At 53.9% G+C, this 115,343-nt stretch carries 98 protein-coding genes, 1 tRNA gene and 2 riboswitches (1 of these 101 running past the window's edge); of the genes, 52 read left to right on the plus strand and 47 right to left on the minus strand.

The window, feature by feature from the left end; translation table 11 throughout:
* Positions 1-685 precede the first annotated feature (685 nt).
* Positions 686-1,528, plus strand: coding sequence for a PEP-CTERM sorting domain-containing protein (locus tag ACUHMQ_RS00005; protein WP_445293379.1), 843 nt, complete (start codon positions 686-688; stop codon positions 1,526-1,528).
* Positions 1,529-1,893: 365 nt separating this feature from the next.
* On the opposite strand, the gene ACUHMQ_RS00010 is transcribed toward ACUHMQ_RS00005, so the two are convergent.
* Positions 1,894-2,661 carry a class I SAM-dependent methyltransferase gene (locus tag ACUHMQ_RS00010; protein ID WP_445293380.1) on the minus strand — a complete coding sequence of 256 codons (768 nt, stop codon included), beginning with the start codon at positions 2,659-2,661 and terminating at the stop codon, positions 1,894-1,896.
* 337 nt (positions 2,662-2,998) lie between these two features.
* Here ACUHMQ_RS00010 and ACUHMQ_RS00015 point away from each other — a divergent pair, with 337 nt between their 5' ends.
* Positions 2,999-3,802: a transporter substrate-binding domain-containing protein gene (locus tag ACUHMQ_RS00015; RefSeq protein ID WP_445293381.1), complete on the plus strand. Its 804-nt coding sequence runs from the start codon at positions 2,999-3,001 to the stop codon at positions 3,800-3,802.
* A gap of 192 nt (positions 3,803-3,994) precedes the next feature.
* Here the strand turns inward: ACUHMQ_RS00015 and grxD are convergent, their stop codons facing one another.
* From grxD to mgtE, 3 genes are all read right to left on the minus strand, one after another.
* Positions 3,995-4,309 carry a Grx4 family monothiol glutaredoxin gene (gene grxD / locus ACUHMQ_RS00020; protein WP_445293382.1) on the minus strand — a complete coding sequence of 105 codons (315 nt, stop codon included), beginning with the start codon at positions 4,307-4,309 and terminating at the stop codon, positions 3,995-3,997.
* Between the two features lie 176 nt (positions 4,310-4,485).
* A complete protein-coding gene (gene prmC, locus ACUHMQ_RS00025; RefSeq protein ID WP_445293383.1) occupies positions 4,486-5,316 on the minus strand; it encodes a peptide chain release factor N(5)-glutamine methyltransferase in 831 nt (276 codons plus the stop codon).
* A 61-nt stretch (positions 5,317-5,377) separates the two neighbouring features.
* Entirely contained in the window at positions 5,378-6,814 is a 1,437-nt protein-coding gene (gene mgtE / locus ACUHMQ_RS00030; RefSeq protein ID WP_445293384.1) for a magnesium transporter, read from the minus strand.
* Positions 6,815-7,287: 473 nt separating this feature from the next.
* Here mgtE and gshA point away from each other — a divergent pair, with 473 nt between their 5' ends.
* From gshA to rfaQ, 7 genes are all read left to right on the plus strand, one after another.
* Complete coding sequence (gshA, locus tag ACUHMQ_RS00035; RefSeq protein WP_445293385.1) at positions 7,288-8,586, plus strand: glutamate--cysteine ligase; 1,299 nt, start codon at positions 7,288-7,290, stop codon at positions 8,584-8,586.
* Between the two features lie 205 nt (positions 8,587-8,791).
* On the plus strand, positions 8,792-9,616 hold the full coding sequence (locus tag ACUHMQ_RS00040) for an HDOD domain-containing protein (protein WP_445293386.1): 825 nt from the start codon (positions 8,792-8,794) through the stop codon (positions 9,614-9,616).
* 76 nt (positions 9,617-9,692) lie between these two features.
* Positions 9,693-10,631 carry a glutathione synthase gene (gshB, locus tag ACUHMQ_RS00045; RefSeq protein ID WP_445293387.1) on the plus strand — a complete coding sequence of 313 codons (939 nt, stop codon included), beginning with the start codon at positions 9,693-9,695 and terminating at the stop codon, positions 10,629-10,631.
* 99 nt (positions 10,632-10,730) lie between these two features.
* Positions 10,731-11,138, plus strand: a complete 408-nt coding sequence (locus tag ACUHMQ_RS00050) for a PTS sugar transporter subunit IIA (protein ID WP_445293388.1) — start codon at positions 10,731-10,733, stop codon at positions 11,136-11,138.
* A gap of 9 nt (positions 11,139-11,147) precedes the next feature.
* Positions 11,148-11,417, plus strand: a complete 270-nt coding sequence (locus ACUHMQ_RS00055) for an HPr family phosphocarrier protein (protein ID WP_445293389.1) — start codon at positions 11,148-11,150, stop codon at positions 11,415-11,417.
* 15 nt (positions 11,418-11,432) lie between these two features.
* Positions 11,433-13,163 carry a phosphoenolpyruvate--protein phosphotransferase gene (gene ptsP / locus ACUHMQ_RS00060; protein WP_445293390.1) on the plus strand — a complete coding sequence of 577 codons (1,731 nt, stop codon included), beginning with the start codon at positions 11,433-11,435 and terminating at the stop codon, positions 13,161-13,163.
* Positions 13,163-14,245, plus strand: coding sequence for a putative lipopolysaccharide heptosyltransferase III (gene rfaQ, locus ACUHMQ_RS00065; protein WP_445293391.1), 1,083 nt, complete (start codon positions 13,163-13,165; stop codon positions 14,243-14,245). Before ptsP ends, rfaQ begins: the two co-directional genes overlap by 1 nt.
* Positions 14,246-14,551: 306 nt before the next feature.
* Here the strand turns inward: rfaQ and ACUHMQ_RS00070 are convergent, their stop codons facing one another.
* The 5 genes from ACUHMQ_RS00070 to ACUHMQ_RS00090 all read right to left on the minus strand — a co-directional run bounded on the left by ACUHMQ_RS00070 (position 14,552) and on the right by ACUHMQ_RS00090 (position 20,147).
* Positions 14,552-15,397 carry a glycosyltransferase family 2 protein gene (locus ACUHMQ_RS00070; protein WP_445293392.1) on the minus strand — a complete coding sequence of 282 codons (846 nt, stop codon included), beginning with the start codon at positions 15,395-15,397 and terminating at the stop codon, positions 14,552-14,554.
* A 31-nt stretch (positions 15,398-15,428) separates the two neighbouring features.
* Positions 15,429-17,399, minus strand: coding sequence for a DNA topoisomerase IV subunit B (gene parE / locus ACUHMQ_RS00075; RefSeq protein ID WP_445293393.1), 1,971 nt, complete (start codon positions 17,397-17,399; stop codon positions 15,429-15,431).
* 425 nt (positions 17,400-17,824) lie between these two features.
* Positions 17,825-17,900 (minus strand) — tRNA-Met (locus tag ACUHMQ_RS00080).
* Positions 17,901-18,093: 193 nt separating this feature from the next.
* Entirely contained in the window at positions 18,094-18,897 is an 804-nt protein-coding gene (locus tag ACUHMQ_RS00085) for a MipA/OmpV family protein (protein ID WP_445293394.1), read from the minus strand.
* Complete coding sequence (locus ACUHMQ_RS00090; protein WP_445293395.1) at positions 18,894-20,147, minus strand: winged helix-turn-helix domain-containing protein; 1,254 nt, start codon at positions 20,145-20,147, stop codon at positions 18,894-18,896. Before ACUHMQ_RS00090 ends, ACUHMQ_RS00085 begins: the two co-directional genes overlap by 4 nt.
* Positions 20,148-20,250: 103 nt before the next feature.
* Here ACUHMQ_RS00090 and ACUHMQ_RS00095 point away from each other — a divergent pair, with 103 nt between their 5' ends.
* The gene (locus ACUHMQ_RS00095) at positions 20,251-20,811 is read left to right on the plus strand and encodes a YaeQ family protein (protein ID WP_445293396.1); all 561 of its coding nucleotides are present in this window, start codon (positions 20,251-20,253) and stop codon (positions 20,809-20,811) included.
* A 138-nt stretch (positions 20,812-20,949) separates the two neighbouring features.
* Here ACUHMQ_RS00095 and ACUHMQ_RS00100 read toward each other — a convergent pair whose 3' ends face one another.
* Together ACUHMQ_RS00100 and ACUHMQ_RS00105 are read right to left on the minus strand one after the other, a co-directional pair.
* The gene (locus ACUHMQ_RS00100) at positions 20,950-21,333 is read right to left on the minus strand and encodes a hypothetical protein (RefSeq protein ID WP_445293397.1); all 384 of its coding nucleotides are present in this window, start codon (positions 21,331-21,333) and stop codon (positions 20,950-20,952) included.
* 126 nt (positions 21,334-21,459) lie between these two features.
* Complete coding sequence (locus tag ACUHMQ_RS00105) at positions 21,460-23,253, minus strand: aminopeptidase P family protein (RefSeq protein WP_445293579.1); 1,794 nt, start codon at positions 23,251-23,253, stop codon at positions 21,460-21,462.
* 224 nt (positions 23,254-23,477) lie between these two features.
* Here ACUHMQ_RS00105 and ACUHMQ_RS00110 point away from each other — a divergent pair, with 224 nt between their 5' ends.
* Together ACUHMQ_RS00110 and ACUHMQ_RS00115 are read left to right on the plus strand one after the other, a co-directional pair.
* Positions 23,478-25,691, plus strand: coding sequence for a YgiQ family radical SAM protein (locus ACUHMQ_RS00110; protein WP_445293398.1), 2,214 nt, complete (start codon positions 23,478-23,480; stop codon positions 25,689-25,691).
* A 17-nt stretch (positions 25,692-25,708) separates the two neighbouring features.
* Entirely contained in the window at positions 25,709-25,903 is a 195-nt protein-coding gene (locus ACUHMQ_RS00115; protein WP_445293399.1) for a SlyX family protein, read from the plus strand.
* Between the two features lie 58 nt (positions 25,904-25,961).
* Here ACUHMQ_RS00115 and ACUHMQ_RS00120 read toward each other — a convergent pair whose 3' ends face one another.
* Complete coding sequence (locus tag ACUHMQ_RS00120; protein ID WP_445293400.1) at positions 25,962-26,933, minus strand: M14 family metallopeptidase; 972 nt, start codon at positions 26,931-26,933, stop codon at positions 25,962-25,964.
* Between the two features lie 94 nt (positions 26,934-27,027).
* Between ACUHMQ_RS00120 and ACUHMQ_RS00125 the strand changes: the two genes are divergently transcribed.
* Positions 27,028-28,710 (plus strand): ABC transporter substrate-binding protein, encoded by a 1,683-nt coding sequence (locus tag ACUHMQ_RS00125; protein ID WP_445293401.1) that lies wholly within the window; start codon positions 27,028-27,030, stop codon positions 28,708-28,710.
* Positions 28,711-29,004: 294 nt separating this feature from the next.
* On the opposite strand, the gene ACUHMQ_RS00130 is transcribed toward ACUHMQ_RS00125, so the two are convergent.
* Both ACUHMQ_RS00130 and ACUHMQ_RS00135 read right to left on the minus strand, forming a co-directional pair.
* Entirely contained in the window at positions 29,005-30,624 is a 1,620-nt protein-coding gene (locus ACUHMQ_RS00130; RefSeq protein ID WP_445293402.1) for a glycoside hydrolase family 10-like protein, read from the minus strand.
* Positions 30,625-31,109: 485 nt separating this feature from the next.
* Entirely contained in the window at positions 31,110-31,997 is an 888-nt protein-coding gene (locus ACUHMQ_RS00135; protein ID WP_445293403.1) for an N-acetylmuramoyl-L-alanine amidase, read from the minus strand.
* A gap of 405 nt (positions 31,998-32,402) precedes the next feature.
* On the opposite strand from ACUHMQ_RS00135, the gene ACUHMQ_RS00140 reads away from it, so the two are divergent.
* Both ACUHMQ_RS00140 and ACUHMQ_RS00145 read left to right on the plus strand, forming a co-directional pair.
* Positions 32,403-33,029 (plus strand): DUF2238 domain-containing protein, encoded by a 627-nt coding sequence (locus tag ACUHMQ_RS00140; protein ID WP_445293404.1) that lies wholly within the window; start codon positions 32,403-32,405, stop codon positions 33,027-33,029.
* Positions 33,030-33,255: 226 nt separating this feature from the next.
* Positions 33,256-34,950, plus strand: a complete 1,695-nt coding sequence (locus tag ACUHMQ_RS00145; protein ID WP_445293405.1) for a bifunctional metallophosphatase/5'-nucleotidase — start codon at positions 33,256-33,258, stop codon at positions 34,948-34,950.
* Positions 34,951-35,034: 84 nt separating this feature from the next.
* On the opposite strand, the gene ACUHMQ_RS00150 is transcribed toward ACUHMQ_RS00145, so the two are convergent.
* The 4 genes from ACUHMQ_RS00150 to thiC all read right to left on the minus strand — a co-directional run bounded on the left by ACUHMQ_RS00150 (position 35,035) and on the right by thiC (position 40,515).
* Complete coding sequence (locus tag ACUHMQ_RS00150) at positions 35,035-35,802, minus strand: substrate-binding periplasmic protein (protein ID WP_445293406.1); 768 nt, start codon at positions 35,800-35,802, stop codon at positions 35,035-35,037.
* 203 nt (positions 35,803-36,005) lie between these two features.
* Positions 36,006-36,761, minus strand: coding sequence for a substrate-binding periplasmic protein (locus ACUHMQ_RS00155; protein WP_445293407.1), 756 nt, complete (start codon positions 36,759-36,761; stop codon positions 36,006-36,008).
* A gap of 119 nt (positions 36,762-36,880) precedes the next feature.
* Positions 36,881-38,410: a methyl-accepting chemotaxis protein gene (locus ACUHMQ_RS00160; RefSeq protein WP_445293408.1), complete on the minus strand. Its 1,530-nt coding sequence runs from the start codon at positions 38,408-38,410 to the stop codon at positions 36,881-36,883.
* Positions 38,411-38,598: 188 nt separating this feature from the next.
* Entirely contained in the window at positions 38,599-40,515 is a 1,917-nt protein-coding gene (thiC, locus tag ACUHMQ_RS00165) for a phosphomethylpyrimidine synthase ThiC (protein WP_445293409.1), read from the minus strand.
* 53 nt (positions 40,516-40,568) lie between these two features.
* A riboswitch (TPP riboswitch) is annotated at positions 40,569-40,671 on the minus strand.
* A gap of 115 nt (positions 40,672-40,786) precedes the next feature.
* Between thiC and ACUHMQ_RS00170 the strand changes: the two genes are divergently transcribed.
* Positions 40,787-41,437 carry a protein-L-isoaspartate O-methyltransferase family protein gene (locus ACUHMQ_RS00170; protein ID WP_445293410.1) on the plus strand — a complete coding sequence of 217 codons (651 nt, stop codon included), beginning with the start codon at positions 40,787-40,789 and terminating at the stop codon, positions 41,435-41,437.
* Positions 41,438-41,549: 112 nt separating this feature from the next.
* Here the strand turns inward: ACUHMQ_RS00170 and ACUHMQ_RS00175 are convergent, their stop codons facing one another.
* Complete coding sequence (locus ACUHMQ_RS00175) at positions 41,550-42,410, minus strand: LpxL/LpxP family acyltransferase (protein ID WP_445293411.1); 861 nt, start codon at positions 42,408-42,410, stop codon at positions 41,550-41,552.
* Positions 42,407-43,273, minus strand: a complete 867-nt coding sequence (locus ACUHMQ_RS00180) for a lysophospholipid acyltransferase family protein (RefSeq protein WP_445293412.1) — start codon at positions 43,271-43,273, stop codon at positions 42,407-42,409. The genes ACUHMQ_RS00175 and ACUHMQ_RS00180 overlap by 4 nt, the downstream gene beginning before the upstream one ends.
* Before the next feature lie 90 nt (positions 43,274-43,363).
* On the opposite strand from ACUHMQ_RS00180, the gene metK reads away from it, so the two are divergent.
* The 3 genes from metK (at position 43,364) to ACUHMQ_RS00195 (ending at position 50,066) form a co-directional block, all read left to right on the plus strand.
* Entirely contained in the window at positions 43,364-44,533 is a 1,170-nt protein-coding gene (metK, locus tag ACUHMQ_RS00185; RefSeq protein WP_445293413.1) for a methionine adenosyltransferase, read from the plus strand.
* Between the two features lie 216 nt (positions 44,534-44,749).
* Positions 44,750-44,816: riboswitch (S-adenosyl-L-homocysteine riboswitch) on the plus strand.
* Positions 44,817-44,891: 75 nt separating this feature from the next.
* Entirely contained in the window at positions 44,892-46,301 is a 1,410-nt protein-coding gene (ahcY, locus tag ACUHMQ_RS00190; RefSeq protein ID WP_445293414.1) for an adenosylhomocysteinase, read from the plus strand.
* A gap of 483 nt (positions 46,302-46,784) precedes the next feature.
* Complete coding sequence (locus tag ACUHMQ_RS00195; protein WP_445293415.1) at positions 46,785-50,066, plus strand: ATP-binding protein; 3,282 nt, start codon at positions 46,785-46,787, stop codon at positions 50,064-50,066.
* A gap of 263 nt (positions 50,067-50,329) precedes the next feature.
* Here the strand turns inward: ACUHMQ_RS00195 and ACUHMQ_RS00200 are convergent, their stop codons facing one another.
* Both ACUHMQ_RS00200 and ACUHMQ_RS00205 read right to left on the minus strand, forming a co-directional pair.
* Entirely contained in the window at positions 50,330-50,833 is a 504-nt protein-coding gene (locus ACUHMQ_RS00200) for a hypothetical protein (RefSeq protein ID WP_445293416.1), read from the minus strand.
* Positions 50,834-51,154: 321 nt separating this feature from the next.
* Positions 51,155-51,874: a Crp/Fnr family transcriptional regulator gene (locus tag ACUHMQ_RS00205; RefSeq protein WP_445293417.1), complete on the minus strand. Its 720-nt coding sequence runs from the start codon at positions 51,872-51,874 to the stop codon at positions 51,155-51,157.
* A 204-nt stretch (positions 51,875-52,078) separates the two neighbouring features.
* Between ACUHMQ_RS00205 and metF the strand changes: the two genes are divergently transcribed.
* Positions 52,079-52,927, plus strand: a complete 849-nt coding sequence (metF, locus tag ACUHMQ_RS00210; RefSeq protein WP_445293418.1) for a methylenetetrahydrofolate reductase [NAD(P)H] — start codon at positions 52,079-52,081, stop codon at positions 52,925-52,927.
* On the opposite strand, the gene ACUHMQ_RS00215 is transcribed toward metF, so the two are convergent.
* Positions 52,924-53,694 (minus strand): substrate-binding periplasmic protein, encoded by a 771-nt coding sequence (locus ACUHMQ_RS00215; RefSeq protein ID WP_445293419.1) that lies wholly within the window; start codon positions 53,692-53,694, stop codon positions 52,924-52,926. The genes metF and ACUHMQ_RS00215 overlap by 4 nt on opposite strands.
* Before the next feature lie 325 nt (positions 53,695-54,019).
* On the opposite strand from ACUHMQ_RS00215, the gene plsB reads away from it, so the two are divergent.
* Entirely contained in the window at positions 54,020-56,548 is a 2,529-nt protein-coding gene (gene plsB, locus ACUHMQ_RS00220; protein ID WP_445293420.1) for a glycerol-3-phosphate 1-O-acyltransferase PlsB, read from the plus strand.
* Positions 56,549-56,922: 374 nt separating this feature from the next.
* Here the strand turns inward: plsB and ACUHMQ_RS00225 are convergent, their stop codons facing one another.
* Entirely contained in the window at positions 56,923-57,666 is a 744-nt protein-coding gene (locus ACUHMQ_RS00225; RefSeq protein ID WP_445293421.1) for a pseudouridine synthase, read from the minus strand.
* A 78-nt stretch (positions 57,667-57,744) separates the two neighbouring features.
* On the opposite strand from ACUHMQ_RS00225, the gene ACUHMQ_RS00230 reads away from it, so the two are divergent.
* Complete coding sequence (locus tag ACUHMQ_RS00230) at positions 57,745-58,530, plus strand: tRNA threonylcarbamoyladenosine dehydratase (RefSeq protein WP_445293422.1); 786 nt, start codon at positions 57,745-57,747, stop codon at positions 58,528-58,530.
* Positions 58,531-58,699: 169 nt separating this feature from the next.
* Here ACUHMQ_RS00230 and ACUHMQ_RS00235 read toward each other — a convergent pair whose 3' ends face one another.
* Positions 58,700-59,551: a DUF3034 family protein gene (locus ACUHMQ_RS00235; protein ID WP_445293423.1), complete on the minus strand. Its 852-nt coding sequence runs from the start codon at positions 59,549-59,551 to the stop codon at positions 58,700-58,702.
* A 74-nt stretch (positions 59,552-59,625) separates the two neighbouring features.
* Here ACUHMQ_RS00235 and ACUHMQ_RS00240 point away from each other — a divergent pair, with 74 nt between their 5' ends.
* The 6 genes from ACUHMQ_RS00240 to ACUHMQ_RS00265 all read left to right on the plus strand — a co-directional run bounded on the left by ACUHMQ_RS00240 (position 59,626) and on the right by ACUHMQ_RS00265 (position 68,735).
* Complete coding sequence (locus tag ACUHMQ_RS00240) at positions 59,626-60,048, plus strand: group I truncated hemoglobin (protein ID WP_445293424.1); 423 nt, start codon at positions 59,626-59,628, stop codon at positions 60,046-60,048.
* Positions 60,045-60,656, plus strand: a complete 612-nt coding sequence (locus ACUHMQ_RS00245) for a hypothetical protein (RefSeq protein ID WP_445293425.1) — start codon at positions 60,045-60,047, stop codon at positions 60,654-60,656. The genes ACUHMQ_RS00240 and ACUHMQ_RS00245 overlap by 4 nt, the downstream gene beginning before the upstream one ends.
* A complete protein-coding gene (locus ACUHMQ_RS00250; protein WP_445293426.1) occupies positions 60,643-63,003 on the plus strand; it encodes a putative bifunctional diguanylate cyclase/phosphodiesterase in 2,361 nt (786 codons plus the stop codon). Before ACUHMQ_RS00245 ends, ACUHMQ_RS00250 begins: the two co-directional genes overlap by 14 nt.
* Before the next feature lie 387 nt (positions 63,004-63,390).
* Positions 63,391-64,710 (plus strand): amino-acid N-acetyltransferase, encoded by a 1,320-nt coding sequence (gene argA, locus ACUHMQ_RS00255; protein ID WP_445293427.1) that lies wholly within the window; start codon positions 63,391-63,393, stop codon positions 64,708-64,710.
* A 119-nt stretch (positions 64,711-64,829) separates the two neighbouring features.
* The gene (locus ACUHMQ_RS00260) at positions 64,830-67,676 is read left to right on the plus strand and encodes an EAL domain-containing protein (protein WP_445293428.1); all 2,847 of its coding nucleotides are present in this window, start codon (positions 64,830-64,832) and stop codon (positions 67,674-67,676) included.
* A gap of 342 nt (positions 67,677-68,018) precedes the next feature.
* On the plus strand, positions 68,019-68,735 hold the full coding sequence (locus ACUHMQ_RS00265; RefSeq protein WP_445293429.1) for a hypothetical protein: 717 nt from the start codon (positions 68,019-68,021) through the stop codon (positions 68,733-68,735).
* A gap of 184 nt (positions 68,736-68,919) precedes the next feature.
* On the opposite strand, the gene ACUHMQ_RS00270 is transcribed toward ACUHMQ_RS00265, so the two are convergent.
* From ACUHMQ_RS00270 to ltaE, 3 genes are all read right to left on the minus strand, one after another.
* Positions 68,920-69,099, minus strand: coding sequence for a hypothetical protein (locus tag ACUHMQ_RS00270; protein WP_445293430.1), 180 nt, complete (start codon positions 69,097-69,099; stop codon positions 68,920-68,922).
* Between the two features lie 70 nt (positions 69,100-69,169).
* Positions 69,170-69,850 (minus strand): N-acetylmuramate alpha-1-phosphate uridylyltransferase MurU, encoded by a 681-nt coding sequence (gene murU / locus ACUHMQ_RS00275; protein WP_445293431.1) that lies wholly within the window; start codon positions 69,848-69,850, stop codon positions 69,170-69,172.
* 1 nt (position 69,851) lies between these two features.
* Positions 69,852-70,895: a low-specificity L-threonine aldolase gene (gene ltaE / locus ACUHMQ_RS00280; protein WP_445293432.1), complete on the minus strand. Its 1,044-nt coding sequence runs from the start codon at positions 70,893-70,895 to the stop codon at positions 69,852-69,854.
* Positions 70,896-71,344: 449 nt separating this feature from the next.
* On the opposite strand from ltaE, the gene ACUHMQ_RS00285 reads away from it, so the two are divergent.
* Positions 71,345-71,524: a hypothetical protein gene (locus tag ACUHMQ_RS00285; protein WP_445293433.1), complete on the plus strand. Its 180-nt coding sequence runs from the start codon at positions 71,345-71,347 to the stop codon at positions 71,522-71,524.
* A gap of 254 nt (positions 71,525-71,778) precedes the next feature.
* On the opposite strand, the gene ACUHMQ_RS00290 is transcribed toward ACUHMQ_RS00285, so the two are convergent.
* Together ACUHMQ_RS00290 and ACUHMQ_RS00295 are read right to left on the minus strand one after the other, a co-directional pair.
* The gene (locus ACUHMQ_RS00290) at positions 71,779-72,756 is read right to left on the minus strand and encodes a hypothetical protein (protein WP_445293434.1); all 978 of its coding nucleotides are present in this window, start codon (positions 72,754-72,756) and stop codon (positions 71,779-71,781) included.
* Between the two features lie 121 nt (positions 72,757-72,877).
* Positions 72,878-73,960 (minus strand): aminoglycoside phosphotransferase family protein, encoded by a 1,083-nt coding sequence (locus ACUHMQ_RS00295; protein WP_445293435.1) that lies wholly within the window; start codon positions 73,958-73,960, stop codon positions 72,878-72,880.
* 70 nt (positions 73,961-74,030) lie between these two features.
* On the opposite strand from ACUHMQ_RS00295, the gene ACUHMQ_RS00300 reads away from it, so the two are divergent.
* The 9 genes from ACUHMQ_RS00300 (at position 74,031) to ACUHMQ_RS00340 (ending at position 83,662) form a co-directional block, all read left to right on the plus strand.
* Positions 74,031-76,223: an LPS-assembly protein LptD gene (locus ACUHMQ_RS00300; protein ID WP_445293436.1), complete on the plus strand. Its 2,193-nt coding sequence runs from the start codon at positions 74,031-74,033 to the stop codon at positions 76,221-76,223.
* A gap of 2 nt (positions 76,224-76,225) precedes the next feature.
* Positions 76,226-77,518 (plus strand): peptidylprolyl isomerase, encoded by a 1,293-nt coding sequence (locus ACUHMQ_RS00305; RefSeq protein ID WP_445293437.1) that lies wholly within the window; start codon positions 76,226-76,228, stop codon positions 77,516-77,518.
* Positions 77,519-77,681: 163 nt separating this feature from the next.
* On the plus strand, positions 77,682-78,686 hold the full coding sequence (gene pdxA, locus ACUHMQ_RS00310; protein ID WP_445293438.1) for a 4-hydroxythreonine-4-phosphate dehydrogenase PdxA: 1,005 nt from the start codon (positions 77,682-77,684) through the stop codon (positions 78,684-78,686).
* 42 nt (positions 78,687-78,728) lie between these two features.
* Complete coding sequence (rsmA, locus tag ACUHMQ_RS00315) at positions 78,729-79,526, plus strand: 16S rRNA (adenine(1518)-N(6)/adenine(1519)-N(6))-dimethyltransferase RsmA (protein WP_445293580.1); 798 nt, start codon at positions 78,729-78,731, stop codon at positions 79,524-79,526.
* 135 nt (positions 79,527-79,661) lie between these two features.
* The gene (locus tag ACUHMQ_RS00320; RefSeq protein WP_445293581.1) at positions 79,662-80,396 is read left to right on the plus strand and encodes an amino acid ABC transporter ATP-binding protein; all 735 of its coding nucleotides are present in this window, start codon (positions 79,662-79,664) and stop codon (positions 80,394-80,396) included.
* Between the two features lie 67 nt (positions 80,397-80,463).
* Positions 80,464-81,354, plus strand: a complete 891-nt coding sequence (locus ACUHMQ_RS00325) for a transporter substrate-binding domain-containing protein (RefSeq protein WP_445293439.1) — start codon at positions 80,464-80,466, stop codon at positions 81,352-81,354.
* Positions 81,355-81,505: 151 nt separating this feature from the next.
* On the plus strand, positions 81,506-82,255 hold the full coding sequence (locus ACUHMQ_RS00330; RefSeq protein ID WP_445293440.1) for an amino acid ABC transporter permease: 750 nt from the start codon (positions 81,506-81,508) through the stop codon (positions 82,253-82,255).
* On the plus strand, positions 82,255-82,914 hold the full coding sequence (locus tag ACUHMQ_RS00335; protein WP_445293441.1) for an amino acid ABC transporter permease: 660 nt from the start codon (positions 82,255-82,257) through the stop codon (positions 82,912-82,914). The genes ACUHMQ_RS00330 and ACUHMQ_RS00335 overlap by 1 nt, the downstream gene beginning before the upstream one ends.
* Positions 82,915-82,933: 19 nt before the next feature.
* Positions 82,934-83,662 carry an amino acid ABC transporter ATP-binding protein gene (locus tag ACUHMQ_RS00340; RefSeq protein WP_445293442.1) on the plus strand — a complete coding sequence of 243 codons (729 nt, stop codon included), beginning with the start codon at positions 82,934-82,936 and terminating at the stop codon, positions 83,660-83,662.
* Positions 83,663-83,729: 67 nt separating this feature from the next.
* On the opposite strand, the gene ACUHMQ_RS00345 is transcribed toward ACUHMQ_RS00340, so the two are convergent.
* From ACUHMQ_RS00345 to ACUHMQ_RS00360, 4 genes are all read right to left on the minus strand, one after another.
* Positions 83,730-84,551, minus strand: a complete 822-nt coding sequence (locus ACUHMQ_RS00345; RefSeq protein WP_445293443.1) for a crotonase/enoyl-CoA hydratase family protein — start codon at positions 84,549-84,551, stop codon at positions 83,730-83,732.
* A gap of 177 nt (positions 84,552-84,728) precedes the next feature.
* On the minus strand, positions 84,729-85,226 hold the full coding sequence (locus ACUHMQ_RS00350) for a DUF4442 domain-containing protein (RefSeq protein ID WP_445293444.1): 498 nt from the start codon (positions 85,224-85,226) through the stop codon (positions 84,729-84,731).
* A 66-nt stretch (positions 85,227-85,292) separates the two neighbouring features.
* Entirely contained in the window at positions 85,293-85,856 is a 564-nt protein-coding gene (locus tag ACUHMQ_RS00355; RefSeq protein ID WP_445293445.1) for a TetR/AcrR family transcriptional regulator, read from the minus strand.
* A 326-nt stretch (positions 85,857-86,182) separates the two neighbouring features.
* Positions 86,183-87,103, minus strand: a complete 921-nt coding sequence (locus ACUHMQ_RS00360; protein WP_445293446.1) for a LysR family transcriptional regulator — start codon at positions 87,101-87,103, stop codon at positions 86,183-86,185.
* Positions 87,104-87,210: 107 nt separating this feature from the next.
* Between ACUHMQ_RS00360 and metE the strand changes: the two genes are divergently transcribed.
* The 7 genes from metE to ACUHMQ_RS00395 all read left to right on the plus strand — a co-directional run bounded on the left by metE (position 87,211) and on the right by ACUHMQ_RS00395 (position 93,830).
* Positions 87,211-89,547, plus strand: a complete 2,337-nt coding sequence (gene metE / locus ACUHMQ_RS00365) for a 5-methyltetrahydropteroyltriglutamate--homocysteine S-methyltransferase (RefSeq protein WP_445293447.1) — start codon at positions 87,211-87,213, stop codon at positions 89,545-89,547.
* A gap of 117 nt (positions 89,548-89,664) precedes the next feature.
* Positions 89,665-90,195, plus strand: coding sequence for a phosphatase PAP2 family protein (locus tag ACUHMQ_RS00370; RefSeq protein ID WP_445293448.1), 531 nt, complete (start codon positions 89,665-89,667; stop codon positions 90,193-90,195).
* Positions 90,196-90,256: 61 nt separating this feature from the next.
* On the plus strand, positions 90,257-90,652 hold the full coding sequence (locus ACUHMQ_RS00375) for a CoA-binding protein (protein ID WP_445293449.1): 396 nt from the start codon (positions 90,257-90,259) through the stop codon (positions 90,650-90,652).
* Between the two features lie 112 nt (positions 90,653-90,764).
* On the plus strand, positions 90,765-91,598 hold the full coding sequence (gene dapF, locus ACUHMQ_RS00380) for a diaminopimelate epimerase (RefSeq protein WP_445293450.1): 834 nt from the start codon (positions 90,765-90,767) through the stop codon (positions 91,596-91,598).
* 294 nt (positions 91,599-91,892) lie between these two features.
* Positions 91,893-92,549, plus strand: a complete 657-nt coding sequence (locus ACUHMQ_RS00385) for a DUF484 family protein (protein ID WP_445293451.1) — start codon at positions 91,893-91,895, stop codon at positions 92,547-92,549.
* Positions 92,550-92,559: 10 nt separating this feature from the next.
* On the plus strand, positions 92,560-93,441 hold the full coding sequence (locus ACUHMQ_RS00390; protein ID WP_445293452.1) for a tyrosine recombinase XerC: 882 nt from the start codon (positions 92,560-92,562) through the stop codon (positions 93,439-93,441).
* Positions 93,442-93,482: 41 nt separating this feature from the next.
* On the plus strand, positions 93,483-93,830 hold the full coding sequence (locus tag ACUHMQ_RS00395; protein ID WP_445293453.1) for a RidA family protein: 348 nt from the start codon (positions 93,483-93,485) through the stop codon (positions 93,828-93,830).
* 271 nt (positions 93,831-94,101) lie between these two features.
* Here the strand turns inward: ACUHMQ_RS00395 and ACUHMQ_RS00400 are convergent, their stop codons facing one another.
* Together ACUHMQ_RS00400 and ACUHMQ_RS00405 are read right to left on the minus strand one after the other, a co-directional pair.
* Entirely contained in the window at positions 94,102-94,695 is a 594-nt protein-coding gene (locus ACUHMQ_RS00400; RefSeq protein ID WP_445293454.1) for an IMPACT family protein, read from the minus strand.
* A gap of 31 nt (positions 94,696-94,726) precedes the next feature.
* The gene (locus ACUHMQ_RS00405) at positions 94,727-94,921 is read right to left on the minus strand and encodes a Lar family restriction alleviation protein (RefSeq protein WP_445293455.1); all 195 of its coding nucleotides are present in this window, start codon (positions 94,919-94,921) and stop codon (positions 94,727-94,729) included.
* Positions 94,922-95,090: 169 nt separating this feature from the next.
* On the opposite strand from ACUHMQ_RS00405, the gene ACUHMQ_RS00410 reads away from it, so the two are divergent.
* The 3 genes from ACUHMQ_RS00410 to ACUHMQ_RS00420 all read left to right on the plus strand — a co-directional run bounded on the left by ACUHMQ_RS00410 (position 95,091) and on the right by ACUHMQ_RS00420 (position 97,329).
* Positions 95,091-96,107, plus strand: a complete 1,017-nt coding sequence (locus ACUHMQ_RS00410; protein ID WP_445293456.1) for a class I SAM-dependent rRNA methyltransferase — start codon at positions 95,091-95,093, stop codon at positions 96,105-96,107.
* Between the two features lie 109 nt (positions 96,108-96,216).
* Entirely contained in the window at positions 96,217-96,582 is a 366-nt protein-coding gene (locus ACUHMQ_RS00415) for a VOC family protein (protein ID WP_445293457.1), read from the plus strand.
* A gap of 63 nt (positions 96,583-96,645) precedes the next feature.
* Entirely contained in the window at positions 96,646-97,329 is a 684-nt protein-coding gene (locus ACUHMQ_RS00420; protein WP_445293458.1) for a helix-turn-helix transcriptional regulator, read from the plus strand.
* A 120-nt stretch (positions 97,330-97,449) separates the two neighbouring features.
* Here the strand turns inward: ACUHMQ_RS00420 and eptB are convergent, their stop codons facing one another.
* Positions 97,450-99,060 (minus strand): kdo(2)-lipid A phosphoethanolamine 7''-transferase, encoded by a 1,611-nt coding sequence (gene eptB / locus ACUHMQ_RS00425; RefSeq protein ID WP_445293459.1) that lies wholly within the window; start codon positions 99,058-99,060, stop codon positions 97,450-97,452.
* A gap of 700 nt (positions 99,061-99,760) precedes the next feature.
* Between eptB and ACUHMQ_RS00430 the strand changes: the two genes are divergently transcribed.
* Positions 99,761-99,976, plus strand: coding sequence for a hypothetical protein (locus ACUHMQ_RS00430; RefSeq protein ID WP_445293460.1), 216 nt, complete (start codon positions 99,761-99,763; stop codon positions 99,974-99,976).
* A 4-nt stretch (positions 99,977-99,980) separates the two neighbouring features.
* On the opposite strand, the gene ACUHMQ_RS00435 is transcribed toward ACUHMQ_RS00430, so the two are convergent.
* From ACUHMQ_RS00435 to ACUHMQ_RS00455, 5 genes are all read right to left on the minus strand, one after another.
* Positions 99,981-100,574, minus strand: coding sequence for a flavin reductase family protein (locus ACUHMQ_RS00435; protein ID WP_445293461.1), 594 nt, complete (start codon positions 100,572-100,574; stop codon positions 99,981-99,983).
* A 35-nt stretch (positions 100,575-100,609) separates the two neighbouring features.
* Positions 100,610-101,863, minus strand: coding sequence for a TIGR03862 family flavoprotein (locus tag ACUHMQ_RS00440; protein WP_445293462.1), 1,254 nt, complete (start codon positions 101,861-101,863; stop codon positions 100,610-100,612).
* A gap of 32 nt (positions 101,864-101,895) precedes the next feature.
* Positions 101,896-103,371, minus strand: a complete 1,476-nt coding sequence (gene pap / locus ACUHMQ_RS00445; RefSeq protein WP_445293463.1) for a polyphosphate:AMP phosphotransferase — start codon at positions 103,369-103,371, stop codon at positions 101,896-101,898.
* Positions 103,372-103,491: 120 nt separating this feature from the next.
* The gene (locus ACUHMQ_RS00450; protein ID WP_445293464.1) at positions 103,492-105,582 is read right to left on the minus strand and encodes a M3 family metallopeptidase; all 2,091 of its coding nucleotides are present in this window, start codon (positions 105,580-105,582) and stop codon (positions 103,492-103,494) included.
* A gap of 231 nt (positions 105,583-105,813) precedes the next feature.
* Entirely contained in the window at positions 105,814-106,791 is a 978-nt protein-coding gene (locus ACUHMQ_RS00455) for a DUF1853 family protein (protein WP_445293465.1), read from the minus strand.
* 104 nt (positions 106,792-106,895) lie between these two features.
* Between ACUHMQ_RS00455 and ACUHMQ_RS00460 the strand changes: the two genes are divergently transcribed.
* Positions 106,896-107,483 carry a nucleotidyltransferase family protein gene (locus ACUHMQ_RS00460; protein ID WP_445293466.1) on the plus strand — a complete coding sequence of 196 codons (588 nt, stop codon included), beginning with the start codon at positions 106,896-106,898 and terminating at the stop codon, positions 107,481-107,483.
* Between the two features lie 99 nt (positions 107,484-107,582).
* On the opposite strand, the gene aroE is transcribed toward ACUHMQ_RS00460, so the two are convergent.
* Together aroE and ACUHMQ_RS00470 are read right to left on the minus strand one after the other, a co-directional pair.
* Positions 107,583-108,395 carry a shikimate dehydrogenase gene (aroE, locus tag ACUHMQ_RS00465; RefSeq protein WP_445293467.1) on the minus strand — a complete coding sequence of 271 codons (813 nt, stop codon included), beginning with the start codon at positions 108,393-108,395 and terminating at the stop codon, positions 107,583-107,585.
* Positions 108,396-108,621: 226 nt separating this feature from the next.
* Positions 108,622-109,074 (minus strand): rhodanese-like domain-containing protein, encoded by a 453-nt coding sequence (locus ACUHMQ_RS00470; RefSeq protein WP_445293468.1) that lies wholly within the window; start codon positions 109,072-109,074, stop codon positions 108,622-108,624.
* A gap of 306 nt (positions 109,075-109,380) precedes the next feature.
* On the opposite strand from ACUHMQ_RS00470, the gene glnA reads away from it, so the two are divergent.
* Complete coding sequence (gene glnA, locus ACUHMQ_RS00475) at positions 109,381-110,790, plus strand: type I glutamate--ammonia ligase (protein WP_445293469.1); 1,410 nt, start codon at positions 109,381-109,383, stop codon at positions 110,788-110,790.
* 78 nt (positions 110,791-110,868) lie between these two features.
* On the opposite strand, the gene ACUHMQ_RS00480 is transcribed toward glnA, so the two are convergent.
* Positions 110,869-111,348, minus strand: a complete 480-nt coding sequence (locus ACUHMQ_RS00480) for a YybH family protein (RefSeq protein WP_445293470.1) — start codon at positions 111,346-111,348, stop codon at positions 110,869-110,871.
* A gap of 97 nt (positions 111,349-111,445) precedes the next feature.
* Between ACUHMQ_RS00480 and ACUHMQ_RS00485 the strand changes: the two genes are divergently transcribed.
* Positions 111,446-111,793 (plus strand): winged helix-turn-helix transcriptional regulator, encoded by a 348-nt coding sequence (locus ACUHMQ_RS00485; protein WP_445293471.1) that lies wholly within the window; start codon positions 111,446-111,448, stop codon positions 111,791-111,793.
* A 65-nt stretch (positions 111,794-111,858) separates the two neighbouring features.
* On the opposite strand, the gene ACUHMQ_RS00490 is transcribed toward ACUHMQ_RS00485, so the two are convergent.
* Together ACUHMQ_RS00490 and ACUHMQ_RS00495 are read right to left on the minus strand one after the other, a co-directional pair.
* A complete protein-coding gene (locus ACUHMQ_RS00490) occupies positions 111,859-112,815 on the minus strand; it encodes a diguanylate cyclase domain-containing protein (protein WP_445293472.1) in 957 nt (318 codons plus the stop codon).
* Positions 112,812-115,343, minus strand: partial view of a PAS domain S-box protein gene (locus tag ACUHMQ_RS00495; RefSeq protein ID WP_445293473.1) — the final stretch only. It continues 3,024 nt past the right edge of the window; the window shows 2,532 of its 5,556 coding nt (coding positions 3,025-5,556); its start codon lies beyond the right edge, outside the window; the stop codon is at positions 112,812-112,814. The genes ACUHMQ_RS00490 and ACUHMQ_RS00495 overlap by 4 nt, the downstream gene beginning before the upstream one ends.

Consider the following 115,343-nt stretch of genomic DNA (forward strand, 5'->3'; position numbering starts at 1 on the left):
ACTATGTTGTATCGCGCGACGGGTTGCCGGTGTCGTTGTGGCGCTTCCATGTAGAACCTGTCCCATAGCTCATCCTTTCGTAGCTGGCTAAAGATTAGACCAGCATACTGTGGGACTAAACATCTAAGAAGCTGTTCATGATCTTACTGCGCAGCGGTGATCAGGGCTTATGTGCAGCTCAAAAGCCCCTGCAACTAGGGTGCTACGCACCAGTAGGTTCGCAGCCTCATGTACCTAAGCACATTCCGGTTTCTGCGCTACTTTGCACCCCAGCTGACAGCTGCTTGCGACAGATCTTGAACACGTTCTAAGAGTCTATTCAGCGTCTTTGGCGAATAAGCGATATGGGTTTGAAATCTTCCTCGGAATGCTCATTTACCACTTATGGATTTTGCTTCCTCGGGTATTTTGGTTTCAATTTAAAGCAGGATTCGTCCATGGCTTACTTGTGCCTTACATATTGGAGATGAATAATTAGAAAGTACTGTTAATTGGATGTCGAAATATTTTACGGTGTACCGGCCTTCTCTGACGGTAACTGTGTTTTCCTTTATGAAATCATGTGCTTGCATATTTGGCACATGCATTGCTTTGATCTGCATCGCATCAAATTGGAATTACCTGGCTTAACGGCTTTGGTATTAATCCAGAAAAAAATATTGCAAGTTCTCAGGAGGAATTCGCGATGCAAATCAAAAAACTCGTCACGGCTATCGCTTTGGCTAGCGCAGCAGCTATGGCGCCGGCTGCTCATGCAATGGTGGTTCAAGATGGCTGGACCATGAGTGCTGCAGGTACAACCACAAACAATATTGGTCACCTTGGTCTAAATGGTGGTGAGGCAACTGTTCACCAACAAGTTGGCCCTGGTGGCACGCCGTTCGTGGGTGCAAAGTTCGAAGAATTTGGTCAGATCTTTAATATCAATTATGTACTTGAGAACGTCCCCGGATTCGGTGACTTTGGTTTCCCACAAAACTTTGCTCAGCCACTGGATGGAATGCGTTTTGTATTTACTGGGCTGTCGGGTGTAGTGACTGCATATAACGCAGTTACTGGGGCAATTAATTACACCTTTAATCAGGGTATTGGTTCAATCAAATTGCAAGCGACGTCGGACAATGCAATGACATGGGTCGATATGGCCACAATGTCGATGCGTGGTCCATCGGGTGGGGACCTATCTGATTTCTTCGGTCAGGCCCAGACACTTGGGCAGTCAACGCTGCTCCTGCAATTTGACACTTTCCTGAATGGGTTCCAATTGGATCTTGCTGGCCCAGGACTGGGTTACAACTCAGTGACTGATCTGTTCCTGCAAGTTCAAACCACTAATAAGATTTCCAACCCATTTACGTTTGCTGGTGCCTGCGTATTCGACAATTCCCTGCTGTGCTCTACTGGCAAGGTAACAAGCGATGGCAGTGCCGATGCATTGAAAGTGCCAGAACCAAGCTCAGTTGCATTGATGGCGTTGGGCTTGCTTGGGCTGGGTGCAATTACCCGCCGTCGTGCCAAATATTTCTAATAAGTATTTAACCTTGGTAGTAATTCGAGGAGGGGAAATTCCCCTCCTTTTTTACGTCCATTGCGCCTCGATTAGTAAATGCCGCGGCGATGGAAAGAACAATAGCGAGGCTGTCGAAAAATTTTACGGTATGGCTTATTCGCCAGTTGGGCAGAAAATAAGGCTGTACCTGGAAGCCTGTTTCACGTACTTGAAGTTATACGTTTGCATCTCGCTAGATTAGGAATACCTCTTTACCGGCACTGGTTATAGGTTTGAGTGGCGTATTGTAGATACGGGTATTGCTTCAACCTGTTCCCGAAGGTTTTTCTGATTAGTGTCGAGAAATTTTACAAATGCAGAGCTTATGGTTTGAAACCCGATGTTTACGGTTGGCGTTGGCACCAGAACACCTCGGTACGATAAGGCACAACCACTTCAAGTTGCCCTGCTAACTGGGTGTGGATGGCGATCAATGCGCGTAGTTCCGCGGTTACTCTGTTCCGCTCCAGTTCCGGCAGTGACGCAATAAAACTCACCGACATGCAGCGATCGATAATTACCTGCTCAGGAGGCCCTGCGTGTTGGTGTGGAAAGTGGGTCTGTTCTAGTGGACCAAAACCAGGGGCCGGGAAAACCTGCTTCCAGGTACCGTTGCGGTAGCGTGGTACATCACCTTCATAGCGCGTCATGATTTCGGTGAGCTTGGCTACCCAGTCGTGTGATTCATCCCGGGTATTCCATACCAGCCCCAACCAGCCGCCGGGTTTCAGGAGACGGGCTATTTCAGCCATGGCAGCAGGTGTGGCAAACCAGTGAAAGGCTGTGGCAGCCAATACCGCATCAAGGCAGGCATCGGGCAGGGGAATGGCTTCTGCAGTGCCGTCGATCACGCTTATGCCTTCAAGCGCCTCAAGTTTTGCGCGCATAGCTGCAACGGGTTCCACCGCCAGTACCTGAGCACCGGTTTGCTGTAGCAGTCCCGTGAATTTGCCTGTGCCTGCACCAAGGTCGAGAACAGTCTTACCCGCTTTCAGCCCCAACGTTTCCTGTAACCATGGGAGGATGGACTTTGGATAGTCTGGGCGACCACGCGCATAGGCGTCCGCTTGTTGGTTGAAACCAGTAGCTGCTGCGTGGTGGATTGAGGACATCGTGGTTTTCTCGTCTATTTATGATTCTGAGAGCTTACTAAGCTTCAGGCTATTAAGACGCGCTGCATTGCTGGCTTTGAGCAGATTATTCGCGGTCGGCCCTGGCTGGTATTGTTTTTGACTGGCCAAGAAAATAGCAATAAAGCTTTTCTAATTCCGGTTTTATTGCAAACTAGATAAGGTCGGAGGCATACAGTGGATTAGAAAAATACCAGTTCTCAGAACCTGTTCATGATCTTACTACGCAGCTGTGATTAGGGATCACGTGCTGTTCGTGACAAGTCGGGAACAGTTTCTTAGGTTGTTTACAGCTTCCTCTATTCCTTGGAGCATTACCGTGAAACTAAAATTCTTACTATCCACAGTGCTTGGCGTTGTCTTGCTGGGGTCTGCATTTGCTGATGATCTGGATGAAATTAAAAAGCGCGGCACCTTGATCGTAGGGGTGAAAGATTCCACACCGCCTTTTGGTATGCGGAATCATAAAGCCCAGACCATATCCGGTTATGACGTGGACTTCGCTATTGCCATCGCCAAGCAGCTTGGCGTGAAGGTGGTGGTCAAAGAGGTTGAATCGGCGCAGCGGATTCCGAAACTGCAGGCCAAGGAAGTAGACCTGGTTATCGCGACGATGACTAAGAATGCTGAACGTGAAAAACAGATCGATTTCAGTTACGGCTATTTTGTGACTTGGCAGAAATTTGTGACGCCCAAAGGCAAAGTAAATGCTGTCGAAGATCTGGCCCATGCCAAGATTGGCACCGTTACGGGTTCGACCTCTGAACGCAATCTGCGCCGAGACTTACGAGAGGCGGACTTGGTGCTGTTTGCCGACTATAAGCAAGCGTTCAATGCACTGAGCAAGGGTGAGCTTGATGCGGTGAGTACGGAGGAACCGATCCTGGCTGGACGCTTGGCGAAGATGCCGAATAAGGACGAGTTTGAAATCCCGGATGTGAGTATCTCGGTAGAGGTCTATGGCATTGGTGTCCGTAAGGGTGAGAAGCGACTTCTCAACGAGGTGAACAAGACCATTGTGGGCATGGAAGAGTCTGGCGAGGCAGAAAAGATCTTTGACCGCTGGTTTGGCCCAAGCAGCCAGATGCCGCTGTTGCGTACTTTCAAGATTGGCGCTAAGTAAGTACCTGGTTAGGAATTTGCTCATTAGAACCTGTTCACTATTTTACTGCGTAGCTGTGATCAGGACTTATGTGCTGCTGCGCCCTGCTGATAGCTGCTCGTGACAGATAGTGGACAGGTTTTAGACAGAAAAAGGCCCATACACGTATGGGCCTTTTTTGCGTTGCCTGACTATTCTCACTGGAATCGCTGTTCAGGCTTTCAAGTCTTGCAGCATGGTTTGTAGCTCACCGTTCTGGTACATCTCGCTCATGATGTCCGAGCCACCGACAAACTCCCCCTTGATATAAAGCTGCGGGATGGTTGGCCAGTTTGCATATTCTTTGATGCCCTGGCGGATATCGTCGTCAGCCAGTACGTTGATGGTGGCAAAGGGCACGTCGCAGGCTTTGAGGATGCTGGTTGCCTTGGCGGAGAAGCCGCATTGCGGGAATGTAGGCGTACCCTTCATAAAGAGCACGACGGGGTTCTCGGTAACGAGTTGGCGGATTTTTTCTTGGATATCCATGACACTTCCTTGCTATTGCTGGCCGGTGGGATAAGCGGCCGGTTTGGCAGTATTCGAGACGTATCGTTCGAATAGTCGATCAATTCAGTCGGGAATTTTACGGCGTGGATGGCGAAGAGTCCATGCCAGCAAAGTGATGTACCCTGTCACTTCTTAAGTTTCAACGTAGCAGCCAGCTACGCGTCCGGCAAATACCCGCCGCTAACCCGCTCGATACCCGCCAGATCACGCCAGCTGCACACGGAATGAAACCCCGCTTGTCTGAGCAGTAGCCGGCTGGTTTCGGCTTGGTCATAACCGTGCTCGAACAAAAGCCAGCCCCCAGGTTGTAAGTGAGCGGCAGCACCGGCAACAATCTGCCGGATATGCAGCAGGCCATCAGCGCCATCACTCAGCGCGCCCGCAGGTTCAAACCGTAAGTCACCTTCACGTAGGTGCACATCACCTGCAGCGATATACGGCGGGTTCGAAACAATCAGGTCAAAGCGTTCATTCCCGAGTTCCGCAAACCAATTACTGCGGGCAAACAGAATGGGGGTACTGTGCCGCTCGGCGTTACGGGCTGCTATGTCAAGTGCGTCACTAGAAATATCGACCGCATACATAGCCAACTGCGGTCGATGTTTACGTAACGAAACTGGAATAGCGCCCGAACCCGTACCCAGATCGAGAGCGCGTCGAGGTTGGTCCAGCGGCAGGCGCTCTAGCGCCAGTTCGACCAGCAGCTCGGTTTCTGGGCGAGGGATCAACACCGCTGGGCTGACTTCCAGCTCCAGGCTGAAGAATTCGCGTGTTCCAATGAGATAAGCGACAGGCTCACCCGCTGTACGGCGATGAGTCAGTGCTTGGAATTGTTCAGCAATTGTGGCACTGACCTCAGCCTCTGGCCACGCAACTTGGCGGGTGCGGCTGATGGCGCTTACATGCTCCAGCAGCAACCGTGCTTCCAGTGAAGGCAGGCCGTACTGGCGTGCTTGGGCGATCAGGCTGGCGACGGTATGTTTCATATGGTCCTTTGTGTGCGCACCGACCTACGGCGATCGAAGTCGGCAGGCACAGGAAATTCGTCTACAGCAGGAACAAGGTGGCAAGACCCAGAAAGATAAAGAACCCCATGCTGTCTGTCGCTGCGGTCAAAAAGACCGAAGAGCCATAGGCGGGGTCTCGCCCGAACTTGTTCATTGTCAATGGCACCAGCAAGCCTACCAATGCAGCTACCTGGAGGTTCAGGGTCATCGCCGCAGCCATCACGATGCCAAGATGGAGATCCTGATAAAGCAGATAAGCGATGAAACCTAGCACCCCACCCCAGACCACACCATTCAAGAGGGCGATGGCATGCTCTTTCACAATCAGTCGGCGGGCGCTGGAGGGATTGATCTGACCTAGCGCCAGACCGCGCACGACCAAGGTGACAGTCTGAGTACCCGTGTTTCCGCCAATGCCCGACACGATGGGCATGAGGGCCGCAAGGGCGACGAGTGCCTCGATCGTATGTTCGAAAGCGCCGATCACTCGGCTGGCAAGAAAGGCAGTACAGATATTCACTGCCAGCCAGGGCCAGCGGTTTTTGGCGGAGTCCCACACGGAACTGAAGAGATCTTCCTCTTCCTTCAAACCACCGAAACTCAGCACTTCAGCATCAGTCTCTTCACGAATCACGTCCACCATCATGTCCACAGTCAGGCGGCCGATGACCTTGTTGGTCGAATCAACGACCGGCGCGGAGACGAGGTCGTAACGCTCGAAAGCCTGGGCGGCATCGCCTGCATCGTCATCGGGGCGGAACATGACCATATCTCGTGCCATGGCATCGGCCACTTCGAGCTCAGGATCGCTGACCAATAGTTTCTTGATCGACAGCACACCTTTGAGACGTTGATCGTTGTCCACGACGAACAGCTTGTCGCAGTGATGCGGCAGCTCCTCAAAGCGGCGCAGATAACGCAGCACCACTTCCAGCGTCACGTCATCCCGGATGGTGACCATGTCGAAATCCATCAGCGACCCGACTTGGTCATCGGCATAGGACAGCGCGGATTGCAGCTCGGCGCGTTCTTCCTCCTCCAGGCCGCCGATCAGCTCATGCATCACGTCCTGGGGCAGGTCTGGCGCCAGGTCGGCCAGCTCGTCGGTATCGAGGTGTTCTGCTGCCGCAATCAGCTCTGCCCGGTCCATATCGGCCAGGAGCGATTCCCGGACGGTATCCGAGACTTCCAGCAGAATATCGCCTTCGACCTCAGTCTTTATCAGCCCCCACACCACCAACCGCTCTTCCAGCGGCAATGATTCGAGAATGATGGCGATATCAGCCGGGTGCAGCTGCTCAAGCTTGTGTTCCAGTTCGACGAGGTTCTGCTTGTGCACCAAGGATTCGGCAGGATCGTGCGGTATCTCCTGCTTATGGGCGAGCGATTCCACCTGCTTTTGCCTATTAAGCAGGCGCTGCACTTGCTGCAGGCTCTCTTGCAGACTTTCCTTGGGCTTGGGGGCGGGTTCGGTCATGCCGGGACCTCGTCGTTGACTGATTGAAGGCACATGCTGCGGGCTGGTACAGATGACCGGGCGGAGGCGCGGCGCGAGTTTAGCATGCGGGCAGCTTGAAACCGGGCATAGGTAACCCTATCTAAACGAACAATCTGCCAGATCGGCTATTCTCTTCGAAGCAGCCTTAAAACCTGCTGATTTGTTGTTCCCATGTACATACCGATTTTTGAATGGTGCTGTACGCTGCCGTTGGCCGCTTTGCGGTTGTCAGACTATTAGCCCTTGGCTGACGCTTGGATGGTATGTTGTTAGTTGCAGTATTGCTTGCTTAACCAGCCACGTGGTGCTCGGTTATTCCCCGGTTGTGGAATGGCACGGGTTCTGTGTGGCCGCAGACTTTATGTCAACAAAGCCAATGTTTAGGTACATGGGGATTGTTGTCCAGTTGCCCTGGATGGGCCAAAACCGCTGCATATAAGATAGGTTTCGCCATGAAAGTACCTCATCTCGCCACTGCTCTTACTGGCCCCTTGCTTGATCTGGAACGCAAGATGCTCACAGCCCAATGTGAGATCGAGGCTTGGTTTCGTAGCCAATGGTTGGAACATCCAGTCCCGTTCTATGGGTCGGTTGATTTACGTAATTCCGGCTTCAAGTTGGCCCCGGTGGATATGAATCTGTTTCCTGGCGGCTTCAATAACCTGAACCCGGATTTCACACCATTGTGTGTGCAGGCTGTACAGAGTTCGCTGGAGAAGATCTGTCCGGATGCCCGGCGCTTACTGTTGATTCCGGAAAATCACACACGTAACCAGTTTTACCTGCAAAACGTCGCCGCCTTGGCGCGTATCCTAAAACTTGCAGGTTTGAATGTCCGCTTGGGGTCGCTGAATCCCGAAATCAAAGAGCCAACCAATTTTGATTTGCCCAATGGTGCATCCCTGGTGCTGGAACCAATTCAGCGTAATGACCGCCGCGTAGGGCTGCCGGGTTTCGACCCTTGTGTCGTGCTGCTGAATAACGATCTATCGGCTGGCATCCCCGAGATATTGCGCAATATCGACCAAAGTCTGTTGCCGCCGCTGCATGCAGGTTGGTATACCCGACGCAAGACCAATCATTTTGCCCAGTACGATGGCGTCGCCGAGGAGTTTTCCGACCTGCTTGGCATCGATCCTTGGTATATCAACCCCTACTTTGGCCAGGTCAGCCAGCTCGACTTCCAGACTAGAGAGGGCGAAGAGCGGTTGGCCGCCGAGGTTGAGCGGATACTGGCCCTGACAGCAGTCAAATATCGTGATCTGGGCATCGATGCTGCCCCGTATGCCATTGTGAAGGCTGATGCCGGCACCTATGGCATGGGTGTCATGAGCGTCAAGTCGCCAGAGGAAGTGATTGGCCTCAATCGCAAGCAGCGCAACAAGATGGCGGTGGTCAAGGAAGGTCTAGAAGTCAGTGATGTGATCGTCCAGGAAGGCGTGCCGACCTTCGAGACGATTGAGGACGCAGTGGCTGAGCCGGTGGTCTACATGATGGACCGTTTTGTGGTTGGCGGATTCTACCGGGTTCATACCGAACGCGGCAGTGATGAGAACCTGAATGCCCCCGGTGCGTACTTCAAACCATTGGCGTTTGATACGCCGTTGTCGACACCGGATTGCGATGGCAGCCCGGATTGCGCGCCGAACCGTTTCTACGCTTATGGTGTTGTCGCCCGGCTGGCATTATTGGCGGCTTCCAGGGAGATCGAAGTCACCGAGCCTGCACTGACTGCGGAGCTGGCAGCGTAAAGTACTTGTTCGTGTCGGCCTGCTGCTTGCCATTAAGCGGCCGGTTCGCGGTGATGGCGCGGCTACCCGGAATAACTTCTATGCTTAAGCGGTGTCCTCATCGGTTGTCGTTTCGGAACTGATTTGCGAGGACCCACCTCCACCTGACATCTGAAATCCGGCCCGCTTAGTCCGGGGGGCGGATTTACTCCCGAGGAGTCATGCTATGACGCTGGAAGAGATTTTTGACAAGGCTGCCGGTCGCTTACCGATGGTGCCCAAGGTAGTCCAGGAGCTGTTGGCCAGCTTCGAGCGGCCCAATACTGATGTGGACGAAGTGGTGACCCAGGTTTCTCATGATCAGGTGTTGTCGGCAAAGGTATTGCGCTTGGCGAATAGCAGCCGCATGAGCGGTGGCAAATCGGTGGCCAATATTGAAGATGCAGTGGTAAGGCTGGGTTTTGATCATCTCCGTCTTTTGGTGGTGTCGTCAGGCATGTCGGGTATGCAGGTGGCCAGTGATACCTTTGACCGTAAGGCTTTCTGGCTGAAGAGTTTCAAGACCGGCAACCTTGCCCGTTGGGCAGCCAAACTGGCGAACCTGGACGGCAACACAGCCTATACATGCGGTCTGTTACACAATATTGGTGAACTTTTGATCCATATTGCGGCTCCTGGTGAAATGGCCAAGATAGATCGTATGGTGGTAGCGGGTACCGATCGTGCCCAAGTAGAAAACATGGTGCTGGGGGTGGATCTGGCAATGGTAGGGGGCGAGCTGGCACGCCGGTGGCAGTTCCCGGTCAATATTCAGCGCGCCATCACGCAGCATCCCAACCCTGCTGCCCATGAACAATTCGAACCCTATGCGGGTCTGGTTGCATTGGCCAGCTTGTTGGCAGCCCAGTTTGATGCTGGGTTGAGTGACGCTGAAGTTGCTGAAATGTTACCCGCCAAGTTGCTTGATAAGCTGGCGATATCACCTACTGCCATGGTGGAGGAACTGCCCAAGGCCCGTGCTTCATGTGAGGGTCTGCAAGAGTTGCTGTAGTGCCCGCTCGGCCGGGTTGGGGTGCGATAGTCATTCCACCGGCTGATTCTTCCTCTTCACTTTCGATTCTCAACCAATGCATCTCGCTTTTCTCGCCGATCCCCTGCACAGCTTCAAAATTTACAAAGATTCTACATTTGCCATGCTTCGCGAGGCAGCTGCGCGTGGCCATACGCTTTACGCCTTTGAACAGCGCGATATGCGCGTATTGGCTGGCCGGGTCTCAGCCGATGTATATCGCATAGAACTCACTGGTGATGCGCATAATTGGTTTGTCGCAAGCCCGGTGGAGACGCGTGAGCTGGCAAGCTTCGATGCCGTGGTCATGCGTAAAGACCCGCCTTTCGACAGCGAATACCTCTATGCCACCCACCTGCTGGAGCATGCAGAGCGCCAGGGTGCCCGTGTATTCAACAAACCCCGCGCATTGCGTGATTTCAACGAGAAGCTGGCCATTCTGCGTTTTCCCCAGTTCATCGCGCCTACACTGGTTACGAGCAGGGCGGACGATATCCGTGCATTTTTGCATGAGCATCAGGACATCATCTTGAAGCCGCTTGATGGCATGGGTGGGGCCGGTATCTTCCGTTTAAGACCTGAAGATCCCAACATCGGTGCTATCTTGGAAACCCAGACACTGAACGGTAAGGTGACTTTGATGGCGCAGCGCTATCTGCCTGCTATCAAGGATGGGGACAAGCGCGTGCTGTTGATCGCCGGTAAACCGGTCGATTGGTGTTTGGCCCGCATACCGATGCAGGGCGAAACGCGTGGCAATCTGGCAGCAGGCGGTACGGGTGTGGCCCGTCCACTGACCCAACGTGACAGGGAGATTGCCGAGACTTTGGGGCCACAACTTGTTGCTGAGGGGTTACTGTTGGTGGGGTTGGACGTGATTGGCGACACGTTGACGGAAGTCAATGTGACCAGTCCAACCTGCTTTCAGGAAATCAGTGCGCAATCAGGAATTAATGTAGCGGGTGTATTTATTGATGCGTTGGAGGCGGCAATTTAGGCAGAAAAGTCAATCAAGCTGAACATTGCGTTACTGCCTAAGTGGGATGCTAGCTCGTCACTGTTAGAATCGATGTAACGCTGTTTTTAGAGTTTGATTATGGTTGGAATTCTGCTGCTCACGCACTACGGTCTTGGTGAAAGTCTGGCTGAGTGTGCCGCTCATGTACTTGGGCGACCCTTGCCACAACTGCGTTACCTCCCTGTGTATCGTCAGGATGATCCGGACGTGGTGCTGGAGCGGGCGCGGGCCTTGATCCGTGAAATTGATACAGGGACTGGAGTGGTAGTGCTGTCTGACATCTATGGCGGCACACCTTCCAATATCGCTTATCGCCTGATTGTGCCTGGCCGGATCGAGGCGGTGGCAGGCATCAATCTGCCGATGCTCGTGCGGACCCTGAATTATGCGAATGAGCCGTTGGAGGTTGTGGTGGGTAAGGCAGTTACGGGGGGATTGGAAGGTGTGATGTACATCCTGCCGCCCGTAACAAATTCGATTGGATAAGGACTACGAATGCAACAGCAAGAAGTCGAGATCATCAATAAGCTGGGTCTGCACGCACGTGCCTCCAGCAAGTTGACCCAGCTTGCCAGCCGTTTTGCCAGCGAGGTCTGGCTGAGCCGTAACGGCAAGCGGGTGAACGCAAAGTCCATCATGGGTGTGATGATGTTGGCTGCTGCCAAGGGTAGCCGAGTGATAGTTGAAACTAGCGGCCCGGATGAGGCTGCTGCGTTGGCGGCGGTTACCGAGCTGATCGCCAATCGTTTCGATGAGTCGGAATAAGCGCTCGGAGGCGCCATGACCATTAGCTTGCATGGCATCGGAATTGGTGGCGGTATCGCCATCGGCCGGGCCCATCTGGTTAGCCATACCGATCTGGAAGTTGCTCATTACGAGATTACCGATGCTGAAGTCGCCGGTGAAATTGCCCGGTTTGATGCCGCAGTCCGCGTTACGCGCAAGGAGCTTGAACTGCTTTGGGGCAGTATTCCTGAGAATGCCCCCACGGAGCTAGGTGCCTTCCTCAGCCTGCATGTCATGCTGCTGAACGACCATACAATTGCCCGTGAGCCGCGCGATATCATTACTGAGCAGCATTGCAATGCCGAATGGGCGCTGAAGTTGCAGCAGGATCGTCTGCTTGAGCAGTTTGACGTCATCGAAGAGGAGTACCTGCGCGAACGGCGTACTGACGTAATCCAGGTGGTCGAGCGGGTGTTCAAGGCGTTGGCTGGACAAGGCGGCGGGCAGTATGTGCCGCCGGAGGACAGCCGCGAACGCATTTTGGTGGCGAATGACCTCAGTCCGGCGGATATGGTGCTGTTCAAGGAAGCGCAATTTGCCGCTTTCCTGACCGATGTGGGCGGGCCTACTTCCCACACCGCTATTCTTGCCCGCAGTCTGAATATCCCTTCTGTGTTGGCGCTGCATAATGCGCGCCAGCTGATACGCGAAGGCGAGCGGCTGATCGTCGATGGTACAGCAGGGGTTGCCATCATCGACCCCAGCGAAGCGATTGTGGCCGAATACCGCAAGCGCCAAGCTAGCCATGCTGCTGAGCGCAAGCGGTTACAACGGTTAAAGAGCACGGCCGCCACGACCAAGGATGGGGTCAGCATCGAACTACTCGCCAATATCGAGACCCCTGGGGACCTGGAACCGGTGAAGGCCAATGGTGCTGCTGGTATTGGCCTTTACCGGTCAGAATTCATCTTCCTGGGCCGTGATGATCTGCCTGATGAAGAAGAGCAGTACGAGGCATACAAGCAGGTTGTTGAGGGTATGAAAGGGCAGCCGGTTACGATTCGTACGGTGGACCTGGGGCGCGACAAGATGCCCAAATGGGCGGATGAGGAAGCGCAATCTGCACCCAACCCGGCATTGGGGCTGACTGGCGTCCGGCTGTGTCTGGCGGAGCCAATATTGTTCCGTACCCAGTTGCGCGCCTTGTTACGTGCAGGTGTCCATGGCAAGTTGAAGTTGCTGTTTCCAATGTTGGCCAGCTTGTCTGAAGTCAGCCAGGTGTTGTTCCACATCGACCAGGTGAAGGATAGCCTGCGTGAAGAAGGTATCCCGTTCAGTGACGAGGTACAGGTCGGGGGGATGATCGAGGTGCCTGGAGCGGCGCTTACCGTCAACCATCTGCTGGAGCGACTCGACTTTATCTCGATCGGTACCAATGACCTGATCCAGTACACGCTGGCGGTGGATCGTGGGGACGATGCGGTCAGCCATCTGTACGACCCTTTTCATCCTGCCGTGCTGCACCTGATCGCGCATGTGATTCGATGTGCTGATCGGAAGGGGGTGCCTGTGTCGGTCTGTGGTGAAATGGCAGGGGATGCACGCATGACGCGGCTCTTGCTGGCGCTGGGTTTACGCAGTTTCTCCATGCACCCTGCTCAGCTTCTGAGTGTGAAGCAAGTGATCTTGAAGAGTGACCTGACGTGTTTGAGCCCGTTGGCGAATGAAATTGAACGTGCGCCGGACGCTGACAGGGTGCGGGAATTGTTGTTAGGGGTAACGTAATGGATAGCAGCAGCCAGCGCCGTGCGCTGGTAATGATGATGCAGCATCATGGTGATGTCTTGTTGAGTAGTCCTGTTGTAAGTACTTTGGCTTTGGCAGGTTATCAAGTAGATGCACTGGTGTTTGAAGATACAAAGCCGATGATTGCGGGCCATCCGGACCTTGATCAATTGCATGGCATTGTGCGCCGCGGCCGCCGCCAGCTTGGATTGTGGGGTTGGCTCAAGGCTGAGTGGCAGTTACTGAGCACATTACGCTCGCGTAACTACGATCTGGTCGTTCACCTCACCAAGCGCCGCAGGGGTGCATGGTTGTGCCGCTTGTTGCGCCCAAAGGTGTCGGTTGCATCTGATATGTTGCGCGACAGATTCTGGCGCAAGAGTTTCACTCATCTTTACCATGATTTGCCATGGACCCGGCATATGGTTGAGGTGCATCTGGATGCTTTGCGCCGCATAGGTATCCGGCCAAATGAAGCTACCCATCGTATGCATCTGACTGTTGACGATGCCAGCCGTAGCAGCGCTCATGCTTTGTTGGCTCAGCATGGTTTGCAGCCGGGTGAATATATCCAGGTGCACCCTACATCGCGTTGGATGTACAAGGCATGGCCAGCAGAAAAAATGGCAGCGGTGATCAACACGTTGACGGCAGCAGGAGAAAAAGTATTGCTGACGGCGGCCAAAGAGCCGCAGGAAATGGCAATGATCGAGGCGATCAAAGCCAGGCTGGAGCGTCCAGTCGTTGATTTATCTGGGCAGATAACACTGAAGCAGCTTGGCGCTTTAATAGCCGACGCAAAGCTATGGCTGGGCCTGGATTCTGCCCCTATGCATATGGCCTCAGCGCTTGGTACGCCTTGTGTGGCATTGTTCGGGCCATCGGTTGACGGCAAATGGGCGCCATGGAAGGTGCCAAACCGCATGGTGGCTAATTCAGATTATCGTTGCCGGCCGTGTAACCGTGAAGGATGTGGTGACGGTCAAGTAAGCGACTGCCTCGTTAATCTACCCGAGCAGGTGGTGTTAGGCGCACTACGCTCTCTGGCAGATGAAGTGGGTAAACCGCTCGCCTTGGCATGAAGTTCAAATGCACTGTTGGGTAGCCAGCAGTGCATTTGTAGATTTGATCAGCGATCCTTAAGAACTTATTCACGATTTGTCACGAGCAGCTGTCAGCAGGGTGCAGAGCCGCACATAAGCCTTGCTCACAGTTGTGCAGTAGGATCGCGATCAGGTTCCAGAACATGTCCAAAGTCTCGCGAGCTAGGGCAAGACAAGGCGAAAACAATTGAGGAAGCGGAGTCTACACGTGGTAAATGAGCATTCCGAAAGCGTTTTCAACGTAGTATTGCTGACGCGTAGCAGGCTTTGAACAGGTTCTAAGTTTCAGTAGAACTCCAGCTGGTCTTTCCCCCACTTCTCATGCAGGGTATGCCCATAACGGCGTTGCTCGTGCCAACGCCACCAGCTTTGTTGCATCTCCTGGCGCATCTTCTCGTTACGCCTTTTCCACCAGCCCAATTGCCACTTCTTGCGAAAGTAAGCACGGTTTTCCGCTTCGTATGGGCGATTCCGGTTGGTGTCGCTGAGGGCATCCTGCGTGACTGAGCCGAAATGGTGGATAAAGCATGCGCCGACGATGCCAGTGCGAAAGCCTGCTATCCGGGCCCGGCGGAAGAAGTCGGTATCCTCGAATTGGCCAATCCGGAAGGCTTCGTCAAAGCTGCCGATGCGATCGAATACGGTACGTTTGACGGCAAAACAGACACCATGCGCAGCATTGAGCCGCAGTACATCCTGCAGATCATGCATAAAACTTTGGGCATAGCTTGCAAACGGATAGTTCTGGTCTCGCTCCCGCATTGCTGGGCAGACAATATCCAGGCGATGTTTTTCAGCGGCCTGTAGTAGCGCTTGCAGCCAACCCGCAGGCAACAGTACATCGTTGTTGAGCACGATGATCCAGTCCGCGTTACCGGCCAGCTTTACGCCCTGGTTCCATGCTGGTGCACAACCGAGGTTTTCCGGGTTGCTGATGACGCTGATGCTGGGCTGACTGGCAAGCCACTCGGCAGTGCCATCTGTAGAGCCATTGTTAACGACAATAACCTGTACGCCTGCAGCAATATCGGGCTGCAGGCACTCGAGGCAGCCCTGGGTATACGCCAGCTGGTTCAATACCGGGATGACGATGGCGACGCGTACGGCTGCGTCGGGAGTGGTTTGAGTCAATGTGTTGCTCCTGCGGATCGGGTGCCTTGCATCAGATGTCCCCTTCAGCAAGGTTGCCGTTTTCTTCCAGCCAAGCGCGGCGTGAGCTGGCTTCGCCCTTGCCCATCAGCATGGTCATGATGCGGCGGGTGTCGTCCTCAATCACATCAAAACTGATTTGCAGAGTACGGCGTGTATCCGGGTTCATGGTGGTTTCGAACAACTGTTCAGCATTCATCTCGCCAAGACCTTTGAAACGGCTGACGCCCCAGCTCCCTTCCCGTACTTTTTCCAAGCGGAGTTTGTCGAGAATGGCATCCAGCTCACCCTCGTCCAGCGCATAGAACTTGCGTGGCGGCTTTTGCTTGCCGCTGCCGGGTACGTCAATGCGGAATAATGGTGGCTGGGCGATATGAATATGACCGTTCTTCACCAGTTGCGGGAAATGCCGGCAGAACAACGTCAACAGCAGTACCTGGATATGGGAGCCATCCACATCAGCGTCCGACATGATCAGGATCTTGCCGTAACGTAAGCCACTAAGATCCGCTGGCCCATCCGACTTATGGGGGTCCACGCCAATGGCGACGGCGATATCGTGGATTTCGTTGTTACCGAACAGCTCACCCTGGTCCACTTCCCAGCTGTTAAGCACCTTGCCGCGCAACGGCAGGATGGCCTGAAAATCCTTATCCCTACCTTGTTTGGCACTACCTCCGGCTGAGTCACCTTCAACCAGGAAGAGTTCACGCCGGCTTACATCATCACTGGTGCAGTCGGTCAACTTGCCGGGAAGCACGGCAACGCCACTGGTTTTTTTCTTCACCACTGTCTTGGCGGCTCTCATACGGCTTTGGGCTTGGCGAATCGCCAATTCAGCCAGTTTCTTGCCGTAATCGAGATGCTCGTTCAGCCATAATTCAAACGGGTCGCGTACCTGGGTGGAGACGAGTCGTAATGCATCGCGACTCGATAGTCTTTCCTTGGTCTGGCCTTGGAACTGCGGGTCCAGCACTTTGGCACTCAGCACAAAACTGGCACGGGCGAACAAGTCTTCCGGTAACAGCTTAACGCCTTTAGGCAGCAGGTTATGCAGGTCGATGAAATTCTTGACGGCATTGAATACACCGTCACGCAGGCCGGTCTCATGGGTGCCGCCCGAAGGCGTCGGGATCAGGTTCACATACGATTCGCGGGCAATGCCGCCCTCTTCTGTCCAGGTGATTACCCAACCCGCACCTTCGCCCTTGGAGAAGCTCTCGTTCTCTTCACTGATGTAACGCTCACCACGGAACAACGGCACGATGAGCTCTGCGTCAGCCAGCTGTTCATTCAGATAGCCAGCGAGGCCATCTGGATAGTTCCAGGCTTGGGTATCGCGGCTGCCATCCTTCTTTTCAATGGACAACGTTACCGTAATGCCGGGCAGCAACACAGCCTTGGAGCGAAGGATGTGTACCAGCTCGCTTAAGGGAATATTGGGTGAGTCGAAGTACTTGGGGTCTGGCCAGCAGCGAACAGCGGTGCCCGTGTTTTTTTTGCCGATCTCTTTGAGCAGCGCCAGGGGTTCGATAACGAAGCCATCGCCAAACGCCAGTGCATGCTCAGCGCCATCACGTTTGACCCGCACTTCCAGCCGTGTCGACAAAGCATTTGTGACACTTACGCCAACACCATGAAGACCGCCCGAGAAGCTGTAGGCGCCACCATCCTTCTTATTGAACTTACCGCCGGCGTGTAACTGGGTAAAGACTACCTCTACTGTTGGCACACCCATCTCGGGGTGAATACCGACCGGAATCCCGCGGCCATCATCAGCAACACTGACGGAACCATCCTGGTAGACAACTACCTCAATACTTTTGGCGTAGCCAGCCAGGGCTTCGTCAGCGGCGTTGTCGATGACTTCTTGAACAATATGAAGGGGATTTTCGGTGCGGGTGTACATGCCTGGCCGGTGTTTTACCGGTTCCAGGCCCTTGAGCACTTTGACGGAGGATTCGTCGTATTGCGGGGCGGCCATCTTGATTATTTCCTTGCAGCAGATGGCGCGGAGTCTAGTGGGCCAATGGAAGAGGGGCAAGCAACTAACAGCGAATGCCTAGATGAATAGGGCGAATTTGTAAGCAACGATAGCGAAGTATCCCCCGGATATCTGTACTTTGTGCTGTCTTAAGAACCTGTTTACGCTCTGTCACGAGCAGCTGTCATTAGGGCGATGAGTAGCGCAGAAACCTGGAGTGTACTGTTGTACATGAGGCTGCGAACTTCTTGGTGCGGGGCACCGTGGCAGTTCGGCGTCCCCGGTGGCTTTCGAGCAGCACATGAGCCCTGATCACAGCTGCGTAGTAAGATCGTCTGCGATATTGGGTTGCGCTATGAGCAAATCAGACGAAGCACCAAAACAAAAAGCCTCAGATGCATTTGCGTCTGAGGCTTTGGTGTTCTTGGTTGCGGGAACAGGACTCGAACCTGTGACCTTCGGGTTATGAGCCCGACGAGCTGCCAACTGCTCCATCCCGCGACAGAGGAACCGGATTATGGAGAGCTAACCGCGGCCCGTCAAGCATTTTGATGAAAAATCTTAGAATTTGTTCACGGGTCTTACTACACAGCCCTGATCAGGGCTCATTGTATTGCTCGTATTTCCTGAGCACGCGCCAGTTTCTGCACTCTATCCTTCCGGTACCCGCTCGTGACAGATCGTGAACGGGTTTTTAAGGCCGGCCTTTGCGGTAGAAGCGCCAAACCAGCGCTATACCGCCACTGAGGTTGGTTTTTTGTTTTACCAGTGGGCTATCGGCAAAGCGGCTGCCATTAAGGTTGTCTAGCCGTAAGAATAAGCCTAGCCAGTAATCACCGAGGTCGCGGCTCGCACTGAGTGTAGATTGCAAACCCGCATAACCGGCACTGGGTTTGTAGGCTGGTCGGTTGGTGGTGGCGAATTCTGGCCCGACCCCATAAAAGTATTCATGCTGCTTACGGCTTCCAATCAATGCGCCACCCGACCAACCCATCCGCCATATTGCATCTCCCTGGCCAAATTGCCATTCAGCCGCCAGCTTAGGGTTGATTACGGTGCCGAAGTAACGGGTACGCCAGTCATCTACAACAAGCGCCGCACGCAAAGGAAGTACAGCTTCCCAGCGTACTTTCGCATCGGCTTCAGTAAGACGGTATTTGATTGAAGGACCGATTTCCACTGTAGGAGAGAGTTTCGGCATGCCCGCCCGGGCAATGTTGCCATCGCTATGGCTTGGTGGCGTCAGGTTGACGCTTACGTCTATTTCAGCCCGTTCGCTATCAAATAGTTTTCCACGAATGCCGGCTCGCGAAACTTCCAGCTTGTCGCTGCGATAGCTGATATAGGGTACAGGCAACAAATAGCTGTGTTGTTCATCACTACCACGGTAGTCAGGCAGGTTGATGACAGAGAGCCCCACACCCAGCTGCAAGCTGGCTTCTTCAGCATGGGCTTGGTTGATCAACACCAGTGCGATAACAGAAAGGGACAATCTCATTTGGATAAGCTGGAAAGTGAAGGTGGGAGACTACTAAGCACACCTGCAAGATCGCGTGGAGCATTCAGCACGTGTATCTCAGGGGTACCATGCCAATCGGCGCAGCGTTGCAAGGCGGTTTGCAGGTCGGAAATCAATCGTTGGCTGACTCGCATGCCAGGCTCTAGAAACAACGATTTGACTTCAAACACACCTTGCTGGCGGTGTGCCTTTGCATCCAATCGGCCAACTAGCTTGCCGCGCGACAGTATGGGTAATACGAAGTAACCAAATTTACGCTTCGGCGCAGGGGTATAGCATTCGATCCGGTAGTCGAAATCAAATAGCTCGCTGGCCCGTTTCCGATCCCAGACTACTGGGTCGAATGGCGACAGTAAGGTGGTGATGCCTGATTGCAGCTTACCGTTGGCGGCTTTGTCCAGTAGCGGTATCAGGTCTTTGTGAACGAAGGCATCTTGCCGCCAATTTTCGATCCGTACCGGAATCAACTCACCGGCATCGGCCAACTGGTACAGCATGGCTTCGTATTTGCCCCGCATAAGCCGGTAATAGTCGGCGACCCAACCTGCTTTGACAACACCTAGTGCCTGACAGCTGCGCCGTACCATCTCGATCTGGGCATCCTCTGGGCTGGGTAAATCGCGTGTATCGTCCCAACCATTCTGGTAATGCTTTGCCAGTACGTTGTCTGCCAAGTCGTAAACTCGCTGAAAGCTACGTCGCTCCGTTACCATCAACTGGCCGACAGTGAACAGTACTTCCAGATGCCGCTTTTCCGGCTTCCAGTCCCACCAACCGTTACCCTTTCCGCCTTTGCGTTCAAAGTCGGCTGAACGTACTGGGCCATTTGCCTGGATATGGTTCTTGATGGAGGCGATTTCCGTTGCATGTTGCGCCAGCCAATGGTCAGAAAATTTCCAACCCATATTTGCCGGGTCGAGCATCCGATGGCGTAGCAGACCATAGTCCTCAGTCGGGATGAAGCAGGCTTCATGAGCCCAATATTCATAAATCTTGCCTTCTGCCAGTAATTGCTCCAACCAGGTCGAATCGAAAGCGCCAAGGCGACTGAACAGGACAAAATAAGGACTGCGATTAACAACAGAAATAGTGTCGATCTGCAAAAGTGCCATTCGTTGAATGGTGGCCAATACATCTGCCTTATTGGCTTTGCGACGTTGATATTGCAACAAACCTTGGGCTGCCAGATGAAGTTGGCGTGCAGCTGAGATCGACAGATACTGAGTCATGAATGCCAAATGGGTAAATAAGAAGATGGCAGTGTAAGCGAACTGTCAGCCACAGGTAGAATCGCCACCTGTTTCCGCATTCCTTTGGCAGAAAGTACGCTCCATGGCTCTGAACGCAACCATTTATAAAGCTGACCTCAACGTGTCCGATATGGACCGTGGTTACTATGGTCAGCACAATCTGACTATCGCCTGCCACCCTTCTGAAACGACGGAACGCATGATGCTGCGTGTGTTGGCTTTTGCGCTACACGCTAGCGAAGGTCTTAAATTCTCGCGGGGTATCAGTAGTGAGGATGAGCCGGATATCTGGGAGCATCATGACCATGGCGATGTAAAGCTCTGGATAGAACTTGGATTGCCCGATGAACGCCGTCTGCGCCAGTCATGTGGCAAGTCTGATGAGGTTGTGCTGTTTGCATATGGTGGACGGGCGCTGCCTGTATGGTGGAAGGCCAATGCCGGGGTGTTGCGCAAGCTGGACAAGCTGACGGTGTTAACGGTGCCGGAGGCGACACTTGTCGAATTGGACGCAATGGCTGCACGCAGCATGCAACTGAGCTGCACGATCCAGGATGGCATCGTGTGGCTGGCTGATGGTGCCAATAATCTGGAGATTCACGTCGAGACACTGCAGCGCAACGGGTTACAGCCAGCTAGATAAGCCGTTTCAGAACCTGCTTAAGATTTGTCGTGAGCAGCGCAAGCCCTGGTTACTGCTGCGCAGCAAGATCGTAAGTGGGTTATTAAGTTTACAGCTGACTGGAGAGAGGGGGACTCTCTCCGTAGTCGGACGTGTGCTTCAGTCGACCTCAATGCAGCCTGATCTTACGCAGACAGCAACGAATTGCCTCTCTGTCGGGCAGAACACCTGATAGGTTTCTTCCATGCCGTCCTTGCCGATTAACCAGGCACCGTCACCTTCGCATCCGGAAGCACGGGCGATCTTCATGACTTCATAAGACCACGTGCCCTGCTTCATGTCGTTCAGGTTCTTGGGGCGGGGGATGCCGCGCGTTAATGACGGCGCGGATTCCTGCATCTGCATGCTTGGTTCATCCGGCTGGGTCAGCGGTGCGACCATCACATTCGAATTATCCGTATTCTCTTGAGCAAAGGCAGGCAAGCTGTGACAGGCCAGTAGTAAGGTCAAGCAGCAGGCGTGCAGCGTGAGTGAACGTGTCATGGTGGTTTGGACCTGTTAGACGTAACCATTTAAATATGACAGAAGGATATGCTAATTCCAAGGACAACATAATAAAAAAGCCCGCGCAACCTGGGTTGGCGGGCTGTGGATTGACGAATGGATCGGTCAGATGGCGGTCGTACGGCTATGCAGCCACTGCTTCGCAGCACCATCCACGAGTGGATCAAGCCTTGTTTTAACCAAGGCATGGTAGTCGTTCAGCCAGGCTACTTCGTCGGCGCGCAGCATGGCCTTGTCGATGCAGCGGGTATCAATCGGGCAAAGCGTCAAAGTCTCGAATTTGAGGAACTCGCCAAATTCGTTGGTTTCAGCCGGTACGTTCAACACCAGATTCTCGATACGTACACCCCATTGGCCGGGTCGGTAGATGCCTGGCTCGTTGGAGGTGATCATGCCGGGCTCCATGGCGGTATGCGGCTCTGGCATGGCGCCTGGAGCGATTGACTGCGGGCCTTCATGCACATTCAGGAAGTAGCCCACCCCATGTCCGGTACCGTGGCCGTAGTCGACACCGCCTGCCCAAATGGGTGCACGTGCAATGGCATCAAGGCGTGGAGAGGCGGTACCGCGAGGGAATTGCACCATGCTGAGCGCGATCATGCCCTTCAGTACCAAGGTGAAATCACGCTTCTCGGCAGCGCTGATGGTGCCAACTGGTATAACCCGGGTGATGTCGGTGGTGCCGCCAAGGTACTGGCCGCCAGAGTCGATCAGCAATAAGCCATTGCCTTCGATAACGGCATGCGATTCCTCGGTAGCACGGTAGTGCGGCATTGCGCCATTGCCTTTGAAACCGGCGATGGTGGCAAAGCTGGGCGATACGAAGCCCGGGCGGCGTGCGCGGGCGGCGCAAATCTGTTCATCGATAGTGACTTCGGTGATCCGTTCCTTGCCTAGCGCGCCTTCCAACCAACTGAAGAATTCGCATAGGGCAGCTCCATCCTGCTCCATTGCGGCACGTACATGCTGGACTTCGGCCGTGTTTTTCTTTGACTTAGCAAAAGTGGAAGGGTTAATTGCCTCGACTACTTTAACAGTGTTGGCGACAGCCTGACGCAAGCCAAGGGTAATGCGGCGTGGGTCGATCAGCAGGGTATTGCCTGCGGGTAAAGTGGCCAATGCCTCAGCAGCCTTGGCGTAAAGTGCAATTTGAACACCATCCTTGGCCAGCGCTGCAGCAACATCGGTTGGTACCTTGCCTTCGGCCAGAAATAATGTGGCCTTATCCATATCGACAAGCGCATGGGCAATGAAGACGGGGTTGTAGTTGACATCGTCCCCACGCAGATTGAACAACCAGGCCAGATCATCCACTGTGGAAATGAAATGGTGCTGGGCACCTTTGGCAACCATTTCCTGGCGGACAAGCGCCAATCGGTCCACGCGGCTTTGTGTCGCGTAGGGAGGCTTGTGTTCGTAGATGGCGGCCGTAGGTAAACTGGGGCGGTCGGGCCAAACACTGTCGAGCAGATCGACATCAGTCCGCAGCATGATATTGTTGGCTTTCAGTGCAGTATCAAGTGCGCGCCCCGTCGCCAGCCCAAGCACAGCACCATCGACCCCGACTGTCTTGCCGGCTGGTACATTGGCAGCCAGCCAATCAATATGTTGGGACCCACCTACAGCGGGGATCTTCATCAGTTCGATACCGGTGCCGGCCAGTTCGGCTTCTGCTTGTACCCAGTAACGGCTGTCTGCCCATAAGCCGGCAAACTCGGGCGTTACGATCAGCGTACCGACTGAGCCGTTAAATCCCGATAGCCAACGTCGGCCTTGCCAACGACCCGGTAGGTATTCCGAGAGGTGTGGGTCGGCAGATGGCACAAGATAAGCCGTAAGGCCTTGTGCGGCCATGGCTTGACGGAGTTGGGCGATACGGGCGGGGATAGGCGAGGACATGCGATCCATGGCGATTTTCCTGGCGTGTTGGTGCTCAGTTGGGTAGACCGGCACCCATTTTTTAATGAGTTGGTGCGTGGGCAAAAACGGTTATAAGAGAGCTAACCCAGATTTTACTGTTTTGTCATCAACTTGATGGGCTATCTCGATGAAAAACAAGCATTTTTTGGTTAAATGAGGCTTTTCTGCGAAAATGGTCGATTCGCCAAGCAGGTAACCGTCGTATGAGCAGCGCAGTCACCCCTATTTCTCAATTGCCAGAAGGCATTCTTGCCCGTAAGCCAGCACCATTTCTGCCGATGAACCGTGCCGAGATGAATCAGCTTGGCTGGGAGGAGTGCGATGTGATTCTGGTAACGGGTGATTGTTATATCGACCATCCGAGTTTTGGCATGGCCTTGATAGGCAGGGTGCTGGAAGCACAAGGATTACGTGTGGGTATTATTGCCCAGCCGGACTGGCAGACGGCGGATGCTTTCAAGGAGCTGGGTAAGCCAAGGCTGTTTTTCGGTGTGACGGCCGGCAATATGGATTCGATGATCAACCGCTACACGGCTGACAAAAAGCCGCGTTCGGACGATGCCTATACCCCGCACGGCGTAGCGGGTAAGCGGCCGGACCGAGCGGTAACCATTTACTCGCAGCGTTGTCGCGAGGCTTATCCTGGTGTGCAGATCATGGTGGGCGGCATTGAGGCTTCTCTACGTCGTATCGCTCAGTACGACTATTGGAGCGACACGGTGCGCCAGTCTGCGCTGATCTACAGCAAGGCGGATATCCTGCTGTTCGGTAATGCCGAGCGTGCGTTGGTAGAGGTTGCCCAGCGTGCTGCGGCGGGCGAAAAGCTGCGCGACATGCGCGATATCCGTGGTACAGCTTTTATTGCTCCCAAGGGGTGGAGGCCGGATGACGAGTGGGTGGAAGAAGATTCAAGCACAGTCGACACCCCAGGCCGTGTCGATGCGCATATCGACCCTTACGCCATGGAGCCTGAGGCACCCAAACAAATCAATGGCCCAGCTATTCCTGAAGGTACCCAGCCTATACGCTTGATCAGCAAGGCGGAACGCGTACGTGCAAAATTGGCTGCGCGTGGTAATACGGTAGTCCGGATTCCATCCTATGAAATGGTGGTGCACGACCCGGTTCTGTACGCCCATGCCAGCCGTGTGCTGCACCTGGAGTCCAACCCCGGTAATGCGCGCGCCTTGGTACAGCAACATGGCGAGCGGGATATATGGATCAACCCGCCGCCCATTCCGCTGACCACGCCTGAAATGGATTATGTGTTCGGCCAGTATTACGCACGTAACCCGCACCCAAGCTATGGCAGTGCGCATATTCCAGCTTGGGAGATGATCCGTTTTTCGATCAATATCATGCGCGGCTGTTTTGGCGGTTGTACTTTCTGCTCGATTACAGAGCACGAGGGCCGCATTATCCAAAGCCGTTCAGAGGCATCCATCCTCAACGAGATCGAGGAGATCCGGGATAAGACCGCGGGCTTCACAGGCCATATTACAGACCTTGGCGGCCCCACTGCCAATATGTACCGACTGGCTTGCAAAGACCCAAAGATCGAATCGGCCTGTCGCAAGCTCAGCTGTGTCTACCCTGGTATCTGTGAGAACCTGAATACTGACCATAGCTCGTTGGTACAGCTGTATCGCAAGGCGCGCGCTATACCAGGGGTGAAGAAGATCACGATCGGGTCCGGCCTACGTTACGACATTGCCGTACGTTCACCGGAATACATCAAAGAGCTGGTAACCCACCACGTGAGCGGTTATCTGAAAATTGCACCGGAGCACACCGAGGAAAATGTGCTCAGCAAAATGATGAAACCCGGGGTCGATACGTTCGAGGCATTCCGCAAACTGTTCGACCGTTTCAGTAAGCAGGCCGGCAAGCAGCAATATCTGATCCCCTACTTTATTGCAGCCCACCCTGGCACGACGGATGAGGACATGCTCAATCTCGCCATCTGGCTGAAGAAGAACAACTTCCGTCCTGACCAAGTACAGGCTTTTACGCCCACGCCAATGGCGATGGCAACTACCATGTGGCACACCCGGCGTAATCCACTCAAGAAAGTGGCGCGTAATAGCGAGATCGTCGATAACGTGCGCGATACGTATCGACGTAAGTTGCACAAGGCCTTCCTGCGTTACCACGACCCCAAACATTGGCCGATTCTGCGCGAGGCACTTGTGAACATGGGACGCGCTGATCTGATTGGTGGTGCGGCCCATTGTCTGGTGCCTTATCCCAGTGCAGAGGAGCGTGCGCAGCAGGCACCACGCGGCAATGCCCGCGGTGGTGGTGGTCCAGGTTCTGTGGGGCGAATTGCTGCGCCGGCTGTTAAACGCAAGCCGAATCTGCGTGGTGGTAAAGGTGGCCCAATTAAAGGCACCGCTGGTAAATCTCGTGGTCGTTGAGCAATAAGGATAAAGATATGGAAGACCGCGTTACCGAACTGGAGATCCGCCTTGCGCTGCAGGACGATCTTTTGGATGAGCTGAATAAAGTCGTGGCCCGCCAGCAGCAACAGCTGGAATGGTTGGCGCAGGAGATGCGTAGCCTTACTGAAAGAATGCAGGATGGATTCAAGCCTGCCGGTATACAGCATGAGATACCGCCGCATTACTGACTAATTTGAGTCCAAAAAAAGCCGCATCACACGATGCGGCTTTTTACTTGTGCTGTTTCTAGCCTGGGGCTGCGAAACGTTCAGTTGTCCTTGCCAGATAAAACCATTCTTGCCCAGCTTGCGCCTTGTTGTTTGGAAACAGGATATAGCCATCGCACTCTGCTGCAACGATTTCGCCGTTGGCACGCTTGCCGATGATGTCGCCTGCTTTCAACGTGTCGAAACTGGCCCACGTACGGTTGAAGCTGTCATCGGCATTGAACTTGTCGATGACTTGGTAGATATGCAGCGCCTCGATGGTTTTGGCGGGGATTGGATCGGCTTCACCGCTGATGCCGAGGTGCGCCAAGGTATTGTGAATAGCACGGTAGGCAACTTCGGGGCCTTGTGGGTCGTCGTGTTGGCCGCATTCGAGCGTAATCGCATAACCGCCGACAGAACGCATGTACTCAGTAGTGCCAATGCCATAGCGTGAATCGGCATTAAGCAGGTCAGCGCGCGAAGCATCCGCCGGCATGCGTGCTATGCGTGCTTCAACGCCGTGGGCATAGGTCGACAGCCATCCATCCACCAGACGCCCTACTCCCAGGCGTATTGCCAAGGCTTCCTCTTCGTGGGCGAATTTGAATGGTTCCAACGTGCCGTCATTGTTCTCCGGCCCAACCATAGCAAAAGGCTGGCCGGGGGACTGGAACGAGTGCAAATCAAGCAACACATTGTGCTGAGCCAATAGCGGGCAGAGCCAGTTGGCGATCAGGTCCTCGAATTCGTGTGGCGCATCGGTTGGATTGAGATTGCGGTTCAGGTTCCGGTCGCCGGCCCGTTGCTGTTTTTCATAAGCCAGCGGGTTGGTAATGGGTACAAAGGTGACGCTGCCACGGGCAAGCTTCAAACGCCCCTGCTCCAACTCTTCCATCACCCGCAGAATACCCCGGGTACCGGCCAACTCATTGCCATGTACTGCGCCCAATACAATTAAACGTGGACCAGGCTGAGGACACGTATAGGAAACGGACTTGAAGTGGGTCATGATGGGTGGCCGTCGGGGTGGAAACGGGCAGCATGATACTTCGATTTGTGCACTGCAGCGAAACCTTGCTGAGATAAAAAACGAACAGTATTTAATGTACCCGATCAGCGGTATTTATCTATCCCGGGCCTGGGCGATATTCCAGCCCGGCATTCTTTCCCAGACCTTATTTCTATACTCACTATTCATGCCGTTATTACGCCGATTTCTCCCTGCCAGACTGGCTCTTCTCACCTTGGCTCTGGTGGGTCCAATGGTGTTAGCCAAGCCGTTGATCTACTGTGCTGATGCGAGCCCTGAAGGTTTTGACCCGGGGTTGTGGGATTCTTCCAGCACCAGCAATGTCACACGTCAGATGTTTCAAGGGTTGTTGAGTTTCAAGCGTGGTGGTACCGGGCTGCAGCCGAAGCTGGCTGAGCAATGGACGGTTTCACCTGATGCCAAAACCTTTACCTTCAAGCTGCGGCGGAATGTGCGTTTTCACCACACTCCCTATTTCAAGCCTACCCGGCCATTGAATGCCGACGATGTGTTGTTCACCTTCCAGCGCTTTATCGACCTGCAACACCCCTATAACCAGGCGTTTCCTGCCACATTTGTTTATCCACAGAATCTCGGGCTGACGCAGATGCTGGCAGGTGTGGACAAGGTTGACGACTACACGGTGCGTTTTCGATTGAAGTCACCCAATGTGACGTTCCTCGATTACTTTGCGATGAGTTTCGCCGGCATCCAGTCTGCCGAGTATGCCACCCAGTTACTGGCCAAGGGACAGGCAGCCAATATCAATAACTACCCCATCGGTACTGGTCCCTATCGTTTCAAGTCCTACCGGAAGGATGACGTACTGCGGTTGGAAGCCAATCCTGACTATTGGGGTAGTAAGCAGAAGACCGGGCTGTTGATCATATCGATCGCTCGCGAGCCAAGCGTCCGGGTACAGAAGCTACTGGCTGGTGAGTGCCAAATCACAGCGCCGATTCGCGATGTGGATATCGCGGCGCTACAAAACAAGCCCAATATTCAGTTGCAACAGATTCAGGCGCTGAATGTTTCCTACCTCGCATTTAACCTTGCCAAGCCGCCTACAGATAAGCGGGAAGTACGCGAAGCGTTGGATATCGCCATCGACCGCAATGCACTTTTCAAGACGCTCTTCCCGCGAGGGGATGCCATGCAGGCGGTGAGTGCGTTTCCACCGGTGATTCCTGGTTATAACCACCAGCTCAAGAATGAGTACGACCCAAAGCGTGCCAAGGAGCTATTGACCAAAGCCGGGTTTCCGAATGGTTTAGAGGTGGATTTGTGGGCCTTGCCGATCAGCCGGCCGACCAACCCGAATGGGCAGCTTATGGCGCAGATGATTCAGCAGGACTGGGCCAAAATCGGTGTGACCACCAATATCAAGACCTACGAGTGGGGTGAGTATCTCAAGCGGGCCAGCAAGGGTGAGCATCATGTCTATATGAGCGGCTGGTCTGGCGAGACTGGCGACGCCGATGATTTTCTGTCACCCAACCTGACCTGCGCCGCCAACCCCGGCGGATACAAGTTCTGCAACGCTGAATTCGACCACTTGGTCGAAGCTGCCCGCGCTACGACCGACCAGAAAAAGCGCGTTGCGCTCTATGAGCAGGCGCAGGTGATTTTCAAGCGGGAACGGCCGTGGATCACCATGGCGCATTCCACGGTTTACATCCCCATGTGGCGTGACGTGAAGGGCTTTGTGATGGCGCCGAATGGGAGTGTGGAGTTTGAGAACGTCTATCGGGACTAAGAACCGGTCCTAAGTCTGTTGCGCGTCAGCAATACAGCGTTGGAAACACCCTCGGAATGCTCATTTACACTGTGTAAGCTCCGCTTCCTTGGGTGTTTTTGCCTTGTCTTGCTCTAGCTCGCGAGACTTTGAACAGGTTCTGACTGCACAGTTTGGTCCGGCTCTAGAACTTGTTCACGATCCACCGTAGAGCAGTGACGCAGCGCAGAAACCGGAATGTACTGTTGTACATGAGGATTTCGAGCAGCACATAAGCCCTGATCACAGCTGCGCAGTAAGATCGTAAATAGGTTCTTAAGCTGGTCCTGGCGAGGATCGTACTTGCCAGACGGCGGCATCGCTCAATAAGCCAGCGCGGTCCTGTACTTTCACTGCCACCGCCAATACTTCGCCCCATTGCGGGTGTGCGGCCAGACCGATGGTGTTTTTGCTGGCGGCTTGAATTCCAAGCTGCCAGCCATGTTTGTATTGCTTCCATACTGCCAGCCTTGCGGGTTCGCTGCGGCTTGCATCTACTTGCAGCTGTGCATTCCCCAGTGCGTGTAAGCCGGGCATGGCGGGCCGTCGGTTTCCCCACCAGGGGTAGCTAGGTAGCAAAGCCGGCTCGGCGTAACTTTGCTCTAGCAGCGCAGCGCCAATAGCCTGTTGGTTCTGCAGCAATGTCCGCATGCTGAAATGCAGCTGGCCGCTCTGCCCGGCGGGTTGCCGGCTGGCTTCAATCTGCCTGTTGATTTCATTCGCAGACCAACCAGTTGGTGAGCCATCCAATCGGCTGACATTCAATCCAGGCCAGATATGGCGGCCAAGTGGGTTGGCACGCTGCCAGCTTGCCAATAGCACCGAGAATGCCTGGCGGGGCTGATTAACAGGCCAATAGAGTTGTGGCGCCAGGTAATCGACCCAGCCTTGTGCCAGCCAAAGCTCAGCATCGGCATATAACTGGTCGTATTGGCTGAAACCAACAATACCGTTAGGGCGCAGGTCCGGACGGCCTATGCCAAATGGGCTGATGCCAAACTTTACCCAGGGCTTTTCTTTGCGTACCAGATGATGGGTAGCTTCGACGAGCCGGTTCACATTATCGCGACGCCAATCTGCCCGGCTCAGCTTTCCGCCGCTTGCTTGATAGCGGCTCCAGGTGGCCTGGTCGGGAAAGTCTTGCACCGCGCCTCGCTTACCAGCTTTTCCGGCAGCAGGAATCGGATAAGGATAGAAATAGTCATCTATCTGAATGCCATCGATATCGTAACGGCGTAACACATCTGCCATGACGGCCAATGCACGTTCAGATGCCGCCGGCTCGCCTGGGTCCAGCCAAAGGTAATCGCCATATTGCCGTACCCACCCGGCTTGGTTACGTACGACGTGCTGATCTGAAAGCGGCATGTTGATTTGCCGGTGCCATGCCCGGTAAGGGTTGAACCAGGCATGCAGCTCCAGGCTCCGTGCATGTGCCTCACTAATCCAGAAAGTGAGCGGGTCGTATTCCGGCTGGGGTGGTTGGCCTTGCTTGCCAGTCAGATATGCCGACCAGGGTTCCAACGCCGAGGGATAGATAGCATCAGCCGTCGGCCGTACCTGCAGGACGATAGCGTTCAGATTCAGTGCCACTGCCCGGTCGAGAATAGTGCGGACTTCCGCCTGCTGTTGGTTGCTGGGCAGGCCAGGCCGGCTGGGCCAGTCGAGATTGGCGACAGTTGCTACCCAAGCTGCACGGAATTCCTGTCGAACTTGTGGTAAAGCCGGCTGGGCTGGCGCTGTGGCTGTGGTAACAGGAAGGCGTTTGCTGTCGAGTTCCTGTACTGCAGCGGGTGCGACAGCTTTGGCGGGGCTCGACACATTGCCGCAACCAGATTGCATTACCAGCAGGAAACCAATTAGGCCGGCCGCAAAACTTCGGCTAAGGGGAAACATGAACACTCGTTTATAGATAATGGCAGCCAGCGTGGAGCATAACGTAAGCTTGTCCATATGGCTTACTGAGCGATGACAGCATGACTTTGTGAAGCCGGGACCCGCGCCACGATCTGAGTGTGCAGCCATGGTCGGGGCTTATGCGCTGCTCTTGGCTCTGTTGATAACGATTCGAGGCAGATCGTGGAGCATGACTACTAAGAACCTGTTCAAAATCTGTCGCGAGCGGCTGTCAGCGGAGTGCAGAGCAGCGCAGAAACCGGCATGTACTTGGGTACATGAGGCTTTCGAGCAGCACATAAGCCCCGATCACAGCTGCGCAGTAAGATCGTGAACAGGTTCTAAGAAGCTTGTTTAAAGTCTCGCGAGCTAAAGCAAGACAAGGCGAAAACGCCCGAGGAAGCGGAGTTTACAAAGCGTAAATGAGCATTCCGAGGGTGTTTTCAACATCGAATCGCTGACGCGCAGAAAACTTTGAACCGGTTCTAAGGCGTTGCTGGCAGCAGTACCTTCTCCAAGCGATTTGGAAAGTACTTTTCAATGAGCGCTAGTGCAGTGGCAGTTGTCGCAGCTGTGGCATGACCAGTGACCTCCCACGGGCGGAAATGCATCTGGAAAGCGCGGATATAGTTTTCCGCATCTCCGTTGGTCAATCCATTTTCCGGCACGCCATAACCGTATGCCTTCAATGCACGTAGCAATAAGGCGCTGTCGTCGGGTTTGCCCTGCAGGGCACGGTAATGTTTGAGGACAGTGTCGTTCTCATACCACGCGCCCACACCATTACTTGCCAACCACTGCCAAGGGAACCTGGGACCAGGATCGACTTTTCTCTGTGGTGCGATGTCGCTATGGCCAATGACACGGGTAGGTGTGATATCTGGATAGCGTGAGAGGATGTCGCGGCTCAGCTTGAGCAATAATTGAAGCTGGGCGGGCGAGAAATCCGGATAGGTACACAAAGGGGCGGCATTCTCCACGGGCACGCAGCCGGCCTGGTTGACGTTTTCGATGCCGATCGACTGATCGTTCAAGTTCTGCCGGTCTTCCCAACGGGATATCCCTGCATGCCAGGCGCGCTGGCTTTCGGGCACCAGCCGGTAGGCCAGCAGTGTTGGGTTCTTATAGCTGAGGTCGCCCTCCTCCGGTAGCAGGTAGTGCGCACTGACGTCTCTGCCGTCGACACTGGGTTCGCTTAATGCATGCAATGAATAGGCGAAATCTCGCGCGGTGTAATGCATGACCAGAAATCGCACCCGCTCATTGGCGTTGGCTGATGGTTGCACCACCAGCTGGTCGGGGGCCAGATAGGTCGGTGTACTGGCACAGGCGGCCAATAGAAGAGGGGCGAGTAGAAGGGCATGCCGTTTCATTAGTCTGGGTCACCTTTATTAGGGAGAAACTTGTTCAAGATTTGTCATCAGCCCCTGATCACAGCTGCGCAGTAATATCGTGAACAGGTTCTCAGCGCTTTTTTCATAGTATGGAAGGGGGCATCCTTACCACTATCGGGGATAGCCGTAAGGCTTGCCTGCGGTGGGTGAGCGCAAGAACCTGTTTAAGATCAGTCACGAGCAGCTGGCAGCAGGGTGCAGAGCAGCACATAAGCCCTGATCGCCGCTGCGCAAGATCGTGAACAGGTTCTAAAGGTGGGATTGTCTTAAAGGGCAAGGGTTCCGTTGAATTGAGGAAACACATACCGGTTTGGCAATCTATTGACCAAGCCACAGCAAGCGACATGATTTAAGCTGAACGCTTACTCACACTGCCTCCTAGCCATGACCTCTCATCGCACCCTGCTTGGCGCGGGTTTGCTGCTTTCGGTGTTTCTGGTGTTATCTGGAATCCAGCCATTCGAGCGGTCCACCTGGCTTATGGAGGTGGCGCCGGTAATCATCGCGTTGCCGTTACTGGCGGCCACTTATAAGCGTTTTCCTTTGACGCCGCTTTTGTACACGCTTGTTTTTGCCCATGCGCTCATCCTGATTGTGGGTGGTATCTATACCTATGCACGTGTGCCACTGGGTTTTTGGGTGCAGGACTGGTTATCGTTGTCACGCAATCCTTACGACAAACTCGGGCATTTCGCACAGGGGTTGATTCCTGCCTTGCTGGCGCGGGAAGTATTGCTGCGTGGTGGACATGTTTCAGGGCGGAAGATGGCAGGTTTTCTGGCGGTTTGTGTCGCTATGGCAGTCAGTGCCTGGTATGAACTGGTGGAGTGGGCCGCCGCACTGATGATGGGGCAAGGAGCCGAGGAATTCCTGGGAACCCAGGGAGATATATGGGATACCCAGTCGGACATGTTCTGCGCTTGGCTGGGGAGCTTGGTGAGCTGCATCTTATTGGCCGGTTGGCACGATCGGCAGATGAGTAGAATGCCTTCCCGCGTTGAGCAGCCATAAGCTCTGATCGCGGCTGCACAGTAAGATATTGGACAGATTACTGCCTCACATACAACAGTACATCCTGATTTTGCACGTTGTTTTCCTTGTTAGGGTACCCTCGCTGCCGCTTATGAACAGGTGGCTTATTGGCCATAGCCCTGTCTCGTAAATTGGCAACGCGCCTTGTAACTCTTGGGCTTCATCGTTGCCTAATCTCCTTCATTACTTTCTTGGGTATCTAAGAATGTCTCGAACACATTTGCTGTCCTTGTCGGTTCTTTCTATCTCACTACTGTTGGCTGCATGCGCTGGCGATAAAGGCTCAGTAGTCACTTCGCCTTCCACCAACAGGGTGGAGGTCAAGATGCTGGCCATCAATGATTTCCATGGGAATCTGAAACCGGGCGGTACGTTGACGTTGCCTGACCCGGCAGACCCGAGCAAAACTGTGAAGGTGAATGCTGGTGGCGCTGAGTACCTGGCAACCTGGTTGAAAACGCTCAAGGCCAAGAACCCGAATAATGTGGTGGTTGCAGCTGGTGACCTGATCGGTGCAAGCCCTTTATTGTCGGCGCTTTTCCATGATGAGCCCACTATCGAAGCGATGAACGAGATGGGCCTCGAATTCAACGCGGTTGGTAACCATGAGTTCGACGAAGGAGCTGAAGAGCTGCTGCGGATGCAAAACGGTGGTTGTCATCCTGTTGATGGCTGCGTGGGCAAGAATAGTTTTGGGGGCGCCAAGTTCAAGTATCTTGCCGCGAACGTGGTCAATGAAAAAACAGGCAAGACCTTATTCCCGGCTTATCTGGTCAAGGAATTCCAGGGCATCAAAGTGGCCTTCATCGGCATGACATTGAAAGGAACGCCGGGAGTGGTGACGCCAGCGGGTGTGGCGGGGCTCAAGTTTCGGGATGAAGCAGAAACGGTGAACCAGCTGGTACCAGAACTGAAGGCGCAGGGCATCAATGCCATCGTGGTGCTGGTGCATGAAGGTGGAGCACAGACTGGTGGGCTGAGTGAATGCAAAGGGATGTCGGGTGCGATTGTCGATATCACCAAGAATCTGGACCCGGCGGTGGACATGGTTGTCAGCGGTCATACGCACCAAGCCTATAACTGCGAAATCAATGGCAAGCTGGTCACCAGTGCCAACCAGTATGGCCGAGTAGTTTCGGAGATCGACTTCACATTGGACCCGTTAACGCGCGATGTGGTGAAGCGTACTGCCACGAATATCCCGGTGACTAACGATGTTGCGAAGGACAGTGTGTTGACATCGTTGATTGAACGGTACGACGCACTGGTAAAACCTTTGGAAAACCGTGTGGCTGGTCAGCTTACGGGTGGGTTGTTCAAAGCTGCCAACGCAAGTGGTGAAGCAACATTGGGAAATATGATTGCCGACGCGCAATTGGCTGCTACCAGTGGCTCAGCATTTGGCAATGCCACGATCGCATTCCTGAATCCGGGCGGTGCACGTACCGATCTAGTACCGGATGCATCGGGCAGCGTCACCTATGGTCAGCTTTTCACTGTTCAGCCCTTCGGCAACAGCTTGGTGACGATGACGCTGACTGGCGCACAGGTCAAAGAGCTACTTGAGCAGCAGTTTGTTGGTTACACCAATAATCAGCCAATCGATCGTGTCCTGCATCCTTCGCAAGGCTTCAGTTATCGCTGGGACAGCACCAAGCCTGCCGGGCAACGTGTTGATACAGCCAGCATCAAACTGAATGGCGTGGTGCTGGATCTGCAAGCAAATTACCGGGTGACGGTGAACAACTTCATGGCGACAGGTGGGGATGGCTTTACCGTACTGAATCTGGGTACCGACCGGTTGGGTGGCGCACAGGACATCGATGCATTGGAGAAGTACGTCAAAGCCAACTCGCCCTTGGCGGTACCTGCATTGGGCAGGGTGGTGAAAACGCAATAAGCGCTGGCTGCTGTATTCCACGCCTGACTAAAAACACAGTGGCCCGCTTTACGTAAAGCGGGCCACTGTGTTTTGGGAGTCGATTTACTTAAAGCTGGAAACCACTCTCTTGTATTCGGGTGATTCTCGTACCGAGGCAACGGCATCCCAGATCTCGTTGGAGAACTCCGTATATTTGCCGTAGAACTGCTTCGACAGCATCAGGAAGTAAGGCTTCTCCACAAGCGGTGGGCTTATCTTCTCGACTTTACCGCTGAACTCGGCCTGGGCGATGGAGTTATCGCCTTCCTGGGTTTGCAGGGCGACCACTTGCAGCCGGCCTGCCATGAGTTTGCGCAGGTTGTCGTCGGCGCCACGCGTACCATCGTCTACCCGTACTCCCATTGTTTTTAGCTGGTCGATAATCGAATAACCCTGCTGTGCCCCAACCGCACTTGTCAGATTGCTGATGGTCTTGCCGTCGTAGCTGATATTGCTACCTTTGAGCTTATACAGCGAATAGCCGCTCATCATCAGGTACTTGGCCATATCGGGTTTGTCGCTGGCGCCTGGATAAAACCCCATGGCGAGCCGGTCCTGCTTGAAGCTGGAAGAGAATGCACCATCCATGGTGCCCTGGCGCATATCGTCCAGACAGCGGGCCCACGGTACCAGTACGATCTCGACCTTGACGCCGACCTTTTGCCCTACCTGCTTCAGATGGATGATATTCAACCCGTCCCGGCCATTGACTACCCAGGGGAACGCTTCGACGTTGTCTGTACACAACTTGATTGTGGCGGGCTTATCAGCAGCTTGTGCTGTAAGCCCGGTAAGGGCAAGAAGTGTCAGTAACAATGTGGTCTTTCGCATTGCGTCACCCTCAGAATTAGATATTAGAACGATCTTACTGCGCAGCTGTGATCAAGGTTTATGTGCTGCTCGAAACCCTCATGCATCTAAGTACATTCCGGTTTCTGTGCTGCTCTGCACCCTGCTGACAGCTGCTCGCGACAGATCTGATAAACAGATTCTTAGCATTGCACCATGCTCAAAATGAGACTTTGAATAGGTTCTCAGCCGCCTAGATGTTTGCTCATCAGGGCTTTCACATCGATTTTCTTCAGGCCTTCGTTGAAGATATTCGCCACACGTTGCCCTTCAGCATCTTTCTTGAAGCAGATGAACAGCTTTTTGTCTTCCAGTACCTTGGCGTTCATGCCCAGTTTGCCCACGTAGGGTTTGAGCGCCGGGTCGGTTTTCATCAGATAGTTGAAGACGTTGCTGTCCACCACAGCAACGTCCAGCCGGCCGCCAGCCAGCTTGAGCAGGTTTTTGCCGTCATCGATAGCGACATCCACCTTCTGTTGTTTGGAAGCGACCCTGGCATCGAATTCGGCCGTATTGACATAGTCCTGGACCACGCCGACCTTCTTGTTCGACAAGTCGGCAATATTGCTCCAGGAGAATGGCGCATCAACACGTTGAGCTAAGCCCAAGGGGCCGGTGCCCATAGGTTCTGACAAGGTGAAGTCCTTGCGTACATCTGCAGAGTCGTATTCTGGGAAATAGCCGGCGTGGGTCGGACTCGACTTGCCCAATTGCACTGCACGGCTCCAGGGATAGAACTCCACTTTCAGCTCATAACCCATCGCCTTGAACGCAGCTTTGGCCACAGCGACGCTGGCACCTTGTTCGGTTAACTTTGCGCCGGTGTAAGGTGGCCACTCCAATGAAGCGAGGGTGATCGTCTTGTTATCAGCTGATGCTGTGGTCAGTAGACCGCTGCCAAGAATCGCAAACAGAACCTGTATGACCTTGCGACGATCCATGTACTTTTCTCCCGCTCTTTATTTGAGCGTGCTATGCAATGGTTGCTGGATGCCGCTATCCGAAAGTCTCGCGCGCGAGAAGGTGGCTATGAAGACTTTGAGCGGTGAAAGCCAATTCATCAGACCTTGAACTGCTCGACGGAAATTTGCAGCCGTACGGCAAGCCGGGCGACTTCTTCGCTGGCGACGGAGGTTTCGAGCGCACCGCTGGCGGCTTCCGCAACCACTTTCTGTATGGCACGAATACTTTCGGTGACGTTGGCAACCACTTCGTCCTGCTGACTCGAAGCCGTGGCGATTTCCTCGTTCAATTCGGCAATCTTGCGTGCCGATTCAGCCAGGTGCTGGATATTCAAACCGGCATCGCGGGCGCGTTGCAGACCTAACGCAGCCTTTTCTTTGCTGCTTTTCATTACGGCAACTGCTTGGTGGGTGCCTTCTTGCAGCTCGGCGATGACTTTTTGGATTTCAGTTGTGGAGTCGTGCGTACGGTTGGCGAGAGTGCGAACTTCATCTGCCACAACGGCAAACCCCCGGCCGGCCTCCCCGGCTCGGGCGGCTTCGATGGCAGCATTCAAGGCAAGTAGATTGGTTTGTTTGGCAATCTCGTTAATCACCATCAAAACAGAGCCGATTTTTTGGCTGTTGGTGGCCAGATGTGCGATTACCTGAGCGGCATTGTCCACTTCAGCGGTGGCTTCACCAATAGTCTGGATGGCGTCGTTTACAACGTTCTGGCCTTTTTCGGCTTCGATATCTGCATAGTTGGCCGCTTCAGAAGCGGCACCGGTATTGACAGTAATCTCATGGACCTTGAGGCCCAATTCGCCTGCGGCAGCAACAACGGCTTCGCTTTCCTTTTGCTGTAGCTGAATACCGGCGCTGCTTTGTTCCATGATGCGGCTGGTTTGCTCGGCGGCAGCCGCCAGCTGCGGTGCGGTATCGGATACCTGGCGCATGATGCCCTGCAATCGCTCCACAAAAACGTTGAACGATTGGGACACGTCGGCAAATTCATCCTGCCCGACAATGCGCAGCCGACGCGTCAGGTCAGCTGAGCCGGTGGAGATTTCCTTGAGTGCATTATTAAGTCGCCGGAGCGGCTTGAGCACCACTGAAGTAAGGCTGAACGCTAGCGCGATGGTAAGCACCAGATCAACAATGATGATTTGTATCACCAATGTCCATACGCTTTGCCGTAATGCGGCATCAACGGAATCGTGGCGGACATAGATCTGGGCTTTGGCGACAACTTTTTTCTGCCCATTATCGTCGAATTTCAATTCCACTTCGCGCAATACGCCGCCGATTTCTGCTTTGGCATCGGCTGGCACCACTTTGCCTTCCGGACCACGCATCAACCCCAGTAGATGATCTTTACCATTATTCAGGCGGATGCCGCTGAAAGTGGGCGACACCATTTCCGCTTCCAATACTTGGCCTATCTGGGTTTTGTCGAAATTCCAGATGGCAGCAGGCAAACTGAGTTGCAACCGTGTGGCCAGTGAATCAGTCTGCTCCGATAAGCTACTTTCCAATTGCGACTTGGTGGCAAAGTAGTTGTACGCGCCAAGTCCACCCATTACCAGGGAAACAATAAGCACGAATAGGATATTGAGTCGCCCGCTGATGCTTCGGGTAAATTTCATTGTCGGCACCTATCTATAGCTTGATTCCATGGAATCGACTGCACTTCGTACATGAGTGCGTGGGTGTCTATTAAGCAGTCTTAAGCCACCTCATCATTTCTGAGCTTAGTCGGCAATGCTAAAAAACCAAATTCCAGAATAAACAAAGGCCAGATTGTTCTGGCCTTTGTTACGAATGGTAAGTCAGGTCATTCTTTGTGGTAGACCTTGGCACCGCGTTTCACGAATTCAATCGACTTCGCCGCCATACCTGCTTGCAATGCATCTTCTGTTGCAATGCCCTGCTTTTCGGCGAAGTCCCGTACATCCTGGGTGATCTTCATCGAACAGAAGTGCGGGCCGCACATGGAGCAGAAATGGGCAACCTTTGCTCCCTGCTGAGGCAGGGTTTCGTCGTGGTACTCGCGAGCACGGTCTGGGTCCAGGCCCAGATTGAACTGATCTTCCCAGCGGAATTCAAAACGCGCCTTTGATAGGGCGTTGTCACGGATCTGCGCACCAGGGTGGCCTTTTGCCAAGTCGGCAGCATGGGCGGCGATTTTGTAGGCCATGATGCCTTCTTTCACGTCGTCCTTGTTTGGTAAGCCCAGGTGTTCCTTTGGCGTTACGTAGCAGAGCATGGCGGTGCCGTACCAGCCGATCTGTGCAGCGCCGATGGCAGAGGTGATATGGTCGTAACCAGGTGCGATGTCCGTAGTCAGCGGCCCAAGGGTGTAGAACGGGGCTTCGTCACACCAGTCGAGCTGCAATTCCATGTTTTCTTTGATCAACTGCATCGGCACATGGCCGGGGCCTTCAATCATGGTTTGCACGTCGTGTTTCCAAGCCAGCTGAGTCAATTCCCCCAGTGTCTGCAATTCGCCCAGTTGCGCTTCGTCGTTTGCGTCCCAGCCGCTACCTGGACGTAGCCCATCGCCAAGCGAAAAGCTGACGTCGTAGGCTTTCATGATGTCGCAGATTTCCTCAAAGTGGGTGTAAAGGAAATTCTCCTTATGGTGAGCCAAGCACCACTTGGCCATGATGGAGCCACCGCGTGACACGATGCCGGTCATCCGCTTGGCTGTCATCGGCACATAGCGCAGCAGTACGCCCGCATGGATGGTGAAGTAGTCCACACCTTGCTCGGCTTGTTCGATCAGCGTATCGCGGAACATCTCCCAGGTCAGTTCCTCCGCCTTGCCATCGACTTTTTCCAATGCCTGGTAGATAGGCACCGTACCGATAGGTACCGGGGAGTTACGCAGAATCCACTCGCGCGTCTCATGGATATGCTTACCGGTACTGAGGTCCATGATGGTGTCGGCACCCCAGCGTGTCCCCCAGGTCATCTTCTCGACCTCTTCCTCGATGCTGGAGGTAACGGCCGAATTACCGATATTGCCGTTGATCTTCACCATGAAGTTGCGACCGATGATCATCGGCTCGCTTTCCGGGTGATTGATGTTGGCTGGGATGATGGCGCGGCCACGGGCGACCTCCTGGCGTACAAACTCGGGGGTGATTTCCTGCGGAATGACTGCACCGAAACTTTGGCCAGGATGTTGGCGGGTCAGCAGCGCCACCATACGGTCTGCCAATTTGCCGCCGGCGGTGCGTAATGACTCGATGTATTCCTTGCGCTTGAGATCCTCACGGATGGCGATGAACTCCATTTCCGGTGTAATGATGCCACGGCGGGCATAATGCATCTGGCTGACATTGGCCCCTGCCTTGGCCCGCAGCGGCTTGCGGGTCAGCTCAAAACGCAGGCTGTCTAGCGACTTGTCTGCTTCGCGGGCACGACCATAGTCACTGCTCATCCCTGCCAGCTGTTCGGTATCGCGGCGCTCAGCAATCCATTGTGCTCGTAGCGGCGTCAGACCCTTGCGTATATCGATTTTCACATTCGGGTCGGTATAAGGGCCGGAAGTGTCGTAAACATAAATAGGCGGATTCTTCTCGCCGCCAAAACTGGTAGGTGTATCGGTTTGGCTGATTTCTCGCATCGGGACGCGAATATCGGGTCGGCTTCCCTCAACATAGATTTTTTGTGAGGCAGGGAAAGGCTGGACGGAGGCGTTATCGACCAGGGCGGTTTGCGAGAGGATTTTTTGCGGCGCGTTCATCGTATATTTCCTGTGAACGGCGCAGGGCATGCGAGGGACGGCAACGCGTATGCAATAGCCGTATGACGCTTCCCTACGCCGGTGTTAACCGGGTCAGGTGCAGAGGGTATTTCTCATCCAGGCGGGTTGGGCCGCCTAGAACCCCTAGCGTCTTGAGCAAGCGATGGGCTTGCCGAAGTGCTGTGAAGCTAAGACAAGTATGAAATAATTACAAGAATTGATTGCCGACGCCGCCTAACAGAGCGGCGATTTCGTCTGGAAAGGAAGCCCCATGGATTGGGAACAAGCCCGTTTCAATATGGTTGAGCAGCAGATTCGTCCTTGGGACGTGCTGGACATGACCGTACTCGCGCTATTGTCGGAAGTGAAGCGTGAGAATTTCGTCCCTGCCGCTCGCCGCGAGATGGCTTTGGTCGATATGGAGATTCCGCTGTCTGCTGGCGCGAAAATGTGGTGCCCGAAGCTGGAAGCCCGGGTAGCGCAGGAAGTGGCACTGAAAGGCACAGAGCGCGTATTGGAGATAGGTACGGGTTCTGGCTATCTGGCAGCGTTGTTGAGCAAGCTGTCCAAGCAGGTCTACTCGGTGGAAATCGATGCTGCACTGGCCGACCAGGCACGCAGTAACCTGGACGCAGCAGACATCAAGAATGTGACTGTCGATGTCGGCGACGCAGCCAAAGGCTGGAGCAAATACGCCCCCTACGACGTGATTATCGCGACAGGGTCTTATCCAACTGTGCCGGAATTCCTGTTTGAGCAACTGGCCGAAGGTGGTCGTTTGTTTGCCATTGTGGGCGATGAGCCGGCAATGACCGCCAGCGTATTTACCAAGGTTGCTGGCTCGGTCAAGCAAGAAAAACTGTTTGAGACGGTTATTGTTCCGTTGGTCAATGCGCCGCAACCTGTAAGGTTCGCGTTCTGATTTGATACTTGACTGTATCGGTCATGAAAAAGCCCGGCACATTGTCGGGCTTTTTCGTTTGGTTGAAGTAGCTATTAGCAGGGCGAGGTGCAGCGCATGAGCGCTTCAGGCTTCAGTAGTAATTGGGCTCACCTTCCGGCCTGGTCTTGAAACGCTTGTGTAGCCAAAAGTATTGTTCGGGATGTTGCAGTATCTGTGATTCGATCACGGCATTCATCCGCTCGGCATCCTGTTGCACATCGTCGCTTGGGAAGTTCGCCAATGGCGGCTCAATTACCAGGGTGTAGCCATTCTGCTCTCGGCGTGGGTAGCAAGGCAGCACTTGCGCGCCCGATGCTTTTGCCAATCTTGATAGGCCGGTAATGGTAGCGGCGGGCACACCAAAGAAAGGGGCGAATACCGAGTCCCGAGGCCCAAAATCCTGGTCCGGCAGGTAGTAGAAGCGGTAGCCTTGCTTTAATGCCTTTAGCGCTGGCCGAATACCAGCCTGGCGGGAGAGGACGATACCTGTGTCAAACCGCAGGCGCTTTTGTTCGACATAGGCATCAAGCCCGGCATCTTTCTGCTTGGAGTAAATGCTGACCACAGGTACTTCCAGCGAGACCCGCAAGCCTGCCATATCCAGCCCGGTGAAGTGCGGCATCATCAGGATGACCGGTCGACCTTCTAACGCCTGCAGATGTTGCATGCCCTCGATACGTACCAGCTGCTCCAACTCTTCACGCGAAGAAAACCAGCAGTAGCCATATTCAAGCAACATACGCGATAAGGCGACGAAGTGGTTCTGTAAGGCGCGTTGTCGTTCGACGACCGGCATATTCGGAAAGCACAACCCAAGGTTGATTTCACCTACCCGTCTGCGTGATCTGGCTACGCGGTATAAGAGCCAACCGACGGCATATCCAAGCCCTGTAATGGCGCGAAATGGCAGCCAATGCAGCAGCCACATCAAACCTCCGACTAGCTGGCTCATATTTGTGCCTCGTCAGGCAGGGGAGCTCCTGCGGGATGCTTGTACCGGTTGTAACTCCATAGGTATTGCGTTGGCGCCATCTTGATTAACGATTCAATGTTCTGATTCAGCAGGCAGGCATCCGCGAGACGGTCGCCACTAAAAGCGCCTTGCATGGGTTGGATATGGACTTTGAAGCCGCGTCCCCAGCTGAGGCGTTCGGCAAAGAAAAACAGCACGACAGCGTCGGTAGCATGGGCGAGCCGTGGTAACAGGCTCATCGTATAGGCGGGTTTGCCGAAGAAAGGCGCCCAAATACCTTCTCCACCACTGGGGGCTTGGTCGGGCAGAATGATGGTAGCTTCGCCTGATTTGAGTGCTCTCATCAAAATTCGTACACCCGCAGCGGTAGCGGGGGCAGTACGGCCGTTATCACGCGCCCTGCCCGCTTGCATGATGGGTTCGAGCCAGGCTAATTTAGGTGGCCGATACATGGCGGTTAGCGGATAAGGCAGTCGCGTGCTGACATAGCGTCCTGCAATGTCAAATCCGCCCAGATGCGGGGTTACGAAGATGATCGGGCGTTTTTCCGCCAGTGCGGCTTCGGCATGTTGCCAACCTTCGCAATGGCGCACCAATCGGCTGACTGCATGAACGGGACGTGTCCACGCTGCCAACAGCTCTAATGCACCCATGCCATTCTGGGCGATGCTGTTTCTTAACAAGTGGTTATAATTGCTCGAATAGGCTTGGCGCAAATTGTCGCGGAACCGAGTACGGTAGCCACGGTCGAGTAACCAAGCCAGCCAGCCAGCCAGTGCGCCAATGGCGTGCAGCAATAGCAGGGGTAAGGCCGAAATACATCGCAGTAGTAATGTCGACATCCAGATCACAATTCATTCAAACCTGCTTATTTTAGCTGGTTTGACCACCCCGCCGCCTATCCTGCGGTACAGCGACAAGAGGAAAAATCCATGCGCGAGTTCCTGTTCTCTTCCGAATCGGTTTCGGAAGGCCATCCAGACAAGGTTGCCGACCAGATTTCGGACGCCATTCTTGACGCCGTCCTGGCTCAGGACAAATATGCCCGGGTAGCGGCAGAGACCCTGGTCAATACGGGCTTATGTGTGTTGGCCGGTGAGATCACTACGCATGCCAACGTGGATTACATCCAGGTTGCGCGGGAAACCATCAAGCGTATCGGTTACGATAGCTCGGAGTTAGGTTTCGATTACAAAGGTTGTGCGGTGTTGGTCGGCTACGACAAGCAGTCTCCGGACATTGCACAAGGTGTCAACGAAGGTCAGGGTATGGACCTTGACCAGGGAGCGGGTGATCAGGGCCTGATGTTCGGTTATGCCTGTGATGAAACCCCTACTCTGATGCCTGCCGCGATCTATCTCTCGCACCGCTTGGTACAGCGCCAATCGGAACTTCGTAAGGATGGCCGCCTGCCGTGGTTACGTCCTGACGCGAAGAGCCAGGTTACCCTTCGTTACGATGCAGATACTGGCCGACCCATCAGCATCGATACCATCGTGCTGTCCACACAGCATCATCCTGAAATTGCCCACAAAATCCTTGAAGAGGCGGTGATTGAAGATATCGTCAAGCCAGTCCTGCCGCCTGACCTGATCAAGGGTGACATCAAGTATTTCATCAACCCGACAGGCCGATTTGTGATTGGCGGACCACAGGGGGATTGTGGTTTGACCGGCCGTAAGATCATCGTCGATACCTACGGTGGTGCAGCGCCACATGGTGGCGGTGCTTTTTCGGGCAAGGACCCCAGTAAGGTTGACCGTTCAGCTGCCTATATGGGGCGCTACATCGCCAAGAACATCGTCGCAGCGGGCATTGCACGTCAGTGTCAGGTGCAGGTGGCGTACGCCATCGGTGTCGCCAAACCGGTGTCTATCATGGTGGATACCTGGGACACGGGCAAAATCAGCAACGAAGAGATCGTTAAGCTGATCGAACGCCATTTCGACTTGCGTCCAAAAGGCATCGTTCAATCACTCAACCTGTTGCGCCCGATCTATAGCAAGACGGCTGCTTATGGTCACTTTGGTCGTGAAGAGCCGGAATTCAGCTGGGAGGCGACGGATAAGGCAGAGGCATTGCGAGCTGACGCTGGTCTGTGACCGTGGTGAGATTGAATGAAGTACCAGATAGTCCCCACTAATCAGACTTGGCAGGGATGTCTAATCTTAATTTAGTTAGTGGAACCGAACGATCTGTCACGAGCAGCCGTCTGCAGGGCGCAGAGCAGCACAGAAACCGGAATGTACTTGTGTGCATGAGGATTTCGAGCAGCACATAAGCCCTGATCACGGTTGCGCAGTAAGATCTGCTCCGTTATTACCGGGGAGCGCTGCGAGGTCTTGTGACCCCAGGCCCGGTGTCCTAAAACTGCGCTCACCTGACCAACCCCGTGCCGGGCACGGGATGCACAACAGGTGAGAACCGCATCCCGCTTTACCCGGCCACTTTGTTCAAAGGATGAACACCGTGGCTGATACCAAAGACTATGTCATTGCCGATCTCTCCCTGGCCGATTGGGGCCGTAAGGAGATCAAGATCGCCGAAACCGAAATGCCTGGGCTGATGGCGATCCGTGAGGAGTTCGCTGCTACCCAACCCCTTAAGGGCGCGCGCATCACGGGTTCACTGCATATGACCATTCAAACCGCCGTACTGATCGAAACCCTGCAGGCTTTGGGTGCACAGGTTCGCTGGGCTTCGTGCAATATTTTCTCAACCCAGGACCATGCTGCGGCTGCGATTGCTGCGACCGGAACACCCGTATTCGCTGTGAAAGGCGAGTCGCTGGCTGATTATTGGGAATATACCCACCGTATTTTCGAGTGGACCGACGGTGGTTACTCGAACATGATTCTTGATGATGGCGGTGATGCAACTGTGTTGCTGCATCTAGGTGCGCGTGCTGAAAAGGATGAGACCGTACTGAGCAAGCCTGGCAGCGAGGAGGAGACTGTCCTGTACGCAGCCATCCGCACTAAGCTCAAGACCGATCCCAATTGGTACTCCACCCGCTTGAGCAAGATCCAAGGCGTGACTGAGGAAACCACCACCGGTGTGCACCGTTTGTACCAGATGCATCAGCGTGGCGAACTCAAGTTCCCAGCTATCAATGTCAACGATTCGGTAACCAAGTCCAAATTCGACAATCTGTACGGCTGCCGTGAATCGTTGGTTGATGGCATCAAGCGTGCTACCGACGTGATGGTGGCTGGCAAAGTGGCCGTAGTTTGTGGTTACGGTGACGTAGGTAAGGGCTCAGCCCAGGCTCTGCGTGCTTTGTCTGCCCAGGTTTGGGTGACCGAAGTCGACCCGATCTGCGCTTTGCAGGCAGCGATGGAAGGTTACCGTGTGGTGACCATGGATTACGCAGCTGACAAAGCCGACATTTTTGTCACTGCCACTGGTAACTACCACATCATTACGCATGACCATCTGGCCCGTATGAAGGATCAGGCCATCGTCTGTAATATCGGCCATTTTGATAATGAAATCGAAGTTGCTGCGCTGGAAAAATACAAATGGGAAGAGATCAAACCTCAAGTTGACCATGTGATCTTCCCGGATGGCAAGCGCATCATTCTGTTGGCCAAGGGGCGTTTGGTGAATCTGGGCTGCGCTACGGGGCACCCTAGCTATGTGATGTCTTCCAGTTTTGCGAACCAAACTATCGCGCAGATCGAGTTGTTTACCCGCAATAGTGATTATCCGGTTGGTGTTTACACCTTGCCCAAGCATCTGGATGAGAAGGTGGCCCGTCTGCAGCTGAAGAAGCTGAATGTACAGCTGACAGAGCTGACTGATGCACAGGCAGCATATATCGGTGTGAAGAAGGAAGGCCCTTACAAGGCCGACCACTATCGTTATTGAGATCCAATTTGGGTCTTGCCAGCCTGAACTGACGTAGCAAAAAACGCCCCGCTTATCGGGGCGTTTTGCTTTCGGACGAGCGCAGATCACAGCAATTAAGGATTTCAGCGTTGGAGACGGCAGACACTCTCCTGGGGGAGGCTATGATTAGAGAACTAGTTCACATATTTTATGTGGACTAAGAGCCGGTTTACGATCTACCACGAGTAGCCGTCAATGGAATGGCGTACAGCAAATGCATGAACAGGTCCTATGGGACAGCCCGCTACGCAAACGAATGAAAGCAGCATTACCTGATGAAATGACGTGGTTTAGCCGCTAAAGCCTGTTCACGCTCAACCGTGGACAAGTGTTTGAACGCAATTCTGTAAAACTTACCGTAGCAGCCATTTTGGATGCCTTGGTGGACTGTCGCCTTCGCATTTGCACCAAAACTACTGGTGACAAAGTCGGCTTGCTAGATGATTTGAAGAGGCCCGCGTTGTGAACGTGCGTATTGCCGAGTTGAAAGCCGCCATCGCTACGCTCGATGCGAATCGGCACGTATTGGGTGATGCTGCAGTTGATCTTGCCTTGGCTCCTTTGCGGGATCAGCTGGCGGTGTTGCAGCTCAATCTCAACGAACAACAGCTCAGGCAACTGACTGTGTTGTTTCTCGATGTGGTCGGTTCGACTGCGCTAAGCCAGCATCTTGATCCTGAAGACATTAATACGGTGATGGACGGGGCGCTGGCCCGCTTCACAAGCCTGGTTATTCAGTATCACGGCCGGGTGTTGCAGTACGCCGGGGATAGTCTACTGGCGGTATTTGGCCTAGAGGTCAGTGAACAGGCGCCGGAGATGGCAGTAAAGGCGGGTTTGGCTTTGCTGGAAGAAGGCAGGTATCAGGCAGCACGGGTGTTGGCGGAATTCGGCCGGACCGGCTTTAACGTGCGGGTTGGTATTCACACCGGAAGCGTGTTGCTGGGCGGTGGTGTTGATGGTGAAAACAGTATTCGTGGTCTGGCGGTGAACATTGCCGCCCGTATGGAACAGACTGCCCCTGCTGGTGGGTTGCGGATCAGCCGGGAAACGTACCGGCATGTACGTGGATTGTTCACCGTGGAAGTGCAGGAACCCATGCAGGTGAAGGGGTGCGATGAACCACTGGTCAGTTACCTTGTGAGCGGTACTTCAGCGGTCCAGAGTCAGCCCTCTCGTGGTGTGGAAGGATTGCAGGTTCCATTGATCGGGCGCGAACGGGAAATGCGCCAGTTGCAGTGTGCGTTCACGGCGTTCTGTGTGGAACGGGTGCCCAATTTACGTCTGCTGAGCATCATTGGTGAAGCCGGTATGGGAAAGAGCCGGCTATTAGCTGAGTTCCGTTATTGGCTGGCTGCCCAGCAACAGGTTGTTTGTCTGGGCTATGCGGAAGCATGTGAGAGTAGCCAGAGTCAGCCCTATGCCTTGCTGAGCCAGTTGTTTTTCCGCTTACTTGGCCTTAAGGCTTCCCACTCAGCTGAGGCTGCGCGTAGCCAGTGGCTGGCAGTGGTTGGCCCAAGGTTGCGTAGCGAAGACAATGCGGCGGTATTGGGTCAGCTGCTGGGGCTCGACTTCAGTCAGCATCCGGCGTTGCGCGGATTTGCCAACGATGCCCGCCAGCTCAGGGACAGCAGCTTCTTCTTTGCCAACCGCCTCTTGCGTGCTTTGGCAGATCAGGGCCAGCCTTTGTTGCTGCTTGATGACCTGCACTGGGCCGATGCAGGTTCTTTGGACTTTATCCACTACCTCCTGGTTGAACAGGCTGATCTTCCTCTGTTCCTGGTTTGTCTTGTCCGCCCAAGTTGGCTTGAAGACAGGCAAATTTGGAGCGCTCTGCTGGGCCGGCATTCGCAATTGATATTGGCCAAGCTTGATGACACCGACAGTAACGCGTTGACAGATGCATTGCTGCAACGCCTGGACAGTATCCCTATCGAGCTGCGGACGTTGATTACCGAGGGTGCGGACGGCAACCCATTCTTCATGGAAGAGCGGGTCAATATGCTGCTCGACCAGAATGTGATTGTGCGTGAGGGAAGCGGTTGGCGTTGGCAAACGGTATCGCTGCAAGACGCTATGTTGCCGACCACATTAACTGGGGTGCTGCAGGCGCGTTTGGATGCACTGCCTGAGCTGGAGCGCCGTACATTGCAAATGGCGGCAGTGATCGGGCCGGTATTTTGGAATGCGGCCTTATTTGAGCAGGATGCGACATTGGATATGGCATTGACCGGTCTTGCCAATCGGGCGCTGATTGTAGAGCGCGCTGATAGCAGTGTGGCTGGTCAGCGGGAGTTTGCATTCAAACATCACTGTCTTTATCAGGTCTGCTACGCCAGTGTGCTTAAGCGCAATCGCAGTCCGGCACATGTCCGTGTCGCACGTTGGTTGGCTTCGCAGGCCAGTAATGCGCACTTTGATCTGATTGCCGAGCACTTTGAGCGTGGCGATGAATTAATTCAGGCGCAGATGTATTGGTACCGCGCTGCGGATTCTGCATTGGCCCGTTATGCGAATAGTTCGGCACTGACATTTGCCGAGCGTGCGCTTGATCTGTTGCCCGCCGATGCCTATGACCAGCAGTTCGAGCTGTGCCATATCCAGGTGCGAGCTCTGGAGCTCTTACGTGAACGGGATAGCCTTGCTATTCATTTGGCTAAATTGGAGCGGATGGCCGAATTGAACAAGGTAGATAAGCAACGATCTCAGGCTGCACATCGTCGGGCGAGTTACTTATTCGAAGGTGGTGACGCAGCCTTGGCGTTGGAACATGCCCAGCAAGCTCTGGAGTGGGCGCCTCAGTCAGCCCCTGAATGTGCAGCGCGCGCCTATTTGATGATGCTTGTGGCTAATGGTCGCCTCGGTCGTAGGGAGCAGCTGGCTAAGCTAGCCGAGTGCGGACTTCAGCATGCTAAGACCGCGGGCAACAAGGTGGTCGAAGCGGCAATCTTGAATCAATTGGGTTCGGACCATGCGGATGTGGGTGACTACGACGCCGCAATCCACTATTACCAGGCAGCATTAAAGATTCATCAGGAAACTGGGCATCGCACCAACGAAGGAGGTACGTTGGCCAATCTTGGCTATGCCGCTTTCTGTCTGGGCGATTTCAACGCAGCTGAGGAGCAATACCTGCAAGCGCTGGCTTTGTGTGAAGCGATTGGTCAGCGCCAGAATGCCGGGATTATCCATATCAACATCGCCCTGGTGATGTTGAATCAGGCAATGGCTGAATCGGCCCGTATGCATACATGCCAAGCGTTGACGCTGCTTCGTGCGACGGGGGATAGATGGGCCGAAGCGGCAGCGTTGCGTGTGGCAGGTCAAGCAGAATTGGCACTGGGGGAAACTGCGGCAGCCGTTAATCTGCTGGAGACTTCCCGCGATATGTTCCGGCAGCTTGAGATGCCCCACCTTGCTCTGGAAGCCGTGGCGACATTGGCATCCGAGGCTTTGTTGCGCCAGGATGTTAGCCGGGCAAAGGTCTTGGTCGAGGATATTCTGGCTCATCTATCCAATGGGGCTGGCCTGGATGGTTGTGATGAACCTATGCGCATTCTGCTTCACAGCTATGAGGTACTCACAGCGATCAAGGATAAGCGGGCAACGGACTTATTGTTGAAAGCGCATACCGAGTTGATGGCACGGGCACAGAGGATGGCCAACGCTGATTCGCGCCAACGCTTCCTGTACGCCATACCGGTACATCGAGCACTGCTTGCAGCCTACCAGCAAGTCTGGTGATGCTGAGGATCTGATTATGATCTTACTGTGCAGCCCTGATCACGACTGCACAGTAAGATCGCGGACAGATTCTTAGAGCCTGTCTAAAGTCTCGCGAGCTAGAGCTAGAGCTAGAGCTAGAGCTAGAGCTAGAGCTAGAGCTAGAGCAAGAGCAAGACAAGGCGAAAACAGCCGAGGAAGCGGAGTTTACGCGTGGTAAATGAGCATTCTGAGGCTGTTTTTAACGCCGTATTGCTGACGCGCAGCAGACTATAGACAGGTTCTTAGGTCACATTCACAATCTTCGGGTCGATGGCCCCAATTGCCCCATCGCTACTGCGCTGAATGAGTAGCAAGAAGTCAAAGTCATCGTGTGCAGGGTCTGCATCTTTGACGATGACCATCCGGAGTTTGTGGTTCTTGTTTCCTACCTCGATGATATGGTTGTGGATGATTTGAATTGGAAAGGCTTTCAATCCCACTTTATCGTGCCCATCGCCTTTGAATGACATACCGACCACGTGATAGAGCAGCGGGCATTTGTTCTGGGAATTCTGAGAAGTGTCTGGAGCAACGGAGAATTCAAGCCAAGCTTTTTTGGTGACCGATACGACTTCTGTTTCCGGGTCATAACTTACACCAGGTGTGGTGGAGTCCAGCGTTAGCTTTGCCTTGGTGCAGGTCGTTGCATGGCATACTGTGCTGTCCATGAGGGGAATAAAGTCGCTGGGCTTCTCGATCGTGAATACCAGGACTGCTTTGTGGATGAACTTCTCTAGGGTGTCCATACTACCTCCTTGAATTTAATTGGTTTTCTAAGAACCTGCTTACGATCTCTCTGCGCAGCTCTGCACCCTGCTGAGAGCCGCTAGTGATAGATCGTAAGCCGGTTCTAATACTGCTAATCGGTACACGCTGGTTAGCTGTATCGATTGCGTCAAGAACGGGAACCCCAGTTGATACTGGGCTTTACTCTGCCCTGAAAGATCGCCGACATGACGCGTACACGCGGATGGTCTGTTACCAGAACACAGTAGCGCTCGGGTTGCTTTCTCCTCAATGCATTACGGCATCTTGTAAATAGAGAAAATTACCAGTCTGTTCTTGTATTACCGGGCGGGTGGATGAGTATGGCGGCTTGAAGTTAGGTCTGAATCGCGCTTGCCGCTGGTTGGGGAGGTTGTAAGAGGATGAAGCGACGATAGAGGTTTCAACAGCACGATATGCCTCCCTTCGGTGCTGATATGGCCGCTATTGCTGAGCTGTGTCAGCACGCGATTGACCATCTCTCGGGAGGCGCCGACTCTATCTGCCAAGTCTTGTTGCGTGAGCTTTTCGTGTATCACCTTGCGGCCATTCTCATCCTGCGCCAGCGATTCCAGCACACGAATGATGCGACCATGAACATCCTCAAGCGCCAAGCTCTTGATATTCGCTGTCTTGCGTCGCAAAAGATCGATTAGCTTATAGATCAGGTGCAAGGCAAAGTCGGGATATTCAGCCAGGAAGTCCCGTAGCTGGGCACTGCTGACGACAATGCAATTTGTGGGTGCAAGTGTGATTACCGAGGCAGATCGCGGTTTGCCGTCGAGTGACAATTCTCCGAAATATTCACCCGGCCCCAGGGTGTTGTAGATGACTTCCCTGCCAGATTCCGATGTGCCGAATACTTTTACCCGGCCCGCAAGAATGATGTAGATCGAGTCAGTAGTATCAGCTTCATTGATGAGCATGGCATTGGCCGGGAAGGATTTTGTGCCCCCCTTGTCGACCATAAGCTGAAGCAACGCTTTATCGAGCACACCGGAATGCGAGAGGTGGGTAGGCATAACAATCGAAGCTGTGGGAGGAGTAGTTAACATAGACTAGGTTCTGTACATGTACGACTTACGTCAACAGAACCCCATGCCTAGTGTGTTTTACGCTGCGATTGTGGGTATTGGCGCAACCGCTGCATGCATATAATTCATTAGCTATGCATAAGCGTGGTGATAGCATTCATTCAATAAACCAAATTGCCTATCGAGTACGCCGTGATTCCATCTCCTACCTTCAGCTTTGAATTTTTTCCTCCCAAGACAGCCGAGGGTACTGAGAAACTGCGCAATACACGTAGGCAACTGGCGCAATTCAAACCAGAGTTCTTTTCCGTGACCTTTGGTGCCGGTGGTACGACTCAGGAAGGCACGCTCTCAACCGTGCTGGAGATCAAGTCAGAAGGCTTTGAAGCGGCGCCGCATTTGTCCTGTATTGGTTCTACACGCGAAAATGTATCGAGTTTGCTGAAGACTTATCGCGATAACGGCATCCATCGCATCGTTGCCTTGCGCGGCGATATCCCCAGCGGGATGGTTGAATTCGGCGAGTTTCGCTATGCAAATGAACTGGTTGAGTTCATTCGGGCAGAGCATGGCGATTGGTTTCATATCGAAGTGGCGGCTTATCCGGAATACCACCCGCAGGCGCGCTCGGCGCAAGACGATATCGCCAATTTTGTTCGCAAGGCCAAGGCGGGCGCCAATTCGGCGATGACACAGTATTTTTTCAATCCAGATGCGTACTTCGCTTTTGTCGATGAGGTAAGCGCTCGCGGGGTCGATATTCCTGTCGTCCCTGGCATCATGCCTATCAACAACTTCAGCCAGCTTGCCCGCTTTTCGGATGCCTGTGGTGCGGAGATTCCCCGCTGGCTGCGCTTGAAGCTGCAAAGCTATGGGGATGATACGGCTTCCATCAAGGCGCTGGGTCTGGATGTGGTGACCGACCTATGCCGCAAACTGCTCGAGGGTGGTGCGCCAGGACTGCATTTCTACACCCTGAATGCCGCCGGTAATGTGTCCACCATCTGGCAACGGCTTGGGCTGACCGATGTACGCGGTTAGTCGCCTTCGTATAGCCGAAGAATGCCAGGCAGCGAACTCTCCCGCAGGTTGCCGATCACATTCCAGAGTTGTTCTACCCGGTCGTGGTTCTGTTGGTAATAGGTGGGATTGAAGAGGATGAAGTAGTCCTTGGAGGAAATAGGTGTCGGCAACCGCTCCACATCCTTAATATCGTCTTCCTGGATAACCGAATCACCAGCCAAGTCCTGTGTGGCATACGCCGCGATTCTGCCGTTACGCAGTTTCGCGAAGTTTTGTCTGGTAGAGATGGCCTCTTCTATCTGCAGCCCTTTTGCCAGCAGGTCTTTACCTACCGACCAGCCTAGATTCACCCCGATTGCGCCATTAATGCCGCTGAAGTGCTGGCCGTCCCAGTTTGCCGAAGCCCCTTTTGCCCGGTAAAGATAGTACGAAAGGCTGGTGATACGCCGGCTGCCATCGGGTTTCCCGGCCCGTGTTGGGTAGACAAACGATGCAGCTCGCTCCGCGTTATAGGAGTACATGAAGACGCCATCGTATTTCCCGACCTGTGCTTCGGCCAAGACCCGCATGTTGGGTAGACGGGTCAATTTGAGGGTGCATCCGATCTGCGTGGCTGCCAACTGCAGTAATTCAACGGCTGCCCCTGGTTTCTTGGGTGGGACGTAGCCATCGCCGATAAAGTAGGGTGAAGAGGGTTCGCTGTTATAGGCCAACGAAATCTGACAAGCCAAGACGGGACTGGCAAGCAGGATAAGTACGCTGAGAAACCCGATGTTCCTGCACATGATGATTTCGCCCGGCTTTTATCTGGTGCTCTGAAAGCCTGCTTAAAGCCCGCTACGTGTCAGCAATAAGGTGTCAAAAAGTGACAGCACGTGAACAGTCTTTGAGAAAACTAAGTTTTCAGTTGGGTTTTACTGTGGCACCCATCTATTTATATAGCGTTGCTTTGACGCCATACCGTTCATTGGTCGCCGAGCGGGTTGTGTATATGTGCTCCGTAGCCGTAAATAGTGCCTTGCGTACCGGTTAGCCATTAAGCTAGCCAAGCGCATGATAGATGAGCGCAGGTTTATAATCCCCGCCCTACTCCCTGCTAGCCGGCTTTACATGCTCAAGTATCTTGGCCTCGACCGGCCTTTTCTCCTTCTCGCGCGCAAGTTGCTGTTCAGCTTCGTACGTACCCACGTGCTGTCAGATGGTCCGCAGAATCTGGGGTTGGACCCAAAGAAACCGGTTGTCTACGTCCTGCAGCGACGCTTCCTCAGCAATATTCTGGTGTTGGACAGAGAAGTCACCTCTGCCGGCTTGGCGTCGCCTCTTGATGGTTTTCTCACCCCGGGTGGGCGGGAAAAGCGCGCTTTTTTCTTTACCAATCGAGACGAGCCTTGGTTTGGGCGGGCGAACAAAACGGGCTATTCGTTGCGTTTGCAACGACTGACACGGGCGGTACGCAACCATGCTGATTTTGATGTCCAGCTCGTACCGGTAACCATTCTTTGGGGGCGTACGCCCGACAAGGAAAGCTCCATCTGGAAGCTGATTTTTTCGGAGAGCTGGTCGCCGCGTGGTCCATTGCGCCAATTCTTCACCATTTTGCTGCATGGCCGGCAAACCCTGGTGCGCTTTGGCCAGCCCTTATCACTCAGAGACCTGACAGCAGACGCCGAAGATGAAGAGCGTGGCCTGCGCAGGCTTGCGCGGGTGCTGCGGGTGTATTTCCGACAGCAACGTGAAATGGCTATCGGGCCTGACCTGTCGCATCGCCGTACCCAGGTGGAAGGCATATTGGAGTCGGAATCGGTCAAGGCCGCTATTGCTGCATTGGCCAAGGAAAACGGGGGCGGTTATACGGCCGAGCAAAAGGCGCTGGAAAAGGCCCGTGATTACGCCTGGGAAATCGCAGCTGACTACAGCTACCCGGTAGTCCGTGTTTTCTCCCGTTTTCTGACCTGGGTTTGGACGCGCCTTTACGATGGTGTGGAGATGAATAATTTCGATACGGTGACGGGTGTCGCACCGGATCACGAGATTATTTATGTCCCCTGCCACCGCAGCCATATCGATTACTTGCTGTTGAGTTATATCGTCTTCCAGCAAGGCTTGATGATCCCGCATATCGCAGCAGGCGCGAACCTGAACTTGCCTATCGTGGGCGGCATTCTGCGACGGGCAGGAGCCTTCTTCCTGCGCCGCTCTTTCAAGGGTAATCCGTTGTATGGTGCGGTATTCAATGAATACCTGCACACGATGATCGCTCGTGGCAATCCAATTGAGTACTTCGTCGAGGGTGGCCGCAGCCGTACTGGCCGATTATTGCAGCCGCGCCCTGGCATGCTGGCGATGACGGTACAGAGCTATCTGCGAGACTCTAACCGCCCTATCGTGTTCATCCCGGTCTATATCGGCTACGAGAAGCTGTTCGAAGGTCGCAGCTACGTGGGCGAGTTGATGGGTAAGCCCAAGCAGAAGGAAAACCTGCTTAGTCTGATTCTCAGCATTCGCGAGTTGAAGAAGAATTTCGGCAAGGTACATGTGAATTTTGGTGAGCCGATCAAGCTGGCCGAGCTGCTAGCCGATTCACACCCGGGCTGGCGCGAAGAGCCGCCTCTGGATGACACCCGGCCTACTTGGTTTACGCAAAGCGTCAACCAGCTGGGTCAAAGAATTGCAGATGGCCTCAACAGCGCGGCTGTCGCCAATCCGGTTAATCTGGTCAGCTTGGCATTGCTGGCGACACCACGGCATGCAATGGATGACGACCAACTGGTTTCCCAGCTTGATGGGTATCGCAAGTTGTTGATGGCAGTACCCTATGCCGAGCGTGCTCAGCTGACGGCGATGGATGGCCGTGCCATGGTTGCGCATTGCGAAAAGCTGCGTTTGATCCAACGCCACCCACATGCGTTGGGCGATGTGATGCACTTCTACCCTGAAGATGCAGTGCTATGCAGCTACATGCGCAATAACGTGCTGCATTGTGTGACCTTGCCGGGTTTGATCGCCTGCTTGTTCTCACGCAATGCCAGCTTGAGTCGGGAGCAGTTGGGTAACCTTACCCGTACGGTTTATCCGTTCCTACGGGCGGAGTTGTTTCTGCGCTGGCAGCCGGAAGAGCTGGATGCCGCATTGGATGCCTATTTGGAAGCCCTGGTAAATATGGGCTGGTTGGCGGTGAGTACTGGCCGTGAAGGCGTCTACCACGCACCGAACATGAATGCAGATGAGTATGCCCAGCTAAGCCTGCTGGGCCAGGCGGTACGGCCGGCGCTGATTCGCTATTTCATTTCGCTGTCAGTGCTGACTCAGCAGGGTAGCGGTACGGTCAGCAGTGATGAGCTTGAGGCACTATGCCATCTGTTGGCGCAGCGTCTGAGTCTGTTGCGTGAATTCAATGCACCTGAATTCTTCGACAGAGCTATTTTCCGTACCTTCATTGCCACGCTCAAAATGGCTGGTCTTGCAGCAGAAAACGAAAACGGCAAGCTTACCTTCAACGGGGCGGTACGTACAGCAGCGGCCGAGTCGCGCTATGTGTTGCCGCCAGATGTACGCCAGAGTGTGCTCCACCTGACCCGATTGGATCGCAAAACGGTGGAGCAGGCATTGAGCCGGTTGGCGGTTAAGGGAAAGGGTTAGTGCGGCTGTAGGAAACTATTTGCGATATTACTGAGCAGCTGTGATCAGGGCTCATGTGCTGCTCGAAAGCCCCTGCAAGGGGGACGCCGAACTGCTACGGTGCTACGCACCAAGAAGTTCGCAGCCTCATGTACCTAAGTACACTCCGGTTTCTATGCTGCGCTTCACCCTGTTGACAGCTGCTCGTGATAGATCGAAAGCAGGTTCTAAGTACTGGCCTAAGGCTGTGCAGTCAGAACCTGTTCAAAGTCTCGCGAGCTAGGGCGAGACAAGGCGAAAACGACAGAGGAAGCGGAGTTTACAAGTGTAAATGAGCATTCCGATGGTGTTTTCAACGCTGTATTGCTGACGCGCAGCAGACTTTGGGCTGGTTCTCAGAATTTCTCGTGCGGCCCTAGATAACGCCATTGCCCCATCGGCAAGTCGGACAAAGGAATCCGGCCAATACGGATGCGCTTGAGCCCCGTTACTTTCAAGCCGACCAGTTCGCACATGCGACGAATCTGGCGCTTCTTGCCCTCGCGTAGCACGAATCTCAATTGATTTTCATTCTGCCAGCTTACCTTGGCCGGTTTTAGCGCCTTACCTTCCAGGCTTAACCCATGATTTAGCAATTTGAGGCCTTCGTCAGAAAGCTGCCCTTCCACGCGAACCAGGTATTCCTTTTCGATCTTGGTTTCATCACCGATTAAGGCTTTGGCGACTCGTCCATCCTGTGTCAGCACCAGCATGCCAGTGGAATCGATATCGAGCCTGCCGGCGGGCGCCAAGCCATTCAGATGGCGGCGTGAGAATTCGATACCAGAGCGATCGCCAACATAGCGGTTCTCCGGGCGGATCAGTAGTTCCGCAGGCTTGTAGCCTTGTTCGGCTTGACCACTGACATAGCCGATGGGCTTGTTAAGCAAGATGGTGACGCGTTGGGTTTGGGCCACCGCAGCGCGTTGGTCAAGTTCAATACGCTGGGTGGGCAAGACGCGGCTGCCGAGTACATCGACGACGATGCCATCGACCTTTACCCAACCACGTTCGATGTATTCATCCGCTTCGCGTCGGGAGCACAGACCGAGTTCGGCCATGCGTTTGGAAAGGCGTAGAGGTTCCTGCGCGTCGCTCATCTTGGGTAGTTCCACTGGCAAAACGCTATTTTAACGCCGCATGAGGCGATACAGGATGCTCGCGCTAAAATCGCACCCATGAATACCCAAGATGATCTCGATTATTCGCGTCGCTTTGGCGGCATTGCCCGTTTGTATGGCCCTGGTGCGCTGGCTCGTTTCGGGGCAGCGCATGTTTGCGTGATCGGTGTAGGTGGCGTGGGCAGCTGGGCCGCAGAAGCGATTGCCCGTAGTGCTATTGGTCAGATCAGCCTTATCGACCTTGACCATGTGGCTGTGTCAAATGTGAACCGGCAGCTTCATGCGCTAGATGGCAACCTGGGCAAAGCCAAGGTGACCGCCATGGCCGAGCGGATTCGCGCTATCAACCCACGTGCTGTGGTGAATGAGATTGATGACTTTCTGACCGACGATAACCTGGCTGAACTGATACCGAAGGGGCGGTTTGACTACGTGATCGATTGTATCGACCAGATGCGGGTCAAAGTTGCGCTGATAGTGCATTGCAAGCGGCATAAGGTGCCACTCATCGTATCGGGCGGGGCGGGAGGTCGAACCGACCCTACCAAGATTGCACTTGCCGACATCGCGCATACCTCTGGCGATGCGTTGCTATCCAAGATACGTGCGGAATTGCGCCGCAATCATGGCTTTGCGCGTGAGGGGAAGAAGTTTGGCATTGAAGCTGTCTACTCTACAGAGCCGATAGTCAGACCTGTGGTGGATGCGTGTGAGCCAACCAATGTAGGGCCTCAGGGACTTAATTGCGCCGGTTATGGTTCAGCTGTAGCGGTGACCGCCAGTTTTGGCATGGCGGCAGCTGGGCGGGTATTGGTGCAGCTTGCAAAGAGGACCAAAGTCTAGCTCTACCGGCCTGTCAACTATCGCCAAAAACCTTGCTTACGATCTGTGGCGAACAGTTGTTAGCAGGGTGAAGCGCAACGCAGAAACCGGAATGTACTTGAGTACATGAGGCTTTCTAGTAGCATATGAGTCCTGATCACAGCTGCGCAGTCAGATCGTGAGCAGGCTTTCAGAAGTCCGCTTTTAAGGACAGATAAGGCCCACGCTGACGCTTCTTATTGGCGATATTGCCTAATTCGGCGTGTGCTGCAGTTACGGAGATATGCTTGTTCGGCACCCAGGCGATATAGGCATCGGCAGCGTTATCTTCCTTGAAGACAGACAGATTATTATTTTTCTGCCGGTATTCAACGCCGATGATTACCGAGTCGGTCAGGAACAGTCCAGCGCTGGCTTCCGCGCGCAGTTTTCGGCTGTCGCTGCGGTCTCCCCCGAAGCCCAATATGCCGAACTGATTGGCGCGGGTGTAGCGCAGGGTGCCATTCAATAGCAAGCTGCGGCCGAATGGGCCATCTAACCAGACCTTGGTCGCGGCCAGGTAAGGTTCGAAATCATTGGCGTGCTTAGCCCCAAGCAGCTTGGGTACAAAGTCGTAGTCATGATTCCGTTTGATCATCACACCGGCTGCTAGCTGGGGCCATGGCCGGTCCTGGTCGAATACCGCGTCACCACAGAGTTTGACTTTCAGGCCCAGGATATTCTGGCCGATATGTGTTCCCGGTACGGTATCACCCAGGTCGAAACTCTGATGGGCGAACGATACTTCCACCCGATCATAAAGACCTACAGCGGCACCAACGGATGTCAGCGAGAAACCGGGGGTATTGACCCGTGTGTAGAAAGCGCCGCCGCCAACTTCGTCGCGCGTGCCATAGCCACTGATTAACGCCCACGGCACCAGACCGCCACCGCCCGCGCCTTCTATCTGTGTTACGCCGCCAGTTGCAGGGAGCCGGCTACCTGCCAATGCAGGAGTGAGTAACGTCAGGTTCAAGAGCAAGTAGAAGACGATGCGTTGCATGGCTGGCCTACTTAGAAAGTCGAAATATCTGCAGTCTATACTGCCATCGTACTTTCACCAGTCGAGGGCTATCCATGTTTTACCGTCTGTGGTGTTTGTGTATTTGCGTGCTGTTTCTGGCTTTACCCGCAAAGGCGGATAGCCTATATGAGCGCTTGGGTGGTGAGACTGGTGTTCGGGAAATTACCAGTGAATTGCTGGATCTGACGGCAAGCTCTCCAAAGACCAGCCGTAGTTTCGACAAGGTGAATCTGCCCCGGCTCAAGCAAAAAGTAACTGAGCATTTATGCTCGCTTACTGGCGGTCCATGCCAATATTCGGGCGATACCATGAAGCAGAGTCACACTGGTCTGGGTATCAGCGAGGCCGAGCTCTATGCCATGGTTGAACATTTGCGCAAGGTATTGGATGCGCGCCATGTGGCGCAGGCGGATAAGAATGCGCTGCTGGTACTGCTTGCACCCATGAAACGGGACATCGTGGAACCCAGAAAATGAGGCTGGCATGGCTGCCCATGTTGGCTTTTCTGCCCTTGTTCTGCGCAGCAAAGATCAACGTCCAGATACTCAACCCCAGTGAGCAGGGGGTGGCCAATGCTGTTGTCTATGCCGAACCGGTTGGTGGCAAGGCGCCTAAGGGAAAGCTGGCAGGCACGATAGACCAGGTGAACAAGGAATTTGTCCCCCTAGTGAGTGTTGTGCAGGTAGGGACGGCAGTCCGGTTCCCGAACAAGGACAATATCCGTCACAACATCTATTCCTTTTCCCGCACCAAGGTATTCGACCTGAAGCTTTATTCCGGTACACCTTCCGACCCGGTGGTGTTCGATACACCGGGTTTGGTGGTACTGGGGTGCAATATCCATGACTGGATGGTTGGTTATCTACTGGTGGTGGATACCCCCTGGTTTGATACCAGCAATGCAAAAGGGAGCGCTTCCCTCGATAACCTGCCGGCTGGTGATTACACACTGCGTATTTGGCACCCCTATCAGACTTCGGAACTGCCGCCTCAGAAGATCCGGGTCGGGCCTGGTGCTGAATCCAATTTCGTATTTCATATGAAGCTCGCGCCTCCTCCCGCTGCAGTCCATGCAAACTATTAAGAACTACTGGCTTCGGTGGCGGCACAGCCTCGAATTTCGCATTGTTCTGCATTTCACCGGCCTATTGGCCGTGATGCTTGGCGTGGCATTTGTGATGGTCAGCGCTGTGAATATGAGCATCTTCCGGGGAACCGCGGCGGTTGCCCTGGAGTCGGACGAGAAAGTCTTTCGCCGCCTTTTGGAGTACAACACCAGCGACCTGATAAAGGGAGCAAGCGTACTGGCTGGGGATTACGGTCTTCGTGAGGCAATTGGTACTGGCGACAGAGATACCTTGTTGTCAGCGTTGAACAACCATAGTCGCCGCATCGGTGCTTCCATGGCCATGCTGTCCAGTCTTGATAACCAATTACTTGCTGACACCCTTCACCCTGATCAATCTGGAAGAACCTACCCTTTCAATACCCTGCTGATTGAAGCCGAGAGGCGGGGGAAAGCCAGCAGTATCGAATTGATCGATGGCCTGTTGTATCGGATTGTTGTTGTGCCTGTACGTGCACCCACAACGATTGCTTGGATCACAATCGGCTTTCCGATGGATGAGCGCCGGGCAAGTGAGCTACACAGCCTTGCCGGCGTACATGTGTCCTTCCTGAAGCGTGATGGAGCCAATTGGCAGTTGCTTGCCTCCACCTTCTCACCGGAGCAACGCCAGTCTTTGCGGGCAGTGTTGAATCAGTTCCCAACAGCAGGCCTGTTGCAATTGAATGGTGAGACATTCGAAACCCGTTTGGCGTTGCTGGGTGAGACCCAACAAGGACATGTCTATGCCTTGCTGGCAGGTTCGTTGGATGTGGCCTTGCTGCCCGCATACAAGCTGCGTGGCATCTCTATTCTCTTGGCGATTGTTGCATTGGTCATTGGTTCGATCATAGGCGCCAGATTGGCGCGCAGGATCACCGACCCGCTCAGGACGTTGGCCGGGGTGGCAAGGCATATACAGGCAGGAGATTATCAGCAGGTGATATCAGTTCGTGATACGAGTGAGATCGGCCAGCTGGCAGGAAGCCTGGAGCATATGCAGGAAGCGATTGCGCTGCGTGAGGCGGAAATCAGCAAGCTGGCATTTCAGGACAGTCTGACAGGTCTGCCTAACCGTGTGCGGTTCAGCCAGTGTCTGGATGAGGCGATTACAGATGCCCAGCTCCGCCAATATCCGCTTACCGTAATACTGGTGGGCCTGGATCGATTTCAGCAGATTAACGATACCCTGGGCCACCCGAATGGCGACCGTGTGCTGGTCGAGGTAGGGCTACGCCTGGTTGCTGTAGTGAATGAAGGCGATACTGTGGCGCGGCTGGCCGGTGACGAGTTTGCTCTATTGCTGCCCGATGTATCTATAAGTACTGCCTTGCAACGAATTGATCGCATTCACAATGTGTTTGCCCAACGCTTCAACCTTGATGGCCGGCCGCTCGATATACGAGCGAGCATGGGCTTGGTGGGTTTCCCTGAACATGGCGATACTGCTGCTGATTTGATCCGTTGTGTTGATGTAGCGATGTATCACGCCAAGCGCAGTGGATTGCACCATGCACTATACGACCCTGGTTCGCGAACATTTCGTGAGGAGCATCTGTCACTGCTGGGTGATTTGCAGCAGGCGGTGGAACACGATGAATTGGTTGTCTATTACCAGCCCAAGGTCGGTCTTGGTATTCATCCGGCGGATGAGGCGGAAGCCCTGGTGCGCTGGAAGCATCCAACCAAGGGATTTGTTTCCCCTGGTGAGTTCATTCCCTTTGCGGAACAGACTGGCTATATCAAGGAGCTGACCCGCTGGGTGCTGGTAAGGGTTATCGCCCAGGCAGGGAAATGGCTGAGGGAAGGTAGGCCGGTTAAGGTATCAGTCAATCTTTCCACCCGGGACCTGCTCGACCAGGGGCTGGTTGCGGCAATAGCCGCCCTGATAGATAGGGCCAGTCTGCCGCCTGAATATCTATGCCTGGAAATCACGGAAAGCGGTTTTATGGATGAACCCGCTCAGGCGCTTGATGTGCTGCAAAAGCTGCGAGCGCTGGGATTATCGTTGGCGATTGATGATTATGGCACGGGCTATTCGTCGTTGGCGTATATCCGCCGTTTGCCGATTACCGAGCTGAAGATAGACCGTGCTTTCGTCATCGAACTCGCCAGCAATGTGGGTGATGCGCAGATTGTTCGTTCCACTATCGATCTGGGTCACCGCTTGGGCTTGAAGGTTGTCGCTGAAGGTGTTGAAGATATGGGGGTGGTCAGGATACTGGCGGAGATGGGATGCGATAGTATTCAAGGCTTCGTGTTTGGTAAGCCGATGCCGGCGGAGGAGTTCGATCGCTGGCGTATGGCCCGGCAAGAAGCCTATTAGAACCAGTTGGCGATCTTACTGCGCAACCGTGATCAGGGCTCATTTGCTGTTCGAAAGCCCCCGCAAGGGGGACGCCGAACTGCTACGGCGCTATCGCACCAAGAAGTTCGCAGCCTCGTGTACAAAAGTACATTCCGATTCCTGTGCTGCGCTTTACTCTGCTGACGGATGTGCGTGGCAGATCGTGAATAGGTTCTTGGACGATCTTGTATCTGCTTCTGTTAATCTTGCGCCCTTGGTCGTCCACCCTCTGTGCTGTGCGCCTGTTTTCAGGGGCGATGGTCCTTTCCCTTAATCTAGAAAAAGAATATCGCGTACCCCTGAGTTTGCACGGTCATATATCGCTAACGTACGTGTAAACCTTTTTATCCCAATAGAAACCAAGCTATGCCTGAAATCGGTTCCCCTGAATTTGTCTTCTGGTTTCGTCAAGCGGCGCCCTATATCCACGCCTTTCGCGGGCGCACCTTTGTCGTGGCTTTTGGTGGGGATCTGGTTCGCGATGGTGATTTCGGTTCGTTGGCACATGACCTCAATACGCTGGTCAGCCTGGGGGTGAATCTGGTGCTGGTGCATGGCGCCCGTCCGCAAATCAGTGAGCGGCTCGAAGAGGCCGGGTTGCCTTTGCGCCTGGAGCGCGGCATCCGGGTAACGGAGCGTGATGCCATCGTCCCGGTATTGCAGGCAATTGGGCAGGTGCGTTTCGAGATCGAAGCTGGATTATCCATGGGCTTGGCCAATTCGCCCATGGCAAATGCGGACATTCGTGTTGCTGGGGGTAACTTCGTTACGGCCCAGCCCATGGGAGTGCGTGAGGGCGAGGACATGCAATACACCGGTGAAGTCCGCAAGTTAGATGTTGCCGCGATGCGCGACAGACTGGAGTTTGGTGAGACAATTCTGCTGTCGCCGGTGGGATATTCACCTACGGGTGAAGCCTTCAATCTGACCCTGGAGGATGTAGCCACCACCGCAGCTGTTGCTCTTGGGGCAGATAAATTGATTTTCTTGTTGGACCAGCCTGGCGTGGTGGATGAGGCAGGAGAGTTGCTCAATGAGTTGACGGCGGCTGAAGCGGAAGCCTATGTGCCACGTGAAGTCAGCACGACAACTGATCTGGATTTTTACCTGCCTTGCTGTATCCGGGCTGTACGCCACGGTGTAAAACGCGCGCATCTGATCTCGCGCCATCTGGATGGGGCAATGCTCACCGAGCTTTTCACCCACGATGGCATCGGCACGATGATTTCGCGTGAGTCTTTGGAGACATTGCGCCGTGCGGTGATCGACGATATCGGGGGCATTCTTGCCTTGATCGAGCCGTTGGAGGAACAAGGGGTATTGGTAAAACGTTCACGCGAGTTGCTAGAGCGGGAAGTTGAACGTTTTGCTGTACTGGAGCATGACCGCAAGATCGTCGGATGCGTTTCGCTGCATACTTTTGAGGAAAGCGGCATTGCGGAGTTGGCTGGGTTGGCGGTCCATCCCGATTATCGGGACGGTGGCCGTGGCGAGCAGCTGCTCAAGCATGTAGAGCGGGAAGCGCGGCGGCTCAAGATTACCCGCTTATTCGTATTGACGACCCGGACAGCGCACTGGTTTATCGAACGTGGTTTCGCCCCGGCAGAGATAGACGTGCTGCCGATGAAGAAGAAAGAACTATATAACTGGCAGCGGCGCTCTAAAGTATTTATTAAGTCCCTATAAACCTGGAGAGATATGAGTGGCGAACCCGCCCATTGCAACAGCATCCGGGCAATGTCCCGGCTTAAACTGGGCTTATGCATGAATCGTGATTGTGAACAAACTCGATTGAAAGACGAGTAATGCAGGTCCCTTTCTTTCGAACGCTGCGCGCCCGACTGGTATTGGCAATCCTGGTTGTGCAATTTGTTGTGCTTGCTGTGTTGCTGGCCAATGTCAATCGAGTCTGGTCGGATATGGTGCTGCGCGCCACCGAGGTACGGGTGGAGGAATTGGCACGTCTGTTGAATGCGGCATTGGCGCCCCCCATGGCGTCGTTGGACTACACCCCTGCTGCGGAACTGCTCGATGGTATGCGTACGCCGGATGGTATCGACTATCTGGTGCTGTTCGATCAGCAGGGTAAGGTCGTCGCAGCCCGTGGTTGGGACGTAGGCACCGCCCTGCCACCACCAGATCAGCTGGAGGCGCTCCATTACCGCAGCACCATCCCGCCAGTGGTGCACGCCAGTATCGATATACAGATGGCAGGTAAGCAATATGGGTTGCTGCGTTTTGGTCTTTCCACCGAATTGTTGAGTGAGTCTGCCAACCGGGTGCTGTTGCAGAGCGCCAGCGTGGTGGTGGTCGGTGCCGTGCTTTCGGCTTTGGTGCTGGCGCTGCTGGGGTTCTGGTTGACGCGCCGTTTGTACCAGCTGATGGAAGCCGCCGAGCATCAGGCTGCCGATGGCATGCCCCACCCGATCCAGGTCGATGGGGATGACGAGGTCAGCGCATTGGCCAAGCGCTTCAACCAGATGTCCATGGGCATTCAGGAACGACTGGATGCACTGAAGAAGAATGAAGAAAAATTCCTCGCTATCGCGGACTACACCTATGGTGTGGAGCTATGGTTAAGCCCCGAAGGTGAACTGGTCTGGGTGAACGCATCTGTAACTCGTCTTACCGGTTATGCGGTGAAGGAATGCATGGAGATGCGTTATTTCCCATTGCCATTGGCAACCTTGGAGGAACGTAACCGCGTTTCCGATACGGTTAAGCAGGCGCTGACGGGTACCGCTGGCCAGGACTTCGAATTCAGGGCCATGAAGCGTGATGGCAAAGTATTCTGGGCCGCGATGAGTTGGCAGCCCATCTACGACAGCAACGACAATTATCTGGGTGTACGTGCTTCGGTCCGTGACAACAGCCAGCTCAAGGAAGACCGGCTTGCAATGAAGCGGGCAATGTACGAGCTGCAGCAATCGCAAGGCCTTAACCAGACGTATCTGGCCCGCGCCGAGAGCGAGCGTTCACGGCTGACTGCGCTTTTGTCTGCTATGCGATTCGGTGTTCTGTTTGTCGATACGCATAACCTGATTGTGTTTCATAACCCTGCTTTCAAAGCGCTTTGGCTGATCGACGAAAGTACAGCCATTGTCAGTAAGCCCATCGGCCAAGTACTGCAAAATGCGCTCAACCGGCCGGCCAACTATGATTTTGCTAGCCTTCTGGAAGCCAGTGAGAGCATGGGCGAATCGGATTCTTATCCGGGCGACTTGAATATGAACGATGGCCGCATCGTTACCCAGCAGTGTTATGTTGTACGTGACGAGCAGAACCACGTTACCGGCCGGCTGTGGGTATACGAGGATGTGACGCAGGAGCATTTCCTTAACGAGCGCATGGTGTTCCTTGCCGAGCGTGATGCGTTGACCGGCCTGTACAACCGGCATGCTTTCCAGGAACAGTTGAAGCGGATGCTGGCGGAAGCGGAGCGCAATCAGGAAAACGTAGCCGTTCTTTACTTCGACCTGGATGAGTTCAAGTATGTGAACGATACCTTTGGCCATGGTGTCGGCGATGACTTGCTCAAGCGGGTTGCCGAGGAAATCTCCGGTCAGGTTCGCCGTAACGAATTCTTTGCACGCCAAGGGGGAGATGAATTCGCCATTCTGGTGCCGAACTGTACCGAAGCAGATGTCACGAACCTGGCTACGCGTATTGTGGCGACAGTGGCGGGTATTCAATTCACGGTGGATGGCCAGCCCTTACGCCTTTCTTCCAGCTTGGGCGTTGCGATGTTCCCCATGCATGCCGAGTCGGCAGAAGACTTAGTTGCCCATGCGGATACCGCGATGTATCAGGCGAAATCGGCGGGTAAGGCAACGTGGCGTATGTACCAGGCTGAGCGTGACGCCAGCCGTGAGATGGTTAACCGGTTGACCTGGAACGAGCGCATTCAGCACGCGCTGGAGAACGATGGCTTTGTGTTGTACTTCCAGGGTATTTACGACGCAGCCAGCCGCGAAGTTGCTCACCTGGAGGCGTTGGTACGGATGAAGGACACCAACAATCCAGGACAGATCATTACCCCTGGCCATTTCATTCCACACGCAGAGAAAAGCGGCAAGATTCTCGATATCGATCGCTGGGTAATCGGCGAGGCGGTTCGCCTACTGGCCAAGTACCCGTCCATGCCTTCTGTTGCGGTGAACATTTCTGGTCGTAGTTTTGATGAAACCAGCCTGCCTGAGTACATCAAGACCATGTTGGCGGAACAGCAGGTTCAACCTGCACGCCTGATGGTGGAACTGACTGAAACTGCCGCGGTGTCGGATATGCGGGATGCGCAGCGGTTTATTGAAGCATTGCGCAATACGGGTTGTACGGTCTGCCTCGATGACTTTGGGGCTGGCTTTTCGTCGTTTGCTTACCTCAAGCACCTGAAAGCCCATGTGCTCAAGATCGATGGCTTGTTTATCCGCGATCTGCCGCGTGACCATGACAGCCAGGTTTTTGTTAAAGGCATGGCGGCGATTGCCCGCGATATGGGCAAGAAGACTGTGGCCGAGTTTGTCGAGAACGAGGAAACCTTACACATGCTGGTTGAGTTTGGCGTAGACATGGTTCAGGGCTATTACCTTGATAAGCCTTCGTCTGATCACCCGGCTATCCACACTTTTAATACGCATGAGGCAAGCCAATAGTTGGATGCGGCTATTGGACTTCCTTATTGCAAGCGGTGGTGTCGTGAAGCTGTAATGTGAAGACTTCATATGAGAAAAAACGCCGGCCATATGGCCGGCGTTTTTTAATGGTCTGTACAGCTGTAGTGACACTAATGTGAACAGAAACAGAATTCCCAAAAGAATTCGAAAGATTTTTATTCTTTTCTCGTGTTATGGCATGCACGGAAATAATAATTACACGCTTAACGTTTAGCCATTGATTTATTCCGTTGGTCTACTCTTTTGGTGGGAGTAAATATTGGAAGGATATACTGTTTTCCTTTAAGCATCTGGTCGCCACACTTTGGATAGAAGCAGGTCATGGAAACAGTCTTAATAAAGAAGTATCTATTAGCGGTAGTTCTTTCTAAGATTGCTTTTCTCGCTCTATTCCTATTCTTGTTACTTATTCTATTGGGTGTTGGAAGCGTAGTAATAGATTTCTTTGCCGAGGTCCATTCTCTCTCAGAATTCATAGAGAAAACGTTGGATATATTAACGCCGGATTCCATAGCAGAAGCTATCGGTGTAATGGGTGCAATTCTGGTTTGTATTGGCAGTGTGTTGATTTTCTTCTTTTATCTCACATTAGCTATCAAGGGTATCTTTTCAATAATAGATGTAATGCCAATGGTCAATATAAAGCTGACAGCTTCACATTTTGGTATACAGTCGATACCGGCTGTTGCTATTCCTTGGGTTCAAGTTGATAGACTCTATGCTATTCAACTTGGCCAAGCGAGAGAGAATAAAATTAAAGTCCACAATTACTTGTGCATAAGATTTAAAGGGTCGGCAGACTTTGCGAGCTTTGTCGCTATTCTAGAGGTAGAAAAGGAAGCGCAGTCTTATTCGATGGCATCTTATGCGACTACCTACCGAAAGCGTGATGTGACTCATATTAATGGTGAGGACTTTCTAACAGATGAAGATGATTTGCTTGTAATGATGCGAGTTCCAAAAATTTTACCGTATGTGAAGGATGAGGCGGAAAGCCTCAAGGAAATTCAAGCGTATTACCTTGCAATTAAGGGGTAATTGACTTTCTTGCGTCAAGTAATATTGGCCCGCTGTAAATCAATAATTAATACAAGTTCGTGCAATACATAAACCGGGTAGTTGTATAGCAGGATTATGATGGGGTTTCTATGACCCATGCCAACCCAATGAGGTGACATGGGCCGTGTTACCAGCCTTGTGAAACTTCAAGCGAATGTTCCAATCAAGGTTGTGATGCCGGTTGGCTTACCGTTGGGTAAGACAGCCAGATCACCGTATTGCCACGTTGGCGTGCATCCTTGTTGATTGCATTCACGTAGGACTGGTCAACCACTTGCTCGTGCTTCGGGCTGGCACAGCCGACCAGGAGAAACGAAACCAGAATAAAGAGGCAAGTACGCATAGCAGTCTCCTCGGCATCGGTATGCGACGCCTACTTGCACGCTATGCGGTTTGGGCGGAATTGCCTGCTTTTAGTGACAAGCGGCTGCGCGAGCTTCTGCCAGATCAGCTGGGCTGCCAACGTTCAACCATGCCCCGGTATATGCCTCGCCGCTGATACGGCCCTGGCTGGCAAACACATGTAACAACGGTCCCAGTTTGGCGGCTTGCCCTGCACTGACACTGGACACCAGTTCTGGCTTGAGCACAGCAAGATTGGCATAGGTATAGCGTGGTGAGCCATCACTACGAACCAGACCCTGCTCATCCAGATTGAAGTCGAGCTGATACCGATCAGTAGGCGCCAGGACCAAATGAGCTAACTGGTTAGGGCTATCGGCCAAGCGCTTTGCGGCGATAACCAGTCGCTCGTATGGGTAGTCGGTGTAGATGTCGGCAGATAGCAGGATAAAAGGCTCATCACCCAACAGAGGAAGCGCCTTGGCGACACCGCCGGCAGTTTCCAAGGCGATTCCTTCAGCCGAGTAGTGGATATGCAAACCATAGGCGGTGCCTTTACCCAGCACCGCCTCGATCTGCTCACCCAACCAGGCATGATTGATGACGACGTCGCAGATGCCGGCTGCAGCCAGCTTACGTAGATGCCAACCTATTAAAGGTTCTCCCCCTACATCCAACAGAGGTTTGGGGGTGGTATCTGTCAGCGGACGCATCCGTTCACCGCGGCCGGCGGCAAGAATCATGGCTCGCATCTTACTTACCTTCGAAGAATCCCTGGGCGATCTTGAGTGCGTGTTCGACGGCATCGGCATTGACGTCGAGGTGTGTCACCCAGCGTTGTTGATCCCGACCACTAATCAACACGCCATGCTTTGCCAAGTAATCGGAAAAGCCTGTAGCAACTTTTTCGTCGACTTCGACAAACACGATATTTGTATGTGGCGGGGTGACTTTGAGTCCAGGTAAGGCACTCAAGCCTTCAGCCAAGCGGGTGGCATTCTGGTGGTCGTCTGCTAGCCGTTCCACATGATGGTCCAGCGCATACAGCCCGGCAGCAGCCAGGATACCGGCTTGCCGCATACCGCCGCCTAACATCTTGCGCCACCGCTTGGCTTTGGCGATGAAATCGCGTGAACCCAATAGCAACGATCCAACTGGAGCACCTAGTCCTTTGGATAGACAGATCGATACCGAATCAAAACCTTTGGCAATTTCAGCTAGAGGAACTCTCTGTTGTACGGCAGCGTTGCACAAGCGGGCGCCATCAAGGTGAGTAGCCAGGCCTATGCTGTGTGCCCAGTCTGTTGCCGCTTGCACGTATGCCGGTGGCAGTACCTTGCCAGCAATTGTGTTCTCCAGGGTCAGCAGCCGGGTGCGGGCAAAATGCGGGTCGATGGGTTTGACGGCCTTACGTAGTTTTTCCATTGGCAGGCTGCCATCGTCTGCATGTTCTAACGGCTGCGGTTGAATGCTGCCAAATACAGCTGCGCCACCACCCTCGTAACGATAAGTATGGGCTTCCTGGCCAACCAGGTATTCATCGCCACGTTGGCAATGCGTTAGCAGGCCGATCAGATTACTTTGGGTACCGGATGGTGCAAATAGACCGGTTTCGAAACCGAGCCGCTCTGCCGCTACCGCTTGCAAGCGGATTACCGTCGGGTCGTCTCCCCATACATCGTCCCCCAACTCGGCCGCTGCCATGGCAGCCATCATGCCGGGCGTTGGTTTGGTAACAGTGTCGGAACGGAAGTCGTACAGCTTATAGCCATTTGTGGCGGCTTGTGGGTAACTCATGCTATTTCCTGCCTGTGGAGTGAGGGGGGCGGGGGGGGCGGCCTATCGCACATCAACAGTGCTAGCGTCAGGCCGGTATATGGAGGAAATGTTGGCGATGTTTACGATTTCAAGCACCTGCCGGAATCGATAACGTATGTGCTGGGTAGCGCGAAATCCATCGGGGTACGGATACTAGGCGATAAGAACCTTTTCAAAGTCTGCTGCGCGTTAGCGATACGGCGTTGAAAACACCCTCGGATGCTCATTTACCATCAGTAAACTCTGCTTCCTCAGCTGTTTTCGCCTTGTCTTGCTCTAGCTCGCGAAACTTTGAACAGGTTCTAAGAAACGGCGATATCCGCAAGGCTTTGACAATTGATTCCTGTTTATTGCTTACGACATGACGAAATAAGCGCCTTCAATACCTTCGCTGACCCACGTCCTGGTACAACCCACTTGTTTGGCCCATGAGCGATTTTCAAAGGCTTACCGGCGATCAAGCCTTTGACGATCGGATCATCCGCTTTTATAGCAGCCGTCCAATTTTCTCCATCGCCACCTTCGCCGCCCGTTACCGTATGTTTGAACTGTGCGCCATTTATCTCAAACATGATTTGGGATACACCGTCCTCAATTGCGACGCGTGAAGGCCCAGAGATGGAGAGGCGCCCTTCCTCACAATCCAATCTCACTGCGCGGTCGTCGGTCTCGGGGATTCCGTATTGGACTAACGAACTATCGCCCCACCAAATGTACTTCTCTTGTGCCCAAGTGGTGCTAATGCAAAGAACAGAAACAAGTGAAAACCATAGCATTTTCATAGAGAAACTCGCTTTTGAAATTCATACACTTGTATACGTTCAATTATGGGTGATTGGATCGTAAGACCTTGAACAGGTTCTCAGGCAATAGGCAGCGTATTTAGCGCTTGGCAAAGCTCATCGTGAAGCTTTTGAACCGGCGCCACGTCAAAGTGTGTAACACCACTGCCAATCTCAGCGAGGAAGCGACAAGCAGCAAAATTTTTGGCGCTTGCCTCGTATTCCGCTATCCAAGCCAATCTCCGTGGCATGTGTTTGGGATCGACAGGCCAGACACCGGGCTGTGGCCGGATGTGGTCTTTGATGCCGATTCGCCATGGTTTGGGGCTGACTCTCGCGCGAAAGCAATGTTGGTTCAGGCACATCCGTACGTAGACAGGGTCGGCTTTCAGAGCGTCAAAGCAGGCTTTAACGGTCGGGTCACTTGGCTTGAAGGTTTGATGGGTGACCAGTACCCGCATACCGGCGGGAGTTAGGTAAAGGCGGAAGTGCCAGCTCGGATGCGTCTTGAGAAACTGGGCGACTCGAGCGCGAACCCCTGCTTCGTTGTCTTGGTGAAGATATCGGATGAATCGAACAAGGTAGGCGCAGATGGGACGATAGAAAATCAACACCGCGGCAAATAGGGCTATGCCGATAAGTAATGAGTGGGTAATCCATCCTATCGCGATCGCAATAATTGTACCCAGCACTGCAATGGGTCGTTGCAGATGCACTGACGGATCGGAAATGAAGTCGATATCAATGAAGAGGACGTCTGGGGTATTGAGGCAATGTGCGCCGTATAGATTTCTGGTTATTACCGTATCGCCATGTCTCGCGATGATTTCTTCCCGAATGGGCACGCCATCGGCACCGTTATAGGGCTTTTTGAGTTCTCTGCGTGGTAGCTTTTCACCGGCAATCAGGCGTTGAAGCGCTTCTTTTGCACGTAACTCGGCATGTGCTTGAGCCTCTGCAAGGCCTGTATCCGACCAACCAAAGCGTTTAACCGTGATGTGCTTCTTATCATGCAGATGTTGAATACTGCTTTCTGCCCAATACTTTGGAACGATCATGTGTAGTTTGCTCGGCAATCAGGTGGTTGCGCCGTTTGCCAATCCTATTGGCAAACGGTGTATCAAATCATACGCTTTAAGAGCCAGATTGCAGCTGCACAGTGGTACCGTGTACAGGTTCTCAGAACGTGTATCCCACGCTTACTTGATAATTGGTCAGATTGTTGAGCAATTTAAAGAGCGGGTGCAATTCGGTATAACGGGCGCAGGTATCACGCAGGTAGTTCAGCGCAATCGGCATGTCGTCGATGTATTGTATTTTGCCGTCGCGATGCGCCAGACGTGCGAAGGTACCGAGCGTGCGGATCTGGCGGAACACGCCCATGATCTCGAATTCGGCGTAAAAGGTATCGAAACTGGGCGGGACGGGCAGCCCTGCCTGACGAGCACCTTCCCAATATCGTATTGCCAATTCAAGGCGCAAAGATTCGGGCCACTGTACGTACATATCCTTCAGCAAGGAAGCCAGGTCGTACGTGACAGGCCCCAGGCGCGCATCCTGGAAGTCGATGACGCCGACCTGCTCTGCTAGCCCGGCCTGTGGCCCTTGAGAATGGCCGACTATCAGATTGCGGCAGTGAAAGTCGAAGTGGACTGCCACCTTCCCCTGCCCTTGCGCGCGCGCAACGAGGAGGGCGCGGCTACGCTCCCATACAGCCAAGTCATCGCCTTGCAGCGGTTTGCCTAGATGTTTGTCCGCATACCATTCAGCAAAACGGTTCAGGTCGTCCACCATGATGTCCGCACTGTAAACCGGTAGGTTTTCAGTGGGAGTGTCGCACTGCAAGGCAATCAGATCTTGGATTACCCAGCGGTACAGCACTTCTGCCTGGGCACAGACTTGGCGGTCAATTTCCTCCTGCTCGCGTTGGCTTCGGCTAGGGTCGTCTGGTGAGCGTAACGAGGCTAGAGCAGTTTGCAGGTCGATATCACCGAGGTCATCCAGGAGCAAAAAACCTTGTGCAAGGTCTTGGGCCAGGATTGTTGGCACCCGTAGTACGGGTTTCAGCAACGTTGCAATCTGAATAAAGGGTCGCAGGTCGTTACGGTCAGGCGGGGTATCCATGGCAATCCGACTGCTGCCATCGGCAAGCTGCACGCGGAAGTAGCGGCGGCTGCTGGCGTCACCGATTGGGTCGGACAAACTAGGGGATGTGCCAAGCTGAGCTTGTAGCCATTGGCGCAGCGTATTGATTCGTTCCATGGGTAGGTTTGTGCGAAGCGGGAAAGTGTGCGATTTTAGCGCACTTCGAGTTTCCCCCTGTTTCGCGTCCATGCCGCGTTTTTGCCCAACTCCCCTCATCCTGGCCCTATGCGCCGCCTTTTCTGCCCAAGCCGAAGACGTGCCGGGTAGTAGCACCATCCTTGCCGATCAAGTCGATGGCCAGGGTACGGCCACAGTGAAGGCCCAAGGGAATGTGCAAATAGATCGTGATGGCCGGCGCGTTGAAGCGGATTGGGTAACCCTGTTTCAAGATACGAAGGAATTACGTGCGGGTGATCACACCCGGCTTACGGAAGATCGAAATGTGGTGGAGGGTGGCCTTTTCCATCTCAGAGAGACCGATCGTACGGGCGAGATCTCCACACCTAGCTTTCGGCTTGGCAGCGGCAAGAAGCAAGGGCGGGGTGATGCACTAAAACTGTTGTTCGACGGCCCGGGTAAATATCGGCTGCAGAAGGCTCGTTTCACTACTTGTTCTGTCGGGGAAGATGATTGGTTCCTGAAGGCCGAACAATTGAAGCTCGATTACAACCGGAATCTGGGTGTTGCCCGCAGTAGCACGATCGAGTTCAAGGGGGTGCCTATCCTCTATTCTCCATATTTCGATTTCTCGTTGGATGGCTCGCGCAAGTCTGGTTTATTGACCCCCTCTTTCAACCTGACACGAGCAGGGGGGACGGAAATCTCAATACCCTATTATTGGAATATCGCCCCGAATATGGATGCCACGATTGCACCGCGGGTGATTACCAAGCGGGGGGTATTGCTGAATAACGAGTTCCGCTATCTGGAGCCCAGCTTTTCCGGCAAGGCCAATGTGGAATGGATTGGCAATGATCGCAATTTCAAAGGTGACCGCGCTAAAGACGACTCTAATTGGGGGGGGAGTCGTTACGCGATAAACCTTCAGCATAAACACATGCTGGCTGACAACCTGACAGGTGAGCTGAATTGGCAGAAAGCATCGGATGACCGCTACTTTGTCGACTTTGGTGACCGTTTGGCTGTAGCGTCGCAGACGTTTTTGCCTCGGCAAGGCTTGCTTACCTATGCGGTACCGGGTCTGAATATGCAGTTATTGGTGCAGCGTTACCAGACGTTGCAGGATGTGGCGAATCCTGTTGTCCCACCGTATGCGCGTATGCCGCAGTTCAACTTCAACTATTCTCCCGATCTGCGGTCTCTCTACCGTTTCGATCTCAGTGGGGAGGCGACAGTATTTAAATACGGCAGCCAGTTGAACGGGTTAAATGGGTTGAATAGCCGGACCCCGTTGGATGGTAAACGCAGCATTCTTTATCCCAGCGTCAGCCTGCCGTTTGAGCGTAGCTGGGGCTTTATCACCCCTCGAATCGGGGCGCATCTCACCCGATATACGCTGGATGGCGGCGGTAAGTTGAATCGTAATCTGCCGGTATTCAGCGTTGATTCCGGTGTTTATTTCGACAGGGACACCAATTGGTTTGGTACCGAGATGGTCCAGTCTTTGGAACCCCGAGCCTATTACGTGCGTATCCCCTATCGTGATCAGTCGGCATTCCCCAACTTTGATTCGGGTGTGGCGGACTTCAATTTTGCGCAGATGTTCAGTGAGAACCAGTACACGGGTGGCGACCGAATCAATGATGCCAATCAGTTGACGATGGCATTGACCTCGCGCTTGTTCGAACGGGATTCGGGCATTGAACGTGCACGGTTTGCAATCGGCCAGCGCTTCTATTTTGATTCACAGCGGGTGACCTTGAATGAAACTGCCCGTGGCGATGATGTGACAGCGTCGGACCTGATAGCAACCGTAGGGGGTCGACCGCATGAAAATTGGTGGCTGGATGCCAGCTGGCAGTATGACCAACAGAAGAGACTCACACGTAAGTCGGGTCTTAACCTGCGCTATCAGCCTATGCCCGGTAGCCTGCTTAACCTCGGTTACCGTGTCGACCGGCGCCACAATATCGAGCAAGCCGACATCTCGGGGCAATGGCCGCTGACGCGCAAGATTCATGCGATTGCGCGTTATAACTGGTCGCTGCCTAATGGCCGAGCTTTGGAGTCTCTGGCTGGGCTCGAATACAATGGCGGCTGCTGGGTTTTCCGAGCCGTCAGCCAGCGTTTCGTCAATACGGCCAACGAAACCAGTCGTACCTTTTTCCTTCAGCTGGAACTGAACGATCTGGCACCTATCGGCACTAATCCGCTGCAGACTCTCAGAGACAGTATTCCTGGTTACACCAAACTGAATTGATTATGTTCCCCATTTCTCGTCTTACCACGTTTCTCATTGTTGCCGTTCTGTGCCTTTCGGCCAACGCCGAGCCGATGTCACTCGATCGTATTGTGGCGGTCGTCAATAAATCGGTGATCACCGAGAATGAACTTAGCACGCGTGTTCAGACCGTAGTACAGAACTTTGCTCGCCAGAAGGTTTCCCCTCCGGCCGACGATGTATTGCGCCGCCAAGTGCTTGATCGGATGGTGAATGAGCGTGTTCAGGCCGACTTTGCGGCGGATACTGGTTTGCGGGTGGATGACCGGCAACTGGACCAGACCGTTGAGCGTATTGCCGAGCAGAACAAACTGAGTCTGCCCCAGTTCCGCCAGGCTTTGGAGAAGGAAGGTACGAGCTTCAAGACTTTCCGTGAGCAGATTCGCCAGGACTTGTTGCTGCAACGCCTGCGCGAACGTGAAGTGGATAGCCGAGTGTTCGTCACTGATGTTGAGGTGGACCAATATCTGACGGCCAACAAGGATGCTGCTCATGCCGAACAGGAATACAAGCTGAGTCATATCCTGGTTGCCATTCCCGAAGGGGCGGCTCCTGATGTTGTTGCGCAACGTGGCCAGCGTGCTGAAACTGCATTGCGTGCATTAACAAGCGGCAAACCTTTTGCTGAGGTCGCCGCAGGTTTCTCGGATGCTGGTGATGCGCTACAAGGGGGAGACCTGGGGTGGCGTTCGGCCGGCCGGTTGCCGCCGCTGTTCCTGGAAGCGGTCAACCCACTGGAAGCGGGTCAACACACCAGTATCTTGCGTAGCCCGGCTGGTTTTCACATTATCCAGCTAAATGAAAAGCGCCAGCGTGATGGCAAAGAGGTGGTCCGCCAGACGCACGCACGCCATCTGCTAGTCAAAGTAAACGAGCTGACTTCGGATACCGATGCCAAACAACGGATCAGCGAAATTCGTGATCGTTTGGTCAACGGACTCGACTTTGCTGAGCAAGCTAAGTTGCATTCCGAAGATGGTTCCGCCTCAAAAGGAGGGGACCTAGACTGGATTTCCCCTGGTGATACGGTGCCTGACTTCGAGCAGGCAATGAATGCCTTGAATCCAGGTGATATTTCGCAGCCTGTGCGTACCCAATTTGGTTGGCACCTTATTCAAGTGATCGAGCGCCGAGACCAGGATGTAACCCTTGACCGGGAAAAGGTGCGGGTGCGTACCGAGCTGCGCGAACGTAAGGCCGACGAACAATTTGAAGATTGGTCCCGCCAGATGCGTGATCAGGCATTTGTTGAATTGCGTCTGGACGAGAAATAACCAGCCATCCCCGCCGAGAACCTGTTTACGACGGATATTGCTACGCAGCCGTGATCAGGGTTATGTGTTGCTCTGTACCCTGCTGACAACCGCTCACGACAGATCGTAAACAGGTTCTAAGGCGGGGATGTTTGTTTTCAGCTCGGAATTTTGGGATAACGCAATGTCATCCATCCCCACGATTGCCATAACCTGTGGCGAGCCCGCAGGTATCGGTCCTGAACTTGCCGCAGCATTGAACCCGAACGGTTTTAATGCGCGGTTGGTATTGCTGGGTGATCGCGATTTGCTGAAAGAGCGTGTAGGGTTGTCCTTATCAGCAGCGCGTCTGCGTGATTACGACCCGACGACTAAATGCCAACCAGGCTGCATTGAAGTCCTGCATATCCCGTTGGTGGTGCCGTGTATGGCTGGCCAGCTGGATGTGCGCAATGCCAATCATGTCCTGGCCTTGCTGGATCGCGCAGTTGCCGGGTGTCAGTCCGGAGAGTTCGATGCCATGGTGACCGCCCCGCTGCATAAAGGGGTGATCTGCGACGCGGGGCATACGCACTTTACCGGCCACACTGAATACTTGGCAGAGCAGACCAATACGTCACAGGTGGTGATGATGCTGGCTGGGCAGTGCGATATCGTGGCTCCTGGCTATGCGCTGCGTGTTGCGCTGGCTACCACCCATCTACCGCTTCGTGAGGTGGCAGATACGATCAATGTCGAGTCGCTGATGCAAACCCTGCGTATTCTGCATGCGGATTTGGTCAGCAAATTTGGCTTGCCTCAACCACGTATTCTTGTTGCGGGCTTGAACCCGCACGCGGGAGAGGGCGGGCATCTTGGTCGTGAGGAGTTGGATGTGATCATTCCGGTTTTGGAACAGCTGCGTGGCGAAGGCATGCAGTTGGTTGGGCCTTTGCCTGCGGATACATTGTTCAACCCCCCTATTCTGAAGCAAGCCGACGCGGTGCTGGCGATGTATCACGACCAAGGCCTGCCTGTGCTTAAGCACGCTACTTTTGGCCAGGGTATCAATATCACCTTGGGTTTGCCGTTGATCCGTACATCGGTTGACCATGGTACTGCGCTGGATTTGGCAGGCACAGGCAAGGCCGATGGCGGCTCGCTGACAGCTGCGGTAGCCTTGGCCATTGCATTGGCGCAGTCATGTTGATGTAGCTTTGGCGGTTGGCAGGATGGCCCTACAATGTCGGCCATGAAACCGCATATCCCCCGTAAACGTTTTGGCCAGAACTTCCTGCAGGACCAAGGTGTCATCCGTGACATCATCAGCTGTATTAACCCGCAATCTAACGACGCCATGGTCGAGATCGGCCCTGGGCTGGCTGCGCTTACCCAACCGTTATTGGATAAGCTCAATACGCTGCATGCCGTTGAGATCGACCGCGATATCGTGGCTAACCTCACTGGCCGTTTCTCTGCCGATAAGCTGGTTATTCACAATTTTGACGCATTGAAGTTTGATTTCCGTGCGCTGGCTGATCAAATCGCGCCTAGTGGCCAGATTCGTCTGGTTGGCAATCTTCCCTATAACATCTCGACCCCATTGTTATTCCATCTGGCTGAATTTGCATCGCAAATCAATGATTGCCATTTCATGCTGCAAAACGAAGTGGTGCTGCGGATGGTGGCTGAGCCCAGCAATGCAGACTACGGCCGTCTGAGTGTGATGCTGCAGTACCATTTCCATATGGAAAAACTGCTAGATGTGCCGCCGGATGCTTTTTTCCCTCCGCCCAAGGTGGATTCCGCCATTGTGCGTATGATCCCCCGACCATTTGAACTGCAGGCCACAGATCTGGCGGCGTTGGAAAAACTGGTGGCTCAGGCATTCTCGCAACGCCGTAAGACTCTGCGTAACAATCTCAAAGGTGTTGTCGCTGATGCGAACTTCGAAGCCTTGGGTATCGACTCGGGAATCCGGCCGGAGAACCTGCCCGTATTGGACTACGTACGCCTAACAAACCACATACAAGCAAATGTTGGTATATAACTACAGTAGAATCTGAGAAAATACGGATGATCTAGGTGTTTTCCCTGCTATTTGTCAATTTGTTAGGGAATTCCCGCTTGTAGCTCGGTTTTGCATGGCTACACTTTGCCGATACGACAGGAACCTTCAGTGTCTATTATCCGATTTAACGCAGTCAACAAATGGTTCAAGGACTTACATGTCCTTAAGAATGTAGATCTCTCGGTAAAAGAAGGTGAGGTCGTAGTAATTTGCGGGCCTTCCGGGTCTGGTAAGTCCACCCTTATCCGCACAGTGAATCAGCTTGAAACTATTGGTTCTGGCGAGATCTGGGTTAACGGCCACAATGTGACCGACCCAAAAACGAACATTAATGAAGTTCGTGCGGATGTCGGCTTTGTCTTTCAGCATTTCAACCTTTATCCGCATCTGACAGTGCTCGATAACATCACACTGGCGCCGATTCAGGTTCGTAAGCAGCCGCAGGCCGAGGCTGTCGCCCTCGCAGAGGAGCTGCTCGGAAAGGTTGGGCTTGCCAATAAGCGCGATGCTTTCCCCAATCAGCTATCGGGCGGCCAGCAGCAGCGTGTGGCGATTGCCCGTGGCTTGGCCATGCGGCCCAAGGTTATGTTGTTTGATGAGCCAACCTCGGCGCTGGACCCTGAAATGATTGGTGAAGTGTTGAAGGTAATGAAGGACTTGGCGCACACGGGCATTACGATGATGTGCGTTACCCATGAGATGGGTTTTGCCCGTGAAGTGGCGGACAGGGTGGTATTTCTCGATCAGGGTGAGGTCGTAGAAATGGCTACGCCGACAGAATTTTTCAGCGCGCCTAAATCTGAGCGCGCCAAACAGTTTCTGCAGCAGGTTTTAACGCCAATGCATTGATCGTGGCTATAGTCATGACAGACGGGCCACGATACTGTCGAATATCTAAAGAAGGAGATACTGAGCAATGCGCAAAATCCTGATCCTGTCGGCCGCTCTGGCTGCTGCTTTTGTCGGTACCGCCAAGGCCGAAGAGTTGACCGGCACGCTTCAAAAGGTCAACGAAAGCGGCATCATCACTGTTGGTCACCGTGAATCTTCAATTCCATTCTCCTATCTGGATGACAAGCAAAAGCCGGTTGGCTACGCCATGGACCTGTGCAACCAGGTGGTTGCTGCGGTAAAGAAGAAGCTGAATAAGCCTTCCTTGGTCGTGAAGCTGGTCCCGGTTACCTCACAGACCCGTACCGCTTTGATGGTGAACGGCACAATCGATCTGGAGTGCGGCTCTACAACTAATTCGAAGGAACGTCAAAAGCAGGTTGCCTTCAGTGACTCTTACTTTGTCACCTCTGTACGCATGTTGGTTCGCGCTGATTCCGGTATCAAGAGTCTGGATGATTTGAGCGGCAAGCCTGTAGTGACGACCACTGGCACTACTTCCGATCGTTACATCAAGCAAAATGAGCAAGGCCACTCCATCGACGTGAAGAACGTTTACGCCAAGGACCATGCCGAGAGCTTCCTGATGGTGGAAACGGGTCGTGCCGCGGCTTTCGTGATGGATGATGTGTTGTTGGCCAGCCTGATTGCCAATAACAAGAATCCGAAGGATTTCACTATCGTCGGCCCGGCACTATCGGTGGAGCCTTACGGCATTATGATGCGTAAGGACGACCCACAGTTTAAGAAGGTGGCGGATGAGACCTTGGTGGGTCTTTATAAGTCAGGTGAGATCAACAAAATCTACGATAAATGGTTCATGAAGCCGATTCCACCCAAGAACATCACCATCAATCTGCCGATGAGTGAGAAGCTGAAGGAAGCGATCAAGAACCCGAATGATGTCGGGATCTGACTGCTGAAGCAGAAGTAGATGGTACTTTGACAACCGCTGTCATCTGGTTGTGACAAGCGCTTCGCAAAGTGCCCGGAGGGGGCTGAAAGGCCCCCTTTTGTATAGATTTTGCGGCTGGTAATGCCGGCGCAGAAATCCTGGGGAGTTTTCCATGGGTCATTACCAATGGAACTGGGCCATTATTCTTGAGCAAGTGGCCGGTACGGAAGAATATTACTATCAGTGGTTGCTCACCGGCCTTGGCTGGACGGTAGCCACTGCCTTGAGCGCTTGGGTGCTGGCCCTTGTGCTTGGTTCATTGGTAGGTACCTTGCGTACCGCGCCAAACAAGTTGTTGGCAGGTGCTGCCACCGCCTACGTCGAGCTCTTCCGCAATATCCCACTGATTGTGCAGCTCTTCTTGTGGTTCTATGTGTTGCCCGAGATGTTGCCAAAGAGTGCCGGTTTTTGGATGAAGCAGGATATGCCGATGCCGGAATTCATTACGGCTGCGGTTGGCCTTGGTTTGTTTACGAGCGCACGTGTGGCGGAGCAGGTACGTACCGGCATCATGGCTCTGTCGAGCGGGCAGAGGAATGCCGGGCTGGCACTGGGTTTTACATTACCGCAGGTCTATCGCTACGTCATCCTGCCCATGGCCTTCCGTATCGTGATCCCGCCTATGACCTCTGAATTCATGAACGTGTTCAAGAATTCCGCCGTGGCATTGGCGATTGGCGTTACTGAACTGACTTTCCAGATGCGTCAGATCACAGGCGAGTACGCCCCTGGTAATCCGATCGAGGTGATGACTATCGTCAGCCTTATCTATCTGATACTTGCTTTCTCGGTTAACCGCCTGATGGCCTTTATTGAGCGCCGCACACAAGTACCCGGCTTTATCAGCGGAGGTGGCAAATAATGGAGTTCGATTTCGCCGCCGTACGCAATTCGGCTGATTTTCTCTGGCAAGGTTTTCAGTATTCGCTTTCCCTCACGGCATTTGCCACTTGCTTTGGCATTCTGTTCGGCACTTTGCTGGCCATGGCGCGGTTATCCAGCATCAAGCCGTTGAATCTGGCGGCTTCCGCTTATGTAAACCTGTTCCGCTCTGTACCGCTGCTGTTGGTAATCTTCTGGTTTTACATCCTTGTACCGTTGATGACAGGCGTGCAGGTGGGGGCTGAAAAGTCGGCTTATCTGACGTTTGCCATTTTCGAAGCGGCCTACTTCTGTGAAATCATTCGAGCCGGTATTCAGTCTATTTCCAAGGGACAGGTATCGGCCGGTTATGCCATGGGTTTCACGTATGCCCAGAATATGCGGTATGTGATCCTGCCGCAGGCTTTCCGCAATGTTGTTCCGCTGCTGCTTACCCAGACCATCATCCTGTTTCAGGATACGTCGCTGGTTTATGTGGTGGGCGCGACCGATCTTTTGGGTGCCGCAAGCAAGGTAGCCAACCGCGACAATATTCCTGTCGAGATGTACGTTTCTGTTGCCGTCATCTACTTCGTTATCAGCTTAACGTTGTCGCGTCTGGTCAAGCGTCTGCACGCCAAGATTGCCGTGATCCGCTAAGGTTTTGAGGACCTACTCCATGATTTCCATCAAGAATGTTTCTAAATGGTACGGCAACTTCCAAGTGCTGACCGATTGCAGCACCGACGTGAAAAAGGGCGAGGTCGTGGTGGTTTGCGGCCCTTCCGGTTCGGGTAAGTCCACGTTGATTAAAACCGTCAATGCGCTGGAGCCATTCCAAAAGGGTGACATCATCGTCGACGGTATTTCGATTGCAGACCCTAAGACTGACCTGCCCAAGCTACGTTCGCGAGTTGGCATGGTGTTTCAGCACTTCGAGCTGTTTCCGCATCTCACGATTACCGATAACTTGGCGATTGCCCAGCAGAAGGTATTGGGTCGTACTCGCGAAGAGGCGATGGACAAGGGCGCCAAACTTTTAGACCGTGTCGGTCTGAAAGCCCATGCCGCCAAGTTTCCCGGTCAGCTTTCCGGTGGTCAGCAGCAGCGCGTAGCCATTGCCCGTGCGCTGGCGATGGACCCAATTGTGATGTTGTTCGATGAGCCTACGTCCGCGCTTGACCCGGAAATGGTCAATGAGGTGCTGGATGTCATGGTGCAGTTGGCTCATGAAGGCATGACCATGATGTGCGTTACCCATGAGATGGGTTTTGCCCGCAAGGTCGCCAGCCGGGTCATCTTCATGGACAAAGGCAAGATCGAGGAAGATTGCCTGAAGGAAGAGTTCTTCGGCAGCCCTCGGGGCGAGCGGGCGCAGCAGTTCCTATCGAAGATTCTGCAGCACTGAGCCAAATGTTATGCAAGGAAAAAGCCCGGCAATCCCGGGCTTTTTCTTTTTGAGCATGGATTGCGGACTAATCACGAAAATTAGGTGCCTGCTTGGTAATCTGCGCCATTGCAGCGGCTTCTAGATCCTTGGACACCAGCATGGCGGCATTCCAGGTAGCTACGTAGCGCAAGCCCTCTTCCACCGAATGGTCTCGCGCATAGTTGAGGTTGTCCTTGATGCCCCGTACGGTGAGCGGTGGCTTGGCGGCAATCGTATCTGCAATGGACATGACTTCCATCAGCAGTGAGTCGCGATCGCTCAGGCATTGGGCAGTCAGGCCATAACGTGTCGCGTCTTTGCCGGAAATTTCCCTTGCGGTAAATGCCAGCTCGCGCGTGCGACCATCACCGATGATCTTGGGTAGCCGCTGCAACACGCCGACATCGGCAACGATACCCAAGTCGACTTCCTTCAAGCAGAAATGTGCATCGGTTGTGCAGTAGCGCAGGTCGCAGGCTGCAATCAGATCCAATCCCCCGCCGATGCATGCGCCATGGATAGCTGCAATGACGGGTTTACGGCAGCGCTCAATCGCTGTAAGACTATCCTGCAGACCCATGATGAGTCGACGTAGCTTCTCTGCCTGCCGCCCCTGGCATTCGTCCTGCACCTGATTTTGCACTGCCATCAGCATCGTGAAGTCGATGCCTGCGCAGAAGTTTGCGCCGTTGCCGCTGATGATGGCGACCCGCGCAGGGGACTCCTCATCCAGCCAGTGCATCACTTCCTTGAGTTCGCGCCACATGGCTTCATTGATCGCATTGGCGCGATCCGGCCGATTCAGAATGATCTGGGCGACGTGATTTTCAAGCGTGATGTTGAGCGTGGTATAGCGTGGCAGAGACATAGACATATCCAATAAGGAAGTGCTGCGCTTGGAAACAGTTCATCAGCTCGCAGCGCAGCTGTAATCGCGGTGCCTACACCGCGTAGTCCTCAAGTGCATTTTGCTTCCTGCACTTCATAAGATCGTGAACAGACTTTTACGACAAATAATGCGCAGGTAAATAACCTACATGCCATTTCAGTTACGCTTCTTAGGAATCCAGGCCCAGACCATTTCACACTGAATCGGTTCATTGCCCGACTCATCCGTCACTGTCACCGGCACAGTGACATCACCTTTTTCCAGTGTGCGCACGTTTTGGATTTGCTCAGATGTCAGCGCAGCAATTGCTTTCAGATCACCCTGAGCGCGTTTTTTATACTCCACCTTCATACTTTTTAGCAAAGGCAGCTTATCGTCGGGAAGATTCATTCCCACCGCGAAGCCTGTTGCTGTTTCAGCCAGCAGTGCCATAGCAGCAGCATGCACACCCTTGATATGGTTCTGGTTCTTGCTGACATTCTTTATATGGCAGATAACCTTCTCAGTACTGATGGTCTCGAAATCCACACCGGCTGTACCGGCAAACTTCACATAACTGCCAAGCGCCTTGGAGCGCGCCCAGCGACGGATAGGGCCTGGTACTTTCTCGAATTTGTCGACGATACGGCTAAAGGCGTTGCTGAATTTTTCCATGCTGTCTTCCAGATTGTCCGGCAATGGGGCCGGAATCGTTATTTGGTTACTGCAAAATCAGGTGGCTTAGCGCGCACCTAAATCGAGCCTAAGCTGCTTCTTGATCGCATCGAGCCAACTGGGGTCAAAGCGCGCAACTTGTAGACCACCTTGCAGGGTGGCCAATAGCAGGGCGGCTTTGTCTTCGCAGCTGCCGGCAAAGCGAAAGTGTCCACTGCTTACCCCTTCATGCAATACGCTAGCGCACCATGCGTAAAGTTCGTGCATGAAGCCACGTGCTTCTTCCCGTACCGGATCGGGCAATGTTGCCCATTCGGCAGCCAGCATGCCGGTGGGACAAAGTCGTTCGCTATCGGCGTAATTTACCGTCAAAAGATCGACATACGCTTCAAGTTTGTCCCACGGGTCATGGCAAGTTGCGGCGTGGTGTTCTACCGATCTCTGGAAACGGCGGCGGAAGCGGGCAACCAGCGCCACTCCAAGGGCTGTCTTGCTGGGATAGTGGTAATGGATAGCCGCATTCTTCAAGCCCATGGGGCCAGCCAGATGCTGGTAGCTGAAACCATTGAAACCGCGTTCCAACCATAGGACTTCGGCCAGGTCGAGTATACGTTTGGCGGTATCGTTCATACGGCTCTCACTGTAACCAAGCAAGTGCTTGAATGGCAATGGTTGTGTTTGAGTCGACGGGCAATTTGAGCCGGCAAGTGAGGACGTAGGGCGCTTGTGACCGGGTATGATGCCTTTGAACCGATTTTCTTAGAGCCTGTTCAACGTCTGCTGTGCGTCAGCAATACGGCGTTGAAAACACCCTCGGAATGCTCATTTACCACGCGTAAACTCCGCTTCCTCGGCTGTTTCCGCCTTGTCTTGCTTTAGCGCGCGAAACTTTGAACAGGCTCTTAGAATCTGCTTACGATCTTGCTGCGCAGTAAGATCGTGATCCGGTTCTTAGCTTATAGTAGCTCGATACCTGGCAGACTTGCTGCACAGGTCGCTTTAACGGTATCTACGAAATCTTCTACATAAGCGAGCCCGGCTCGGCCTTTGGGGACGGCGGCATAAAGCTCACCATACAGGTGCTGATTTGTGATCGGGAGTGCAGTTACATATCGCCGTTCGAGATAAGGTGCTACAGCCCAGGCTGGTAGTGCGGCAACACCACGCCGGCTGGCGACAAGTTGCAGAATCGCCACGGTCAGTTCGCTGCTGCGCCGTTTGGGAGTGATGCCTGCGGGCCTTAGCACCTGACGCATGATGTCCAGCATATCGTCAGGAATCGGATAGCTGATCAGGGTTTCATTGGCAAAGTCAGCGGCATCGAGCTGACTCTTCCCGGCCAAGGCATGGTCATTGGCAAGCAGCCCAACGATTTCATAACGGAACAACGGGAAGTAATGCATCGGCTCGTCGGCATCTTTCTCCGACACGATCGCCACATCGGCTTCGTCTTGGTGGATCAGGCCCACCGGATCAGCATGAAAGCCGGAGACGATGTCGAGTTCTACTTCCGGCCAGCGGGGCCGGAATTCATCCATGGCCGGCATCAGCCAATCGAAACAGGTATGGCATTCAACCGCTACGCGCAAATTGCCGGCGGCTCCGTCGCGTATGCGGGCAATGTCGCGGCAAGTATCGGCAACGGCCGGCAGCACACTTTGCGCCAAAGCATGCAGGCGTTGCCCTGCCGGGCTGAGTTTGAGTGGCTGCGACTTACGCTCGAACAGACTCAGACCGAAATGATCTTCCAATTGCTTGAGCTGATGCGATAGCGCCGACTGGGTGAGGTTAAGCCGCTCTGCCGCACGCGCCACACCACCGGCGTCGAACAAGGCTGCAATCGTACGTAGGTGGCGTAGTTCAAGTTGGTGGTTCATGAGCAATATCGATGAAGAACTGGAAAAAGATGCGTTTGAATCATAAACATCCTGGTTCCATGATGCAAATTGCTCATTCACTTCCACTCACTGTTCAAGGATTGCTCATGTTGACCACACATACTCTCGGTTTCCCTCGTATTGGCAGCCAACGTGAATTGAAGTTTGCCGTCGAAAAATTCTGGAGCGGCAATCTGGATCAGCCTGGGTTGGAAGCAACAGGTCGTGAGTTGCGTTTACGCCATTGGCAATGGCAAAGGGAGGCTGGCTTGCGCTTTGTTGCCGTGGGGGATTTTTCCTATTACGACCAGATTCTGGATGCCACCGTACTGCTTGGAGGCATTCCCCGCCGTTTCGGTTTCGAGCCGACCACGTTGAGCCGTGCCCAATACTTTGAATTGGCGCGTGGCAATGCTGCCCAACCGGCGTGTGAGATGACCAAATGGTTTGATACCAACTACCACTTCCTGAAGCCCGAGTTCGATGCGGAAACCCGCTTTGACGGTGGCCCGCAATGGCTGTTTGATGAGTTGCAAGAAGCCAAGCTGGCAGGTTTTCAGGCCAAGGTGCAGCTGGTCGGCCCATTGACCTTGCTCAAGCTGGCGCGTGTACAAGGCGTCGACGCACTGGCCTTGCTTCCACGCTTGGTGCCAGCCTATGCGCGACTACTGAAGCAGCTGCAGGTAGAGGGTTGTGAGTGGGTACAGCTTGATGAACCGATTCTGGGGTTGGATCTCGACGCGCAATGGCTAGCAGCTTTTACACCGGTTTATCGTGAGCTGGCTGAGGCTCACCCACGCATTCTGCTGGCTACCTATTTCACTGGCGTGGCAGATAAGGTCGCGCTATTGCAGGCATTGCCTGTTGCTGGTGTCCATGTGGATGCGGTACGCGAGCCAAGCCAGCTGAGTGCATTTACCGATTGGCCGGTTGATAGGATTCTGTCGGTAGGTATTGTTGATGGTCGCAATATCTGGAAAACGGACCTCGATGCCGCGCTCGACAGGCTGACGCCTTTGTATGCTCGGCTGGGTGAGTCGCTCTGGCTTGCGCCCAGCTGCTCACTCCTGCATGTGCCAACTGACCTGGAACAGGAAACGAAGCTGGCAGATGGTATCAAGGATGGACTGAGCTTTGCGAAACAGAAGCTGGCGGAACTGGCTACCCTCTCGCGGGCGCTGTGTCTGGGACGTAGCGTCTGCTTTCAAACCTTGGAAGTTAACCGGCTGGGCTTGGCGCGTTTTCAAGCATTGCCTGCACGTAATAACCCGGCTGTTGCCGCGAGACTGGCTGAGTTGCCAGCGTATGGCCGAGGGTTAAGTTACGCAGAACGTAAGCTGCTACAACATGCCCGTCTGAATTTGCCGCTACTGCCAACAACGACCATCGGTTCTTTCCCCCAAACCCGTGAAATACGGGCGCAACGTGCTGCTTTCAAGCGCGGTGAGCTGTCCCAGGCGGATTACACGCGTGCGATGCAGGCCGAGATTGCCGATGCTGTAGCAAGGCAGGAAGCACTGGGTATTGATGTGCTGGTTCATGGCGAAGCCGAGCGTAGCGACATGGTGGATTATTTTGCCGAGCAGCTTGCCGGTGTAGCGGTCTGCCAGCATGGTTGGGTGCAGAGTTATGGTTCGCGTTGTGTGAAGCCGCCAGTGATCTGGGGTGATGTAAGTCGGCCCACTGCGATGACAGTCGAGTGGACACGGTATGCACAAACACTGACGCAAAAGCCAATGAAAGGCATGTTGACCGGCCCGGTGACGCTGGTGCAATGGGCGTTCGTACGAGATGACAAACCGCGTGCAGAAGTGGCGTTCCAGATGGCGCTTGCGTTACAAGACGAGGTCGCGGAACTCGACGCCGCCGGTATCGCGGTGATTCAGATTGATGAGCCGGCTTTCCGCGAAGGTTTGCCCCTCAAACAAGCGGATTGGCCGGCTTACCTGGACTGGGCTGTAAAGGCATTCAAATTGAGCGCTGCAGGTGCTCGGCCTGAGACGCAAGTTCACACCCATATGTGTTATTCGGAGTTTGAGGACATCCTGCCAGCCATTGCAGCCATGGATGCGGATGTGATCACGATAGAGACATCACGTTCGGCGATGACATTGCTGGATGCATTTGGTGAATTTGCCTATCCCTATGAAATTGGCCCAGGCGTATATGACATCCACTCGCCACGGGTTCCCCCGGTGGTGGAGATGACAACATTACTGGAACGCGCCTTGAGGGTGATCCCTGCGGAACGGTTGTGGGTGAACCCGGACTGCGGCTTGAAGACCCGGGCATGGGCGGAAACCGAGGCTGCACTGCGCAATATGCTGACTGCCACCCGACAAGTACGTGCCCGCTTGGCAGAGGTCGGCTCTATTGGTGTCACCAGTGTTTTGCCCACGATGGTTGCTCATTCAGCATGTAATTGTTCGCATCCGGCTGAATGACTGGTCTGCGTCACTAAAGATTCATGTGGACGTCACGCACGGGACATGTCTTTCTTCCAGGCTGGTGATGATGGCTCGGTATTCTGCCTTGCCAACACATCTCTCTGGAGGCTCTGCATGCGTCTGCCTTTGAATCGTGATGAATGGTTGGCACTCGACCAACATTGGACGCTGCGTTGTAACCGTGCCAGCCGGCATCACGTCTGGCGTGGATTCTTCGCTTGCATCAGCCGGCTGGGCGACGGGATATTCTGGTATGGGCTGATGATAGGGCTGGTGCTGATAAACGGCCAGTCTGCTCTACCTGCGGTTACACACATGGCAGGGGTGGGGCTGATAGGGCTGTTGTTGTATAAGTGGCTCAAGCGCCTTACCTCGCGCCCTCGCCCCTTCATGCGTTCCGACGCGATCTTTCGTGCCTACGACGTACTCGACGAATACAGCTTCCCCTCGGGGCATACCCTGCATGCGTTCAGCCTTAGTATGGTTGCCCTGTCCTATTTTCCTGCGCTCGCCGGGTTATTGGTGCCATTCACAGTACTGGTTGCGGCTTCCAGACCGATACTCGGCCTGCATTACCCTAGCGATGTCGTAGCCGGCGCGGCAATCGGTGCAAGTTTGGCAGGGCTGTCGTTTGCTTTTTTTTAGCACCGTGAACCCTGATCACTGCTGCGAAGTAAGATCGTAAGCAGGTTCTAGGTCGCATCGGATGCGCGATAGTGGCATCATCCTATCCATGTTCCAGAACCCATCTGACAACGAAATCCGTGCACTGCTTACGCGTAGCCACCGCCTTGCGGTTGTCGGCCTGTCGCCCAAGCCTGCTCGGCCCAGCTTTCGTGTTTCACAGCAGATGCAGGCTTGGGGTTACGAGATTGTGCCGGTGCGGCCTATGGTTGAGTCGGTGTTTGGTCAGGCTGCCTATGCACGTCTGGAGGATGTGCCGGGCAAGGTGGATATCGTCAATGTATTCCGGAACGCCGAAGAGGTGGATGCTGTAGTGGACAGCGCAATTACCATTGGTGCACCGGCGATCTGGATTCAGCAGGGCATCTCAACCACTCTGCTGCTCAGCGCGCCCAGTCCGCAGGACTTTTCGTGGTGATGGACCGCTGCATCATGGTTGATTACGCAAGGCTTTTATCTGCCTGACCGGGTTGACGCCAAGCCCGGTGGACGGTAAACCCTTCCCATTGTTGTATGTAATGGGCTCCCTCATGAAACTCCGTTTTACCAAGATGCATGGCCTGGGCAACGATTTTGTCGTGCTGGATGGCGTCAGCCAATCGCTACAGCTTACGGCCAATCAGCTCAAGCGGATTGGTGACCGCCATTTTGGTATCGGTTGTGACCAGATATTGCTGGTGGAGAACCCACATCACCCTGACTCGGATTTTCGTTACCGTATTTTCAATGGCGCGGATGGCGGGGAAGTCGAGCAATGCGGCAACGGTTCGCGCTGTTTCGTCCGGTTTGTGCATGACAAGGGCTTGAGCCGTAAACGTGCGATCCGGGTCGAAACGGCCAAGGGCTTGATCGTGCCCCAACTTGAAGAGAATGGTCTGGTAACGGTGGATATGGGTGCGCCGCGCTTTCAGCCCGCAGATATCCCCTTCGTGGCAGATTCGGAGGCGGTTACACACTCCTTGCAGGTGGGGGAACGGTTAGTCGACGTGACCGTGGTTTCAATGGGCAATCCGCATGCTGTGCAGGTGGTGGCGGATGTCAATTCTGCCCCTGTGGCGACGGACGGACCCATTATCGAATCTCATCCCCGCTTCCCGGAACGGGTGAATGCCGGGTTTATGCAGATTGTCGGTCGGAACGAAATTCGCCTACGTGTGTTCGAACGAAGTGCGGGCGAAACGCTTGCATGTGGTACCGGGGCATGTGCGGCTGTGGTGGCCGGTATTCGCCGTGGCTTGCTGGATTCCCCTGTATCGGTACATACCCGTGGGGGTGACCTCAGCATTGGTTGGGCTGGTCCAGATCTGCCTGTGCTAATGACAGGCCCGGCAGTGACGGTGTTCGAAGGTGAAATAGAGATTTGAGTGCTTGCGTAGCTTTGCTGAGAATAAGGGATTTGGGTCGGTTGTCTTATAACACCTACGATGTGCTGGACGGAGCATTTATGCTGCCATCGTTCTGAGAACCTGTTGACGATCTTGCTGCGCAACCGTGATCAGGGCTCATGTGCTGCTCGAAATCCTCATGTACTCCAGTACATTTAGGTTTCTGCGCTGCGCTTTACCCTGCTGACAGCTGCTCGCGACAGATCGTAAACAAGTTTTGAGGACTTGTTCGCGATCTGAACCTATCAAATCAATCAGAAAATGAGAAACGCCATGTCCATTCACTCCCCCGATGTCGCTACCTGGCTTAAAGCCAACCCACACTTTTTCGAGGAATATGCCGACCTGGTCGCGGAGATATTCATTCCGCATCCCCATGGAGGCCGCGCTATTCCTATTGCCGAGCGGCAAATTCTTGCCCTGCGGGAAAAGAACAAGCTGATCGAGAACAAGCTGGCCGAGTTGCTGCAATTTGGCGAGGAAAACGACCAGATTGGTGACAAGGTACATCAGCTCAGCATGGCATTGCTGCAGGCGAGGGATTTGAGTGGGGTGTTGGCGACGCTGAATTACCACCTGCAGGAACATTTCCGCGTGCCGCATGTGGCCATACGCCTATGGGGTAATGAAGTGGATGAGACCCTGAGCGAATTCGCGCCAGTCAGTCCCGATGTACAGCAGCTCGCGCAGAGCCTGGGTTCGCCTTACTGCGGCCCTTATGTCACTGATGAAGTGGGTGAATGGCTGGGTGAATCATCGGTGCGTCTGAAATCGTTCGCACAGGTGGCGCTCAAGATTGATGGCGCACCCTTCGGATTGTTGGTGCTGGCCAGTGAAGATGTACAGCGTTTCTACCCGGAAATGGGTACGTTGTATCTGACGCGTATTAGCGAATTGGCGTCTGCTGCTTTGGCGCGTTGCCTGGATTGAGTGGCGGTCGATGACGCCACTGGAAAGATTCGAGCGGTATCTGACAGGTGAAGGTGGCAAGTCGGTAGCGACACGGGATGCCTACCTGGCCGATGCGCAACTGCTGTTGGAGCTGTCCGAAGGCTGTCCGCTGGATAGCCTGACAGCGCGTGATATTCGCGGTTTTGTACGGCAGATGAAGCAGCGGAAGCATGATGCGCGCACTATTGCACGCCGTTTGTCTGCATGGCGTACTTGGTATCGCCTGTTGGTGCGCGAGGCAGAAGGTTTTAGCCTAAACCCGGTGGCTTCAGTACGCGCACCGCGGGCACCGAGAAAACTCCCACGTCCGGTCAGTGTGGATGGGACTGCGGGGTTTCTGGATAACCTGAACGATGGCGATCCGCTGGCCTTGCGTGACCGTGCCATGTACGAGCTAGCGTATTCATCGGGTTTACGGGTGTCGGAACTGGTGGGAGCGAATCTTGCTGATCTACATCCAGACGCCACCTTGCAAGTGCGCGGTAAAGGTGGCAAATCGCGCATCGTGCCTGTTGGGCGGTTAGCGCTGGCGGCAATTGCCAATTGGTTACCCTGCCGTACAGTTCTACTACAAGCTGGCGAGACGGCGTTATTCCTGAACCGGTTCGGCCGGCGCATGACTACCCGTGCGGTGCAGATGCGGATATCGAATTGGTCGGACAAGCTCGGGTTGGGCGATAAGTTGCATCCACACCGTTTGCGGCATGCCTGCGCCAGCCATTTCCTACAGGCCAGTGGCGATTTGCGGGCCACGCAGGAATTGTTGGGCCACGCCAGTATCGCCACCACACAGGTTTATACCCATCTCGATTTCAACCGGCTTTCTGCGGTGTACGACCAAGCCCATCCACGCGCCAAGGGCAAAAAATAGAAGTTTCCATCGCGTGTACTGATCTAATTCGGGAGGTTTTCATGGATATCCAACGTATTAACCCTACGCAGCGCTGGTCGGACGCAACTGTCTATCAGGGGCTGGTCCATTTTGTCGAAGTGCCCGCAGATCTTCATGCGGATATGCGAGGACAAGTCAAACAGGTACTGGCTCAGGCTGAAAAGACGCTCGAACTGGCAGGTAGCGACAAGTCCAGACTATTGATGACCACCATCTACGTGACCAACCTCGCCAATGTGCCGGCGTTGAATGCGATATGGGATGAATGGCTGGCCCCAGGTTATGCGCCTGTTCGTGCCTGTTTGAAGGTGGAATTGGTCAATCCGGATATGTTGGTGGAGATGGCGTTTGTAGCCGCACCAAAATAGTAAGAACCTCTCAAAGTCTGCTGCGCGTCAGCAATACGGCGTTGAAAACCCCCTCGGAATGCTCATTTACCACTTGTAAATTCCGCTTCCTCGGGTGTTTTCGCCTTGTCTTGCTTTAGCTCGCGAGACTTTGAACCTGCACGATCTGTCGCGAGCAGCTGTCAGCAGGGTGAAGCGCAGCGCAGAAACCGGAATGTACTGGAGTACATGAGGATTTCGAACAGCACATGAGCCCTGATCACGACTGCGCAGTAAGATCGTGGATGGGTACTTAGTCTGCATTGATCAGCCATACCAACTGGCCGTGACAAGCCTCATTCAAGTATGCAATGAACGTGGTTGTTTCGTGATCGAGCAGGCTGAAGCTGAACAGTACCCGGCTGCTGTGTTCCACCTTCAGCTGGGTTGCGCCTGCTGCTGATATTTGTCGGCGTAGCAAGCCTTCCAAGGCGTAAGGGACAGTGCAACGTAAGGTTGTCCGCTTTTGCAGGGGCAATTTGTCTGCCACCAGTAGGGCTTGGGCGACGGCATCGGTGTAGGCGCGGACCAACCCGCCCGCCCCAAGCTTCACGCCGCCAAAGTAACGCACCACGGTCGCCAATACACCTTCGAGTTCCTGGTGGCGCAGCACATTCAACATGGGCAACCCTGCCGTGCCGGATGGTTCACCGTCATCCACAGCAGCAGATTGTCCGCCTGCCAACAGTGCCCAGCAGACATGTGCAGCACCGGGGTGTTCGGCTTTGAGCGTTGCGACACGTGTCTGCGCCGTGCTCCGGTCGCTCATGGGTTCCACGCAGCAGATAAAGCGGCTCTTTTTGATTTCCAGGATGTAATGCGCAGGGCTTGCCAGCGTAAAGGGCATTGTTGTTCCAGCTTGCTGTTGAAGCCTGTTTTTATGTGCAGTTGGCATTCCAGTTCTGGATAGCAGCCTTGCGGGTGCTGGCCTGGGCGCTGATGACATTGCAGTTGCCATTACGGCCAAATTTGGCGCATTCGACCCAGAAGCGATTCGAACCTGCCTTCATAACCTCGCCCGGCGAACCGCACTTTTTGCATGGCTTTGGGTTGAGGGGAAGGTTATCGGTCATGGTGATGTTCCTGGTACGGTCGAACTCGGGGGGTGATAGTACGCCATCTGACTGCCTTGAGGTTTGGCCGCTGGGTAAAGTCGGCGGGGGAAATCAACGCCAGCCCGGTACAATGGCGTATTCCCCTGTTTAAAAAAGTGTAGCCCCTGTGGCTGCCACGGAGTCCGTTATGCCCAATGACTTGCGCAGCCTGCTTGCTACTGCCTTTGCCAACCGTGCTGATTTGTTGGTTCAGCTGCATGCTGAGGAAACCAATGCCTACCGTTTATTTCACGGCAGTGTGGAAGGTATACCCGGTTTAACGGTGGACCGTTATGGTGATCTGCTGCTCGTGCAAACCTTTCACACACCATTGGCAGAAGGCGAGTTGGATGTCATCGGTGCTTACTTTGCTGGCGTACTGCCGGGTCTCACCACGGTTTACAACGATCGTAGTGATGCCAATTCACGTATTCGCAATGCGCTGGCAGATGCCGAATTGGAAGCAGCCATGCTGCCGCGCGAGGCAAAAGAGCTGGGCATCAACTACCGTATCCAGGCCCGTCATGCCGGTCAGGACCCCTGGTTGTTCCTGGATATGCGCGCCGGCCGTCGCCGCGTTATCCAGGAAGCCGAGGGTAAATCAGTGCTGAACCTTTTCGCTTATACCGCCGGGGTGGGTATTGCTGCCGCCAAGGCCGGGGCGCGCTTTGTGATGAATGTGGATTTTGCCGAGTCGAGCATCATGGTGGGGAAGGAAAATGCCCGACTCAATACTCTGGCGACACGGCCGCGGTTTGTACAGAGCGATGTCTTTCCCGCGGTACGCCAGTTGGCAGGTATAGGCCAGCCGAAAATGGTGCGTGGTAAGCGCATGCCTCCCTTCCCTACGTTGGAAGCACGCCAGTTCGATCTGGTCTTCCTGGACCCACCGCGCTATGCCAAGAGCCTTTTCGGGGTGGTGGACCTGATCAATGATTACAGCAGCGTATTCAAGCCGGCACTTCTGGCCACAGCGCCGGGTGGCAGCATCATTTGCTGTAACAATGTCGCCCAGGTGGATGCTGATGCCTGGCTTGACCAGTTGCAACGTAGTGCAGCGAAGGCTGGCCGGCCAGTGCGTGAATACGAATGGATTGCGCCGGAAGCTGATTTCCCTAGCAGTGATGGCAAGCACCCACTGAAGATGGTGTTGCTGCGTGTGTGAGTAAGTAGGAAAAGTGTGCAGACCTGCTGACAATACGCTGTCAGCAGGTCCTGTTTAGTATGCATGGTGTCGCACCAATTGGTGTTATCCAACTGACAGGAGCATTCCCATGCATGCTGCAAACTGGTTTGAACTGCCTACTCATGATCTTGCCCGCGCCACGCGTTTCTATGCGGCTGTATTGGCGACGGAATTGACAGAGGATGACAGTGTCGGTGATGTACAGATGGTCATGCTGCCACATGGTAAGAGCAGAGTTGGCGGTGCCTTGGTGAAATGCCGGCATATGCAACCCGAGGCGACCGGTACGCTGGTCTACTTGAACACGCCAGACCTGGATGCTGTATTGGGGCGGGTAGAAGCTGCGGGCGGTGCAATCCTCATGCCCAAGACTTTTTTGCGTGAGGATATTGGGTCGATCGCCATCATGCGCGATACCGAAGGCAATAGTGTCGGCCTGCATAGTAGAGGCTGATTAACATCCGGTCGGTTGGGCTGGTGCATCGTCGCCCAGCCCTAATTCACAAAGAGCTTTCGCATGCGTCGAGCTGATCGCCTGTTCCAGATCGTCCAGTTTCTACGTGGCAGGCGGTTGACCACGGCCAGATGGTTGGCGGAGCGGTTGGAGGTATCCGAACGTACCATCTACCGGGATGTACGCGACCTGTGTTTGAGCGGCGTACCGATTGAGGGTGAAGCGGGGGTGGGTTATGTCTTGCGCCATAAGCTTGATTTACCCCCGCTGATGTTTGATCGCGAAGAGCTGGCGGCGTTGCGGCTGGGAGCGGAAATGGTGGTTGCCTGGAGTGACCCCCAGCTGGCCCGGGCGGCAGAAGCTGCGCTGGCCAAGATCCGCAGTGTGTTGCCAGCTGATATGTTGCAGGGGATGACGCCATTGCACGCACCGGCGTTTCCTGGCCAACATGAAACGGCATTTGCCCCATTACGCCGTGCTATCGATAAGCAGAAGGTGGTGCAACTGTACTACCGTAAGCCTGATGGAGAAGCCAACCAACGTAATGTCTGGCCATTGGGCCTTTTCTTCTGGGGCAAAGTCTGGACATTGGTTGCGTGGTGTGAATTGCGTACGGCACACCGGCAATTCCGTCTGGACCGCATCGAAACTATTACTGTGTTGGACCAGGATTTCCGCCCAAGCCCGGAGCAGACATTGCGTGCGGCTTTACGCGCTGTTGGAGCATCAAGCGAATTGTTTGATTAATTAGTTGAGTTCTTTATCCGGAGGGCAAAGGCTTTCTTGATATTCCTCGGCGAACTTCTCTATTTTGAGAAAATTCTGCTATTGACACCAATTATTTTTTATTTGATACCCATATAGGTATCAGTTAGCACACCAGCTATATTTCTTTTCGATGCCGCCATTATTGGAGGTGACGCCAAGGCAATCCAGCAATGAAGAAAAAAGTGTCTGGTGCTCAATAATATTGTCTTGCTTTTGGCGAATACGTTCAAATGCATCGCGATTCTTGGCTTCTGCTAACCACAGGTCAGAAGCCCAAATAATGAAAGGTACTTTTCGCTGCTCAATAGGAGCAGTTAATTTAGGACTGCCATGCCTCAATATTCCATTTTCCCCTAGAGATTCTCCATGGTCCGAGGTGTAAATCAGCACCGCTTTCTTATCGCGCAGCTTTTCAAAGGTACGTGATAAGAACGAATCTGTGTACAGGATACTATTGTCATAGGAATCTACCAGCTCACTGATCGAATGGCTATCTTGATGAAAGAGGTCGAACGACTTTGGGTATCTCGCAGAGTATTTGTAATGAGACCCCATAGTATGCAGTATGACTATGTGTTTGCCATTTGGGTGTTTTTTAAGTGAGTCAGAAAAATCTGGGAACATTATTGAATCATATATTGGGAGCTTAAGATTATGAGCCTCGGTTGCATATGTCTCGCTAAATTTATAATTATCGCTACCTGTTTTTAAGTAGAATTTGATTTCACCTTGGGTCGAGAAAAGATCTATAGAAAACCCGAGAGACTTAAAAACTTTAAAGACGTTTTCTTCTTTAAGAATCGGTCTGGATTGAATTGAGCTATCTGCGGTTCCACCAGGTCGGACAAACATACAATTAAGAGATGAACGAGTGATGGTGTCACATGAATGCCCTCGTAATGCAATCAGATCCTTTTCCTGGGTTAATAGTGGAGTGGTATTCCGTGCATAGCCGAAGATACCCATATGATCGTAACGGGCCGTCTCGCCAATGACTACAACTAAGAACACGTCATCATTATATTTTGGCAACGCATAATTAAAATGCTTTGAAGGGTCAAATAACGCTTCTTTATCTTTGTAACGTCGCCAAGAATCGTAGGCATACACGATTGTCGCCAGCATCCAATTGGTGGGGTTGTACGTTTGAGCAATTACGACAGCAGGCTGTGCCATCTTGAAATTACTCTCTTCTTCATATTTTTCAAATAAGTCAAAGCTTGATGATAAAAAATAGAAGATGTAGAGTAAGCAAGCAGGGCCAGAGAGAATATATGCCCATGCCTCTGGAGATTTGAACCATGGATAGTTAACGGAAGCTTTGAATTTATACTTCCACAAAAGACCTGTAGGTAGTATGCCAAATGCCAAGTTCCACAGAATGAATCTTGAATCTAAAACTTCCTCTAGAATAATACTATTTTCTGTAGTGAAAACAGCTTGGATTATTCCATAATCGATGACGGTATTGTAGAAAAGTACAAAGTAACTTGCGATAGAAGATGTGATGAATATGAAAGATGTAGTGACTCTAAGAGGCGTTATTCCAAGAAAACCAGCGCAATATAATGGTAAGTAGGAAAAAGAGAAAAGAAATAAAAAGCCAGAGAAAAGTAGAGTAGAGCCAGTTGTTTTATGAAACGCTGAAATATTAAAGAATAATGATATATAAAGACAACATAGTGCTGTAAGTAAGAATTTTTTACTCATATGTACCTCTAGAAGTACTGATTAGTGCGATATACCGTTGATTCGTGGCAGAAATGAAATGAGAGATAGGGTCGGATCGGTTGTCAGTCTTCCGTTGAACTCACGCTCCAGGAAAGCCGTACGATCGGATAAGTCATACAAGCAGCGTGTGAGCTCGGTAATGAGGTCATCGTATGCCAGCGAGAAGGAGTGCCCTCGAACAATGCCAAATCGCCTTCACGGTATTGCGTTGATTTTCATAGGTGCTGGACACCAGTACAGTGAGGTCACAGTTGAACAGTTGGTAAGTCTCTTTTCGGTCGACAGTTTGGCGCACAAGCATATTTCTCTGATAACTAATAATTAGTAAACTCTTATATTCTGTCGATTTCGATGTTAGTAAGCCAGTGGTGTAAACCCAGCCCATCGGCAAAATATGCTGTCAACAGCTGCCCAGGTTATGTTTCTCAGTCCGGTATTTCGTTTGGGCATTCACACCGAGCAAGGCCTTCAAACATCAATAGCGGCGGGCCTGCGCAGCAAGGGTTGCTCAATACGGGGTCGGTTGGATGGCAGATCGGTTGGAATTATCAAAACGCACCACTACCGGGATGTAGGATGTACGTGACCCGTGCCTTAGCGACGCTGAGGCTGGAGGAGGAAATGGTAGTGGCACTGGAGTGCTAGGGCGGCATTTGTCCCTTTATCCTGCGCTACTGGTATGCAAAAGGAGGGGCTCTATTACCGTAAGCCGAATGAGGAGGCGAATCAGCGAAATGGCTGGCCGCCTGGTTGTGTGGTGTGGGCTGCGGAAGTGCATCGGCAGCTCGGTCTGGACCGTCCTGAAACCATCACCGCGCTTGACCAGGACTTTCGCCCGAGCCCGCGCAGACGTTACGTACCGTATTACGCGCTGTTGGGGCTTCGAGTGAGCTGATTGATTAATCGACGAATGCCGCAGCCGGTGGTGGGAGATTTACTTCCTTCACGCTGAAAGCCTCGCCGGTTTCGAAGAAAGTACCACCTGCAACGTAATGGATTGAACGTGGGCGGCCTGATTCGAAATGCCAGTGGCCGTTGCTGAAGTCACATGGGTCTGCCCATGCTGCAACGACTTCCGCAATAAACAGGTCGTACTTGTCCTGGTTGCGCCGCTCTTCAATCACCTTGCATTCCAGCCATCCCACACATCCATCCAGAAGAGGTGCACCGATCTTTTCCGCCTCGAAGGTAGTGAGGCTGAATTCGGCGAATTTGTCGCCATCGCGACCACTGCGATTACCAACGGCTTCGGTCACTGCGGCAAGGGCCCGGGCGGGGATGTTCAGGGCGAACTCGCCACTGGCTTCGACCAGTTCTCGGGTCAGGGTGTTTTTGTCGATGACGACAGTGATCTTGGGCGGGTCGAAATCAAGCGGCATGCTCCAAGCTGCTGCCATGACATTACGTTGGTCGCCATAAGCGCTGGAAACCAGTACCGTGGGGCCATGGTTAAGCAGGCGGTAGGCCTTTTTTAGGTCGACGGCTTGGCGCATTAGATGTCTCGCTGATTAAAACGATTAGAAGCATCTTATATGAGGTCGGTTTTTCCATCTGCAAGCCAGCGCTGTACGCCCAGTCCTGCGGCTCGACCGCTGGCAAAACATGCCGTCAACAGGTAACCCCCGGTTGGCGCTTCCCAGTCCAGCATCTCGCCTGCGCAAAACACACCCGGCAATGCTTTCAACATCAACCCAGTATCGAGCGCTTCAAAGCGTACGCCACCTGCGGTACTGATGGCTTCATCAATCGGCCGTGGCGCTTTCAAGACGATAGGCAGGGCTTTGATGGCGACCGCCAGCTTTGCCGCATTCTGAAAATCATCTTTATCCAGGCATTCGCGTAACAGGCTGGCTTTGACGCCTGTCAAACCAAGCCGGCTTTGCAGATGGCTGGATAGTGAACGCGACCCCCGTGGATGGGTAACTTCAGCCAATACGCGTTCGGCACTGTGGTTGGGTAATAGATCAAGCAGTATGGTGGCGGTGCCTTGGGTGGTGATCAGCTGCCGGACACGTGCAGCGAAGGCGTAGATCAGACTGCCTTCAACACCTGTTTCGCTGATCACGAATTCGCCAGCTTTATATTGAGTCTGGCCATGGATGTCAGTGACGGCCAATGCAACCGACTTTAATGGCGCGCCGGCAAATTTCTCGCGCAGGTGTGTGCTCCAACCAACGTCAAAGCCACAATTGCTGGGTTGCAGCGGTGCGGTTTCAATACCTCTTTCTGCCAACAACGGCAGCCAACTCCCGTCGGAACCGAGTCGCGCCCAACTCCCACCACCCAAAGCCAGCACAGTGGCCGCAGGGCGTAAGGTGGTTTCTCCTGCAGGGGAGGTGAAACGTAATGCTCCGGTAGCATCCCACCCCAGCCAGCGGTGCCGTACGTGCAATTGTACCCCGGTGGATTTCAAGCGATGCAGCCAGGCACGCAATAACGGCGCGGCTTTCATATCGGTAGGGAAGACTCGGCCGGAGCTGCCGACAAAGATCTGGATGCCCAAACCATGAATCCAATCGCACAGATCGGCGGGGGAAAAGTCCGCCAGCAGGTGTGCGATATCGGTTTCGCGCTCGGCGTAGCGACTCAGAAATGGTGCGAGCGGTTCGGAATGGGTGATATTCATGCCCCCCACGCCCGCCAGCAGGAATTTACGCCCTACCGATGGCATGGCATCAAAGACATCGACCCGGTGGCCGGCATTGGCCAGGACTTCCGCAGCCATCAAGCCAGCGGGGCCGCCGCCTATGATGGCGATGTGTTGTTGGGAGGGATGAGTCATGCGGGTCTAGCCGGTGGGCAAAGGGCGCGATTCTACCTAAGCCGTGCTTCGATTGCCTCGCACAGGCAGCGTAAGACCTTGATGCGGGCGTAGTATTTGTTGTTTGCCTCGATTAGCAGCCAGGGGGCTGCGGGAGTGCTGGTCCGTTCGACCATATCGTGTACCGCTTCACGATAAGCCGGCCACTTTTCACGGTTGCGCCAATCATCGTCGGTGATTTTGAATCGCTTGAAACCAGTCTCTTCTCGTGCCTGAAAGCGCTTGAGCTGTTCGTCTGCATCGATCGCCAACCAGAATTTGACGACGATATAGCCGGCATCATGCAGTTGCTGCTCAAAGTCATTGATTTCGGCATAGGCTCGCATCCAATCTGGTTCTGCCGCGAAACCCTCTACCCGTTCCACCAGAACCCTGCCATACCAGGACCGATCGAAAATTGCGAATCTTCCTTGCCGCGGCAGCCGTCGCCAAAACCGCCAGAGATAGGGTTGGGCCAATTCCTCCTGTGTCGGGGCAGCAATCGGGTGAACGTGATACTGCCGAGCATCCAATGCGCCAGTTACCCGGCGGATCGTTCCACCCTTGCCTGCGGCATCGTTTCCTTCGAAAACCACCAATACACCATGTTCGCGTAGCTTGGGGTGCCGGCTAAGCGTATTGAGCCTGCCTTGAAGCGTTTCCAGTTGGTCGGTGTAGTCGGTTTTGCTCAGCGGTTGGTTCAACACAAGCCGGTCGAGTATCCGCAAACCATCCCGTGGTGTGAGTAAAGGTGATTTGGGGGTGTGATGGGGAGCCGCTTTAGCCATTCCTTGCTGCAGCGCTTCGAGCAGCAATTTGCCGACGGTAAGGTTGCGGTAACGTTCGTTCTCGCCCTCGACAACCATCCAGGGCGCAGCGCCTGTGCTGGTGCGCATCAGCACGGTCTCTGCCAGCTGGCGGTAGGCATCATAGTGTTTGCAGTGTTCCCAATCGCGCTCGCCAACCCGCCAGCGGGTTCGTGGGTCTTTTTCCAGCTCAGTCAGCCTGGTTTTCTGGGCTTTTTTGCCAAGATGAAACCATAGCTTTAGCAGCACTATTCCTTCTTCGGCCAGCATGGTCTCGAACCGGATGATCTCATCGAGCCGGGCAGGCAGTGCGGCAGTATCTTTGTCTGCCTGAAATTGGGTGAAGACGGCATCGGAATACCAGGAGCCGAACAGGATGCCGATGCGCCCTTTGGCTGGTAGAGCCCGCCAGTAACGCCACATCGGTGGATATTGTTCTTCATCGCCACAAATATCGCCAAAGGCGTGAGTATCGATCAGGCGCGGGTCCATCCACTCGTTGAGCAGATTCACTGTTTCACCCTTGCCTGCGGCATCCACGCCATTGATCAGTATCACGACCGAAAAGCACGGTTCATTCTGCAATGCGTATTGGGCATCGAGCAACGCTTCGCGCAGGGCTGGTGTCTGAGCCTTGTAGTCGGCTTTGCTAACTTGATGACCGAGTTCGGCAGCTTCAAACATGGAGCATTCCGAGGGTGTTTTCAACGCTGTATTGCTGATGCACAGCAAGCTTCGAATAGGTTCATAAGAGACTCCACGATCTGTCGCGAGCAGTTGCGCAGGCGGATCGTGAACAGGCGCTTACGCAGTAATCAACCCACGCTTCCTCAACATCGGTTCAACTTTCGGGTCACCCCCGCGGAAGGCACGGTAGGCATCGGCCGGGTCTTGCTTATTGCCTGTGCTGTAGATGTGTTGCAACAGCCGGTTGGCAACGGCGGGCTCGAACGGGTCTCCAGCTTCCTGGAAGGCATTGTAGCCATCAGCATCCAGCACCTCTGCCCACATGTAGACGTAATAGCCTGCTGCATACCAGGGTCCGGAGAACAAATGGCTGAAGTGGCTCAGGTAATGCCGCTGGCCGATGTCCGTGGGTACGCCCAGTAGCTCGCGCTGTTCAGCTTCGAAAGTGGCGATGTCCACCGGTGTGCCATTGGGCAAGGAATGCAAAGCCATGTCGATCAGCGCTGGGGCGACATACTGTACGGTGGCCCATGCTTGGTTGAATTGGCTGGCCGCTTTGAGTTTGTCCAGCAGCGCGGTTGGAATCACCGCACCGCTTTGATAATGGCGGGCATGTTGCCGCAGTACCGATTCTTCCTTGGCCCAATTTTCGAAGATCTGCGAGGGCAGTTCGACAAAGTCACGTAACACCTGGGTCCCTGCCAACCGCTCATACCGCACCTGCGATAGCAAACCATGCAAGCCATGGCCGAATTCATGAAACAGGGTGCGTACATCGTCAAAGCTCAAGAGCGTGGTTTCAGCCTTGGCGAAGTTGTTGTTATTGATGACGATAGGCGTGGTGCCGCCAGCAATACCGGATTGGCTGCGGAAGATGCTCATCCATGCACCGCTGCGCTTGCTGGGGCGCGCGAAGTTGTCACCTATGAACAGACCGACAAAGGCATTGCTGCGATCCCAAACCGACCACAATCGGGCATCCGGGTGGTGGAGCGGGATATTGTGCTGCTCGATGAATTTGAGGCCAAACAGGCGGCCAGCGCAGTCGAACATGGCAGTGATCATGTTCTCCAGCGTGAAATAGGGCTTGATCTCGGCATCGTCGAGGTCATAGCGTTGCTGGCGGACCTTTTCAGCCAGATAGCGCCAGTCCCATGCTGCAAACGGTGTAGCTAAGCCAAGCTCCTGCGCCTTCTCGTTCAGTATGGCGCGGTCGGCGTCTGCTTTTTCCAGTGCGGGTTGCCAAGCCTGTTCCAGCAGATTGAGCACTGCTGAGGTATTGCCCGCCATGCGATTGGCCAGCTCGTAATCGGCATAGTTTGCATAGCCAAGCAGCGCTGCCTGTTCCTGGCGTAGGACGACAATACGAGCCGCCAGTGGGCGATTGTCGTGTTCACCAGCATGCGCACCACGGTTGATTCGTTCACGCCAGATAATCTCACGCAGGTCTTGCCGGTCCGAGAACGTCAGGAACGGTTCTGCGATTGAGGGCGAGAGGGTAATCACATAGCTGTCGGCAGGTAGCTCCCGCTGTGCGGCTGCGCTACGTGCTGCGGCGCGAACAAAGTCGGGTAATCCTGCGAGATCTGCTTCACAGTGAAGTTCAAGCGCGAAGGCGGCTTCATCGGCAAGGATATTCTGGCTGAACTGGGTGCAGGCCTCTGCCAGTTCTGCCATAACCGCGGCGTAACGGGACTTGGCTTCCCCCTTAAGTAGTGCGCCGGCGCGGACGAAATCAAGATGAACCGTCTCAAGCAGCCGGAGTTGCTCAGCATCGAGGCTCAGATTGGCGCGGTCCTGGTACAAAGCATCGATACGCTGAAACAGCCCCACATGCATATAGATGGCGCTTTCATGGGCTGCCAGGCGTGGTGCGATTACCAGCTCTACTTCTTGCAGGGCAGGTGATGTTTCGCTTGAACACAGGTTTTTGAATAGAAGATCAATCCGGTTGAGGTGGCGGCCAGAGGCGTCGAAAGCAATCAGTGTATTGGTGAAGCTTGGTGGTTCTGTTTCTGAGGCGATGGCATCTAGCTCGGCCATATGGGTTTGCATGACGGCTTCAAATGCCGGTTGGAAGTGCTCGGCCGCCACGCGGTTGAAAGGAGGCAGGCTGTAGGGGGTATCCCAGGTTTGCAGCAGCGGGTTGCTGTTCAGCACATCTCGCATGGCGGTTGGTGTCCGTTGTTGAGGAGGGTGGAGGTTCATTCTAAACCGCACTTATACGCAATACAGATGGTGCATGAATGGGTGTTGCTAATTCGTATGAGTGGTTGTGAAACATGGTTTGCCAGCCGCAAACCTGTTTACGATCTGTCGCGAGCAGCTGTCAGCAGGGTGAAGCGCAGCGCAGAAACCGGAATGTACTTTTGTATATGAAGATTTTGAGTACCACATGTGCCCAGATCGCGGGTGCGCAGCAAGGTCGGGAACAGATTCTCAGAATTGTGATGGGATGCGTGCCAACAGGCTCTTAAGCATGGGTTCGCTGGGCCACATTGGAGGTAACAACATACCTCGTGTCAACTCATGACCCCCTTCGTGTTCCGGCGCATATTCGGCAACTTGTAATGGCCAATGCGGGTGGTTGAAGTGGTGGGCGGTCTGGACTTGCCATTCAGTAAATGGCAAAGCGCGGTTGTCGAGTGCCCGGTAGCCCAGCCAGTCTGGTTTATTCAAGCTACGCCAAAGGCTGTCGGCACGTTGTTTCGGTATGTCCTCTCCCCAGCATCGCCACCAACCGCGTAGATGATCGGCCGCCAGGAAAGCTGGGGCAGCAGTATCCAACTCGCGATAAAACATCCGCCCTCGCAACCATGTCATCGGTTGTACAGGCAGATTGTTACCAAGCGCCAGTTGGCCCGCTGGGCTGTTGGCCAGCTGTAGCTGGTGCTGGAACAAGCGGACCAGCTTGAGCTTCAACGCATCACGTAATCCAGGACCTACGTAGCGCAGCCCATGATCAGTCGGCAGGGCGATAAAGAACTTTACCGCCAGTTCGATATGCAATAACGGCCCTTGTGGTGGGCGTAGCAAATAGTCGATTTCGCCAAGGCTGATGCCGTTGTCGCGTACCGGTAACTGGCTGGCCAATAGCTGATGCCCTGGTAAATTGCCCAGCGCGGTTTGTAATAGCGCTTCAGCGTATCGGCCGAGTCGAAAGCCATTTGCGGTTGCCGGCAGATTGGCGTTGAGATTCGTATGGGGCAGCTGTTGCCACCAGGACTCACCTAACTTTGCATTCCCCTGCTGAACGCCGGTGGGCAGCACGTTGTTCGCCAATAAGGGGGGCGAGCACAGCAGCCAGTTCAAATCCGCAAGTTGATCAGGGTTCAGGGCCAAGGGTAGCTGAGAATCTAGGAGGATAAACGGAGTGTAACGGTCCTGTGCCAAGCTGGTTGGATAAACAAGCTGCACGTCGCCATAAGGTGCATGAAATTGGAACGAGTATGCGGTACGCTAGCTATTAGCGGCCTATACTTTCCGCACGATCCCTGCGCTAGCCCTTTTAAGGAGACAGCATGCATACCCGGGACCGATCCCCTCGTGGGGCACGAGAGCAAATAATCCATCTGGCAGCCAAATTGATGGCCGAGGAGCATATCGATGACTTCGGGACTGCCAAGCGTAAGGCGGTTCGCCGTCTGGGTTTGCCCGAGGGTAAAAACCTGCCGGGCAATGATGAGATCGAAACTGCACTGCGTGAATATCGCAACATCTTTTCCCCCAACCATAGTCACGTATTGTTAGTGTTACGCCAAAGGGCGCTGGAAGCGATGCGGTTGTTCGCTGAGTTCAAGCCCTATCTGGTGGGTTCGGTGCTATCTGGCTTGGCCGGGCCCCACTCTGATATCAACCTGGTGATCTATTCAGACGATGCCAAGGCGGTGGAGATCCGTTGCCTGAATCAAGGTATTGATTACCGGGTCGAGTCGCCACCTTCTGGCCATACCACTCTGTCCTTTTATGTGGATGGCAGCCTTGTGCGTTTGAGTGTGCGATCTGAAAACGATGAGCGACAGGGGGCACGCGGCGCAACTGAGCCGATGGAACGTGCCCGCTTAAGCCAGTTGGAGGCGATGTTGTTGGAGAGCACTGCTTCCACTTAGCACCTGTTAGCGATCTTACTGCGCAGCTGTAATCAGGGCTTATGTGCTGCTCGTAACAGACTTTGAACAAGTTAGTTATGAGTCGGTTTGGCGAGCAGCCTATAACTTGGTGCGCAAGTCGGCCAGCACGGCCTCTGTTTCTGGTCTGACGCCGCGCCATAGAAAGAATGCTTCGGCTGCCTGTTCAACCAGCATGCCAAGACCGTCCAATCTACGCCTTACTCCTGCGGCATTTGCCTGCAGCAGGAACGGGGTCTCGGCCTTGCTGTACATCATGTCGTAAGCCAATCCATCGGCTTGCCAGATGGACGCTGGCAATGCCAGCGCTTCGCCCGCCAGGCTCGCTGATGTTGCGTTGATGATGAGATCAAACGGCTGGTTGGGTAACTCAGCGAAGCCGCATCCGGTAACGGGGCCAAGCTTGGTGAACTGTTTGGCCAACGCTATGGCTTTGTCGGTAGAGCGATTGGCAATCACCAGCTGCGCAGGTTTTTCTGCCAACAGAGGACCCAACACACCGCGTGCTGCGCCCCCAGCACCCAGCAGCAATATGCGCAAACCAGCCAGTTTGATATGGCGTTGCAGGTCTCGCACAAGCCCTGCACCATCGGTGTTGTCCCCGACCACACCTTCGTCGTCCAACCAAAGTGTATTTACTGCCCCGGCCAGCTCGGCACGTTCAGTCAGCGTATTTGCAAACCGGAAAGCCTCTTCTTTGAATGGCACAGTCACGTTACAACCACTACCTCCCATCGCCAGGAATTCGGCAGTACTGTCGATAAAACCATCGATTGGCGCTTCCAGCCGTTCATAGACGATCTTTTGTTGGGTCTGTGTAGCGAAGGCTGCGTGAATAAGTGGGGATTTGCTATGGGCAACGGGGTTGCCGATGACTACGTAACGGTCGGTCATGAGTCTTCTAACAGGAACGGGCTGAAGGGGGGCTAACGTGAAAGGGAAAAACAGAGATTCAGCTCTCAGGGATACCATGAGGCTTCTGCTAATCGCCAGTATCGCAACTAGCAGGAGCCTTGATTTTTTAGAATCTGTTTACGATCTGCTGCGAGCAGTGAACAGAGCAGCACATAAGTCCTGATCACAGCTGCGCAGTAAGATCGTAGGCAGATTCTTACGGCTTTCAGCCTTGCGACCAGGGTAAGCCGCGCCCTTTCCAGCCATTGACCTGGCCACGTTGTCCAGCCGGGTTATGTTCGCCTTCAAAGCCTTCCAGTACGTTGTAGCACTCACTAAAGCCGTGGGATGCTGCCATGGTTGCCGCGTCGTGCGAACGTGCCCCGGTACGGCATAGAAAGAACAAGGCCTGTTCCTTGTCTACTTGGTGTTTAAGCTGCTCCAGGAAGTTGGGGTTCGGTGTCATACCGGGCCAGCACTTCCATTCGATCTTGATCGCATTTTCCGGTGTACCAACGAATTGCCATTCAGCATGGGTGCGGACGTCAATAAGGCGTGCTGCAGGCATGCTGGCCAACAAAGCATGCGCTTCATCAGGCATGAGCGCACCCGAGTAAGGCAGGCCAAGTTGTTCAGCGCGCTCGTGGGCACGCTGCAGGATTTCGTTCTGTTGGCTCATGGGAATCCTCCACCAGAGATTGGGATAGTTGATACAGAGATTATGGCAAAGAACGCCCGCCACAGCACCCATGCTCCGAAATGGAGCAATGAATTCCCTGTTGCACTAGAATGGTGCTCTCCACCGCTGCAATATATCGCTATAGGGCGTAATTGCTAGGGGTGAGAGCAATGGCATACTTCCTGCTATGCATGGGCCGAGCGCGCATTGAGCGACTGCAAAGTGCGCGACGACTCTCTACAATTTGATTCCCCGCCGGCCCGGATTGATGGCCGGTCACACAGGTCATCCACAGGAGTTATGAGCATGGCGGTCGCCGACGTTCTGAAACAAATTAAAGAAAACGACATCCGTTTCGTCGATCTGCGTTTTACCGACACCATCGGCAAGGAACAGCACGTTACCGTGCCGTCTCATGTTGTTAACGAAGAGTGGTTCAGCAATGGCCATGCTTTCGATGGGTCTTCCATTACCGGCTGGAAAGGCATTCAAGCCTCCGACATGTTACTGATGCCGGACCCGGCAACGGCCAATATCGACCCGTTCTTTGATGAGCCTACCCTGTTCATGACCTGCGATGTCATCGAACCTGACACTGGCAAGGGTTACGATCGCGACCCACGTTCCATCGCCAAGCGCGCCGAGGCTTATCTGAAGGCATCCGGCCTTGGTGATACCGCCTATTTTGGCCCGGAACCTGAATTCTTTATTTTCGACGGCGTGCAGTGGAACGTCGATATGACCGGCTGCTTCCTGAAGATTTCTTCGGACGAAGGCGCCTGGGCTTCCAACAGCGCGACTGAGGGCGGCAACAGCGGCCATCGTCCACGCGTGAAGGGTGGCTACTTCCCTGTGCCTCCCGTCGATAGCCACCAGGATATCCGCGCCGCCATGGTGGTGGTGCTGGAAGAGCTGGGCGTGCCAGTCGAAGTGTTCCACCATGAAGTGGCCAACGCGGGCCAAAATGAGATCGGCACCAAGTTCAGCACCCTGACCCAGCGCGCTGACTGGACCCAGATCCTGAAGTACGTGGTGCACAATGTGGCGCACCAGTACGGCAAGACGGCGACCTTCATGCCTAAGCCGATCGTTGGCGACAATGGTTCGGGCATGCATGTGCACCAGTCTGTCTGGAAAGATGGCAAGAATCTGTTCGCAGGTAATGGCTATGCCGGTCTTTCGGAATTCGCCATCTATTACATCGGCGGCATCATCAAGCATGCCAAAGCGTTGAACGCGATCACGAATCCGGGCACTAACTCTTACAAACGTCTGGTTCCGCACTATGAAGCCCCGGTAAAGCTGGCTTACTCTGCCCGTAACCGTTCGGCATCAATCCGCATTCCCCACGTGCAATCGGATAAGGGACGTCGTATTGAAGCCCGCTTCCCCGATCCACTGGCCAATCCGTACTTGGCTTTCTCGGCGCTCTTGATGGCGGGTCTCGATGGTGTGCAGAACAAGATCCACCCTGGCGACCCAGCCGATAAGAATCTGTACGACCTGCCGCCGGAAGAAGATAAGCTGATCCCGACCGTTTGCGCTTCGTTGGATGAAGCGTTGGATGCGTTGGATAAAGACCGCGAGTTCCTGACCCGTGGAGGCGTGTTCACCAATGAATGGATTGATTCCTACATCGAACTGAAGATGAACGACGTCAACAAGATCCGTATGACGACGCATCCGGTTGAATTCGATATGTACTACTCGCTTTGAGCCGTGTCTGAGTAGCAAGAGAACCGCGCCAGCAATACGGTTGGCGCGGTTTTTATTTTTGGGTTATTGCGTGATCCATTATTTGCCATGCGGGTTATCAATCACATAGCGCCAGCCGGCCTGTTTGTCATAGCGCAGTGTTTCCAAGGCAACACCCTCTTGCTCTCCGAGTTTCCAGTGGCTGCGGGTCATCGCCAGATCGCCATTGATATAGATGCTTCGAGCCAGGGTTTTGATGGGTAAGGTGGCACCCATATAGGCGGAAAGCGCCTTAACCACGTTGTCCCGTCCTTCGACTCGCGAACCATCTGCTGCAATGAATATGGCTTTTGGTTCAAACAGGCTACCTAATCCTTCCTTATTTCCTTCAGTCAGGTACTGTGCGAAAAGGCGATGCACATCTTCCACGGTGGCTGGCATTTCTGCTGCATAAACGGTACTTGAGGCAAGCATCGCCCCCATCAATAGCCGCTTGAGGGTTCTTCCCGGGACGGTTTGGGTAGATGCCATGGTGGGTTGTTTGGAACTGATCCGACCTTGCAGGTGAATGCGTAACATATTGAATTCCTTCATAAAGCAGACAGGTTTGTTGTGTCGGATGTAATGATGCATACTTTGCTTTACTAAATAAAGTAGGTTCCTTTTGGTAACTACTATGAAAGAAATTCGCACAGAACAGCCCCATTGCCCGGTCGATGGGGTGATGCATTTGTTATTCGCCAAGTGGTCAGCCCATATCATCTGGGTTTTGGGAGCAGAAGGCGCGCAACGGTTTGGTGAGCTCAAACGCAGGCTGGACCCTATTTCGACCAAGACCTTGACAGAGCGTCTGCGGGAGTTGGAAATGGGGACGCTGCTTCACCGCGAGGTGGTGGCAACCATTCCCCCGCAGGTAACTTATTCACTGACAGCTAAGGGAACGGCGATCCACGGTGTGGTCGATCAGTTGGTGGTTCTCGCCAATAAGTGGGAGTCGGAAACGCCAAACGACTCAATGCAGTAGCCTGCATTGAAACTACGGTTGGCTAGTGATCAATCCGAGTACCTGAAGGTACTTTGTAGACAGGGCTAGACAACACTTCCGGTCTTGTATTGTCCTCGCCCCGCCTGTTTTGCGGCATAGAGCAGGTTATCTGCAGTGGAAATCAGCTTTTCCGGGCCTTCATCCCGTGGATTGGGCGCAGAGGCGACACCCAGGCTGATGGTGACAACGTCGGCGATATCGGATCGGGCATGTGCGATACCTAGTTGGCGAACGGCCAATTCCATCTCATGTGCCATGGTTTCGGCGCCAGACAACGGGGTTTCGGGCAGGATGCAAACGAATTCCTCGCCACCATACCGCGCGACGAGGTCGTGGGAACGGTTGATGCACTTGCGCAGTGCATTTGCGACGGCACGAAGGCAAAGGTCACCGGCTTGATGACCATAATGGTCGTTGTAACGCTTGAAGAAATCGATATCGAGAATAATCAACGATAACGTCTGACCGGAGCGTAAGCTGCGGCGCCATTCAGATGCCAGTGTCTCATCAAAATTACGCCGGTTGGCGACGCCAGTCAGGCCGTCGACAAAAGCGAGTGAGCGAAGCAGATCGGATTGGCGTTTCAACGTAAGGTGGGTACGTACTCGGGCCCGTACCACCTTGGGGTTGACGGGCTTGCTGATAAAGTCGACTGCACCCGCATCAAGCCCTTTTTCCTCATCGGTCGGATTGTCCTGCGCAGTGACGAAGATAACGGGAATATCCTGCGTCAGCGGGTCTTGCTTGAGCTGCCGACAGACCTCGTAACCATCCAGGTCGGGCATGATCACATCGAGCAGAATCAAATCCGGCTGCTTGTTCTGGCAAAACTCCAATGCCTGGGTACCACTTGTTGCCATGAAGACCTCGTGGTCGTTATGGAAGATCTGGTACATCGTCTGGATATTGATGGCCTGATCATCGACCAACAATAAACAGGGCCGGTCTTCTGGCGCATCAAGCAACGGGTTTGTGCGATGTGTGTCTGAGGCATTGCTCATGCGATTACCGAGCGTAAGTTACGGCATTTTTCCAATGCCAGTTTGAAGTCGAGACGGTACATCGCCTCGTCGAGTGGCTGCAGATGCTCGGTGAGTATCGGGCCAAACGTTTGCTGCAGTTCAGAAAAGACATCGGTAGCACGCATATTGCCATCCTTCAGCAAGGACTCCAGTTCGGTGAGCGATGCTTCAAAGGCTGGTTTGTCCAGGGCTTTATCTGCAACAACAGGATGGGATGGTATCTCTGCTGCTAATTTGTCGGCAATCTGTGTCAGCGCTCGGCTGTTTTGTTCGATCAATTTGGCGAGCGTGATAATCATATCTGCATTTGCAGCAGCGTCGCGTGGTTGGCGCAACTGTTGCTCGGCCTGGGCGATGAAACCTGCTAACCCCCTGGCGCCAACCGTACCGGCCAAGCCTTTCAGCGTATGCAACAGGCGACCTGCTTCAACCAGTGTGGCGTGCTGAAGATGCGCTTGCAGTTCATTGACCATGACTGCGGCATCATGGTTGAAGGAATGAATCATGCGCACAAATAGGTCCTGATTGCCGCTTAATCGTTGCAAGGCGACATCCGGTTCTATATCGAGCTCAGCAGCCAGGGTGGAGATCGATGGATTGATAAGGCGTGTGCTGCCTGGCGCAATGGCTGCGATCTGTGGACGGTCGCAATGATGAAGCAGGGTACTGACAACCGAATCAAGGTGGATGGGCTTGCCGATGTGGTCGTTCATCCCTGCTGCAATGCAGGCTACCTTGTCCGAGGCCATGGCATTTGCCGTCATAGCGATGATGGGTAAGGTGCGAGTGTTTGGCTTGAGACGTATCTCGCGGGTTGCTGCGTAGCCATCCATATCTGGCATCTGAATGTCCATCAGCACGGCATCGAAAGGTGGCTGGGCGCTGGTGGCGCGTGCTACGCCGGCCAAGCCGCCGCTGGCTACTTCCACATAAGCGCCTTCTGCAGATAGTAGTTCTTGCGCTACCTGTTGATTCATCAGGTTGTCTTCCACAACGAGCAGGCGCAACCCTTGCAGACGGTGCAGTCCCGGTTGGCTACTACGTTGTTGGGACTGAATCTCGCCTGCCGTCGCATTGACTACCGCATCAAGCAGCATGGAGGCTGTGACAGGTTTGACCAGGAATCCGTCTAGCGTAGAAGGATACAGCTGTATCTTGTCGGCCAATATGTCGCGGCCATATGCGCTGACCATGATGACCGCAGGCTCTTGCTTGCCTTGTTGCAGCAGGCGAATGTGACGGGCGGTTTCCCAGCCATCCATATCCGGCATCTTCCAATCCATGAAGACCACATCGTAGGGAGCGGTATCCGCATCGTTGTGTTGCAGGAGGCTCAGGGCTTCTCTACCACTGCTTGCCGTGTCCACTTGCCAGCCCAGGATATGAACCATGTCCGAAAGAACTTCGCGGGCTGTTGTGCTGTCGTCCACGATCAGTACCCGCATTCCGTTTTCATTGCCGGAAAGTCTGTGTACGAGGGGTAAAAGGCTATCGTTGACCATCACTCTGCCAACGTTCAGTTTAAGCGTGAAGTAGAAACGGCTGCCTACACCGGGGGTGCTTTCGACAGCGAGTGTGCCGCCCATAAGTTTGACCAGGCGCTGACAGATCGCTAAGCCAAGGCCGGTTCCGCCAAACCGTCGGGTAGTAGAAGCCTCGGCCTGTGTGAACCCTTCAAAGATGTGCTGTAGTGCCTCTTTGGCAATGCCGATGCCTGTGTCTCTGATAGTAAAGAGTATTTCAGCCTGGTCAGCCTGCAAGGAAAGGCAGTCGAGTGACACCACTACTTCGCCCTGCTGGGTGAACTTGACCGCATTGCCAGCAAGATTAATCAGTACCTGTTGCAGCCGCAGTGCGTCGCCCATCAATAGCGATGGCAAACTCGCGTCGATGGAAAACAGAACTTCGACGGCATTGCTGCTTGCACCGGCTGCCAGAATGACCGACAAGTCCCGCATCAGTTTGTCCGGTCGGAAAGGTTGGTTTTCCAAGACAATCTTGCCGGCTTCAACTTTTGAAAAGTCGAGTATGTCATTCAGAATGCCAAGCAACGATTGGGCTGCCGATAGTGTCTTGCCCGCGTAGTCTTGCTGTTGCACGGTCAATTCTGTGCGCTGCAGTAACTGCACCATACCGAGTATGGCGTTCATGGGAGTGCGGATCTCATGACTCATATTGGCCAGGAACTGGCTTTTTGCGGTACTGGCGAGCTCAGCCTGCCGTTTTGCTTCCTTGAGCGTGCTTTCGTATTCCCTGGCCTGCGTTACATCGCGACCAATTCCCAGATAGCCCAGCAACTCTCCATTGGCTGAACGTATAGTGGTGATGATCAGCGTCATTGTGAAATGGCTGCCATCCTTGCGTACATAGGTCCAGTCCATTTGTTCGACGCCATCCCTCTCCGCCTTGCAGGTGAAGACATCAAAACCGGAAATTTCTTTACCGAATTCGGCTTGTAATTGCAGGCTGTGTTGAGCGATTTCTTCCGGTAGGTGGAGGGTAGCGGG

The organism is Chitinimonas violaceus (assembly GCF_052601015.1).

What these genes read in the sequence shown, in the direction of transcription:
- ACUHMQ_RS00420 (WP_445293458.1), top strand. Translation starts at nt 96,646, where the DNA reads ATGCGTCGAGCTGATCGCCTGTTCCAGATCGTCCAGTTTCTACGTGGC.
- dapF (WP_445293450.1), top strand. Translation starts at nt 90,765, where the DNA reads ATGAAACTCCGTTTTACCAAGATGCATGGCCTGGGCAACGATTTTGTC.
- murU (WP_445293431.1), bottom strand. Translation starts at nt 69,850, where the DNA reads ATGCGAGCCATGATTCTTGCCGCCGGCCGCGGTGAACGGATGCGTCCG.
- ACUHMQ_RS00250 (WP_445293426.1), top strand. Translation starts at nt 60,643, where the DNA reads ATGCAAACTATTAAGAACTACTGGCTTCGGTGGCGGCACAGCCTCGAA.
- ACUHMQ_RS00415 (WP_445293457.1), top strand. Translation starts at nt 96,217, where the DNA reads ATGCATGCTGCAAACTGGTTTGAACTGCCTACTCATGATCTTGCCCGC.
- ACUHMQ_RS00355 (WP_445293445.1), bottom strand. Translation starts at nt 85,856, where the DNA reads ATGAACGATACCGCCAAACGTATACTCGACCTGGCCGAAGTCCTATGG.
- ACUHMQ_RS00270 (WP_445293430.1), bottom strand. Translation starts at nt 69,099, where the DNA reads ATGCGTACTTGCCTCTTTATTCTGGTTTCGTTTCTCCTGGTCGGCTGT.
- ACUHMQ_RS00470 (WP_445293468.1), bottom strand. Translation starts at nt 109,074, where the DNA reads ATGAGCCAACAGAACGAAATCCTGCAGCGTGCCCACGAGCGCGCTGAA.
- pap (WP_445293463.1), bottom strand. Translation starts at nt 103,371, where the DNA reads ATGTTTGAAGCTGCCGAACTCGGTCATCAAGTTAGCAAAGCCGACTAC.
- ACUHMQ_RS00405 (WP_445293455.1), bottom strand. Translation starts at nt 94,921, where the DNA reads ATGACCGATAACCTTCCCCTCAACCCAAAGCCATGCAAAAAGTGCGGT.
- ACUHMQ_RS00350 (WP_445293444.1), bottom strand. Translation starts at nt 85,226, where the DNA reads ATGGAAAAATTCAGCAACGCCTTTAGCCGTATCGTCGACAAATTCGAG.
- ACUHMQ_RS00090 (WP_445293395.1), bottom strand. Translation starts at nt 20,147, where the DNA reads ATGACTCAGTATCTGTCGATCTCAGCTGCACGCCAACTTCATCTGGCA.
- ACUHMQ_RS00200 (WP_445293416.1), bottom strand. Translation starts at nt 50,833, where the DNA reads ATGGACACCCTAGAGAAGTTCATCCACAAAGCAGTCCTGGTATTCACG.
- gshB (WP_445293387.1), top strand. Translation starts at nt 9,693, where the DNA reads ATGCATCTCGCTTTTCTCGCCGATCCCCTGCACAGCTTCAAAATTTAC.
- ACUHMQ_RS00040 (WP_445293386.1), top strand. Translation starts at nt 8,792, where the DNA reads ATGACGCTGGAAGAGATTTTTGACAAGGCTGCCGGTCGCTTACCGATG.
- argA (WP_445293427.1), top strand. Translation starts at nt 63,391, where the DNA reads ATGCCTGAAATCGGTTCCCCTGAATTTGTCTTCTGGTTTCGTCAAGCG.
- ACUHMQ_RS00120 (WP_445293400.1), bottom strand. Translation starts at nt 26,933, where the DNA reads ATGACCCACTTCAAGTCCGTTTCCTATACGTGTCCTCAGCCTGGTCCA.
- ACUHMQ_RS00055 (WP_445293389.1), top strand. Translation starts at nt 11,148, where the DNA reads ATGCAACAGCAAGAAGTCGAGATCATCAATAAGCTGGGTCTGCACGCA.
- ACUHMQ_RS00180 (WP_445293412.1), bottom strand. Translation starts at nt 43,273, where the DNA reads ATGTCGACATTACTACTGCGATGTATTTCGGCCTTACCCCTGCTATTG.
- mgtE (WP_445293384.1), bottom strand. Translation starts at nt 6,814, where the DNA reads ATGACCGAACCCGCCCCCAAGCCCAAGGAAAGTCTGCAAGAGAGCCTG.
- ACUHMQ_RS00160 (WP_445293408.1), bottom strand. Translation starts at nt 38,410, where the DNA reads ATGAAATTTACCCGAAGCATCAGCGGGCGACTCAATATCCTATTCGTG.
- ACUHMQ_RS00085 (WP_445293394.1), bottom strand. Translation starts at nt 18,897, where the DNA reads ATGAGATTGTCCCTTTCTGTTATCGCACTGGTGTTGATCAACCAAGCC.
- ACUHMQ_RS00170 (WP_445293410.1), top strand. Translation starts at nt 40,787, where the DNA reads ATGGATTGGGAACAAGCCCGTTTCAATATGGTTGAGCAGCAGATTCGT.
- rfaQ (WP_445293391.1), top strand. Translation starts at nt 13,163, where the DNA reads ATGGATAGCAGCAGCCAGCGCCGTGCGCTGGTAATGATGATGCAGCAT.
- ACUHMQ_RS00115 (WP_445293399.1), top strand. Translation starts at nt 25,709, where the DNA reads ATGGAAGACCGCGTTACCGAACTGGAGATCCGCCTTGCGCTGCAGGAC.
- ACUHMQ_RS00230 (WP_445293422.1), top strand. Translation starts at nt 57,745, where the DNA reads ATGAATACCCAAGATGATCTCGATTATTCGCGTCGCTTTGGCGGCATT.
- ACUHMQ_RS00110 (WP_445293398.1), top strand. Translation starts at nt 23,478, where the DNA reads ATGAGCAGCGCAGTCACCCCTATTTCTCAATTGCCAGAAGGCATTCTT.
- ACUHMQ_RS00440 (WP_445293462.1), bottom strand. Translation starts at nt 101,863, where the DNA reads ATGACTCATCCCTCCCAACAACACATCGCCATCATAGGCGGCGGCCCC.
- ACUHMQ_RS00295 (WP_445293435.1), bottom strand. Translation starts at nt 73,960, where the DNA reads ATGGAACGAATCAATACGCTGCGCCAATGGCTACAAGCTCAGCTTGGC.
- ACUHMQ_RS00010 (WP_445293380.1), bottom strand. Translation starts at nt 2,661, where the DNA reads ATGTCCTCAATCCACCACGCAGCAGCTACTGGTTTCAACCAACAAGCG.
- ACUHMQ_RS00370 (WP_445293448.1), top strand. Translation starts at nt 89,665, where the DNA reads ATGCGTCTGCCTTTGAATCGTGATGAATGGTTGGCACTCGACCAACAT.
- ACUHMQ_RS00285 (WP_445293433.1), top strand. Translation starts at nt 71,345, where the DNA reads ATGAGCGATTTTCAAAGGCTTACCGGCGATCAAGCCTTTGACGATCGG.
- ACUHMQ_RS00305 (WP_445293437.1), top strand. Translation starts at nt 76,226, where the DNA reads ATGTTCCCCATTTCTCGTCTTACCACGTTTCTCATTGTTGCCGTTCTG.
- ACUHMQ_RS00450 (WP_445293464.1), bottom strand. Translation starts at nt 105,582, where the DNA reads ATGAACCTCCACCCTCCTCAACAACGGACACCAACCGCCATGCGAGAT.
- ACUHMQ_RS00245 (WP_445293425.1), top strand. Translation starts at nt 60,045, where the DNA reads ATGAGGCTGGCATGGCTGCCCATGTTGGCTTTTCTGCCCTTGTTCTGC.
- ACUHMQ_RS00260 (WP_445293428.1), top strand. Translation starts at nt 64,830, where the DNA reads ATGCAGGTCCCTTTCTTTCGAACGCTGCGCGCCCGACTGGTATTGGCA.
- glnA (WP_445293469.1), top strand. Translation starts at nt 109,381, where the DNA reads ATGGCGGTCGCCGACGTTCTGAAACAAATTAAAGAAAACGACATCCGT.
- eptB (WP_445293459.1), bottom strand. Translation starts at nt 99,060, where the DNA reads ATGAGTAAAAAATTCTTACTTACAGCACTATGTTGTCTTTATATATCA.
- aroE (WP_445293467.1), bottom strand. Translation starts at nt 108,395, where the DNA reads ATGACCGACCGTTACGTAGTCATCGGCAACCCCGTTGCCCATAGCAAA.
- ACUHMQ_RS00325 (WP_445293439.1), top strand. Translation starts at nt 80,464, where the DNA reads ATGCGCAAAATCCTGATCCTGTCGGCCGCTCTGGCTGCTGCTTTTGTC.
- ACUHMQ_RS00290 (WP_445293434.1), bottom strand. Translation starts at nt 72,756, where the DNA reads ATGATCGTTCCAAAGTATTGGGCAGAAAGCAGTATTCAACATCTGCAT.
- ACUHMQ_RS00100 (WP_445293397.1), bottom strand. Translation starts at nt 21,333, where the DNA reads ATGACACGTTCACTCACGCTGCACGCCTGCTGCTTGACCTTACTACTG.
- ACUHMQ_RS00300 (WP_445293436.1), top strand. Translation starts at nt 74,031, where the DNA reads ATGCCGCGTTTTTGCCCAACTCCCCTCATCCTGGCCCTATGCGCCGCC.
- ACUHMQ_RS00005 (WP_445293379.1), top strand. Translation starts at nt 686, where the DNA reads ATGCAAATCAAAAAACTCGTCACGGCTATCGCTTTGGCTAGCGCAGCA.
- ltaE (WP_445293432.1), bottom strand. Translation starts at nt 70,895, where the DNA reads ATGAGTTACCCACAAGCCGCCACAAATGGCTATAAGCTGTACGACTTC.
- ACUHMQ_RS00050 (WP_445293388.1), top strand. Translation starts at nt 10,731, where the DNA reads ATGGTTGGAATTCTGCTGCTCACGCACTACGGTCTTGGTGAAAGTCTG.
- prmC (WP_445293383.1), bottom strand. Translation starts at nt 5,316, where the DNA reads ATGAAACATACCGTCGCCAGCCTGATCGCCCAAGCACGCCAGTACGGC.
- ACUHMQ_RS00390 (WP_445293452.1), top strand. Translation starts at nt 92,560, where the DNA reads ATGACGCCACTGGAAAGATTCGAGCGGTATCTGACAGGTGAAGGTGGC.
- ACUHMQ_RS00205 (WP_445293417.1), bottom strand. Translation starts at nt 51,874, where the DNA reads ATGCCTACCCACCTCTCGCATTCCGGTGTGCTCGATAAAGCGTTGCTT.
- ACUHMQ_RS00480 (WP_445293470.1), bottom strand. Translation starts at nt 111,348, where the DNA reads ATGTTACGCATTCACCTGCAAGGTCGGATCAGTTCCAAACAACCCACC.
- ACUHMQ_RS00345 (WP_445293443.1), bottom strand. Translation starts at nt 84,551, where the DNA reads ATGTCTCTGCCACGCTATACCACGCTCAACATCACGCTTGAAAATCAC.
- ACUHMQ_RS00395 (WP_445293453.1), top strand. Translation starts at nt 93,483, where the DNA reads ATGGATATCCAACGTATTAACCCTACGCAGCGCTGGTCGGACGCAACT.
- ACUHMQ_RS00150 (WP_445293406.1), bottom strand. Translation starts at nt 35,802, where the DNA reads ATGCGAAAGACCACATTGTTACTGACACTTCTTGCCCTTACCGGGCTT.
- ACUHMQ_RS00265 (WP_445293429.1), top strand. Translation starts at nt 68,019, where the DNA reads ATGGAAACAGTCTTAATAAAGAAGTATCTATTAGCGGTAGTTCTTTCT.
- thiC (WP_445293409.1), bottom strand. Translation starts at nt 40,515, where the DNA reads ATGAACGCGCCGCAAAAAATCCTCTCGCAAACCGCCCTGGTCGATAAC.
- ACUHMQ_RS00335 (WP_445293441.1), top strand. Translation starts at nt 82,255, where the DNA reads ATGGAGTTCGATTTCGCCGCCGTACGCAATTCGGCTGATTTTCTCTGG.
- ACUHMQ_RS00435 (WP_445293461.1), bottom strand. Translation starts at nt 100,574, where the DNA reads ATGCGCCAAGCCGTCGACCTAAAAAAGGCCTACCGCCTGCTTAACCAT.
- ptsP (WP_445293390.1), top strand. Translation starts at nt 11,433, where the DNA reads ATGACCATTAGCTTGCATGGCATCGGAATTGGTGGCGGTATCGCCATC.
- ahcY (WP_445293414.1), top strand. Translation starts at nt 44,892, where the DNA reads ATGAACACCGTGGCTGATACCAAAGACTATGTCATTGCCGATCTCTCC.
- ACUHMQ_RS00175 (WP_445293411.1), bottom strand. Translation starts at nt 42,410, where the DNA reads ATGAGCCAGCTAGTCGGAGGTTTGATGTGGCTGCTGCATTGGCTGCCA.
- ACUHMQ_RS00340 (WP_445293442.1), top strand. Translation starts at nt 82,934, where the DNA reads ATGATTTCCATCAAGAATGTTTCTAAATGGTACGGCAACTTCCAAGTG.
- ACUHMQ_RS00140 (WP_445293404.1), top strand. Translation starts at nt 32,403, where the DNA reads ATGACCTCTCATCGCACCCTGCTTGGCGCGGGTTTGCTGCTTTCGGTG.
- ACUHMQ_RS00130 (WP_445293402.1), bottom strand. Translation starts at nt 30,624, where the DNA reads ATGTTTCCCCTTAGCCGAAGTTTTGCGGCCGGCCTAATTGGTTTCCTG.
- ACUHMQ_RS00385 (WP_445293451.1), top strand. Translation starts at nt 91,893, where the DNA reads ATGTCCATTCACTCCCCCGATGTCGCTACCTGGCTTAAAGCCAACCCA.
- ACUHMQ_RS00215 (WP_445293419.1), bottom strand. Translation starts at nt 53,694, where the DNA reads ATGTGCAGGAACATCGGGTTTCTCAGCGTACTTATCCTGCTTGCCAGT.
- ACUHMQ_RS00410 (WP_445293456.1), top strand. Translation starts at nt 95,091, where the DNA reads ATGCCCAATGACTTGCGCAGCCTGCTTGCTACTGCCTTTGCCAACCGT.
- ACUHMQ_RS00485 (WP_445293471.1), top strand. Translation starts at nt 111,446, where the DNA reads ATGAAAGAAATTCGCACAGAACAGCCCCATTGCCCGGTCGATGGGGTG.
- ACUHMQ_RS00240 (WP_445293424.1), top strand. Translation starts at nt 59,626, where the DNA reads ATGTTTTACCGTCTGTGGTGTTTGTGTATTTGCGTGCTGTTTCTGGCT.
- rsmA (WP_445293580.1), top strand. Translation starts at nt 78,729, where the DNA reads ATGAAACCGCATATCCCCCGTAAACGTTTTGGCCAGAACTTCCTGCAG.
- ACUHMQ_RS00145 (WP_445293405.1), top strand. Translation starts at nt 33,256, where the DNA reads ATGTCTCGAACACATTTGCTGTCCTTGTCGGTTCTTTCTATCTCACTA.
- grxD (WP_445293382.1), bottom strand. Translation starts at nt 4,309, where the DNA reads ATGGATATCCAAGAAAAAATCCGCCAACTCGTTACCGAGAACCCCGTC.
- plsB (WP_445293420.1), top strand. Translation starts at nt 54,020, where the DNA reads ATGCTCAAGTATCTTGGCCTCGACCGGCCTTTTCTCCTTCTCGCGCGC.
- pdxA (WP_445293438.1), top strand. Translation starts at nt 77,682, where the DNA reads ATGTCATCCATCCCCACGATTGCCATAACCTGTGGCGAGCCCGCAGGT.
- metE (WP_445293447.1), top strand. Translation starts at nt 87,211, where the DNA reads ATGTTGACCACACATACTCTCGGTTTCCCTCGTATTGGCAGCCAACGT.
- ACUHMQ_RS00430 (WP_445293460.1), top strand. Translation starts at nt 99,761, where the DNA reads ATGCAAAAGGAGGGGCTCTATTACCGTAAGCCGAATGAGGAGGCGAAT.
- ACUHMQ_RS00400 (WP_445293454.1), bottom strand. Translation starts at nt 94,695, where the DNA reads ATGCCCTTTACGCTGGCAAGCCCTGCGCATTACATCCTGGAAATCAAA.
- ACUHMQ_RS00135 (WP_445293403.1), bottom strand. Translation starts at nt 31,997, where the DNA reads ATGAAACGGCATGCCCTTCTACTCGCCCCTCTTCTATTGGCCGCCTGT.
- gshA (WP_445293385.1), top strand. Translation starts at nt 7,288, where the DNA reads ATGAAAGTACCTCATCTCGCCACTGCTCTTACTGGCCCCTTGCTTGAT.
- metK (WP_445293413.1), top strand. Translation starts at nt 43,364, where the DNA reads ATGCGCGAGTTCCTGTTCTCTTCCGAATCGGTTTCGGAAGGCCATCCA.
- ACUHMQ_RS00125 (WP_445293401.1), top strand. Translation starts at nt 27,028, where the DNA reads ATGTACCCGATCAGCGGTATTTATCTATCCCGGGCCTGGGCGATATTC.
- ACUHMQ_RS00095 (WP_445293396.1), top strand. Translation starts at nt 20,251, where the DNA reads ATGGCTCTGAACGCAACCATTTATAAAGCTGACCTCAACGTGTCCGAT.
- ACUHMQ_RS00460 (WP_445293466.1), top strand. Translation starts at nt 106,896, where the DNA reads ATGCATACCCGGGACCGATCCCCTCGTGGGGCACGAGAGCAAATAATC.
- ACUHMQ_RS00490 (WP_445293472.1), bottom strand. Translation starts at nt 112,815, where the DNA reads ATGAGCAATGCCTCAGACACACATCGCACAAACCCGTTGCTTGATGCG.
- parE (WP_445293393.1), bottom strand. Translation starts at nt 17,399, where the DNA reads ATGGCCGCCCCGCAATACGACGAATCCTCCGTCAAAGTGCTCAAGGGC.
- ACUHMQ_RS00225 (WP_445293421.1), bottom strand. Translation starts at nt 57,666, where the DNA reads ATGAGCGACGCGCAGGAACCTCTACGCCTTTCCAAACGCATGGCCGAA.
- ACUHMQ_RS00235 (WP_445293423.1), bottom strand. Translation starts at nt 59,551, where the DNA reads ATGCAACGCATCGTCTTCTACTTGCTCTTGAACCTGACGTTACTCACT.
- ACUHMQ_RS00375 (WP_445293449.1), top strand. Translation starts at nt 90,257, where the DNA reads ATGCGCGATAGTGGCATCATCCTATCCATGTTCCAGAACCCATCTGAC.
- ACUHMQ_RS00360 (WP_445293446.1), bottom strand. Translation starts at nt 87,103, where the DNA reads ATGAACCACCAACTTGAACTACGCCACCTACGTACGATTGCAGCCTTG.
- ACUHMQ_RS00155 (WP_445293407.1), bottom strand. Translation starts at nt 36,761, where the DNA reads ATGGATCGTCGCAAGGTCATACAGGTTCTGTTTGCGATTCTTGGCAGC.
- ACUHMQ_RS00105 (WP_445293579.1), bottom strand. Translation starts at nt 23,253, where the DNA reads ATGTCCTCGCCTATCCCCGCCCGTATCGCCCAACTCCGTCAAGCCATG.
- ACUHMQ_RS00330 (WP_445293440.1), top strand. Translation starts at nt 81,506, where the DNA reads ATGGGTCATTACCAATGGAACTGGGCCATTATTCTTGAGCAAGTGGCC.